This is a genomic window from Pseudomonas shirazensis (assembly GCF_050496565.1).
Taxonomy (GTDB): domain Bacteria; phylum Pseudomonadota; class Gammaproteobacteria; order Pseudomonadales; family Pseudomonadaceae; genus Aquipseudomonas; species Aquipseudomonas shirazensis_A.
The window spans coordinates 1-115,343 of record NZ_JBNWAE010000008.1 but is presented as its reverse complement, the minus strand read 5'-3'; the positions used below and the strand labels follow the sequence as shown (position 1 = coordinate 115,343).

Here is a 115,343-nt window from a genome sequence, read left to right as displayed (position 1 = left end):
CGCCACCAGCGCCGCACTGCCCGACGACGAACCACCCGTGCTGAAGCCCGGGCGCAGTGGGTTGTGCACCGGCGCCGGGTCCGAAGTGTGGCTGGCGCCGGACAGGCAGTAGTGCTCGCAGGTGGCCTTGCCGAGGATGGTCACCCCGGCGTCGAGCAAACGGGTCACCACGGTGGCATCGAACGCCGGCACATGGCCGGCCAGCGGCGCGGCGCCGTTCATCATCGGCACGCCGGCCAGGGAGATGTTGTCTTTCAGGGCAACGGTTTTACCGAGCAGCTTGCCGGAGCTGGCGCCCATCACTTCGGTGCGGTAGTACCAGGCGTTCAGCGGGTTTTCGCGGCTGGACGGGCGATAGCCGGCGGTGCGCTCGTAGCGCACCAGCGGGGTGAAGTCGGGCAGCTCGTCGACCAGGTCGTAGGCGTCCAGGCTGGGCTGCATGAGCGCCAGATATTCGCTGGCTTGCTCGGGCGTCAGCTGCAGATGCAGGCGCGTGGCGAGGGCCTGCAGTTGTTCGAGCGTCGGGCGGGTGATGGCCATGGTGTGTCCTGTTTCCGATGCCAGGCCTCAGGGCCCGGCAAATGCCTGTGCGAGAGGCCCGCCGCGGCTGGGCCTGCTACTAAGCTAGCGCCAGCGCGCGGGCGGCACTTGGTTGAGCAGGACAGTCGCTTGGTTGAGCAGGACTGCCTTGCGCCAGGTGCTGAGCCTCATCTAGATGGCCGAGCGCTGTTACGACTCGAGCTTGGGCACCGCGGCCTGCGCCGCCGCTTCGCCGCGCGCGGGCCAGACCACGCCGACGCTCTTCATGCCCTTGGCTGGGTCCATCTCAGGGTTGGCCAGCACCACGTCACGGTAGGACGGGCTGCCGATCACCGCCGGCTTGAACTTGATCAGGAAGGCGTTGACCTCCTCGCGCAGCTCCGGCGCCAGGTTGTAGTCGTTGTAGCACTCCTCCAGGCAGTCCAGCGTGGCTTGCCAGTGCACCTCGGTCAGGCCCATGCCGCGGTGCGCGGTGACCATGTCGCGGCCGCGGTACTTGGCGCTGCCGCCCCAGTGCTGAGAGAGGAAGTCGACAAAGTTGATGTGCTCTTTCTGGAAGGTCGACTCGGACATATGCGCCCAGATATGGCCAATGGCCGGGTGGCCCATGGTCTTGCGCAATACCGCACCGGCGAACTGGTAGATCACGTCGTAGCCGCCCAGGCGGGTGTACAGCGAAGGTTGTTGTTCGGTAGAGGCGTTTTGGTCAGTCATGGGAGTGCTCCATTTCAGCTGAGGATTGGCAGACGGTTAAAAGACCCGGACATACCTGAGGTTCAGGCGGAAGTTCTCTTTCGGGCCGTTTTCTACCGCAAGGTCACGCCCCAGCTGCATCTGCAGCTGGTCCTGAGCGGTAAAGAACTTGGTCGCGGTGACGCGGACATTGGTGGTTTCGCCGCGGTCATCCTGGGAGGTGCCATCAACTTTGTTTTCGCCACCCCAGGTGTGGCCAAAACCAAGGGCCAGGGACGTGCCCGGGTCGATGATGTAGCGCCCCATCAACTGCGCGGCGTAGGACATGTCCTGTTCACGGCGCACCGAGTTGGCGCCGAAGTCATCGTTGTCGCCGTACCAGATCGCATCGCCGACCACGTCGACTGCCCACTTCTCGCCAAAGTGCTTGATGTACGCCGCCTGCAAGTCGACCTTCCAGCGGTTCTCGCCTAGGTTGAGCGCGTCTTTGCGGTCGTAGTTACCGGTGGGGGCGATCAGGTAAACCGTGGCGCCGACCGTGTCGTTGGCTTCGTTCAAGCGGTACTTCAGTGGCGCGGTGAGGATGAGGTCACCGATACCGCTGGTGCTGCCCAGCGCCGAGGCGTCGCCGCCGCCGGAAACATGGCCGAACGGCAGCAGGAACTGCGGCTCGATGGTCAGCCGATCGGTCAACTTATAGACGTGCAGCAAACGCAGGATGCCGACGTCAGAAGTCAGGTTGAAGTCCGAGCTGGATTTGTGGCCCTGGGCGTAGGCGCTGTCGGTAGTGGAGTGCTGGTAATAGACCACACCGAAGGTTTTATCCGCCGGCAGCACTTCGTAATCCCCCGGCGAAACTTCAACTGCCTGCACAGACAGGCACGGCGCGGCTGCCGCGAGCATCAGGTAACGGAGCTGTTTCATGGACTGAGTCCTTATTGTGAGCCCAAATTCGGGCAAAAAGAGCCCCGCTGCCGTAATAACGGCAGGTGCAGGGCTAAACGTGGAGTCGTTTGTTAGTTGGTGCTTACTTGCGCGTCACGCAACATGCCCGTGTGCGGGTGGCAGTTGATATATTCGAACACCTGGCTGCTTGCATCCGACACCGACACCTCGTGGTAAAGGCGCAACTTCTGCAGCCCCGCCGCCACCCGGAAGAAGGTGACGAAGATGCGCAAGTGTGTCGGGTGTGATTCCGCCCAGCGTTCGAGCTTTTCTACCGAGCGCCAGTGGCCGATGTTGTAACTCATGTCGAGGAAGTTGCCGTGCGCATCGATATTGCGCACGAAGCGATTGCTGTAACAGCCCAACGGCTGGCAGTTATCACGCAAGAAATCCATACCGTCCTGCAAGGTCGGCAAGATCTCATCCAGGTACAACGAACGCTCCGCCGCCTCCGCTGCGGCCCAGTCCTGGCCCGAGCGAATCAACGCGATATTGTCATGGCCGACCACCACCACCCGACCGCCCTTGGCCGGGTCACCAGACACCACCCGCAGCTCGCCGTCAGGGTTCATCCAGTCGGTTTGCGACACCGGGAAACGGTCACGCATCGAGCCCCAGTAACCGTGCTCTTCGATCTCGCCACTGGTGTTGTCCATCACCGCACCAACACCCGGCAAGTCGCTTTGAAACGCATACAGCGTCTCGAACTGCTCAGCCCGCGGCGCGGAGATTTCACGGTAATAACCCAGGCCATCATTCAAGCGCTGCGGCGAACTCCACCAGCCCTCCACCTCGGCCGAACGCACCCAGCGGCAATAAGCGCCGGCGTCCTTCCAGTAGCCGACGATGATCAGGTTGTCGTAGCCGCTGTTGTCGGTGTGGTGGGTCAAGTCGTGGGTCAACGGGCCGTCGGCCAGGCTGAAGCTGGCAACGATGTCACGCATCGCCTGCAAGGCCTGCTCACGCTGGCCGTCACCTTTGTATTGCACGCCCAGATAAGCCATCACCACCTGCGTCAACTGCTCATCAGCCCGGCCCACCCACATCGGGAACGGCGGCTGGTAATCATCAGGCACCCGGCGCGACAACGTGCGCGGGCACTTGAGGTGTTTGTCGATTGCAGACTCCATCACAGGCTCCTCATTATTTTATTTTCAGGCACACGCTCAGTTTTAAGGGCGGCATTCGCCAGCCGGGCCCGCACTGCACAGGCCCCCCACTCGAGCAGCCACGACAGAAACTCTTCGGGCGCCAGGTCACGCATGTGCAGCCACCTGAACTCATCGGCCACTTGCTGTTGTTGTTTGAATTGCATGGGCTCACCTCATCGGCATGGGTTGCTGATTCGCCGTAAGGTCAAAGTTAGGCACCACTGACCACCCCCGCTTTGTTCGCAAGGACAATCGTTTGGTTAAAAAAGACAGCACCAAAACACCCGCTTGAACACGAACCAAGAGGGTGCGGCGCACCAGGCAAAACCGGACTTTTGCCCTGAAATGGGGAGGGAGGTGGATGCTGTTAACAGCCACACCTTTGCGCAATCCCGCAGTAGACACTCTCGCGCCAACCACCCCCCTGGCGTGTTTATTGCCTGTACCACCCACGGTAACAGTGCCCCGTTTTCTCCCGTTGTTGCATCAAGGTGAGCGCCATCATGGCTGAGACCAACCAGTATTCCACCCTTGCCGTTTCACCCGCTCGCCGCTTTGATTACTGGCGAGAAGTGGTCTGCCGCCATTGCCTGTCGGCAGACAGCAAACCCTCGTCGCAGAGCGATTTCGAAGGTGCGCTGCAGGTCAACGGAATTGGCCCCCTGGACATCACCACGCTGTCGTCGCCGCTGCATCATTGGGTGCGCTCCGAGCAGCATTTGCGCAGCGACCCCGCCGAAGACATCTGGCTCGGCTTCACCCTAGACGGCCACGGCGAAATCGAACAACACACCCGCAAAGCCAGCCTCAGCGCCGGCAATTTGTTTCTTTACGACGCAACCCGACCCTTCCGCTTCAGCCTAGGTGGTACCGAAAACCACCTGATCCGCATCCCCCGCCCACTGCTCGCCCAACGCCTGCCGCGCATCGGCGACTTCACCGCCCTGGTGCTCGACGAAACCCGCCCCGGCGTCATCCCCCTGCGCCAGATGATCGGCCAGGCGGCCAGCTCAGTCGCGCTGCTGCAGGATGAAGGCATCTCCCGGCGCTACTCCAACACCATCATTGATTTGCTGGTGCTCAGCCTGGAACTGCAGGACCTGAAGACCACCCATCAAGAGCTGGATTTGTATGGGCGGATCATGAACTACATACAGCGGCATTTGACTGAGCCAGAGTTGTCGATCGAGACGATTGCGCTGGCGCATCATGTGTCCACGCGGACGGTGACCAGGGCGTTTGCCCGGCATCAGAAGTCGCCGGTGGCGGAGATTTGGAAGGAACGGCTGAATGCTAGCCGGGCGGCGATTGAGTGTGGGCAGGTTAGGAGTGTGTCGCAGGCGGCGTTGGAGTTTGGGTTTTCGGATTTTTCGCATTTTAGTCATGCGTTTAGGAAGGCGTTTGGGGTGGCGCCGCATACGTTGTTGCCGAAGAGTGGTGCGTAACTACCCGGTGATGCACCGCTGTACCCCTTGGTAGTTACGCTGGTTTCGCAGCATGTTCATGCACGCGGCCACCGGCCTGTCTCTCAGCGCTCAGGCACCAACCCCAGCAACAGCTCGACCTGACGCTGCAACTGGCTCACATGCTCGCGCTCCGCCCGCAGCGCGGAGCGCAGCTCGTTGTTTTCCTCCTTATGAATCCGCGAATTGCGCTCCAGGGTGCGGTCGCTCTGCAGCAAGTTCCACACTTCACTCAAGCGAGCGTGATGCAGGCCGGCGATGATCAGGGTGAGACCGGTCACGGCCAGCAGGGTGATTTCGAGAGTGTCCATGTCGCTTCCTTGGGTAATGGCTAAATGCCGTTAAGCCAAACGATATGTCTAGAATAGCTACATGTCGATATTGTTTGCCTGTACAGGTAAACGAATCAAGCAGGTTCGAGGGCTCAAGTCCTTCGCAGCCATTCCCGCTCCAAGAAGCAAATTGCCATCACTTGGTAGACTGGAGCCACTGAAGGTACTGACCTTCAGCGCGCAGAGCGGGGAGACCGGGGCCATTGCTGGATCATCCACACCTATGCCCAGTTTGTTTACATACCCTCCGACACTTGATTTAGCTCACGCCAGACACGTAGTCTTTCAAGACACGTCATTCCACTGAGCACACCATGGTGCTCTGATCCGCGAGGCCAGATGAAACGCACGCAACGTATGGAACAGACCCGCTGGGACCTGGCGCTGCGCTACCGCCTGATCGAGACGGTTGTGTGGTGGGAAGGCAGGCTGACCACCAACCACCTCATGCAGAGCTTCGGCATCAGCCGCCAGCAAGCATCGAAGGACATCAACACCTACATCACCGACTACGCCTCGAAAAACCTGGTATACGACAAGCACATCAAAGGCTACGTCCCTACCAAGCAGTTCCGCCCGCTGTTTATCGATGACAGTGCCAGCGCCTACCTGGACCTGCTCAACCAGAACAACGGACGCGCGCCGCATATCGAAGGGCTGGCGCTGGCGTATGCCCATACCGCGGTGCTGAAGGTTCCGGATCGCTCGGTGAAACCCGAGGTACTGCGACCTTTGCTCAAGGCGTGCCGGGAAAAGCGTCGGTTGGATATCGAGTATGTCTCGTTCAGCACGCCAGAACTCGAGGGCCGGACCATCGCGCCGCACACCCTGGTGTACACCGGCATGCGCTGGCATGTGCGGGCGTATTGCGAGAAGAACGGCAAGTATCGGGACTTTGTGTTGAGCCGCTTTAGAGGTGAGCCGGAGTTGCGTGATGAATTTACCGATGACGGCATTGAGCGGGACGAGGAGTGGAACACGCAGATCGACGTGATCTTCAAGCCGGATGAGCGGCTTAACCCGGCGCAGCGGGCGATCATGGAGGTGGATTATGGGATGACTGATGGGCAGTTGGTGGTGCGGACGCCGCAGGCGCTGGTCAAGTATGTGGTGCAGAGGTTTCAGATCAATCCGAATGTTAATGACCCGAAGCCGGAGGCGCAGCAGTTGGTGCTGGCTAATCGGGCGCAGTTGCGGCCTTGGCTTTATATTGACTGAAATGGGGTAGGCGCTACGGAGTTAGCGCATGTGGCTGTGCACGTTGCGCAGGTGAAAACGCGTACGGAATCGAACGTAAGACACCGCCCGTGCATGGCAATGCTTGATTATGGCCATTAGCCTTGATTGAATGCGTCCCCCTAATGGAGGAGGGATCGCAGATGCTTAACACCAAATTTTCTACACCGCTTAACAGGCTTGGTTTCGTTATTTTTTGCGGGTCCATGGCGCTTTGCCTGATCGCCTTTTCAATCACGTACCAGACCCGCTACGACTTGAGTTTGCGCTGGCTTGCGCACCTGGTGCTGGACGGCTCTAATTACTGGCAGCAGACCGTGTTCAGGTTCGGGCTGACTGGCGCGGTTATCGGTGGAGCGCTGGCTTGGGACCTGCTTTCTGCAGTAAAGCGCGTGTATGGTTGGATTGTGAAACCCGGGCATGGTGGACATGATTGAGGACGGCGGTCGGACAACAACAGGCGGTTGACGATCTGGGCAGAGTGGTGGGAATAATCGGAAGATCCGATTATTCGATCATCTGCGTTTAAGCAACAGACTTGGCACGAACGTCGGGGCACTTCAACGACTTATAGTCGTGCCCCTGTCAGCCGGATGTACCGAATCGACCCTCGCTTTGAGTGATAGCTCGGCCCTGCGGGTGCCCGTCCGTCAGACCTGGACGCTTCACCCGCCGGCTCTGCGCTGCTAGCTTTCGCATCCGAGTTCGGTTATATCGACCCAACGAACAGCCTTCACGATTCCCCAATTCCCCTCAGCATTAGGTCTGCGCCAGTGGGCGGATGTTTGTGAGCGCAGATAAGCAAGAGCCTCTGAGAAATGCTCAATCTTAAGCTCGCTACCTTTGCAGCCGACTGTATATCCCCCCGCCTTTTTGAGTTCGGGAGAAAAAGTCGAGCCATCCTTGGCTTGAGGCACCAGGCCAAGCGAGCTTGCTACTTTTTTGAGGTGCTTAGATCTCCATCCAAATCGGCATCGGCATCTTCACGATGACTGTCCATGGTGCCCGATTGATCACCGAAGCCGAGGATATCGGCATAGCGCTTCCTCAGCAGATTGTCTCTTTCTTTGAGGAACTCCAGAAATCGGGAGGTCTTGTACAGACTGCTGTCGGCTGGAATTGAGTGTTCTTCTACAAAAACCGAACTGCGCCCAGCCAGCCACTCCTCAAAGGCACTGTCTGATTTCTCAAGATTGTCTCGGTAAGGCAAGAGCTGCAGGTTGCCCAGACGATCTTTACCATCCTGGAATCCTTCAAGTGCCCACTCTGATACCCCAGAGGCCAGAAGCTTAGCTCTGGTGAGCCTTGCCTGAGGGAAAATGTGATCAACATGGTACTGAGCTGCACCCCAACGTTTTGTGGGATGGAGCAAGGAAAGCGCGAAGAAGGTCGTCCAGTCGTGGTAAGTCAGCGCGAGAAGGTCATCCAAGCTTCTGGGGTCGGTGAAGTCAATCTGGCTCTGACGACGCAAGCCAACAAGAAGCGCCCTCTCAGGGAATTCTTTGGACGTAGTTAGGCTTTCCTGGATGATTTTCCTGGACTGACTGATGGTGCCATCAGACGAGCCGCCAAACGTGCTTGCTAGCAAAGTTTTAACTAGCCAGCGGTGCATGGCATTAATTGCATCTACATGCTGAGCGTCAGTCGAGTTGAAACGCACTGATGTCTTGAAGAAATAATAGGCAATCGGAAGCAAGGCATTGGCACTCGTTAGCGTCTCGCGATCTATACCAAAATCATTCGCAAGGCGCACTGTCATCTCGAGTGCGGACTTTATCCCTTCCCAGTTCTGACGGATAAGATCTAGGTTTTTCTTGGTGAAGTTTGAAACCTTGTAAGCATTGGGCAGGTCAGACAGAACAAGGCACGCCTTCATTACCCAATCTTTGTCGAAAGCGTTATTGCGGGCGAGTCCTGTGTTCAGATAATCGACAAAATTATAGATTTCTTCTCTAGCATTTAAGTCACCCCACATAGTCGTAATTGTGGAAAGTAGAAGATCCGACTTGCTCAGCTTCGTACCGCCTTCGTTAGCCCGCACGAAGATATCCAGTACCCGCTCCATTGATTTGCTTGTCTCAGTGAAATAAGCAATGGACTCATCAACCCAAATAGAATGGTAGAGCTTTTTGAGATTGCGCTCTACGATTCGGCAGTCAGCTCGCGCTACCTCTTTCGATTCCAGTAAGTCGAGTAATTTTTCCAAGTACTCATCAAATTGATCTTTATCATCGAATTGCATGATGTGACTGACTGGGAACCAGTAACTGCCGTCGTGCTCGCTTGGAGGGGCGGCAAAAAACGCAAGTCCGAAAGTGATGTCTGACTCCACTTCGTCATTGCTCGCATCTTTCAGCAAGTCAAGATAGAGGGTCTGCCGCACCCAAGAGTCAGGGTTCTGCCAGCGCCTGCCTTTGAGTTTAACCTTGTAGGTGCCCCGCAGACCAATCAGCAGAGAAGTCAGCCGCTGCTGCCCGTCGAGCACAAGGGTAAGGTGTTCCCCGCCGGAGGTAGCGATTTCATTATGGAAGTCTCCATACTTGAAGTCTTCAATAAATTTGTAGATGTCCAACTCACTGGATTGCGGCCTATCGATGTCCCAAAACAGGAACGAGCTGATTGGGTAGCCTTTGAGCAGACTGTCGAATAGGCGAACTATCTGCTCTGGCGTCCAGACGTAGGGTCGCTGAATAGCGGGGAGGTAGTAGTCACGATTAAGGTGTCGAATAACCTTCGCGATCGTGCTCGATTTATAGGCCAATTTTCTTTCCCTAGAGCCCTTGGGGCGCATGACTATTTCACTGACGTTAACCGAGGACCGGTAAGGCTGCAATGGTATTCTGAGATCAAGTGATACAGGCGCCAGCCTCGCCATCTTTGCCATGGAAAGTTGTGGTGAAGCTGTTTAATCATCAGGATTAGTAATGCCAATGGCACGTGAATTGACGCAGGAGCATCTTCTTGGATTTACTGGTGCTTGAAGCTGCAATACCTGAAGACGAACCTGTCTAGGACAGCGGTTGTAAGGGCGGCTCATGAAATCCACGTTTTCGGAGTGGTCCTCGTGAACAAGCGTTGATCGACACTGGGTTTTGGCGGTGCAAGTACTTGCACTTGTGTCACCCAAACCCAGTTGAGGGAACGGCGACCAGTGGGTCCGGGCAATCAGTATCCCTCCATGAACAACACCGCCTCAAGATGACGCAATTTGTAAGGCCCGTGACCTAGCTGGTTTAGGGCCGCCAGCATGGCATGGCCTAACGCATTGGCATCAAGCTGGGCTGCCCAGCAGGTGTAGGCATTGCGCCAGGCAAGACGGGTCGCTCGAGGGCGTGAACCGCCGCGTCCACCCACTCTGCCCAGTGCCGGGTAGCGCTGACGCAATAGCGCGATCTCAGCCTGTGACAAGGCGTCCTCAGCCAGCCCGATAAATGCAGTGGCCACGCGCGAGTCATGGATCAGGAAGTCATCGGGATAGAAAATCGCATACAACTTGGTCCAGGCGCTGTTCGTCGCGGCAAGGTGCTTGCGGTTGCGGCGCTTGGCGCGAAGCAGATTGGCGACCACAACTTGGGCATCTTGCGTGGGCAAGCGTACTCCCCCCCACTTGCAGATATCAGCGAACAGCTGAAGGACTGCTGCCGAATGGAGGTTCAGGTCTGCGGACAGCGTGCGCGCTCTAGCAATGAAACCGTTAAGGACTTTTTCCGTGGCAACGAAGTCTGTAGCTGGTGTTGGCCAGAAGTAGTTGTCAACGCGCGCCTTGAAACCAGTCACCGGTTTTTTGGGGTAAAGCGTGCGGCGCTTGCGGTCGAAGATTTGGAAGGGTGTGTGGATCAGATGATTCACCAAGAGCGCCTCGATGGGTGGCGCGACGTGCGGACTCGCCAGGTTGGACATGGGCTTGAAGGCTTGGGCCTGGTCGGAGGTTTCCTCTTGCTCGTTCAAGCCCAAGATCTCATAAAGCCCCTTCCCAATGCGTCTGTAGAGCGGCGCCTTACCCGCTTTGACCCAATGGCCCGTGCCCTGAGCCGCGTTGGCCATCTGCGCGCGAATGTTGCTTTCCCTGAAGAAGCCAAAGCCAACCCGAAAAAACTCAGCGTCTCCCTTAGATGTACGGCGAATGACGCGACGCTTCATTCCCAACAGGTCCGTGGCTCTGAACTGAGGGGGTAACGCTCCCTGTTCAACTTCTAGAATGATCGCCTCGTGCAACGTCATGGGAGCTTTTCCTTGTACTGAGTGTGGATGCTGCTTGATGGATGCGCAGGTGGTCATGCCAGTTAGAACGGCAGCCATCTACCGCTTGCCAATCCCCTGTCCATTGGTAATCCTGCACTTGGTCGGCTCCACCGCACCCCAGTGGTTCGAAGGGTAGCGTCCGGCGTTCACCACCGTGCCATCGGCTGTTTGTACTTCCAGTACGGCGTTCCACAGCGCCACTCTGGGCGCTTCTAGGAAAGGGTCCAAGCAGAGGAGGTGGGTGACGTTGGTCGTGGTGTTGCCATTGGGGAGGTCGACGAGTTGGCCTTGATATCCCACTACCAGCAGCCAATGGCCGTCGCCGCCCGGCCAGTCAACGCCGACGATAGTGGAATAGCCTGCGGTGACGGCATCGACCAGAGCGCTGACCAGCGAGCGAGTGGTGCCTTCGAACTTTTTGAGGCTGACTTGGTTGCGGAAGCAGTCGAGCAGCCAGTCCAGGTCGTATTCGTCTGTGCCGTTGTTGATCAGGCCGCCGAACTCCATCAGTCGATTGTGGAATTTGCCTAAGCGGGTGCGACCGTCGTGCTGGCCCAAGGCGATGGCCTCGGAACGGGAGACGATTCCATTGGCGACGAGGGCCATCATTAAGCTGTAGGGGCCGCAGGCGCCATCGAGGTCGCCTTGGCGGAAGTGGACTGGCTCGTTGTGCTCATTCACTGGGCCGGAAGGGGAGAGGGAGAGTTGGGGCATTACGTTCATGATGTTCATGGGGAGGCGCGTCCGATGCGGGGGCTGGTTACTAGCAGGAGCGATGATGGCTAATTGCTTTGTGAGTGTCGAGTGGAACGGACGGGCTATGAAAGAGGGGTGATCTTGAGCGAGTGGGCATTCGCTATGTCAGGGCCTTCCCCGGACAGATGTTTTATGACGGATCAGCCGGTTGGGCGAAGACATCTCAGCGCGATCAAGTTGGGGGCACGACCTGCCATCAGTGTGTACGCATAGGCCAGCTTCAGCGATTCGATATACCTGGGCCAAGGTGTTCTAGAGAGGGCGCCGCAATAAAAAGTAGTCTGCTCGCCGAGCAGCGTATAAGCGGGAAGCTCTAAGCGCAGGTGGACCGGATGAGCGCTAGCATCAAGCAAAAGGAGAACGACTGATCCCGATTCGCCCACGCCTTACACGCTGGAGTGCTCCAAGTACCGCTGGAGTAAGACTGTTGCTCCAGCCAGTGACTCGCTGCCATCGGGGAGTGGTGCAGCTGCTTTCACGGTGTAATGGGCAAGAATGCAGGGAAGTACTCAGCGGCACTTAACAACGTTAAGTCGCTCAGTGGTGAGGGTGGGTGTGCCGAGGGTACCCTTGACAGCCGTACTGGCAAAATGCAATTTACCGAGCGGAATTGGATCCGGCCTAAAATGAACAGGGAACGATATGAGTAGGGCTCAAGATTTCTCCAAGCTGTACGCTCGGGTAGCGAATGACATTGCCACCGCGCTGGCTGATGTCTCCCGGCTGGACGTGAGTAACGACAAAGGCAACGCGCACCTTGCCAGCGTCAAGGAGAAGCTCGGCGAAATGAAGTCGCGCTTCGACGGCGAAATCACCTATTTGGAGAAGCACGCCGAGTGGGAAAATTTCACCATTGCATTCTTCGGCGAAACCAACGCCGGCAAGAGCACCATCATCGAAAGCCTGCGGATCTTGTTCGAAGAGAAGAAGCGTCAGGCGCTGATCGAGCGTAACCAGGCAACTGCCAAAGACATCCAAGTGGTGTTCTCTAGCAAAAGCGATGAGCTGATCGAAGAGCTCAGCACACGCTACGTGAGTTTCTGCGAAGACATCGCCACCTTAGGCGACGATATCGGGGCGCTGGTCAATCAGACCCAGCGCGACTTGGTGAGTACCCGCCAACAATTGGCGCACATCCAGCAGGATCTCACTTACAGCAAAGAGCGCCTGACCAGTGCGACTAACGAACTGGAAAGCACCCGCCAATCACTGCAGGGCAGCGAGGCGCGGTTAAACCAAAGCCAACTGACGCTCACTCAGACTCAAAGTGCGATGCAGCAGGTAGAGCTTCAGCTGCAAGGCGTGCGGGCCGATTTCCAGCGCAGCCAGCAACAGCTGACGGAGCAAGGTAATCAGTTGCAGGCAACTCAAGCGCAGCTGAGCGAAAGCCAGCGCCAGGGCGAAGCCACCCGCGTAGCACTTGAGCAGAGTGGCAAAATGAAGTTGTGGTTGGGTCTGATCGGTGGCGTGGTGATCGGTGCCATTGCCGGTGCCGTGGGCTATGCGCAGTTGATGTGAGCCGGGGCGATGATCGGCTTGAACTGACTTTCATTCCACAGACTCCGGACTTCCCTATGCGCGAACAACATTCTTTGAGCGAGCTGGTCAGCGACAGGCTGCCCACTCTGCTGAAGCAACAGCAACAGCTTGAGCTCCTGCAGCGCGTTGCCGGCCAAGTCGATGGCGAAATCGTCGGCACCGGTCAGGAAGACTTCACTCAGGACAACGTCGTTTACCACTTCACTCACCAAGGCAAGTCGTTCCAGTTGATCGACGTGCCAGGCATCGAAGGCAACGAAAAGAAATACGAAGCGATGGTGCAAGCGGCCATCGCCAAGGCTCATTTGGTGTTCTACGTGAACGGCACCAACAAAAAGCCCGAACAAAACACCGCGCAGAAGATCAAGCATTATCTGAACCGTGATGCCAAGGTATATGCCATCTGCAACTTGCGCGGCAAGGGTGACACCTACGAATTCGAGCGCGACCGCGAGTCGCTCGAGCAGACCCACAAAGACGCGGCAGCGATGCGCGACCAGACCCAAGAAGTGCTTGAGGACATGCTCGGCGCCGAGTTGGTCAGTGGCTGCCAAACGCTGCAAGGGCTGCTGGGCTTTGCCAGCGTGGCCATCGATCAGCGAGGCCTGACCAGCATCCACCCCAGCCGCACCGACTTGCTCAAGTCGCAGCGCACCTACATGCAAGACTTCACCAGCCAGCAGGCCATGCGCAGCTTCAGCCGGTTAGATCAATTGCAGGATGTCATCGGCAACAGCTGCGCCAACTTCGAGGTGGACATTGTCGAAAGCAACAAGCGCAAAGTGCTGCGCCTGTTGCAAGACACCGTCAATGACCTGCAAAAGCAGCGAGACGAGCACCAGGCTTTCTCCGAGAAAATCGGTGCCGAGGTCCAGGAGTGCCAGGACGTCATCGGCAAAAGCTTCGAAGAGCTCAAAAGCAGCTTCACCTCCAAGCGTAATAGCGCATTGGACCGCTTCTTTAATGAACTGAACTCGGCAGCCCGTGATGCGGTTGAAGAGCATTTCAGCGACAAAGATGATGTGGAACGGGTGATTCAACAACATGTCAGCGAAGGCCAGGATCGGCTACGCGAGCGCTTGGAAGCCATCCAGCAGCAATTGCTCGAGGACCTTACCCAAGCCATCGAACGTGCGCTCAAACGCCTGCAAGAAAATGCCAAGCGGGTGAGCTTCCAGCAGCAGTTGAGCGAAGCGGCGAACAACTCGTTGTCGCTCTCCAGCGCCATGGACGCCATCAGTTTCAACTTCTCCGACGTCGGCAGCTTCCTGCTCAGTGTTGGCGGCTATGCACTCAGCGGTTTTGGCATAGGCACCGTATTCCCAGGGATAGGCAACATAGTCGGGATAATCGTCGGCGGCTTGTTCGGCCTGTTGGCTGCGGGCCTGAGCTACTTCTTTGGCGGGCGCGGCAAAAAAATCGCTGAAGCCCAGGAACAGGTGGCCAAGGCCATTCAAACCGAGCGCGAAAAAGTCACCAAGACGTTCGCCACCGACACCAAAGGGATGCTGGCGAAAATCGGCGAGCAGATCGAAGACAGCGTGCTGCGCCAGCTCAAAGACGAGCGCCGGAAGATGGCCGATGTCACCGCCTTGCTCGATGAAAAAATTGCCTCGATCCAGGCCCTCAAACAGCAAGTGGAAGCCAAACCCCATGGAACAATTTAAACAGTTCAACGCCAGCAAGACCGAGGTAATCAAGTCGCTCGACAACCTGCGCAAGCTGGTTGGCGCGCTTGAAGAATTGGGCCTGGATGTTTCGCGAGACATCGACAAAATCGAGAAAGCCATTGGTGACGTGCAGTCCGATGCCCTGCGTATCGCCTTGCTCGGGGCATTCTCTGATGGCAAAACCAGCGTGGTTGCCGGTTGGCTTGGCAAGGTAATGAAGGACATGAAGATCGACACCAACGAGTCCTCGGACGCGCTGGCGATCTACCGCCCTGACAACCTTCAGGACCGTTGTGAAATTGTCGACACCCCTGGTCTCTTCGGTGACAAAGAGAAGGCCGCGGAAAATGGCGCCGTGGTGCAATACGGCGATATCACCAAGAACTATATTTCCGAAGCGCACCTGATTTTCTACGTCGTCGACGCCACCAACCCGCTGAAAGATAGCCACCAAGAAATCGTGCGTTGGGTGCTACGCGACCTGAACAAACTCAGCTCGACCATTTTCGTCATCAATAAAATGGATGAGGTCGCCGACTTGCGCGACCCCGAAGACTTCGAGCAACAGAGCGCCATCAAGAAAACGAACCTGCTGAACAAGCTTCAGCGCTTCGTCGAGCTAACGCCTGCAGAACGCGAAGCGATCAACGTGGTGTGCGTTGCCTCCAACCCCAACAGTCGCGGACTGGAGTTCTGGCTGGAGCAAAAAGACCTTTACGACCAGCGCTCGCGTATCGGCGAACTCAAGCTGGTGACTCAGCAAGTGCTGGACGGCGGTGGCCGCGATACCTTGATCAAAAAGACCGGCATCGATGTAGTGCGCGATGTACTGGGCAAGAAGATCGCCGTCGCTCAAGACGAGCTGATCAAGTTCAGGTTACTGGCCGATAACCAGCGCCTCGATTCGGCGCGCATTCAAGAGGACATTGCGGAGGGCAAGCGCAAGATCCTGGCTACAGTCGGCAACCTCTACGAGGAACTAAACAACCTCGAAACCGACCTGCTCAACTGCATTCGCACGTTGCCCCGTGACCAAGTGCATGCTTTCCTGGAATCGAAAATTGGCTTCACCAAGGACGATATTGGCGAAAAGTTGCGTTTTCGCATCGATCACCTGTTCAGCACCGCGTTCAACCAGTCGTCCAGCATCATGAATGGCATCAGCGCGAAGATCGAACATCAGCTCGACAGTTCTTCCGACTTCGCCGACAGCATTGCAGCCTCCGCCTTGGCAGCCTCCAGCCGAGCGTTGAGCGCGGTTTCCAAGATTCCGGTCGCAAGCATCAAGAACGGGGTGTTTCTCGCGCGGGAAACGCTAAAGAACCTCACGGGCTACGTTTACAAATTCAAACCCTGGGAAGCGACCAAGCTAGCAGCCAATATCAGCCGTTGGGCCGGGCCGATCGGTGCGGGGATTCAGGTGCTGACCGACACCATCAGCGTGGTTCAGCAGCAACGTGCGGAGGCGGAGCTGAAACAGTTGCAACAAGACTTGGCTGAAGTAGTGAAGAGCCACTTTGCTGAGCCGATGAAGTTGCTTCAGGATCATGAAAAGGTGATGGATATTTTCGCGCCGCAGATTAAAGCGTTCGAGAAAATTCTGCTGGAGCAGGAGCGGAGCGTGGAAGACTTGCGCAGGCGGCAGGAGCAGTTGGCGGAGTTGGAAAGCCATTTGAGCCAGGCGTTTGGCGCGCGTGCGCCGATTGAGGGGGAGTATCAGGTGGTTTGATGTGAGAGGAACGCCTAGTTGGCTTTGGATTAACGGAGGCAGAGACACGTTGAGCACATTCAGGGTCACTCTTGCTTAGCTTCTTGTAGCCCCGGATGGACTGGTCGAATGTATCTCGCTGATAAGGGGAGGTTACGACCCTTCTATCACGTACGATGAGGTCTGTGCCAATAATCACGTCGATATAATCCACCTCCAAGCCTCGGCACGTGTGTAGGTAGCTAACCTGATCGATCGAACGATCAGCGATGATCCACAGACTACCGTCTTGGTTGAGATTCCACTGCCGGCGGTAGTCGAGATTAAGGATGTCGTTTGCCGTTAGATGTTTATTGCTCAGCCAAGACCTTCGATGATCAGCCCCCGCTTCTGCTCACTGGATCGCTGGATTTATCTTTCACTGTAGGCAGCGGATGCTCGGCCCAACCTTACCTTTGGCGAACAGCTCAGTCGTAGCGAAGTAGCCCTCATAATGACGCGAATCTATCACGCCACCTCTGGCGTGGTTGTCCAGGTAAGCCCAGCGCAGCAGCAGGGGGGGGGCTGCGCATAGACTGGCTCGTTGAAGCCCTCCAGTAGAGATGCATATGACTAGGCCCGATAATGCGGATGCACCGTCTCATTCATCCCCTTGCCAAAAGCGGTAGCGACCATGGCGTTCATACCGGTCAGCTGGGACGAGCTCCACTGCTTGAATCTGTTAGTTGAAGAGCAGGACCTAGACTCAGCCGTAGCGTGCCGGCGGCCCGAGGCGGTTGCCAAAAAAACCAGCATGTCTTTACCCGTGCTCGGTCAGTAGATAAGGTGACGGACATCGCAAATGGAAGGTCGCGGTAAAGCAGGGGTGGTTTTCAATATGTGCTGCTGTCGCAGCCTTACAGCAGACCTACCCTCTGATCCCCGACAGGCTATTCACAGTCGTTGATTGATATTGATGGTGCCTGTCAAGACTGGTGCCAGAGGGAGTTGGTGCATGAATGAGTTGGTTGAGGCCTTGCTGGTAGCCGTTCCCTCCGATGGCTCCAGTATTGGAAACCAGTCGCTGTTGGAGCAACTCAGGATTCAGTTTCCACATCTAAGAGATGAGTTTTATTGGCAGACGCGTGACGCACTGATAGGACAGGGAGTATTACAAGCTGGGAAGGGTCGTGGCGGCTCTGTACGTCGTGCTGACATTGAAGTCCCACCGGCAAGTGTCTGGGTTCACTTCCTACGTAGCTATGGGCCGTCATCAAGCAATCTTGCGATGTTCGACGAGTACGTCTCAAGGGCATTGGCACGGGCAGGAGTAACGCCAATTAGCCTTTCGACACCCCTCTTAGAGGACATGGTTCGGCACATTGAGTCCAAGGCACCAGGCTCTATTTTAATAGCCGGAACAGCTGGGGATGGTAAGACGTATCACTGCCGTGCCCTGTGGGAGCGTATTGGGGGGGACCCCAAGGCTTGGTCTGCCAAGGGAAACGTCAAAGAGTTACATCTGGCGGATGGTCGCTTGGCGGTCTTTATCAAGGATCTTTCCGAGCTCAATGGCGAGGAGAGCGATCTGCCATTCCGGCGGCTGGAAAGATCGGTGCTAGAAGGCGATGATTCTGAGGTAGTGATTCTTGCCGCAAACCATGGCCAAATTCTTGATCGTCTCCGTGATTTAGGCCGTCGGCAGGAGCGTGATCACCCACTTCGCAAGCCGCTGCAAGAGCGTTTTTTACAGGCCGGGCCAGCTCCTGAACGCCTGGCCGTGTTCGATCTTAGTCGCTCCACTAGCCGCAAAACGTTAGATGAGGTGGCTATGGCTGTGGCAGGGCATCCCGAGTGGCACAACTGCAAACTGTGCGCACTTCAGGCCGACGGTAAAGTTTGTCCTATCGATGAGAATCGCCGTAGGCTTTTGGGTGGGGCGGATGGTGGACAGCTCTCTCGCCGCTTAGGCGATTTGGTTGAAATCGCCAGGCACAATGGCCTGCATCTACCTATACGCGACTTACTGGCGCTTTGTTCAAATATGATCCTCGGTTGCTCCGATGCCAAGCAAGCCAAGGACAACCTTTTGACCTGTGCCGATGTCGCGAGGATCCAGGAAGAAGGCAATCTCGGGGCGGCGAGTGTCTATGCCAACGCCTTCGGAGCCAATCTTCTTAAGCGAAGGACCTCTGACCGACCCATCTTCAAGGCGATGTCCAGCTTTGGCGTTGGCGATGAGTCCACCAATGCTGCAGATGGGTTGCTGGTTTATGGGCAGGATGATTTGCGGCTGCAAACCGACTTCGACCGTTTGGTCGCGATCGATCCCGTCTATGGGGCCACGACTGCTTTCCGCGCTGCCCAAAATTCGTATTTGGAAGGGTATGAGGGGGCACGCTTGGAAGGGGAAGCGGCCGGGTTCCTTGCGATGCTTGAAGACCAGCGACGCAGGCTCTTCTTTACACTTCCGGATGGGGAAAGAGGTTATCCGCATTGGTCGATGACAGCATTCTGCTTTGCAGGGGACTACTTGGAAATCATCGAAGCGCTTAAGGCGCAGAAGCCCGTTAGCGAGATAGTCCGTGGGCGCCTTGCTAAGGGCCTTAACCGCGTATTGACAGGTCTCCTTCTCGAAAACGAAGACCGCATCTTCATCGCTAGTTCGGGCGGTTTTACTCAAAGCCGAGTCAGCGTGCTTTGTGATCATGAGACGCTCTCCCGCAGGCAGGGCGGCGTAGGTATGGCAATCAAGCTTGTCGAGAATACGGGCCGCCCTCGACTCGATGTTTCGCTCGCTGCGGGCCCGGGCAATTCGGTTGCGTTCGACTTGACCCCCATACGTCATGAGTTTCTCTCGCGTGTGGCTGAGGGGGCTCTACCAGCGAGCTTCTCAAATGAGTGCCTCGAAGATCTGCTCGCTTTCAAGGCGAAGCTCTTGCGGAAGGCAGAGATTGTCAAGAAGGCCAGCCTAGCAGGAGATGATGATGAAGTAGGTGGTGAGACCGCCCTGCTGACACTCAACTTCATCGATATTGAGCCAGGTGGTCGCGGTTTTTCACGCCCCGTGACGGTGAGGATCTCGGAATGAGTGGAATTTTCAAAAGGCCTGAGATTAAAAGCGTCGATTTTTGCGTCGACGAGAACATTTGGGGTCATCGCCTTTATGACGAGCAGCTTCCTCACCTGACTGTTCTAGAGTTCTTGGGCGTACTCGGCTCGAACTTGGATCAGCCGCTCAGGCCTCACCAAGATCCGGGCGGTTCAGTTATGTTCAAGCCGCAGAGGCAAGTCCGTTTGCGTGGGTTGCTGTTCAACAACCCATACATCGAATCGATTGCAGAGAGCGCCGCGTCTGATGAGGAGAAGTGGAAGCAGTGGTTTGAGCGTTACAGGCAGGGAGCCACAGGTAATGGTGATGAAGACATGACCTATCTGAGACGTTCGTTCACTAGCTTTGATGACTTTGCAAAAGCTATTGAGCTGCTGCGTTCCTCGTCATTCGAGTCTCGCAGTAATAAGCGCTGGAGTTCAAAGTTCGTCTTTCCCTTCGGTCCCGACGCACTTTATGAAGACCTGGCGATCAATGCAAAAGGAGCTATGAGCAACGATCGTCGCTTCTTTGCTCGTACAGGGGAGTTGCTCTACCTCATGCTCACACGGGCTAAGCGTGGAGCGGAGCTCGGTGACAGTCTTGCCAGGCGCCTATTCGATAACGAAGCAACGATGAATCGTTTGGTTAGAGCTCTGCAAGGTACGCCGCAGGGTGTCGAAGAACCCCGGCGTTCGGGTTACCTACCCGAAATTGCCAATAATCGATTCGATCAAATCTGCGACGACTGGTTATCGATTTTGGACAGGGATATGCCGATCTATGATGCATTGGAGCATTTGATCGCAATCACTGGCCTGAACATGCTGCTCTATTTCATGGAGCGAGCTAAGCGGGTTGCAGGTGATGACGACCCGGTCGAGATTATCTGCGAAATCGTCTCCAAGGAGCGAACGAAGGTGCGAGCGCTTTCTGGCGATAGCTATCAATTCAATCAAGGGCTCTCGGCAAAGGCGGTGAGAGCTCTTGTTGAGTCGATCCGGTTGAGTCCTGAATGGGCTGCAGCTGAATCTGCAGAGTTTCCGGATGCCGAGCGTGTAAAACTCATGCGTGACCGCTTTCAGTGGCCACCGAGTGATGGTGGTGACGACGAGGACTCCACCGAGAAGAGTCCGGATGAGTTGGTTGCCAAACTGGCTGATAGTGCTTTGGCACGGCATCAGCAGCATGTCGGCAAAATTCATGCGTCATGGTCGCGTGCTATCGGGCTCAGCTCACGCAGACTATCGAGACGCATCCGCTATGCGCCGAACGATAGGTTAATAAAGTCTATTGTGGTTTCTATCGTGGAAGACAGGATGCAGTTCGATGAGTTTCTCGCCGAAGCCAAATGCCGATATGGCCTAATAATTGGTGACGCAGAGGGTGCGCGTCTAGTCAGCGCTAAGTTTGTAGACCAAGAAGAACTCAGCGAGAACCGAAACAATCTTGAGGCCCGCCTCGTCAGCTTGGGCTTGGTTCGCAGGCTTTCCGACTCCTGCTCATTTGTAGAAAACCCGTTTGCGTTCCAGGGAGAAGGTGCATGCTGACCGATCGCATTATTGGGCGTGTCGGCGCGAATATTCTCGCCCAACGCATATCTAATCCTGGCCAGTCAGGTGATTTGGCTGCGCTCTTTAGGCTGGACAAGCTTTCATGCAGTCAGATCGGGGCAGTCGCACGAGCCATCCTTGCCAACCCGGATCTGCTTGCCCGGGTAGATCTCATGATCCCGGAGGCCTTGGTGGAGGGCCAAGGGCTACCGTCTGACATTCTGATTCCACACAACGCAGGCTATGTACGCAATAACGCTTTGACCGCTAAAGCGGCGATCTTGACGGCTAATGGCAACGAGCACAACCTCGCGGACACATTGGGGCATGTCATGGCCATAGGCGCAAAGGAGATGCGGGCTGATCCTGATCCGTGGGTCGAGGCCACCCTTCATTCGGGCGGTATTTCACCAGTCCTCGACGATCGGCTGGTGTTCCATTCAGCCCTAGCCGGATTGTTGGCATCCTCGGAACTTTCGTTAGTGCAGCTTGGCGAGTTTTGTTCTGCAATTGTCGAGGCTATCGCCACGCACGGGTTGCCCATCCGTGCTGCGGTTGGTTACGCCTTACCATGTGCGGCACTTCCTAGAGACAGCGCCTTCTTCTCGAATGCCAAAACTTTCTCATCATCGCGTAAACCATGGCACAAGGCTTTCACCAAACTATTCGCTCAGCGTGCGCCGCTGCTTAAGAAGCTCCGCCAGAATGGCCAGCCTCTTGACTCTGAGGAGATCACTGAGCGAGTCGAGGCTAATGCTGCGGAAATTTCGGATGGGGCCCGTCAAGCCCTTCATGCATTCGCAGCAGCTCCTGCCGGGGATCAAGAAGCATCCGATGCCCTGGCCCAATTTGAGTGGGAGAGCGATGGTGTTTATCTAGTCTTTGACAAACCGAAAGAAAAACAACTCGGTTTAGCGGAGTCCACGATCCATTTCTTCGATCATGATTGTGATCACGAGGACTCACTCGATGCCGATGATCGCAAGCTATTGGAGGACCTCAAGGGGCGTGAGCGTCGCTCTGACTTCACGGAGGAGGACGAAGAGTTTTTCGTTAAGCAGCGAAGGCTCTTGGAGCAAGACAGCAAGCTCTGTTCGCGCTGGGAAAAAGCGCTCTATGGCAAGCCCATTGACTGCAATGACTTCTTCGAAGGTTTCGCTCGAGTGGTTAATAGCTTGCATGCCGGCCTGCGTGATTCGGAAGGGGAGCGGATCCTACGCTTCACTGTGACCAAAGGCCGCAAGGAGTGGCGCGAGCGATTCAACTACGATGCCGGCAGCTATTTCTCGACTATGTACCGCGGCTTAAAGGAGCTCATGGGCTCCAAGGTAGAATGGAAGGTCGAGCGGTTGGGCAATGCAAACTTACCCGATCCCCTCTTCGACTATGAGGCCTTCTTCGCTAAGGAGAAGGAGCTTCGCAATGATAAAAAGAGCAAGGTTCGTCCCAACCCTTCGCTATCGCGCCTAGCCCTGCAGATCAAGTTTGACGTTGCCTTGATCCAGATCGCTAAGAACAAAGAGACAGTGTTAGCTAAAACGCAGCTACTTTGGAGCTACAAGCCCACGTCAATTGGCTTGTCGATGGTCGCAGACATGGGCCGACTCTTGGAGAGGGGCGCGGTAGGTTGTACCGAAGTCTCGCGCAAGTTAGTAAGCAAGAAGGGTGGGGTACAGAACGTCTCGTTGCTCGATACCGGTACGCTGGAGGCGACTTACTCGACTGATGCGGGGTCGCTGGTTTCTTCGGTCAGCAAGCTCCAAAGCCTGCGCCATGTAATTAAGACCCGGATCAAAGAGCTCGCCGAGCAGGGTAGGCTGACGCCTCATCAGCAGAGCGAGGTTAAGATATCGTGGGATAAGTTCGAGGAGGATTACATCAAGGCGATGGAGGCCTTTGTCACGACTGGGCTACATAGCGATGCTGTGATGCATCAAGCGGAGTCTTACGCCGAACTGCTGAACACTTTGATGGTAAATGCTCGTGGTGATGTGTGCCGCTCGCGGCTGGTCGCTGAAATACTATCCGTCGGCACGGTGTGTGTTGCCGGAGAAAACCCAGCAGTTATAATCCCGCCTTGGCACCCAGAACGAATGAAGGCTCTTGCGGTAAAGACGAGACGCGTTGCCGGTTTCGCTACACACTTGCTCTCCAGCGCTAGCATTCTTTATGGTGACCGCGAGATTTTTATGCGGGAACTTACCGATGAGATCGCTCATCCGTTTTATCCAGAGATTGCGGTTCTGAATCGGGGCGGCGCTTTTACGCTTGTCTCGGAGAGCAGCACGGTTAACGGTTATAGTCTTTTGGAGTCACCGACGCGTGGCGCAGAGGAAGCCATGACCGATGTCGATCCAACGGCTGCAGCCAAACAGGCGCGCGAGCTTTTGGAGCGTTATGTTGGGCTGCAGCCCCACGAGGCAAGCAACCTCAGCGTCGTGCTTTATAATGCAGATGCAGCTGAGTTGCCGCTGGCCACAGTGCGCGAGCTTTCCTCCATACAAGAGCATGGCAGGTTCCAATGCAGCGTTTCGGTGCGCCACTCAGATCAAGGAAAGCTGCGGCGAGTCTACGGCGAGCTGGTCAACAAGGCTGGTGATGATCCTGATCTGCCAGTAGTCAGCGAAACCAGCGAAAACTTCATCTCGAAGTTGCGTATTTCTGTAATGCCCCTCTCGGCGACTCCAAGAGAGAGTGCGCTCGGTTTTAAGGCTTTCGATGTGGCTTTCCTGCATGACGTGGTCGCGCGTGAGGCCCAAACAGAATGGCTCCCCGTGCAATGGACCAACGATCGGCCGAACTTGGATCATGCGCCTTCTCGCTGGTCTTACCGGAGCGTGTCAGGTGAGAACGAGCTGAAATCGACTACATTCCTAGCTTGCCCATGGCAAACGGGATCAGGCTGGGCGTACGTGTCGACTGTCGCCGCAGTTTGCCGGCAAACGGACGCTATGCCAGGGGAGCGATTCCTGCCTGCACGCCGCATTTCCCTTCAAAGCCCAGCGCTGGCTGAAATAATCAAAGACGCTCACGAGTTGGCCGAATGGGTAGCTACCTATGACGAGCTCCTCGACAAACGGCAGCTTCAGCACAACAACATCACGGTGGTGCGCTACCGTAGAGGCTCGACTAACGGCCGCAATATGATTGTTAGCTCGACTTCGGAGCTTCGACTGTTGAGCGTGTTACTTCGTAGACGATTGGATGAATTGGGTCTCCAGCTTAGTTCCGACGAGATTCAAGTCGCTGTCGACAAGGCAAAGCGAGACGCACTGTTAGTCTCCGGAGATATCGTACTGCGAGCAGCCAAGCGGGGTGTATCTGCCGGAGAGATGCTGGGCCTTGTGCTAAGTCGTTACTTGCTTGCAGAGGAGTTCCACGCCTCAGCGAATGGTAGGCAAGTATTGACCGCCTATTTCCTTCTCGATGATTACGCAAGCTGGCTCTCTCAACCTGAAAGCCGTATCGCTGATATTTTGGCGCTCAACGTTGAGGAGCACGAGGAGACTGTTCGCATCGTCATTTCAATCGTTGAAGCGAAATATGTTGCTGCCGATGGATTGGCTCAGGCGCGACGAGGCTCCAAGGACCAGCTGTTGGCAACATTGGGCATGTTCCGTGAGGCGCTCTTTGGTGATCCTGGTCGTCTTGATCGGGATATTTGGTTGGCCCGTCTGGCCGATATGCTTATAGATGCTGACATTCCGCCCGGTATGACAGGTTTGATGGAGCGTGCTCGCGCCAAGTTACGAGAGGGAGATGTAGAGATTTCGTTGCGGGGCCACTCGCACGTTTACGTTCACACCTCGGATGCAGGTTCTGCCTCGGCGTCAGAGCAAGAGCTTCTTGATGAAACATGGGGCGTTATGGCTTGGCAGGAGGTTTTCCATCGGCCGGACTTGCGAAAACTTGCCGAAGCTTATGCTAAAGGCTCTGGAGGTCGCGAGGTTCGATCTGGGATTGGGACCGAGCAGCCTTGGGCAGGGCACGGCTTTAAATTACCCGCCCCGCGAGTGCCATGGTTGGCCGCAATCGGTCAACTATCGAATGGGCAGATCGATACTTTTGTTGAAGAAGTCGCTTTGATAAGCAAAGACTCGGAGACGGCTTCGCGGATTTGTCCAGTGGGCGCGCCTCCAGTACTGACAGAGGAGCCTGTCCTTGGCTCTGTAGCTATCGTGGGTTCAGCGTCTTCTCAGCTATCCGCTACGAATTCCAGCTTCGGAGGCGGGCTGTCTGATCTAGTTGCGTCTAAGTTCTCCGGTGATGCGCAAGCCGATGCCGAGCGGGAGGGGTGGGCTCAAGACATCACTAAAAAGCTCAAATTTGCGCTTAACAGCTATGGTCTGCAAGCGGCTATCCTCGGCACTCGTTTGACTCCAAACGGCTGTCTCGTTCGTCTGGCGGGTTCTGATCGCTTGCGTGTCGAAGATATTGAGAACAAACGAACACAGCTGCTTACTACTCACGCCATCAACCTCGTGACTGTCCAGCCTAAGCCTGGCGAGATTGTGGTAACGGTCGCTGGTGCAAAGAGGCAGGCTGTGTCGCTTTGGGAGCTTTGGTCGCGTCGAGAACTCAATAGAAACGTTGCGGGTATCAACACCTCATTCTTGTTAGGTCTCCAGGAGATTAATGGTGCGTTGCTGTATCTGAACTTGGGGGTCGAGTTCGGTGGGCTTTCATCACATGAGCCCCACTCGTTGGTTGCTGGGGCTACGGGCAGTGGCAAATCGGTACTCATCCAAGCACTTATATTGGATATCGCTGCAACCAACCTCAAGGAGTTAGCCCAAATCATCTTGATTGATCCAAAGATGGGAGTGGACTACGCGCCATTGGCCGACTTGCCGCATATGCGCGATGAGATCGTCACCACTAAAGAAAAAGCCGCCGAGGTTCTCGATGCACTGGTTCAGGAGATGGAAGATCGTTACCGCTCCTTTGCAAAAGCCAGGGCCCGTGACTTACCGACTTATAACTCGAAGGTTTCGATCGAAGAGCGTTTGCCAATGGTCTTTCTTGTTCACGACGAGTTTGCAGACTGGATGCTTGATGATGCTTACAAATCGGCAGTGGGCGCGGCAGTTCAGCGGTTGGGTGTAAAGGCGCGTGCTGCAGGTATTCATTTGATCTTCGCAGCACAGCGTCCAGACAAGGACGTAATGCCGATGCAGCTTCGCGAGAATTTAGGCAACCGTTTGATATTAAAGGTCTCTAGCGAGGCAACTTCGAAAATTGCGCTAGATCGACCGGGCGCTGAGTTATTGCTAGGGAGGGGGCATCTTGCCGCTAAGCTTAATGGCGAGCAGGGGTTAGTGTTTGCGCAAGCCCCTTTTCTGTCAGATCAGGATATTGAAATGGCAGTACTAGCCATCTGCTCTGATAACTCGATGCACGGAGCCAGTAGTCGTGAAAATTGACGATGTGATTGAGAATGTCATGAAACTCTTAAGAAAACTAATTGGGGTATGGCTATACCTCAATCGGAGCTCCGGTGCAGTCATAAGTCGCATTCCTAATAGTTTTCCTACGTGTGCGAACATTTCAGGCGACTGTTAAGTACCGCGTGAAGGTGATATCAGTGACAAAAAAACTTGTTAATCATTTGGCGCGATGCGACGAAAACTCGCTAGTCACTTTGTTGGGGCAGACTACCGTAGCTCTCCTGAAAGCGGTTGGTAGTGATGCATATAACGTGGATGGCTTAGCCTATCTAGTTGTAAGTATGCACGGTGAAGAAGGTGCATTGCGTGACAGTGCCATTCGTAATTTACTTTTTTCAAATCTGGACGGTGATGAGGGAAGGGCTCTCTGTGAGCTTCTTCAATTTCCGACTTCTGCGGCAATGATGACGTTGAAGGGTGTTGATTTCGACAATAACCTCCTGAATTTAGAAGTTTTAATGGGTTGGTATGATGTAGCGGTAGACGCCAATAATTCCAGAGGCAGAGAGGTCGAAGGATCACGGAAAGCTGTGGCAAACCATAAGCTTAGGTCTCACCAGTTAACTGCATTTAGAAAGTTAAGACAGTCCATTGCCAACCCAGACACATCAGTTTTAGTTAATATGCCATTTGGTGCGGGTAAGTTGCGATTAGTGGTTACCGCTGTACTCGATCTTTATCGGTCTGAGCCAGATGGAAGAGCTATTGTTTGGCTCGGGATAGGTGAAGCTCTTTGCGATGAAGCATTTATTGAACTTCGTGAGGTTTGGGAGCAAATAGGGTCGCGGGATGTTACCATTTATCGTATTTATGGTGATCGGGCTGTTCCAGATCTAGGCAGTCTAGAAAATTGTATTATCGTTGCAGATATTAGAAAACTCAACGATGAAGGGGGCGGATTAGAACAAATAGGTCGAATGACCCGAGTGATAGTTTTCAGTGATGCCGAGCATGTTACTCATCCAATCGGAGTTAAGATCATCGAGCAATTTTCGAAAGAGGGCGCCATTAGTTTGGTGGGAATATCAGCTATATCCTCTTGCGGCATAACTCAAATACCTCGCCACGCAGCGTTTCGTGCAAAATTCTCAGGGGCATGCATCACTATTGATGATGAAGATCCCATGAAGCTGCTACGAGATGCTGGTTATGTAGGTAAAGTCATCAGTGAGACTCGGGATCTAAAGTGCGGTATAGCAAGAGTTGTAAATGATAATGCGCTGGAATTTGATCATGATTTTGTAGATGAGCTGAGCAAGGACTTTGAGCGCAATCGTTGCTTACTAGACTTGCTTCTGGCTGAGTCAAAGGGTGCAGGTAAAGTTGTGTTTTTTGCTACAACTGCCGAGCACGCTCGTTTATTTGCCGGCTTGCTGGCCTTACGCGGTGTTAGAGCAATGTCGGTGACGAGTGAAAAGTCACCAGACGAACGAGCGGTCATTATACAAAGATTTAACTCTCGCGATGAGCAGATACTTTGCGTCCATGGTTTTTTCATTTCGGGAGATTCTATTCCCTCTGTTGCTGTTGGTATAGTTGCAGTCCCTACATTGTCGGCGTCCGTATTTCTTGGGATAGTGGGGCGATTAGCAAGTACCAAAAGAACTGAAAATAATTACCTGCGGGTCATAGTTACTTCTGATTCGCTGCCTGTGCAACGGCAGCTGACGGAAAGCCTTGATGCCTGGAATAAATTAGATATTTAGGAAACTAGTATGTCATTCCCAATTATTCCTCAAGATCTTTCTATTTCTGCAATGCGCAGTTCGGGGTATCGAGATACCGCTCATGCGCTAGCCGAGTTAATTGATAATTCTGTTCAGTCTGGCCAGGAGTCCGGTGAGCGGACAGAGATCGAGCTTATATGCATCGATACTGTCCACAATAATGGCCGTCGACGGCTTTCAAATGTGGCGGTCTACGATAATGCCGGAGGTATGGAGCCTGCATTGCTTCGTAAAGCGCTACAATTCGGAAATGGATCTCGTCTTGAGCCTAAGAATCAAAAAGGGATTGGCAAGTTTGGTATGGGGCTTCCGAATTCGTCAATCTCTCAGTGCAAGCGTGTTGATGTGTGGAGCTGGCAAAAAGGCATAGTACACCATGCATATTTAGATGTAGAGGAAATCAAAAAAGGAGTAATGACTGATGTCCCCGCGCCAAGTGTTTCGACGATTCCCGCTATGTGGCTGTCATTGATCGTAGGGGAGATTGGAGAAAGCGGAACTCTGGTGGTGTGGAGTGATCTGGATCGAGTCTCATGGAAGCAAAGTACAACGCTTCTAAGGCATACCGAGTTTATTGCCGGCCGCGTATACCGTAATTTTATTAATAAAAAGTCTGTACGGATTAGACTTGCAGCATATGAGCAGAACGGGTCCGGTTACCCTGCGCTGTATGAAAGTTTTGTTCGGCCTAATGATCCGTTGTATCTAATGAGTGGCACTAATGCTCCTTTGCCCTTTGACCAGGTGCCCGCGTTTGAAAAATTTGGAGAGCTGAAGATTCTGGTTGGCCATAATGGGGAGGAGCACGAAGTGATAGTTCGCGCGTCAATCTGTAAGCCTGAAGCTAGACGGGATGGGGGAGCTAAGCCTATTGGGCAGCATACTCTAAAGAATCAGGGGATTTCTGTTGTGCGATCCGGTCGTGAACTAGAGATGAATCATAGTTTCCTTCATTCCTACGACTCTCGCGAGCGTTGGTGGGGTATTGAGGTTGAGTTCGATCCTGGTTTGGATGATGTTTTTGGCGTGACCAACAATAAGCAAGCTGCAACTGGATTTATGCGCTTAAGCCTCGAGGAGGATGCGGAGGCTGAGGGGCTGTCAGAGCGTGGTTATCGCGAAATGCTGGAATTAGATAGCGATCCCAGGCTGCCTATGTATCGTATCAGTCGAGAGATCGAAAAAATGCTAGGTGTTATGCGCGCTCAGGTAGCGAAAATGCGCGAAGGAGACCGCGTTCAGACGAAGAAGGACCGTGCTGAGAACAAAGCAGAGCAGGCAGCTACGGACTCTGTCAATCGTCGACGAGATCGCGTTGGGGATACAGGTCGAAGTGACAAGCAAGAGGCGCTGTCGGATGATGAGCGTACTAATGCTTTATCTACTGAAATAATTCAGGATGGGGTTGAAGGTGATAAGGCTCATGAGATCGCCGTGGATTATGTAAGTAAGAAAATCAAGTTCCGGTTTAAGCATGCCGATGCTCCGGGGCAGATGATTTTCGATGTGGGCGCAACTGGTGGCATCATTCTCGTAACTTTAAATACTAGACACCCCGTTCATGGTCGGCTTTTTGAGGCTCTCCGAGACGATGATGGCCCTGATAAGCAATATGCTAAAGAAGTCCTTTCCTTGGTTGCGGCATGGGCGCGAATGGAAGATGAAGCACCTAGTGAAAAGTCACGTCTTGCCATGGAAGACGCACGCTTGAATTGGGGGCGTATAGCCATGGATTTTTTTGACCTAGAGGATTGATTGGTGGGAGGACGCGAAGCAATACGAGGTTTTTCTATCCAAACTTTGATTTGTTTGTTGGATTCATTACAGGCGAATGAGGGGGCCTGGGAGGCTGTCACTCTTGAGCCAGATTCTATTAATGAAAAAGCGGACATATTTTGGGAATTCTCCGGCGGCGGGAGTCGCCTTCAGCAGGTTAAATCTTCTAAAAATCAGATTGGTCTGGCAGATGTCGTTTCTTGGTGCAAAGAGCTTAAAGCTTCAGGGCGGGCTGAAAGTTACCAACTTATGTTAGCAGGTCCTATAGCCGCCGCGGTCCTTGAGAAGGCTCCTTTTGATGGCGTCGATGTTCCCCCGCCTTCGCCAATAGATATATTGGCGCTAACCGATCAGGCCATCACAAAGTTGGATCGCTATTTATTACTTAAGGCGATCGATCCGCTGCCCGTAGCAGTTCGGGAGTCATTGGTATACTTAATTTCTGCCCGCCTTTTGGAAGGTGCGGCTTATGGTAAGCGATTGGTTCGGGAAGAATTTGATGGATGGCTGCTGCATTGGATTGCTGTTGCCTATCCAGAGGCAATCAAGCAACGTTTGTCCGTAGATTGCAGTGTGCTCTGGAGTAGTGTCGAGCTTTCTAGCCCTGCAGAAATCTCAAGAAGAGCATTTGAAATATTACTTCCGCTCTCTGTTATTAATGGCGGGGCTTCAACTGCCGTCGTCGAATGGTTTCTGTTGAGAGTGTCATCACAGGGTCGAGAAATGAGATACCGCCCGGTCGCAATTATGCCTGAGACTTTCGCTGGCACATTGAATCGGAAAGAAGTTGCTAAGGCATTTGGCGAATTTGCTATCTGTCCAAAGTCGGCGGTTCGCTACGAACTACTATTCACTCCAATTGAGCGAGCGGGTTACGTGGTCGATGAGTGGCCTCATGGGTGGCATGATTTAGAGTTGTTCGTCAAGTACTCAGGTCAAGATATGCCGAGATCAGTAAAAAAAATACCCATTTTGATCGCGATGGATGAGAGTTCGGTGCTCGGTACTAAAAGGGTAAAGAGTATCTCTATCTCTGACTTCGAGAGTTTTCTGGATATGCTCTAAATTTATTTATGACAGATCAAGCATGAGCTGTTTCCTTCATCGACTCCGTAAATGTCATCGATATCTTCCGGAAATATTTTCACTGGGCGTAGCGGGTTCACAGGGATGTTTTTACGAAGGCGTGCACGGCGGATCTCATATTCGGCTTTGATCTCAGTAACACGCGCAGGCTTCTCTAGATCCCAAAGCGACTCCCCCTTAGTCCAAGTGAAAGGTGAACCATGCTCCAGTGCATCTTTCTCTAGTGCTTTGGCCTTTTCGAAGTCCTCGGGGTGGCGCTCTTTGAGGCGAACCCATTCAATCTTTTGTTGGAAAAAACAGAATGTGCAGCCACTGCGAGAGCGCCATTCGTAGTACTTTGGATAACCCAATCCAGAGGACTCGAGAATATCGACGACACTAGCTTTATCGACGCCCGCCTCACGGAAGGGGAATTTCACATGCATGTTTTCGGCTTTTGCTGAGTACCCCTCGCGGTACTCCTCATCAGCCCGGATCGCTACATAGGAGAAAACTTTATCACCAGCTGCCAGCCATGGTTTTACCCACTGTTCGAACGGAGCCAGTTTGAGTTGACGCGTACACCAGCGAGTCTGTGCGCTGGGAAGGAAATGGTTGTATTCACGCAGCCAAAAGCGGAAGTCCCGACGAGGGTTAAGTCGCTCGATGGGCTTTCCTAAATAGCCTTCGAGTCGTCCCAGGAACTCGTAGACCTCGGGAAGTTCCTCGCCGGTATCAGTAAAGAAGTAGTCGATATCCAGCTCGGGATGGTGGTCACGCATCCACACTGCCAAAGCTGCGCTATCTTTCCCTCCCGATAAACCCAATACGTGTCGTTCAGTCATGCAGCTGTTCCTTTTCGATAACCAGGTTCATTCCAACTTTGGCTAAGATGGCAAGTAAAATGTCAGTATCAAGACCTTCATCCTCCAGCATTTTGGCTATTTCATTGGCCTTTTGTTCTACTGTTTCACGATGACGCTCTGAGATCGAAAAGGATCTAGAAATCGTTGTTGTTGCCGCTCCTACGCCAATGACAACTGCGATTGCTTCTCTTTGTGCTGGACGATCTTTGACAGCGACGAAGGCCTCAGCCTCGCGGAAACGTCTTGCGAATTGGACAAGTTCGAGCACCGCAGCATCGATATGGCGGTCCACCCAGTCGCGTGGTGGTTTATCGGCGGCTAGGCTCAGAATACCTTCCAAGACGGAGCGGCTGCCATCGTAAGACCCAAGTCTTGTCGAGAATGCATCGAGCCTGAAGTTTCCTGAAACGCCTGCGACAGCCCGCGCCCTTTCGCGGAGTGATGCCAAGTTGTCGAGAGGTGCATCAAGTGCTTCAAGCATCTTGGCTTCTACTTCGGAGAGCATCATTGCGTAAGCTGTTGCGATTTCTTTCAGGGGCGCGCGCAGAGCATTTACGTAGGCTTTGCCATCTGCGACCTCTAGCAGCGTTGGTAAGTCGACGAACAACACTTTGTGCGGGTCGCTGGCCTTTAGCAGCATGTCACGAATTGCTTTGGCAGTTTCCCCGAGCCGCTGTGTTCGCCGAGACCACTCTGGCAAATTGAAAATCAATGCCACAAGGCCACGCGCCGCCTCCAGAGGATCAGCAGCTCCTCCTGTTTCCCCTACTTCCTCTAGGAGATGAGAGATGCCATCTAGAATCCTGCTCTTATCCTCATCAATCGCGATCCAGCGGAGCGTAAAGCGGGTCGGATCTTGGAGGCACTCGTCGATGTCAGCATCGCTGAGTCGAGAGATGAACATGCCTTCCTTGTATACGGCGATGTTAGCTTTATGCACCAACAAGAATGCTGTCAGAAAAACTGGCAGTATGCCCCGCTTCATGCCATACGGCGGCATGCTCCAATGGTCATAAATGGTGCTCACGCTTACGCGGGCTCTGGTATCGGCAAAGAGTTGCTGAGTGAACGCCCATAACTCGGAAAAGCCTTTGGGTGAGGCTTCGCATGGCTCGCAGACGCGCCAAGCCTCTCCCTCTTTACGATATAGATGTGATGCCACGAGCAGTGTTTCGAAAAGTCCGCGCTCGGCAGGGAACCCTTCAATACCTAACCGCTCTTGGCCTTCGGCGTTGATCATCGCGTGTAACAGATCACGGCGGGCTTTAACGCTATTGCTCGACACACTATCGCGATTAACTAGCTCGCTCCACACTCGAGGACAATGCTCATAGAGATCGTCGGCGAGGTCTGAAGCAATAGGTGATAGCTTTGCACCAGCCTCAATAACCTTGTCGCTACCATCATGCCATTTGCACAGTGAGGCAGCAGCTTGAAGTTGGTCCTCAAGGTCGGAGCGAGTAGCGGCCAACCGCGCGAACACTTCACGGCGGGCGACAGGGTCTCCTCCGAGCTCGTGGCGTTCCTTTACCTGCTCTAATGCAACCAATTCGGTCGACAGCTCCGCGATCCGGGCATGATTATCCGGGATGCCTACTAGCACCGGCCAAGGTTCTTCGTAAGCACATGCCTGAGCCCGCTTTCGGGCCTCACGAAGAGTCATGTCTCGGCCGGGAAGCGCAAGGATGAACTGGCCGAACTCTCCCCGCTGGGGTTTATATGTACTTGCGATCTTTTCCGCTTGCTCGATGCTTCGCAGAGAAATTTCCATCCAGCGCATTGAGCCCGTTTCATGGTAGTGCCGCTTGGCGACCACAGGGTGCATCCCCATAAGCTGGGATAATTTGGCGTAATCAACGCCAGGAGATGACGCTACAGCTTGGGCAATAGCTGCATCGATATCGAAGTCACTACCTTCGAAAACTGACCAAGCTCCGGTATAGCTCTTGAACAGAGCCACTTTGAGCGAGGCCAGTTTTTTCAGTGCAGCGTCAATCTCATCCTGTGGCACGCTGTGGAAAAGGGTCGACAAGACTGGTAAGTCGGCGGCAAGCCCCGAGCCCGTGCGGAAGAGGTCGATGACGGCGATGTTTTTAATTAGAGACACCTGCAGCAAGTCACCAGATTTGGCCTCAGCGCGCTCCACAGCTTCGACAGCCTGGGACCAGCGGTGTCCATCTGCAGAAGCTAGGATGGCAGGCTCCAGGTTCGCACGCAGATATTCCCAATAGTCGCTAGGTCGATACCAGTTCGATTGGTTCAGCGGAGTCGATTGTAGGTAGGCGCGAAACCCATAAGGCTCAACTGAAGATAGGAAGCCAAAGGTGCTCCGCTCATTTTGACCGAACTGCCGCTTCGATATTGGGCCCAACAATGCAGCCATGGTTGGATGCAGCGGCCAGCAGCGTTCTAAAGCAACAGCGAAATCATTGCCGACAGCTGGGCGGCGTGACCTGACGGCATCGGCAATAGAATCCGAGGCCCCCCGTATCCACTCGGGTCGCCGCTTTGCATCAATTGCACGGCCGATGAGCTCGACAACCTCGTCGCTTGCCGCCACGAAAGGAAGGTCAAGGTAACGGCCTTGAACCTTGCCCCAGTCGTCACGAGTGTCGATACCAAGTCGATTGGCGTACTGTGCGAAAGATTGATGCAGCACTCCAATCACAACCAGTCTGCCTTGAGCGCGTGCAGATGCTTCTGCGAGCTCCTGGAAGAAGTAGACATCGTCGCCTACGCCTAGGGCCGAAGCTTCAAGGAACTTGCCCATCTCATCAATGAACACCAAGACACCATCGTTCGGGCGGTCTTTGGCTTCGGCGATCAGTTCATTGATGACGTCCTGCGCATTGGGTTTGTTGCGACCTTCAAAACCCTTCCCCTTCGCCTTGCGAAGGGCTAAATCCAGTTCCTTGACGACACTACCGCGCCGACCAACCACTGGGATTACGAGCCATCCGTCTTGAACTGGAAAAGCACTATCAAAGTTTGGCTTCGAGTCCAAATCAAGAGCCCGTCGGGCTTTTATACGAAGGTTGTTATCTGTATGGAGGGCGCTCGCCAAAGCTACTGCCAGAGATGATTTTCCTCCGCCGAAGGGGCCTGTCCAAGTGAAGCTGCGCTGATTGGTTGATGCAAGCTGCCTACTCATGCTTTCTACCACAGTCGCTGCGGTCGAATGGAAAATGTAACCGTCGAGTGCGTCGGATCGCCCAATATCCGCGTCAATACGGATTGATCGTTGGTATTGCTGAGAAATCTGGACAATGTTGGCGAGCACTTCCTGTCTTGTTTCAGTCATATGCACGCCTAACCATTTTTTTCCGATCGTTATCTGAGAGGTTTTTTTTATGCACTTGACGAAGGCCAGCGGAGTCGGACCACGCTAACTTACCTTTGGTCAAATCGGCTAATGAGATCAATCGCTGGGCTATCGACTCTTCATCGAGCTTAAAGACGCGCCCCGGAGATCCTTCTGCATATGCGATGGTCTCAAAAGCTAGCGAACTTTGGCTGTCTGCAGTTCTGCGCCAAAAATCCATAAGAGCGTAAGTAAAGACACCATCATGGAGTGCAGCCTTGGGGCCGCGTCGGAATGCATATTGCCCCTTGTGCACTTCTTGCAGCAGACCCAACTCCCCGAGTAAAGGCTCGGCAAAGTCCTCAGGGGAGCCGGAGGCTGCCCTTGGTGCGTAGCTACGTAGACAGGTCTCCAAATCACGCGAGATGGTTGCTGTAGAAAGGCGGTGCTTGGGATCTAAACTCCGTGCATACAGGGCTAAAGGCTCTTCGAGTTCTTGGCGAGTAAAGGTTGGTGCTGTGACGTGATTGAAGAGCCAATACCATGTGGTCGAGCGGTGGTACCGCCCGGCAAGGCGCCAATGCACGAGCCATGCTGTAGACGGGTTCTCCGCATAGGGATCAAGACCGCCATCATGCAGTATCTCCGCTGCTAGGCTTTTCACACGGAACGCATCGCCTTCATCAGCCATTAGCCCACATGACAATGCCCAATGCCGAATCGATGAAACCATGTTTTTACCAACACCGAAGGCTGCGATTGCAGATTCATCGGTGAAGGTTGATTTGCTAATCAATCCGTCATCGCTCGCTTGGTCGAACGCTTTCTTCAGCCACATTTGGCGGAGAGGAAACGTTTCATGTCCGGAGAGGTGAACGGATGCTATTCGGTTGAGTTTGGCGTTTGTATTCTTCATGATTTCAAGCTTACCGCGAACTGGTGGATTACTCCAGTTCGAGACCGTAGGTTGATTATGCTGTATATCTATACAGGTTTCTGATTTGATTCGCAACCGCTGTTCTGTCCTCGTTGCCGTGCAGGATTCGCTGAGCTCGTTGCAAGCGGATAGGTTCACCTTAGAAGGTGTGCCGAGCAGGGTTGTGTAATCTAACGATCTAAGACCTTTGGCGACCTAGCCATTACTCGTGCGTAGCGTCCGTGTGGATTGACGGTCGGACAGCATGTAGCCCGCATGGAAGTGAGGACGTTGATTCTTGGATAATTGGTAGCACAATCCGTGTCCAAGCAGCAGCTCGAGCCCGGCTGCTTGCGGCCTAGAGCGGATTGTGCAAATGACCGCAATCAGCCAAATCTTTCAGTTGACGGGCTAGGTGGACATGACTCATGGTGGGCGGAGCTTTGAGGGCTTCGGCATGTGCATCTACTGGGCTGTGTATGGCGTCATAAGACCATTGTTCATGTGCCGAGGCTGAGTATGAACTAGGCTAGGTCGCTAGTGTGGTGTTTCAGAAATACCGCTGAAAATCTGAGCTAGGCTCTGTAGAAGCCAACTCTCAAGGGCATCGACATGGGTCGACCAGCAACCGTTATTACCCTTTCCGAAACCGAAAAGTCAGAGCTGCTACGCCGCATCAAGCTCCGTAAAGGCGCTCAGGACGCTCGACTGCGCGCGGAGATAATCCTCGCCTGTGCCTCCGGCGAGTCAGGCAATGACATCGCGCAGCGCCTGGGTACCAGTAAGGATGTGGTGTCACGGTGGCGGCAGCGTTTCTCTAAGTTGGGGCTGTTGGGGTTGAACGATGAACCGCGCTCTGGCCGGCCACGCACCATTTCCGATGAGCAAGTTCAGCAAGTGGTAAACCAAGTGCTGCAAGGTAAGCCCGACGATTCCAGCCACTGGAGCACGCGACGGATGAGTCGTGAGACGGGCCTATCTCCTGCAAGCGTGATGCGTATTTGGCACGCGTTCGGGATCAAGCCGCACCTGGAAAAGACCTTCAAACTTTCTACTGATCCATTGTTTGTCGACAAGGTGCACGACATCGTTGGACTCTACTTGAACCCACCTGAACGAGCCCTGGTTCTTTGTGTTGATGAGAAGAGCCAGATCCAAGCGTTGAACCGCACACAGCCGGGCTTACCGCTTTCCCCAGGTAACCCTGCAACCCGCACTCATGACTACAAACGGCACGGAACCACCTCGCTGTTTGCTGCCCTAGATGTGGCCACCGGTGAAGTAATTGGCCGACTCAAACGCCAACATCGCAGTACTGAGTTCCTCGCTTTTCTGAGAGAGATCGATGCGTCAGTTCCTGCCGATATGCCGATTCATCTGATCATGGACAACTATGCAACTCACAAGACTGACAAGGTCAGGGCGTGGCTTGCGGCGCGACCGCGCTACAACATCCACTTCACGCCCACTTCTGCATCCTGGCTGAATCTGGTTGAGCGGTTTTTCTCAACGCTGAGCGAGAAGTGGATCAAGCGCCAGGCACATGTCAGCGTTAAGGATCTGGAGGCGTCGATCGAGTACTACCTCGAAACCTACAACCAGAACCCGAAGCCATTTCGGTGGCACAAAAAGGCCGAGGACATCCTTGCCTCAGTCGCTCGCGCGGCGCGAGCGTTGGGCAAATGATTTTCAGCGGTATTTCTGAAACACCACACTAGGCTCCAGCGCATCATGGTAGTTCGGCGCCATGCAGCATAATCCTGGTTAAGCCCTGAGATAATGACCTGACAAGATCAGCTTGGGTTTGTCTTCATTAGGGCGTCGATGGTCAGGTCTCATACCTGGCCCATCAGCTCTTATCCCCTGCGTTATTCCCAAACCCCACCCACAAAAAAGACGCCCTAAGGCGTCTTCTTCGTTGGAATTTTGGTGGAGCCGGGGGGATTTGAACCCCCGTCCGCCAGTACTCCGCTGTCGGTACTACATGCGTAGCCATCTCAATTAAGTTAATCCGCAGCCGCCCGAGTGGCAGGGTGCTTTGGACGAGTTGGGTAAGTTTTAGTCGCTTTGCCCCCAACGTGCTACACGACGATCCTGTTCTGTATGACAATCACTTCGGGTTTACAGGCATCCCCTAGTGATTGCTGGAGCCGAAGCTACCAGGAGAGCGGGCTCAGCTGCTTACGCAGCGAGAGCGTAACCCTCGTAGTTTTCGTCATTGGCAACTATAGAAAGTTGCAACAGTGGATTTACGAGTTCTGTTACCAACTCGGCATGCACCTAGAGTTTCGCGACCGGCGTCGAATCCTAATCGGCCCCAACTCAGCTCTAGAGCTGAGCGTGCTTTTCAGCACGCAAGGCGGAGTATACGCCTTTATGCGGACGACGTCGACTGCGGGTGCCGTCGTCCGTTTACTGCCCGTGCTTACGAGCCGCTGCCGCCAGCGGAGCCGCTGCCTTTGTCGGTTTTCTCGAGGCGCAGTAGGACTTTGCTACTGATCGCGATGCACTCTTTGGTGTCGCCTTTGGCCTGGGCGGCCTTGGCGTCATCGACGTGCTTGGTAATGGAGTCGTCGAGGGATTCGGACGTGGTGGTGGACGTGGCCATGCTGTCGTTGATCTTCTGCAGGTTGATGGCGCAGAGGTCGTCGGCAGCAAACACTGGCGAGGCCAGCAGTGTGGCAGCCGCGAAGAGAGCGGAAAGCGCAGTACCTTTCATGGGTGTCTCCTTCTGGAAGGCCTCTGGAAGGCGGGCCTGAAAGATGGACTGCGCGGTTTCCGCGAGGGTTCAATGCAAATGCTGGCCTGCTGACATGGTTGTCGTTATTGGATCGCGTCGCGCAGGGCTTTGCCACTTTCGATATCGGTGCCTAAAGCGCGGGCTAGAGCGCTCAGATAACGAGCCGCTTCGAGAGCGACTGGGTCGTCGTTTTTGTCAGCTTGCTGGGTGAGGTGGCGGACCATGCTCAGTAGCGCGGACAGTTCCTGGAAGGCGCGCTCGACGTGCACGCCGGGCTTGATGCGGTAGAGGTCGTGGCAGGTTTCGGTGCCGACGGTTGTCCAGCGGTCGAGGTCGTGGGTCATTGCGGCGCTCCTTCTTCAACGGTGGCGCGGCGCATGACGTGTTCGACCAGGGCGCGGGCGGTTTCGGCGGCGTGGGCGGCGTTGCTGAGCATGTTCAGGCCGGGCTCGCCGGCGCGGTGGCGACAGTGTTCGTCGATGGTTTCGATTACACCGCGCAACAGTTCGCTGGAATGGGCGAGGGCGTCCGGAGTAGGCAGGTCGTTATGAAGCGAAAAGAAGGGATTGTTGAGCATTTTGAAGCGGGGTGGATCGGGCACTATCTTCTTCATGATGTAACTCCTGGATATTTACAGGAGCTACCTCCAGCATCCCTCTCACAGGATAAGGGTGGCAGCCGTGCGCGGGGTGAGAGACCGGGCCCAGGAACACGCCGGCCAGGCAGAAGCCTGCCCACGCACAGCTGCCATAACAGCGCTGCGGGGGTTCCGGACACAGGGCTCTCACACCCAAATCGCCTTACAAAGACGACCCGAGGAAATTAGCCCTGATGGCCAGGATCAACAACAGCGAAACGGCGTCAGCGCCCGTAGGATAATTCCCAAGGACCCCATTCCAGAAGCATTTGGTTTCAGGTTCGGAAATGTCCTACGGAAAACCCGCAACGGGACGCCGCCCAACCCAAATTCAGATCACCCGCGCCCGAGTCACCCGATCCACCAGATAAACCAACCCGTGATAGTCGATTCCGCTGTTGCTCGACAGCCCGATTTCACACGTGCGGCTGGTCGAAATCCCTTCGCTGCAGTACTGCACCGCATCCTTCAAACTGCGCAGCGCATGGCTGTTCAGCTCCGGCGTGGTAAAGCCCTTGTCGCCAGCAAAACCACAGCAATGAATCCCCTCAGGGATCACCACCTGCTTGCTGCAACGCCGCGCCAGGTCAATCAGCGCCTGGCTTTCACCGAGGTGCTGGGTGCTGCAGGTAACGTGTACCGCCACCGGCTCCTCCTGCGGGGTGAACTCCAGCCGGTCGACCAGGAAGGTACGAATGAAGCGCACCGGGTCGTACAGGTCGAGGCGGGTTTCGCCCAGGTCCTGCACCAGGCGCAAGGTGCACGGGCTGGTGTCGCAGTACACCGGGTCGAGGCCTCCGCGGGTGGCCAGCAGCAGGGCGTTGATCAGCTCCTGGCGCTTGTGTTCGGCCTGCTCGGCGTAACCTTTTGACGCAAATGGCTGGCCGCAGCAGAGGCTGTCGGCGTTTTCCGGGAACACCACTTGGTAACCGGCTTTTTCCAGCAGGCGTTGGGTTTTGTCCAGCAGCGAGCTTTGTTCGCGGTCGGCGTAGGCCGGGCCCATCACCCGCGACACGCAGGCGGCGAGGTACACCACGCGGGGGCGGGCGTCGTTGCTGGTCGGGCCGAAGTCGATGGCGCGCAGCGGTTGCGGCATGGCGCTGGTCCACTGCGGCAGGCGGCCGTTGCTGGCTTTGCTCAATGTTGCGCTGAGGCGTGCGAGGCGCGGCGCGCCGAGCAGTTTGCGGGCGCCGTTGGCGGCGGCGAGGGTGAAGCGGGCGCCGCGCAGGGTGGCCTGGAAGTGCTCGGCCAGCCAGTCGGCGGTTTTGCCGTGGTCGGCGGCTTGGCCGCGCAGCTTTTTCACCAGCTCGCCGGTGTTGATGCCGACCGGGCAACGCTGGGCGCACAGGCCGGTGGCGGCGCAGGTGTCGATGCCCTGGTACTGGAAGTCGCGCAGCAGTTGGCGCACTTCTTCGCCGGCGCGCTTTTTCGCCTGGATGTCGCGCCACATGACGATGCGCTGGCGGGGGCTGAGAGTCAGGCCTTTGGACGGGCACACCGGTTCGCAGAAACCGCACTCGATGCACTTGTCGACGATTTCATCGGCGGCGGGCAGCGGTTTGAGGTTTTTCAGGTGGATATCCGGGTCTTCGCTAAGCACCACGTCGGGGTTGAGGATGCCGTTGGGGTCGAGCAGGCGCTTGAGCTGCCACATCAGTTGGTAGGCGTCTTTGCCCCATTCCAGCTCGACGAAGGGCGCCATGTTGCGGCCGGTGCCGTGTTCGGCCTTGAGCGAGCCGCCGAATTCGACGGCGACCAGTTGCGCGACTTCGTCCATAAAGGCTTGGTAGCGGGCGACTTCGGCGGCGTTGTTGAAGCCTTGGGTGAAGACGAAGTGCAGGTTGCCTTCCAGGGCGTGGCCGAAAATGATCGCCTCGGCGTAGCCGTGTTTGTCGAACAGCTGGATCAGTCGGTTGACGCCTTCGGCGAGGACTTCGACGGGGAAGGTGACGTCTTCGATGATGACTGTAGTCCCGGTCTGACGCACGGCGCCGACGGCGGGGAAGGTGTCTTTGCGGATTTTCCACAGCAGGTTGTAGACGGTCGGGTCTTCGCTGAAGTCGACCTTCTGCTCCAGCGGGAACTCGGCAATCGACGCCATGATCAGCCCGAGTTGCTCGTGCAGCAGCGTCTGGCTGGCGGCGCGGGACTCGATCAGGAGGGCGCAGGCGTTGTCCGACAGGGCGCGGACCCACACCGGCATGCCGGGTTTGTCCTGCACGGAGCGCAGGCTGCGGCGGTCGAGCAGTTCGACGGCGGATACAGGCTGGCTCTTGAGCACGGTGACGGCCTTGCAGCAGCTTTCCACCGTGGGGAAGACGATCAGCGCCGAGGCTTTGTGCGGGTGGTCGAGCACGGTGTCGTAGGTCACGGCGCTGATGAAGCCGAGGGTGCCTTCGGAGCCGACCAGCAGGTGCTGGAGAATGTCGAGCGGCTGGTCGTAGTCGATCAGGGCATTGAGCGACAGGCCGGTGGTGTTTTTCAGGCGGTACTTGTGGCGGATTCGCGCAGCCAGTTCAGTATTGGCGCGGGTCTCCTGGCCGAGCCGGGCCAGCTCGCCGAGTAGCGCGCCGTGGCTGTGCTCGAAGGCGGCGACGCTGGCGGGGTCTTCACTGTCGAGGCGGGTGCCGTCGGCCAGCACCAGGCGCAGGCCGGCGAGGGTGTGGTAGGTGTTTTGCGCGGTGCCGCAGCACATGCCGCTGGCGTTGTTGGCGACGATGCCGCCGATCTTGCAGGCGTTGATCGAGGCCGGGTCGGGGCCGATCTTGCGCCCGAATGGGGCGAGCCAGGCGTTGGCCTGGGCGCCGATGACGCCGGGTTGCAGGCGGATCTGCTCGCCCTGGCGGCGGATTTCCTTGCCGTTCCAGCTGTCGCCGAGCACGATCAGCACCGAGTCGCTGAGGGCCTGGCCAGACAGGCTGGTGCCGGCGGCGCGGAAAGTTACCGGCACGCGTTCGCGCTGGGCCAGTTGCAGCAGGCTGACCACTTCGTCTTCCGATTCGACGCGCACTACCAGTTGTGGGATCAGCCGGTAAAAGCTGGCGTCGGTGCCAAAGGCCAGGGTCGAGGTCGGGTCGCTGAAGCGGCGGTTGGCGGGGATCAGGCGCTCGGCATCTCTGAGGAACGCGGCAGGCAGGCTCATGCAATCTCCTCGCGGGGCCGTCGCATCTGTGGCGCAACTTGCCCCGGGCAATCAGGCGGTGTGGGGTAGGGCGCGTCAGGCGCCCAGTTCGCGGACCAGCGAGTCGCGGCTGATTTCGCTGATCGACTTGGCGCCGGTCAGCACCATGGCTACGCGCATTTCTTTTTCGAACAGGGCCAGCAGGTTTTTCACCCCGGCTTCGCCGTGGGTGGCCAGCGCCCAGAGGAAGGCGCGGCCGATCAGCACGCTGTCGGCGCCCAGCGCAATCATGCGCACCACGTCGAGGCCGCTGCGGATGCCGGAGTCGGCGAGGATCTTGATGTCGCCTTTGACCGCATCGGCAATCGCCGGCAGGGCGCGCGCGCTGGAGAGCACGCCGTCGAGCTGGCGGCCGCCGTGGTTGGAGACGACGATGCCGTCGGCGCCGAACTTGACCGCATCGCGGGCATCATCCGGGTCGAGGATGCCTTTGATGATCATCGGGCCGTCCCAGAATTCGCGGATCCACTCAAGGTCCTTCCACGAGATCGACGGGTCGAAGTTGTTGCCCAGCCAGCCTATATAGTCGGCAAGGCCGGTGGGGTTGCCGCGGTAGGTGGAGATGTTGCCCAGGTCGTGCGGGCGGCCCATCACGCCGACGTCCCAGGCCCATTGTGGGTGGGTCATGGCTTGCAGCACGCGGCGCATCGGGCCGTTGGCGCCGCTCATGCCGGAGTGGGCATCGCGGTAGCGTGCGCCGGGGACGGGCATGTCGACGGTGAAGATCAGGGTTTTGACCCCGGCGGCCTTGGCGCGCTCGAGGGCGTTGCGCATGAAGCCGCGGTCTTTCAATACATACAGCTGGAACCACATCGGCCGGTCGATCGCCGGGGCGACTTCTTCGATCGGGCACACCGAGACGGTCGACATGGTGAAGGGGATGCCGTGCGCGGCGGCGGCGCGGGCGGCCTGCACTTCGCCGCGGCGGGCGTACATGCCGGTCAGGCCGACCGGGGCGAGGGCGACCGGCATGCTCAGGGTTTCGCCGAACAGCTGCGTCTGCAGGTTGAGTTCGGACATGTTGTTGAGCACGCGTTGGCGCAGGGCGATGCTGGCCAGGTCGTCGACGTTGCGGCGCAGGGTGTATTCGGCGTAGGCGCCACCGTCGGCGTAGTGGAACAGGAACGGCGGCAGCTTGCGCTGGGCCGCGACGCGGTAATCGGTGGAGGCAGAAATGATCATGGATGCTCGCTGCAAAGGTGGTGAGGGGTGGCTGCCGGGCGCAGTCGAGTGCGCCCGGCCCCTGTCACTTTAGTGGTGAACCAGCATGCCGGTGAGCCAGTAGGCTTGCACCAGAGTGATCACGCCGACGATGGTGGCGAAGAACAGGCTGTGTTTGACAGTGAAGCGGAACAGGTCCGATTCCTTGCCAACCAGGCCGGTCGCGGCGCAGGCCACGGCGATCGATTGGGGCGAGATCATCTTGCCGGTCACGCCGCCGCTGGTGTTGGCGGCTACCAGCAGGGTGTCGCTGACGCCGATCTGGTGCGCGGTGGTGGCTTGCAGTGAGCTGAACAGGGCGTTGGACGAGGTGTCCGAGCCGGTCAGGAACACGCCCAGCCAACCGAGGAACGGCGAGAAGAACGGGAACGCCGCGCCAGTGCCGGCCAGGACCAAGGCCATGGTCGAAGACATGCCCGAGTAGTTGGTGACGAAGGCGAACGCCAGCACCATGCCGATCGACAGGATTGGCCAGCGCAGCTCCCACAGCACTTCTTTGAAAGTGGTAATACCAGTTTTGAAGTTGATCTTCAGGACCCACATCGAGATCAGCGCCGAGAGGAAGATCGCGGTGCCGGTGGCGGAGATCGGGTCGAGCTTGAACACCGCTGGCATGGCGGTTGGAGCTGCGACGATCGGCGCGGTCTTGATCACCAACTGGTCGAGGTGCGGGATGGCGAAGTTGAAGACGAAGTTGTACATCGCGCCGCCGGGGGCGAACGCGGCCTTGAATGGCTTGAGGGTCCAGATCGTTACCAGCACGGTGAGGATCAGGAACGGCGACCAGGCCTTGAAGATTTCACCGAAGCTGTACGGGGTTGGCTGGCTGCCGCTGGACTGCACCACGGCGGCGCCGACGCTGCCTTGGGCTACGGCCATCGAGCGTTTTGGCTGCCAGACTTTGAGGAACAGGGTCAGCGAGATCAGGCTGGCCAGCGCCGAGGTGATGTCGGGCAGTTCTGGGCCAATGTAGTTGGAGGTGAAGTACTGGGTCACGGCGAAGCTCAGGCCGGCGACCAGCGCGGCGGGCCAAGTTTCTTTGACGCCGCGCAGGCCGTCCATCATGAACACCAGCCAGAACGGCACGAACAGCGACAGCAGCGGCAGCTGGCGGCCGGTCATGGCGCCGATGTGGAAGGCGTCGATACCGGTCACCTGGCCGGCGACGATGATCGGGATGCCGAGCGCGCCGAAGGCGACTGGCGCGGTGTTGGCGATCAGGCACAGGCCGGCGGCGTAGAGGGGGTTGAAGCCCAGGCCGACCAGCAGTGCAGCGGTGATTGCCACGGGGGCACCGAAGCCGGCGGCACCTTCAAGGAAGGCGCCGAAGCAGAAGCCGATCAGCAGCACTTGCAGGCGTTGGTCGTCGGTGATCGACAGTACCGAGCTGCGGATGACTTCGAATTGGCCGCTCTTGACCGTGAGTTTGTACAGGAACACCGCGGCAACGATGATCCAGGCGATTGGCCACAGGCCGTAGAGGAAGCCATAACCGGCAGCTGCCAGGGCCATGTCGACCGGCATGTTGAAGGCAAAGATGGCGACCAGGATCGACAGGCCGAGGGTGATGCTGCCGGCCACGTGGCCCTTGAGGCGGAATACGGCCAGGGCGAGGAAGAAGAATACGATCGGGATCACTGCCGCCAGCGCGGACAGGCCAAGACTGCCCAATGGGCTATAGATTTGTTGCCAGGTTTGCATGATGGGTTGGCCCCTAATTGTTGTTGGTCTGCGCTGGCACTGGGTAATTGGTAAGACCAATTTACAATGTCAGGATGCTAGGGTAAAAGCGCAGCTGGGGCTGTGTCAATTTGTCTCGGGTTGTACTTTGGTGGGGTGGCGATGAATGGCTTGGCGTTGGGGGTGTTTTTTTGGGTTTAGGGGTTGCTGAAATTGTGTGGGGCTTGAGAGTGCCGGGGCTGCTTTGCAGCCCTTTCGCGACACAAGGCCGCTCCTACGCAGACCGTGCAATGCCCGGGCGACGCGGCGAGGCTGACATGGCACGGTCCCTGTAGGAGCGGCCTTGTGTCGCGAAAGGGGTGCGCAGCGCCCCCCAGCATTGCTGGCTAACGCCAAAGCTCAGGAGGCGTATGCATGCATTGATACCCTCGACTTTTATTGCACAACTGATACGTGTGAGCGCAGGCTGAATAAGCCAAAATAGGCGGCCTCGCTGTGTGTGCGGGGGTTTGTGGAGAGTAAGTGATGGTTTTTGATCAGGTTCGCCAACGGCGCCTGTCCGACGACATTGTCGAGCGCCTGGAAGGGATGATCCTTGAAGGCACCTTGACCTCGGGTGAGCGCCTGCCGGCCGAGCGCGCCCTGGCCGAGCAGTTCGGCGTGTCGCGGCCATCGCTGCGCGAGGCGATCCAGAAGCTGGTGGCCAAGGGGTTGCTGGTGAGTCGCCAGGGTGGCGGCAATTATGTGGCGGCGTCGCTGGGGGCAACCTTCAGTGACCCACTGCTGCAGCTGCTTGAACACAGCCCGGAGGCGCAGCGGGACTTGCTCGAGTTTCGCCATACGCTGGAGGCGTCGTGTGCGTTCTACGCGGCGCAGCGGGCGACCGAGCCTGACCGTGAGCGGCTCAAGGCGGCGTTTGATGAGCTGCAGGATTGTTATTCACGCAAGGCCGAGGTGAGCCGGGCGGAGGAGGGCGCGGCGGATGCGCGGTTCCATCTGGCGATTGCCGAGGCGAGCCATAACGCGGTGCTGCTGCATACCATTCGTGGGTTGTTTGATTTGCTCAAGCGTAACGTGGTGACCAATATTGGTGGGATGTATCAGCAGCGTAGCGAGACACGGGATATGTTGATTGGGCAGCATCGTGAGCTGTATCAGGCGATTGTTGAGGGTAGGGCGGAGGAGGCCAGGGAGGTTTCTAGCCGGCATATTCTGTATGTGCAGGAGGTGCTTGAGGAGGCGCAGGAGGAGGCGCATCGGGTGGCGCGGGCGGAGCGGCGGAGTGGGCGGTGATGGGGGTTGGCTTGGGATTGCTGGGGCCGCTTTGCGGCCCTTTCGCGACACAAGGCCGCTCCTACGCCGACCGCGTACCCCTGTAGGAGCGGCCTTGTGTCGCGAAAGGGCTGCGCAGCAGCCCCAAAGCAGGCACCACAAATCAGCGAGGAATCAGTCTTCCTTGCCTTTGTTGCGCACAGCCCGCTGCATCTCGCGGTTGGAATCGCGTTCGCGCTCGGTGTCGCGCTTGTCGAATTCCTTCTTGCCCTTGCCCAAGGCGATTTCGCACTTGATCAGGTGCTTGCTCCAGTACACCGACAAGGCCACACAGGTGTAGCCCTTCTGCGCCACGGCAGCGTGTATGCGCTCAAGCTCGCGCTTGTTCAGCAGCAGTTTACGGGTGCGGATCGGGTCAGCGATGACGTGGGTGCTGGCGGCAGTCAGCGGCGCAATGTGGCAACCGAACAGCCAGGCTTCACCGTCCTTGAGCAGCACGTAGCTGTCAGTCAGGTGTGCCTTACCGGCCCGCAGGCTTTTTACTTCCCAGCCGGACAGGACCAGCCCGGCCTCGAACTTGTGTTCGATGAAGTAATCGTGACGCGCTTTCTTGTTCTGCGCGATGGTCCCGGTCGGATGTTTCTTTTGCTTAGCCATAGGGGCCGCATTATAGGCAGTCATGGCGTTGTCGGCTACGGGGTTTTCGGTGCGCTTGAGCCTGCCGGGTGAATCCCGGACAATGGACACACTGTGTAACCCACAGAACCTGTTTTCGGTGAGCTGCGAAGTGCTGCCGCCCAGCCTTGGAATCGATGCCTGGATGACTACCCATATTCAACGCTCTGCCCTGCTGCCGTACCCTGCCCAGGCGCTGTATGACCTGGTCAACGACGTCGCCAGCTACCCAGAATTTCTGCCGTGGTGCTCGGCCTCGACGGTGCTCGAGAGCAGCGAGACGAGCATGCGCGCCAAGCTGGAAGTGGCCAAAGGCGGGCTTAGCCAGCACTTTGTTACGCGCAATGTGCTGGTGCCGGGGCAGTCGATCGAGATGAACCTTGAAGAAGGCCCGTTCAGCCAGTTGCACGGCGTGTGGGTGTTCAAGCCGCTGGGTGAGAAGGCCTGCAAGATCAGCCTCGACCTGTCGTTTGATTATGCCGGGCCGATCGTGCGCGCCACCCTGGGTCCGCTGTTCAACCAGGCCGCGAATACCCTGGTCGATGCCTTCTGCCAGCGGGCCAAGCAGCTCAACGGCTGAAGATTTGGCAAAGCGCAGACACAAAAAAGCCCGAACCTAGGTTCGGGCTTTTTCTTGGAGCCAATCCGCTTACTGCGGATTGGTATCCAGCGGAGCTGGAGTCGGCACCGGTGTAGCTTCGATGGTGTCGATTTCGCGTTGGATCGACTCTTCGGTCGAGCCGCGACGAGCTGGCTTTTCTTCTGGCTGGGTGGGTTGGCCAGGCTGAGCGTCCGGGCTGACGGTAGTATCACCGCTGCCACCGAGGATCTCTTGATCTCGGCTGACGCCAGGCATGAAGTCACCGGACAGACTGACCAGCTGATCACCTTCATTGAAGAAGATGCTCATGCGCTCTTGCTGACGTTTACCGCCACCAGGCTGCAAGCTGTAGAGATAATCCCAACGGTTGGTGTTGAAAGTATCCTGGATCAGCGGGTTGCCCATGATAAACCTTACTTGCCGGCGGGTCATTCCCGGGCGTAATTGGTCTATCATGTCCTGCGTGACGACATTGCCCTGCTGGATGTCGATTTTGTAAACCCCGGGAAACGAGCAACCGGCGAGTGCGAGCAGTCCCACTAGGGTGAGGCTGGTTAGCAAGAGCTTGGACTTTTGCATCGGTGGGCGACTTCCACTATCTTGGCTGGACAACGTAAACCCCGATCATACCCGTATTAAGAGAAGCTGCGAAGCAGCATCGGCGAGAAAGCTGACCATGGTTGAAAATAGCGAACTACGCAAAGCTGGTCTCAAGGTGACACTGCCTCGAGTTAAGATCCTTCAGATGCTCGATTCTACCGAGCAGCGACACATGAGTGCCGAGGATGTCTACAAGGCGCTGATGGAGGCTGGCGAGGACGTCGGTCTGGCCACTGTTTACCGGGTTTTGACCCAGTTCGAAGCAGCGGGCCTGGTGGTTCGTCATAACTTCGACGGCGGCCACGCGGTGTTTGAGCTGGCGGATGGCGGTCACCACGACCATATGGTCAACGTGGAGACCAGTGAAGTCATCGAGTTCTTCGATTCGGAAATCGAAAAGCGCCAGAAAGAGATCGTGGCCGAGCATGGCTATGAGCTCGTGGACCATAATCTGGTTCTGTATGTGCGGAAAAAGCGGTAACGATTTAGCTTGTTGACGGCTGGCGGGGCGATCTTTTTAGGTCGTGCCCGCCAGTTGTATTTTGGGGCTGCTGCGCAGCCCTTTCGCGACACAAGGCCGCTCCTACAGGGGATCGCGTTAACCGAGAGGAGCGCGATCTCTGTAGGAGCGGCCTTGTGTCGCGATAGGGCCGCAAAGCGGCCCCATTCACTTTACTTGCTAGTGACGACCATCTTGCGCGCATGCGCCAGCGATTCTTTGGTCAGGTCAATCCCGCCCAACATCCGCGCCACTTCCTCAACCCGCTCACGCTTGCCGAGACTGGCCACCGCCGTGTGCGTGGTCTCGCTGTCGCGCACCTTGTGCACAAACAGATGATGATGCCCTTGCGCCGCCACCTGCGGCAGGTGGGTCACGGTCAGCACCTGGCCGCGTTCGCCAAGCCGGCGCAGCAGCTGGCCGACAATCTCAGCGGTAGGCCCGCCGATACCAACGTCCACTTCGTCGAACACCAAGGTCGGAATCCGCGAGGTCTGCGCAGTGATCACCTGAATCGCCAGGCTGATCCGCGACAGCTCACCACCCGAGGCCACCTTGGCCAAACCTTTAAGCGGCTGCCCAGGGTTGGCACTGACCAGCAGTTCGATCTGCTCCAGGCCATGCGGTGAAGGCTCGGCACTTTCAAACGGGTTCAGCTCGATACAGAAGCGCCCACCCGGCATACCTAGGCGCTGCACTTCCTGCTCGACCGCCGTGGCCAGTTGCGCAGCTGCCTGTTTGCGCAGGGCGCTGAGTTCCTGAGCCTTGGTTTGATAGTGCTGGGCATACGCGGCCAGCTCTTCACCCAGGCGCTCAAGTGACTCGTCACTGGCGTTGAGGCCTTCGAGCTCTTCCATCAAGCGCTGTTGCAGGTGCGGCAGTTCGGTCGGGTGCACGCGGTGTTTGCGCGCCAAGGTATAAATAGTGTCGAGGCGCTCTTCCAGCGCTTGCAGGCGCATCGGGTCGGCGTCGAAGTTGTCGAGGAAGCGATTGAGCTCGCCAACCGCTTCTTCTACCTGGATCTGCGCGCTGGCAATCATGGTCGCCGCTTCATCCAGCGCCTTCGGCCCGCCGGTCACTGCGCTGAGGCGGTTGAGGCTGACGGTCAGGGCATTGAGCACATTGCCCGAGTCGCTCTCGCTGCATTGATCGATGACCTGGCGGCAGATGCCGAACAGGGCTTCGGCGTTGGTCAGGCTTTTATGTTCCTGCTCCAGCTGCTCCAGCTCGTTTTCGCCGAGGGCGAGGTTGTCCAGCTCTTCCAGCTGATAGCTCAGCAGCTGTTGCCGGGCGCGTTGTTCATCCCCGGAGTTGGACAGCCGCTCCAGCTCCTGGCGGGTCTGCCGCCAGCGCTGCGCCGCCAGCTGCACCTGGCGCGAGAGGTCGCTGGCACCGGCGTATTCGTCGACCAGGCGGCGGTGGGTGTCGGTTTTCAGCAGCGACTGGTGCTCATGCTGGCTGTGGATGTCGATCAACAGCTCGCCGAGGGCCTTGAGGTCGCCGAGCGGGCAGGGCGTACCATTTATATAGCCACGGCTGCGGCCTTCGGCGGTGATCACCCGGCGCAGGATGCACAGGCCTTCGCCATCGAGGTCGCGTTCTTTCAGCCAGACGCTGGCCTCGGGAATATCGACCAGGTCGAAGGTGGCGAGGATGTCGGCCTTGTCGGCGCCGGGGCGGACCACGCCGCTGTCGGCGCGATCGCCAAGGGCCAGGCCGAGGGCGTCGAGCATGATCGATTTGCCCGCGCCGGTTTCACCGGTAATCACACTCATGCCGCGAGACAGCTCGAGGTCCAGGTGTTCGACGATGGCGTAGTTGTGGATAGACAGGTGCACCAGCATGAGGGCGGCTCCCGAAAGGTCAGGTCTGGATATTTATACAGTGCTTTTTGCCTGCCTGACAATATCCGTTGGTAGATTGCTTTCGCGCCGATGGAAAACCACCTCAGCCCTTGAAGCTGATTTTTCCGACCCCATATAGCCGTCAACGGAGCGAGCAAGGCTCGCACAACAGAAATTGCGGAGGAGATACCCAATGGCTGACGAACAGCTGGACGAAAACACCCCAAACACCGAAGAAACAGGTTCTGAGGATCTCGGTACCCGTGTTCAGGTGCTCGAGGAGCAGCTGGCCGCAGCCAAGGACCAATCCCTGCGCGCCGTTGCCGACCTGCAGAACGTGCGTCGTCGTGCCGAACAGGATGTCGAGAAAGCGCACAAGTTCGCTCTGGAGAAGTTTGCCAGCGATCTGCTGCCGGTGATCGACAGCCTCGAGCGCGGCCTGGAGCTGTCCAGCGCCGACGACGAAACCATCAAGCCAATGCGCGATGGTATCGAGCTGACCCTGAAGATGTTCAGCGACACCCTCAAGCGCTACAACCTCGAAGCCATTGACCCGCACGGTGAACCGTTCAACGCCGAACATCACCAGGCGATGGCCATGCAAGAGAGCGCCGATGTCGAGCCGAACAGCGTGCTCAAGGTGTTCCAGAAGGGCTACATGCTCAACGGCCGTCTGCTGCGCCCCGCCATGGTGGTGGTCAGCAAGGCGCCTGCGGCAGCGCAACCTTCGATCAACGAACAGGCTTGAAATCTGTTTGGGTGACCCCATCTTAGTGTCAAGCATTCAAGTATTACCGCAGTTGGCCAATGTAGCCGCTGCCAGCTAATTCAGTTTCGGGAGAGTTAACATGGGCAAAATCATCGGTATCGACCTGGGGACCACCAACTCGTGCGTCTCCATCCTGGAAAACGGTAACGTCAAGGTTATCGAAAACGCCGAAGGCGCGCGTACTACCCCTTCGATCATCGCTTACGCCAACGACGGCGAAATCCTCGTCGGTCAGTCGGCCAAGCGCCAGGCAGTCACCAACCCGCACAACACCCTGTACGCGGTAAAGCGTCTGATCGGTCGCCGCTTCGACGAAGAAGTCGTGCAGAAAGACATTCAGATGGTCCCGTACAAGATCGTCAAGGCTGACAACAACGACGCCTGGGTTGAAGTAAACGGCCAGAAAATGGCACCGCCACAAATCTCGGCTGAAATCTTGAAAAAGATGAAGAAAACCGCCGAAGACTACCTGGGCGAGCCAGTGACCGAAGCGGTCATCACCGTGCCGGCCTACTTCAACGACAGCCAGCGTCAGGCCACCAAAGACGCCGGCCGCATCGCCGGTCTGGACGTAAAACGTATCATCAACGAACCAACCGCAGCTGCGCTGGCTTACGGTATGGACAAGGCCAAGGGCGATCACACCGTGATCGTTTATGACCTGGGCGGCGGTACCTTCGACGTTTCGGTTATCGAAATTGCCGAAGTCGACGGCGAGCACCAGTTCGAAGTACTGGCCACCAACGGTGATACCTTCCTCGGTGGTGAAGACTTCGACATTCGCTTGATCGACTACCTCGTCGACGAGTTCAAGAAAGAAAGCGGCATGAACCTCAAAGGTGACCCGCTGGCGATGCAGCGCCTGAAAGAAGCCGCTGAAAAAGCCAAGATCGAGCTGTCTTCGGCGCAGTCGACCGACGTCAACCTGCCGTACATCACTGCAGATGCGACCGGTCCTAAGCACCTGAACGTGAAGATCTCGCGTGCCAAGCTCGAAGCGCTGGTTGAAGACTTGGTGCAGCGCACCATCGAGCCTTGCCGCATCGCCATGAAAGACGCAGGCCTGGACGTTGGCGCGATCAACGACGTGATCCTGGTCGGCGGCCAGACCCGTATGCCGCTGGTACAGAAGCTGGTTACCGATTTCTTCGGTAAAGAAGCACGTAAAGACGTCAACCCGGACGAAGCCGTTGCCATGGGCGCTGCTATCCAGGGTGCGGTACTGGCCGGCGACGTTAAAGACGTACTGCTGCTGGACGTCAGCCCGCTGACCCTGGGTATCGAAACCATGGGCGGCGTGATGACTGCGCTGATCGAGAAGAACACCACCATCCCGACCAAAAAGTCGCAGGTGTTCTCGACTGCCGACGACAACCAGAACGCCGTGACCATTCACGTGCTGCAAGGTGAGCGTAAGCAGGCTGGTCAGAACAAGTCGCTGGGCAAATTCGACCTGGCCGACATTCCACCAGCACCACGTGGCGTGCCGCAGATCGAAGTAACCTTCGACATCGACGCCAACGGCATCCTGCACGTCGGCGCGAAAGACAAGGCTACCGGCAAGACTCAGTCGATCGTGATCAAGGCCAACTCCGGTCTGTCCGACGAAGAGATCGAGCGCATGGTGCGTGACGCCGAGGCCAACGCCGAGGAAGACCGCAAGTTCGAAGAGCTGGCCGCTGCCCGTAACCAGGGTGACGCGCTGGTCCACTCGACGCGCAAAATGGTCGCCGATGCCGGTGACAAAGTGACCGCGGAAGAAAAAACCGCGATCGAAGCTGCTGTGGTTGCTCTGGAAGCCGCTGTCAAAGGCGACGACAAAGCTGCCATCGACGCCAAGGTCGAAGAGCTGTCCAAGGTCTCTGCTCCAGTTGCCCAGAAGATGTACGCCGAGCAGTCGGCTGAACAGCCTCAGGGCGGCGCGCAGCAGCAAGCCGAGCCGGAAGCCAAGCACGATGACGTGGTTGACGCCGAGTTCGAAGAAGTGAAAGACAACAACAAGCAGTAATCCCTGCTAGTTGTCGGCCAGCTCAGCGCCGCTTGGTGTTGAGCTGGTAGGATGTCGCCGCGCGGGGGCTTGCTCCCGCGTTGGTGTGTCTGGAATACGAGAATTTTTACAGCATCTGTCAGGGCGCATGAGTCATGTGTAGCGGCAGGTGCTGGCGGCACGGCGCGGAACGCGCAGAGCTTTGCCGAACGCCCACAAGAGTGCAAATGACCTATGTCCAAGCGTGATTATTATGAGGTCCTGGGGGTCGAGCGCGGCGCCAGTGAAGCTGACCTCAAAAAGGCCTACCGCCGACTGGCGATGAAGTACCACCCGGACCGTAACCCGGGCGACAAAGAATCCGAAGACATGTTCAAGGAGGCCAACGAGGCCTACGAAGTGCTGTCTGATGCGAGCAAGCGCGCAGCGTTCGACCAATACGGTCACGCTGGTGTCGACCCAAGCATGGGCGGCGGCGGTGCAGGCTTCGGTGGCGCCAACTTCTCCGACATCTTCGGTGATGTGTTCAGCGACTTCTTCGGCGGCAGCCGGGGTGGTGGCCGTGGTGGCGCCGCACGCGGCAGCGACCTGCGTTACACCCTCGAGCTGAACCTGGAAGAAGCCGTGCGCGGCACCACGGTCAACATCCGTGTACCGACGCTGGTCAACTGCGAGCCGTGCGACGGCAGCGGCGCCAAGAAGGGCTCGACCCCGTCGACCTGCCCGACCTGCGGCGGTATCGGCCAGGTGCGCATGCAGCAGGGCTTCTTCTCGGTGCAGCAAACCTGCCCGCGCTGCCATGGCCAGGGCAAGATCATCACCGACCCGTGCGGTTCGTGCCACGGCGAAGGCCGTGTCGAAGAGTACAAGACGCTGTCGGTCAAGGTTCCGGCTGGGGTCGATACCGGCGACCGCATTCGCCTGTCCGGCGAAGGCGAGGCGGGCGCCCATGGCGGCCCGACTGGCGACCTGTATGTCGTGATCAACGTGCGTGAGCACGCGATCTTCCAGCGTGACGGCAAGCACCTGTACTGCGAAGTACCGATCAGCTACACCGACGCTGCCCTGGGTGGCGAGCTGGAAGTGCCGACCCTGGATGGTCGGGTCAAGTTGAAGATCCCGGAAGGCACCCAGACCGGCAAGCAGTTCCGCTTGCGTGGCAAGGGCGTCGCGCCGGTACGTGGCGGTGGCGCCGGTGACCTGCTGTGCCGGGTCGCGGTAGAAACCCCGGTCAACCTCAGCCGTCGTCAGCGTGAGCTGCTCGAAGAGCTGCGTGACTCGCTCGAAGGCGACAGCTCCCATTCGCCCAAGGCCAGCGGTTGGTTCGAGGGTGTGAAGCGCTTCTTCGGCGATCTCTGACAAGGAACAGGCTATGCGACGTATTGCGGTAATGGGTGCAGCAGGGCGGATGGGCAAGATCCTCGTCGAAGCTGTACAGCAACAGGCGCCAAGCGCCGGCCTCACGGCCGCCATCGACAAGCCCGACAGCTCGCTGGTCGGGGCTGATGCAGGTGAGTTGGCGGCGCTGGGCCGGATCGGTGTGACCATCTCCGGTGACCTGGCCAAGGTTGCCGATGAGTTCGACGTGCTGATCGACTTCACGCATCCGTCGGTCACTCTGAAAAACCTGGCGTTCTGCCGCAAGGCGGGCAAGGCCATGGTCATCGGTACGACCGGTTTCTCGGCAGAAGAGAAACTGCTGCTGGCCGAAGCCGGCAAAGACATCCCGATCGTGTTTGCCGCCAACTTCAGCGTGGGCGTCAACCTGTGCCTGAAGCTGCTCGACATCGCTGCGCGGGTGATGGGTGACGAGGTCGACATCGAGATCAGCGAAGCGCATCACCGGCACAAGGTCGATGCACCGTCGGGTACCGCGTTGCGCATGGGTGAAGTGGTTGCTCAGGCGCTGGGGCGTGATCTGCAGGAAGTGGCGGTGTATGGGCGTGAAGGCCAGACTGGTGCGCGTGATCGGCAGACGATTGGGTTTGCTACTGTGCGGGCTGGGGATATCGTGGGTGATCACACGGTGCTGTTTGCTGCTGATGGTGAGCGGGTCGAGATTACCCATAAGGCCTCTAGTCGTATGACCTTTGCCAAGGGCGCGGTGCGTGCTGCGCTTTGGCTGGATGGGCGGGAGCCTGGGTTGTATGACATGCAGGATGTGCTTGAGCTGCACTGATTAGGTTTGGCTTTGGATTGCTGGGGCTGCTTTGCAGCCCTTTCGCGACACAAGGCCGCTCCTACAGAGACCGCGCACGACTGGCTGACGCGGTCCCTGTAGGAGCGGCCTTGTGTCGCGAAAGGGGCGCGCAGCGCCCCCAAAATTTCAGATCCCAACCCACCCCTGTCGCCAATCTGTGCATTTTCGACACATGCGCGGTAGACCAAAATCACTGTTTTCTGTAAGCTACAGCTTTAGTGTGTTCACTAAAAGCGCGCAGAGATATTCAGCACATGAAGCGGGGTGACGTGTCCATACGTCACTCCGCTTTTTTGCAACCTGCGATCGCCCTTTCAGGCTTTATTTACGGGAGGTCTTCTTGACTAAGCCAGCCATACTCGCCCTTGCTGATGGCAGCATTTTTCGCGGTGAAGCCATCGGTGCCGACGGCCAGACTGTTGGAGAGGTGGTGTTCAACACCGCTATGACCGGCTACCAGGAAATCCTTACAGACCCTTCCTACGCCCAGCAAATCGTTACCCTGACTTACCCGCACATCGGTAACACCGGCACCAACCCGGGCGACGCAGAATCCGACCGCGTCTGGTCGGCTGGCCTGGTCATCCGTGACCTGCCGCTGGTTGCCAGCAACTGGCGCAAGACCCAGTCGCTGTCCGAGTACCTGAAAGAGCACAACGTGGTTGCCATCGCTGGCATCGACACCCGTCGCCTGACCCGCATCCTGCGTGAGAAGGGCGCTCAGAACGGCTGTATCCTGGCCGGTGACAACATCAGCGAAGAAGCCGCCATCGCAGCTGCTCGCGGCTTCCCGGGCCTGAAGGGCATGGACCTGGCCAAAGAAGTTTCCACCAAAGAGCGTTACGAGTGGCGCTCCAGCGTGTGGGACCTGAAAACCAACGACCATGCCGAAATCGCCGCTGCCGACCTGCCGTACCACGTGGTCGCCTTCGACTACGGCGTCAAGCTGAACATCCTGCGCATGCTGGTTGCGCGTGGCTGCCGCGTGACCGTGGTGCCGGCGCAAACCCCGGCCAACGAAGTGCTCGCGCTCAATCCGGACGGCGTGTTCCTGTCCAACGGCCCAGGCGATCCTGAGCCATGCGACTACGCCATCCAGGCGATCAAGGAAGTGCTCGAGACCGAGATTCCGGTGTTCGGCATCTGCCTGGGCCACCAGCTGCTGGCCCTGGCCTCCGGCGCCAAGACGGTGAAAATGGGTCACGGCCACCACGGTGCCAACCACCCAGTGCAAGACCTCGACACCGGCGTTGTCATGATCACCAGCCAGAACCACGGTTTTGCTGTTGACGAAGCGACCCTGCCAGGCAACGTGCGGGCGATCCACAAGTCGCTGTTCGACGGTACCCTGCAGGGCATCGAACGCACCGACAAGAGCGCCTTCAGCTTCCAGGGTCACCCTGAAGCAAGCCCAGGCCCGACTGACGTCGCGCCGCTGTTCGATCGTTTCATCGATGCCATGGCCAAGCGCCGCTGAGCATTCGCCATCCAGGCCCCGGACCAGCCTTGGCTGCGTCCGGCAGCGCCTGACCTGAGCATGTTCAAGCCGGCTTGCCGACTGACCCGCGGATTTGAGTGAGCACCCAATGCCAAAACGTACAGACATTAAAAGCATCCTGATTCTCGGCGCTGGCCCGATCGTTATCGGCCAGGCCTGCGAATTCGACTACTCCGGCGCCCAGGCGTGTAAAGCGCTGCGCGAGGAAGGCTATCGCGTCATCCTGGTGAACTCCAACCCAGCCACCATCATGACCGACCCGGCCATGGCCGACGCCACCTACATCGAGCCGATCAAGTGGCAGACCGTTGCCAAGATCATCGAGACCGAGCGTCCGGACGCGCTGCTGCCAACCATGGGTGGCCAGACCGCACTGAACTGCGCCCTGGACCTGGAGCGCGAAGGCGTTCTGGAAAAGTTCGGCGTAGAGATGATCGGCGCCAACGCCGACACCATCGACAAGGCTGAAGACCGCTCGCGTTTCGACAAGGCCATGAAGTCCATCGGCCTTGAGTGCCCGCGTTCGGGTATCGCCCACAGCATGGACGAAGCCAACGCAGTGCTCGAGAAGCTTGGCTTCCCATGCATCATCCGCCCGTCGTTCACCATGGGCGGCACTGGCGGCGGCATCGCCTACAACCGTGAAGAATTCGAAGAAATTTGCGCTCGCGGCCTCGACCTGTCGCCGACCAAAGAGCTGCTGATCGACGAATCGCTGATCGGCTGGAAAGAGTACGAGATGGAAGTGGTCCGCGACAAAAAGGACAACTGCATCATCGTCTGCTCGATCGAAAACTTCGACCCGATGGGCGTGCACACCGGTGACTCGATCACCGTTGCTCCAGCGCAGACCCTGACCGACAAGGAATACCAGATCATGCGCAACGCCTCGCTGGCGGTGCTGCGTGAAATTGGCGTTGAAACCGGCGGTTCCAACGTTCAGTTCGGTATTTGCCCGGACACCGGCCGTATGGTCGTGATCGAGATGAACCCACGGGTTTCCCGTTCCTCGGCGCTGGCCTCGAAAGCCACCGGCTTCCCGATCGCCAAGATCGCCGCCAAGCTGGCGGTGGGTTACACCCTCGACGAGCTGACCAACGACATCACTGGCGGCCGCACCCCAGCGTCGTTCGAGCCGTCGATCGACTACGTCGTGACCAAGCTGCCGCGCTTTGCCTTCGAGAAATTCCCGAAAGCCGACGCCCGCCTGACCACTCAGATGAAGTCGGTCGGTGAAGTCATGGCCATCGGCCGGACCTTCCAGGAATCCCTGCAGAAAGCCCTGCGCGGCCTGGAAGTCGGCGCCTGCGGCCTCGACCCGAAAGTCGACCTGAGCAGCCCAGAAGCCGCCAGCATCCTCAAGCGCGAGCTGACCGTGCCAGGCGCCGAGCGTATCTGGTACGTCGCCGACGCCATGCGCTCGGGCATGACCTGCGACGAAATCTTCGCCCTGACCGGTATCGACCACTGGTTCCTGGTGCAGATGGAAGACCTGATCAAGGACGAAGAGAAGGTCAAGACCCTGGCCCTGTCGGCCATCGACAAAGACCTGATGCTGCGCCTCAAGCGCAAGGGCTTCTCCGACCAGCGCCTGGCTGTACTGCTGGGTGTGACCGACAAGACCCTGCGTCGCCACCGGCACAAGCTGGAAGTGTTCCCGGTGTACAAGCGCGTTGACACCTGCGCCGCCGAGTTCGCCACCGACACCGCCTACCTGTACTCGACCTACGAGGAAGAGTGCGAGGCCAACCCGTCGACTCGCGACAAGATCATGATCCTCGGTGGCGGCCCGAACCGTATCGGCCAAGGCATCGAGTTCGACTACTGCTGCGTTCACGCAGCGCTGGCGCTGCGTGAAGACGGCTACGAGACCATCATGGTCAACTGCAACCCGGAAACCGTCTCCACCGACTACGACACCTCCGACCGCCTGTACTTCGAGCCGCTGACGCTGGAAGACGTGCTGGAAGTGTGCCGCGTCGAGAAGCCAAAAGGCGTGATCGTCCATTACGGTGGCCAGACTCCCCTGAAACTGGCTCGCGCCCTGGAAGAAGCCGGCGTGCCGATCATCGGTACCAGCCCTGACGCCATCGACCGCGCCGAAGACCGTGAGCGCTTCCAGCAGATGGTGCAGCGCCTGAACCTGCTGCAGCCGCCTAACGCTACCGTGCGCAGCGAAGAAGAAGCGATCCGCGCTGCCGGCGTGATCGGTTACCCGCTGGTGGTACGTCCTTCGTACGTGCTCGGCGGCCGCGCCATGGAAATCGTCTACGAACTGGACGAGCTCAAGCGCTACCTGCGTGAAGCGGTACAAGTGTCCAACGACAGCCCGGTGCTGCTCGACCACTTCCTCAACTGCGCCATCGAGATGGACGTGGATGCGGTCTGCGACGGCACCGACGTGGTCATCGGCGCGATCATGCAGCACATCGAACAGGCCGGCGTTCACTCCGGTGACTCGGCGTGCTCGCTGCCACCGTACTCGCTGCCGGCTCATGTGCAGGACGAAGTGCGCGAGCAGGTCAAGAAGATGGCACTGGAACTGGGCGTGGTTGGCCTGATGAACGTGCAGCTGGCCCTGCAGGGCGACAAGATCTACGTGATCGAAGTCAACCCGCGCGCCTCGCGTACCGTACCGTTCGTGTCCAAGTGCATCGGCACCTCGCTGGCGATGATTGCCGCCCGCGTCATGGCCGGCAAGACCCTCAAGGAAATCGGCTTCACCAAGGAAATCATTCCTAACTTCCATAGCGTCAAGGAAGCGGTGTTCCCGTTCGCCAAGTTCCCAGGGGTTGACCCGATCCTCGGCCCTGAGATGAAATCCACCGGTGAAGTCATGGGTGTCGGCGACAGCTTCGGTGAAGCCTTCGCCAAGGCCCAGATGGGTGCCAGCGAAGTACTGCCAACCGGCGGCACTGCGTTCATCAGCGTGCGTGACGACGACAAGCCACAAGTGGCTGGCGTTGCCCGCGACCTGATCAACCTCGGCTTTGAGCTGGTGGCCACCGTTGGTACCGCCAAGCTCATCGAAGCCGCCGGCCTGAAAGTACGTCGTGTGAACAAAGTGACCGAAGGTCGCCCGCACGTGGTCGACATGATCAAGAACGACGAAGTGTCGCTGATCATCAACACCACCGAAGGCCGCCAGTCGATCGCCGATTCCTACTCGATTCGTCGCAATGCGCTGCAGCACAAGATTTACTGCACCACTACCATTGCGGCCGGTGAAGCCATCTGTGAAGCGCTGAAGTTCGGCCCTGAAAAGACCGTGCGGCGCTTGCAGGATCTGCACGCAGGACTCAAAGCATGAGCATTACCAAATACCCGATGACCGTCCAGGGCGCTCGCGCCCTGGAAGAAGAGCATCTGTTTCTGAGCAAGACCGAGCGTCCGCGCCTGAGCCAGGCAATTGGTGAAGCGCGCGAGCTGGGCGACCTCAAGGAAAACGCCGAGTACCATGCCGCCCGTGAGGAGCAGGGCATGGTCGAGGCGCGTATCCGCGACATCGAAGGCCGTCTGCAAAACGCCGTGGTGATCGACGTGACCACCATCCCGCATTCGGGCAAGGTCATTTTCGGCACCACCGTGGAGCTTGCCAACACCGAAACCGATGAGCGTGTGACGTATCAGATCGTGGGTGAAGATGAAGCCAATGTGAAGATCGGCAAGCTCTCGGTCGGTGCACCTATCGCCCGTGCCATCATTGGCAAGGAAGAGGGTGATATTGTCGTGATCAAGACGCCTAGCGGCACGGTCGAGTACGAGATTGTCGAAGTCAAACACATCTGATCGGCGCCTGCGGGCGCCTTCCCTCGAGGGGATCCTCTGGCAGCTGTCCCAGGTATTCTGGGTCGGCGGCCTGTGGGTATTCCATGTCGGGCTGGTGCCTGCACTCAAGGTCACCGGGCTGGCGCCGTTGCTGGTGCAGGACGTCGCAACGCAGATCGACCGCTGGTTGGTCGGCGTGGCCTGGTTGGGTTTGATGGTGCAGTTGGCGGTGCTGGCGAGGGTCGATGGCCTGCCGGCCTGGTGGAGGCAGTTTCGCGGGCAGATGCTGTTGCTCGGCTTTGCTGCCTGCGTCAGCTATTACACGCTACGCTACGGTATATCCGTAGGTGAGCGCTGGCAGATGTTCTGCTTTTTGGTATTGGGTTTTTCCGGCATCGTGCTGGTAGCCCAGCCCGTCCCGGTCAGGGCGCGCCAGGCGCGCCGCTGAGCGGAGCCACCGTCACTTGTAGCGGTGGATGTTCGACAGTTGCTTGTTTGGCTGTGGGTTCTTGCGGTAGATCAGCGCTTTTTTGCCGATGGTCTGCACCAGCTCAGCACGGCCAGCCTTGCACAGCCCGGCGATTGCGGCTTTGCGTTCTTCGCGATCTTCCGAGCGAATTTCGACTTTGATCAGCTCATGGTCAGCCAGAGCACGATCCAGTTCGGCGATCACGCCTTCGTTAAGACCGTTGCCGGCAACAATCAGGACCGGCTTGAGGTCGTGACCAATAGACTTGTACTGCTTCTTCTGCTCGTTGTTGAGCGGCATAATCTGACCCTTTTCGTCTGATTCTGTAAAATTGGAAGCCATTTTACCCGAGCGCCCGTGGCTGCGCCCAGTCAATCACGAAGCTATTCATCGAGGTGCCCCTTGGTACAGCGTTCCAAAAGCAGCCAGAACTGGCTGACAGAGCATTTCAACGACCCTTTCGTCAAACAGGCGCAAAAGGACGGCTACCGCTCGCGAGCCAGCTACAAGCTGCTGGAGATCCAGGAAAAGGACCGTTTGATCCGTCCTGGCATGAGCGTGATCGACCTTGGCGCGGCGCCAGGGGGCTGGTCGCAGGTGACCAGTCGTCTGATTGGTGGCAAAGGCCGCCTGATCGCGTCCGACATTCTCGAGATGGACTCGATCCCGGATGTGACCTTCATTCACGGCGACTTTACCGAGGATTCAGTGCTGCAGAGCATTCTTGCCGCGGTAGGTGATTCGCATGTGGACCTTGTGATTTCCGATATGGCCCCCAACATGAGTGGTACGCCTGAGGTAGACATGCCCAAAGCCATGTTCCTCTGCGAGTTGGCGCTTGATCTGAGCACCCGGGTGTTGCGCCCAGGCGGAGATTTCGTGATCAAGATCTTCCAGGGTGAAGGTTTTGATGTGTTCCTCAAGGACGTGCGTCGCAAATTCGACAAGGTACAGATGCGCAAGCCGAGTTCGTCCCGAGACCGCTCCCGTGAGCAATACATGGTAGCTAAAGGCTTCAAAGGGGCGTGAGATAGCGGCTTGAGCAGCTGCCGATAGGTAAATCCAATCAGCCGCTGCGTCAGGATCGTCCGAACTTCGTGTAGTCTGGTTTCACAAAGGGTTACAGACGGTGCCTGCGGTTGCGCAGGTAATGTAGTAAGTTAGGGCGATGAATATCATGCGAGGCACGGCTGCGTCGTTGCGCCGACCTCAGAGGGTAGCTAATTGAACGACATGGCAAAGAATCTGATCCTGTGGTTGATCATCGCTGCCGTCCTTGTGACGGTGATGAACAACTTCTCCAGCCCGAACGAGCCGCAAACCCTCAACTATTCTGACTTCATTCAGCAGGTCAAGGACGGTAAGGTCGAGCGCGTCACCGTCGACGGCGCCATCATTACCGGCAAACGCTCTGACGGCGACACCTTCAAGACCGTGCGTCCGGCCATCGCCGACAACGGCCTGATCGGCGACCTGGTCAACAACAACGTGGTTGTTGAGGGCAAGCAGCCTGAGCAGCAGAGCATCTGGACTCAACTGCTGGTTGCCAGCTTCCCGATCCTGGTGATCATCGCGGTGTTCATGTTCTTCATGCGCCAGATGCAGGGCGGTGCCGGCGGCAAGGGCGGGCCGATGAGCTTCGGCAAGAGCAAGGCGCGGCTGCTGTCGGAAGATCAGGTCAAAACCACCTTGGCTGACGTCGCCGGTTGCGACGAGGCCAAGGAAGAAGTCGGCGAGCTGGTCGAGTTCCTGCGCGATCCGGGCAAATTCCAGCGCCTGGGCGGTCGTATCCCGCGTGGCGTGCTGATGGTAGGCCCGCCAGGTACCGGTAAAACCCTGCTGGCCAAGGCCATTGCCGGTGAAGCCAAGGTACCGTTCTTCACCATTTCTGGTTCCGACTTTGTCGAGATGTTCGTGGGTGTCGGTGCGAGCCGTGTTCGCGACATGTTCGAGCAAGCCAAGAAGCACGCGCCGTGCATCATCTTCATCGACGAAATCGATGCCGTCGGTCGCCACCGTGGCGCCGGCATGGGTGGTGGTCACGACGAACGTGAGCAGACCCTCAACCAGTTGCTGGTCGAGATGGACGGCTTTGAAGGCAACGACGGCATCATCGTGATTGCCGCGACCAACCGCCCTGACGTACTTGACCCGGCGCTGCTGCGTCCTGGTCGTTTCGACCGTCAGGTTGTGGTGGGCTTGCCAGACATCCGTGGCCGTGAGCAGATCCTCAAGGTGCACATGCGCAAAGCGCCGATTGGCGACAACGTCAATGCCGCTGTTATTGCCCGTGGTACTCCAGGCTTCTCCGGTGCCGACCTGGCCAACCTGGTCAACGAAGCAGCGCTGTTTGCCGCACGTTCGAGCAAGCGCGTCATCGAGATGAAAGAGTTCGAGCTGGCCAAAGACAAGATCATGATGGGCGCCGAGCGCAAAACCATGGTCATGTCCGAGAAAGAGAAACGCAACACGGCCTTCCACGAAGCCGGTCACGCCATCGTTGGTCGCGTCGTGCCTGAGCATGACCCGGTCTACAAGGTATCGATCATTCCGCGTGGTCGTGCCCTGGGTGTGACCATGTTCCTCCCTGAGGAAGACCGTTACAGCCTGTCCAAGCGTGCGCTGATCAGCCAGATCTGCTCGCTGTATGGCGGCCGTATCGCCGAAGAGATGACCCTGGGCTTCGATGGCGTCACCACCGGTGCCTCCAACGACATCATGCGCGCCAGCCAGATCGCTCGTAACATGGTTACCAAGTGGGGCCTGTCGGAAAAACTCGGCCCGCTGATGTACGCTGAAGAAGACGGCGAAGTGTTCCTCGGACGCAGTGCCGGTGCACAGCAGACCAGCGTTTCCGGCGAAACCGCCAAGCTGATCGACTCCGAAGTGCGCAGCATCATCGACCACTGCTACGCCACGGCCAAGCAGATTCTCACCGAGAATCGCGACAAGCTCGACGCCATGGCCGAGGCTTTGATGAAGTACGAAACCATCGATGCCGATCAGATCGACGACATCATGAATGGCCGTACCCCGCGTGAGCCTCGTGATTGGGACAACAACGACACCGGTCCATCGGGTACGTCGGCCTCCCAGGATGATCGTCCGGAGTCGCCGATCGGCGGTCCAGCGGCTCAAATCTAAGGTTTATCATGACCTCACAGCTGTACCCGACCCGGTTGCCTTGCGGCAACCGGGTTCTTGATTTGTCGCATACCCATGTCATGGGTATCCTCAATGTCACCCCTGATTCGTTCTCCGATGGCGGTCGCTTCAGCCAGCGCGACGAGGCCCTGCGTCATGCAGAAGCCATGGTCGCCGCCGGCGCAAGCCTGATCGACATCGGTGGCGAGTCGACCCGTCCGGGTGCCCGTGCGGTATCGGTGACCGAAGAACTCGAGCGCGTTGCGCCCATGGTCGAGGCAATCAGCAGCCGCCTCGATGTGGTGATCTCGGTCGACACCTCGACGCCTGCGGTGATGCGTGAGTCGGCCAGGCTGGGTGCCGGGCTGATCAACGATGTGCGCGCGTTGGAGCGTGATGGGGCACTCGATGCCGCCGCTGCGACCGGTCTCCCGGTGTGCCTGATGCACATGCGCGGCGATCCGGACAACATGCAGAACAACCCGCATTACGACGACGTGACCGTCGACGTGACGCGTTACCTTGAGCAGCGTATGGCCGCCTGTGCCGCGGCTGGAATCAGTGCCGAGCGCATCGTGCTCGACCCCGGTTTCGGTTTCGCCAAGACGCTGGATCACAACCTCAGCCTGTTCAAACACATGGAAGCGCTCTATCGCCTGGGGCGGCCATTACTGGTCGGTGTCTCGCGCAAGAGCATGATCGGCCTGGCCTTGAATCGCCCGGTCGGTGAGCGCTTGTATGGCAGCCTGGCCCTGGCCGCGCTGGCCATGACCAAGGGCGCAAGCATTCTGCGTGTGCATGATGTGGCTGAGACCGTCGACGTGGTGCGCATGATCGCTGCCGTGCAAAACGCCGAATAAGAACAGTGGAGTTCCTATGAGCAAAAAATACTTTGGTACGGATGGTATCCGTGGACGCGTTGGCGTCGCTCCGATTACCCCTGACTTCATGCTCAAGCTTGGCTGGGCGGCCGGCATGGCCTTCCGCAAGCAGGGCGCCTGCCGCGTGCTGGTGGGCAAGGACACGCGGATTTCCGGTTACATGTTCGAGTCTGCGCTGGAGGCCGGGTTGTCTGCGGCCGGCGCCGATGTGATGCTGCTCGGGCCGATGCCGACCCCGGCCATCGCCTACCTGACCCGCACCTTCCACGCCGAGGCGGGGATCGTCATCAGTGCTTCGCACAATCCGCATGACGACAACGGCATCAAGTTCTTCTCCGGCCAGGGCACCAAGCTGCCTGACGAAGTCGAGCTGATGATCGAAGAGCTGCTCAATCAACCGATGCAGGTGGTCGAGTCGAGCAAGCTGGGCAAGGTTTCGCGCATCAACGACGCTGCCGGTCGTTACATCGAATTCTGCAAGAGCAGCGTGCCCAGCGGCACCAGTTTCGAAGGCCTCAAGCTGGTCATCGACTGCGCCCATGGTGCCACCTACAAAGTAGCGCCAAGCGTATTCCGTGAGCTGGGGGCGGATGTCACCGTGCTGCATGCCGAGCCGAACGGGCTCAACATCAACCTCAACTGTGGCTCGACCCATATTGAGTCGCTGCAGGCGGCGGTGCTGGTCGGTCATGCCGATCTGGGCATTGCCTTCGATGGCGACGGTGACCGTGTGCTGATGGTCGACCACACCGGGGCGATCGTCGATGGCGACGAGCTGCTGTTCATCATTGCCAGAGACCTGCAGGAGCGTAACAAGCTGCAGGGTGGGGTGGTCGGTACCCTGATGAGCAATCTCGGCCTGGAGCTGGCCCTCAAGGACCTGGACATCCCGTTCGTGCGGGCCAAGGTCGGTGACCGTTATGTGATGGCGGAGCTGACCGAGCGCGACTGGCTGATCGGTGGGGAAAACTCCGGTCACGTGGTGTGCTGCAACCACACCAGCACCGGTGACGCGATCATCGCAGCGCTGCAGGTACTGATGGCGCTCAAGCGCCGTGGCGAGAACCTGGCGCAAACCCGTCAGGCCCTGCGCAAGTGCCCGCAAGTGTTGATCAACGTGCGCTTTGCCGCTGGCCAGGTCGACCCGCTGGAGCACCCGGCAGTGATTGAAGCCAGTGCCAAGGCGACCGAGGCGATGGCCGGTCGTGGCCGCGTGTTGCTGCGCAAGTCCGGCACCGAGCCGCTGGTGCGGGTGATGGTCGAAGGTGATGACGAAAGTCAGGTCCGCGGCCATGCCGAAGCCCTGGCCAAGGTGGTTGCTGAAGTTTGTGCTTGAAAGGCTCTTGCCAGCGCAGATCTGGTTGGGTAAGATCTGCGCCCACTTTGACCGACGAGGTAAAGCATGCGTCGCCCCATGGTAGCTGGTAACTGGAAGATGCATGGTACCCGCGCTAGCGTCGCTGAGCTGACCGAAGGCCTGGGCAATTTGTCCTTGCCAGCCGGTGTCGAAGTTGCGGTATTTCCACCCGCGCTGTTTGTCACTGAGGTGATTAACGGCCTGCAGGGTAAAGGGATTACCGTAGGTGCACAGAATTCTGCTATACAGCCTGAGCAAGGCGCGCTGACCGGCGAAGTTGCACCGAGTCAGTGGGCTGAAGTCGGTTGCAAGTTGGTGTTGATTGGTCACTCGGAGCGTCGCCAGATCATTGGCGAAACAGACGAAGTGCTCAATCGCAAGTTTGCAGCGGCACAGGCTGGTGGTTTAACGCCAGTGCTCTGTGTAGGGGAAACCCTCGAAGAGCGTGAAGCGGGCAAGACGCTTGAAGTTGTTGGGCGTCAACTAAGCAGTATCATCGACGCGTGCGGTGTTAAGGCTTTGGCCAATGCGGTAATTGCTTATGAGCCTGTTTGGGCGATTGGCACAGGTTTGACGGCCACGCCGCAACAAGCTCAGGATGTGCACGCTGCCATCCGCGCTCAATTGCAGGTGCTGGACGCGGAAGTTGCTGATAATATGCGACTTCTCTACGGCGGTAGCGTAAAAGCGGCCAATGCGGCCGAACTGTTCGGTATGCCGGACATCGATGGGGGGCTCATTGGTGGAGCTTCCCTGAACGCAGACGAATTCGGTGCAATTTGTCGCGCCGCAGGACACTGATCAAATGATTGAAACCGTCGTAGTTGTTTTCCATTTGTTGGCTGCGCTGTCGTTGGTAGCGTTGGTCTTGTTGCAACAAGGTAAGGGTGCAGAAGCAGGCGCATCTTTCGGCGCAGGGGCCTCAAACACTGTGTTCGGAAGCCAGGGCTCGGCAACCTTCCTAAGTAAATTCACTGCTGTACTCGCTGCCACTTTCTTTTTAACTGCACTTGGGTTAGGATACTTCGCAAAGGAGAAGGCTCACGAGCTGACTCAAGCAGGTTTGCCAAATCCGGCAGTATTGGAAGTTCAGCAGCCTAAGCCGGCAGTTAATGATGATGTACCGGTGCTCCAGGAACAGAAGAGCAACACTGCCCCAGCGGGTGATGTAGTTCCTCCAACCGAAGAGCAGAATTAACGGGTTTCAAATTGTAGTATTGCCGAGGTGGTGGAATTGGTAGACACGCAACCTTGAGGTGGTTGTGCCCATAGGGTGTAGGGGTTCGAGTCCCCTTCTCGGTACCAATTGAAGCAAGAGAGCCCGCTTTAGCGGGCTTTCTTGTCGGTGGAAGTCTGATTGACCCCGCCAGGGGTTCAGTCTTATACTTTCGCCCCAGCTTTGTCGCGGGGTGGAGCAGCTTGGTAGCTCGTCGGGCTCATAACCCGAAGGTCGTTGGTTCAAATCCAGCCCCCGCAACCAGTTTTGAGCGGAGCCCCTTTTCAGGGGCTTTTTGCTAGCCGAACAGTTTTGGCGTCGTTGTCCAACGGCGCTTTCAGGGATGGGCGCTTCGCCCATTTTTTATTTGCACAGCATGCACGAGGGGGTTCAGGTGTCGAGCAAGCTAGAACAGTTGCAGGCCTTGTTGGCCCCGGTTGTCGAGGGGCTGGGCTATCAATGCTGGGGGGTGGAATTCATCGCCCAGGGCAAGCATTCGGTCTTGCGTGTCTATATCGACAAGGAAGGCGGCGTGCTGGTGGATGACTGCGCAATTGTCAGTCGTCAGGTCAGCGGCGTTCTCGATGTCGAAGATCCGATCAGCTCCGAATATACCCTCGAGGTGTCCTCTCCTGGCATGGAACGCCCACTGTTCACGCTCGAACAGTATGCCTCGCATGCCGGCGAACAAGTGAAGATCAAGCTGCGTTCACCCTTCGAGGGTCGTCGCAACTTCCAGGGCCTTCTCCGCGGCGTGGAGGAGCAGGATGTGATCGTCCAGGTTGACGATCAAGAGTTCCTGCTACCGATCGACTCGATCGAAAAGGCCAATATTATTCCCAGTTTTGACTGAGACGTGCCGGGCCCGGTGACTAGACCGGGCCCAATGGCTTGCGCAAGGCGAGGCGTACGATGAGCAAAGAAGTACTGCTGGTTGTTGAATCGGTATCCAACGAGAAGGGCGTCCCACCGGGCGTGATCTTCGAAGCGCTGGAAGTGGCTCTGGCCACTGCAACCAAAAAACGTTTTGAAGACGAAGTCGACCTGCGTGTGGAAATCAACCGCCACACCGGTAACTACGAGACTTTCCGTCGCTGGACCGTGGTCGATGAGCAGGATCTTGATGATCCGGCGATCGAAACCTGGCTGGACAAGATCCACGAGACCCATCCTGAAGCCAAGGTGGGTGACGTGATCGAGGAGAAGATCGAGTCGATCGAGTTCGGTCGTATCGCCGCTCAGACCGCCAAGCAGGTCATCGTGCAGAAAGTTCGCGAGGCCGAGCGCGCCCAGGTGGTCGACGCTTACCGCGAACGCGTGGGCGAGATCATCTCCGGCACCGTCAAGAAGGTCACCCGCGACAACGTTATCGTCGACCTGGGCAACAATGCCGAAGCATTGCTGGCTCGTGAAGACATCATTCCACGCGAGACCTTCCGCGTCGGTGTGCGCTTGCGCGCACTGTTGAAGGAAATCCGCACCGAGAACCGCGGTCCGCAGCTGATCCTGTCGCGCACTGCGCCACAGATGCTGATCGAACTGTTCACTATCGAAGTGCCGGAAATTGCCGAAGGCCTCATCGAGGTCATGGCCGCTTCCCGTGACCCGGGTTCGCGCGCCAAGATCGCCGTTCGCTCCAAGGACAAGCGCATCGACCCGCAAGGTGCCTGTATCGGCATGCGCGGTTCGCGTGTGCAGGCGGTGTCCGGCGAGTTGGGCGGTGAGCGTGTGGATATCGTCCTCTGGGACGAGAACCCAGCGCAGTTCGTCATCAACGCCATGTCGCCGGCTGAAGTCGCGGCGATCATCGTCGATGAAGATGCCCACGCCATGGACATCGCTGTTGGCGAGGACAACCTGGCCCAGGCCATCGGTCGTGGTGGTCAAAACGTTCGTCTGGCAAGCCAGCTTACCGGCTGGACCCTGAACGTGATGACCGAGAAGGACATCCAGGCCAAGCAGCAAGCCGAGACTGGCGACATCCTGCGCAACTTCGTCGACGAGCTGGAAGTCGATGAAGAACTGGCCCAGGTGCTGGTCGACGAAGGCTTCACCAGCCTGGAAGAAATTGCCTACGTACCGTTGGAAGAAATGCTCAACATCGATGGCTTTGACGAGGATATCGTCAACGAGCTTCGCGCTCGTGCCAAGGACCGCCTGTTGACCAAAGCCATCGCTACCGAGGAAAAACTGGCAGACGCCCATCCGGCCGAAGACCTGCTCTCTCTTGAGGGTATGGACAATGACCTGGCGGTTGAACTGGCGGTGCGCGGCGTGGTTACCCGCGAAGACCTGGCCGAGCAGTCGATTGACGACCTGCTCGACATCGACGGCATCGACCAAGAGCGTGCCGGCAAGTTGATCATGGCCGCCCGAGCCCACTGGTTCGAGTAATTAGGCGCGGCCTGAGGAGAGAAGTGCATGACGCAAGTCACGGTGAAAGAATTGGCCCAAGAGGTCGCTGCACCGGTTGAGCGCCTGCTGCAGCAGATGCGTGAGGCGGGTTTGCCGCACACCGACGCCGGTCAGGTAGTGACCGACAATGAGAAGCAGGCATTGCTGACTCATCTGAAGAGCAGCCACAAGGCAAAGGCGGAAGAGCCGCGCAAGATCACCTTGCAGCGCAAAACCACCAGCACCCTGCGTGTCGCCGGTAGCAAGAGCATCAGCGTAGAAGTACGCAAGAAGAAAGTTTTCGTTCAGCGCAGCCCGGAAGAAATCCAGGCTGAGCAGGCGCGTGAGCTGGAAGAGCGTCGCGTGGCTGAAAACGCCGCACGCGAAAAAGCCAACGCCGATTCGCGTCAGCGTATCGCCGAGCGTGACGCCCCGCAGGCTGCTGTTGCGAGCAAGCCTGAGCCTGTTGCCGCCGCTGCTCCTGCAGCCGCTGCACCGGCCCCGGCAGCTGCGCCGCAAGAGCCTCTGACCGAGGAAGCAGCGGTTCGCGCCGCCGAGCGCAAGAAAGAAGAAGTGCGCCGCACCGAAGACCGTGCCCGCAACGAAGACCGTCGCGGCCGTGGCGAAGCGCCGCGCGTGTCGGTCAAGGTCAAGGTCAAAGAGAAAGAAAAGACCCCGACTCCGCGTGCTGCTCCGCGTACTACCGAAGAAGAAAGCGATGGCTTCCGTCGCGGTGGCCGTGGCAAGGGCAAGCTGAAGAAGCGCAACCAGCATGGCTTCCAGAGCCCTACCGGCCCGGTTATCCGTGCCGTGAGCATCGGCGAGACCATCACCGTCTCCGAGCTGGCCAACCAGATGTCCGTCAAGGGCGCTGAAGTGGTCAAGTTCATGTTCAAGATGGGTACTCCGGTCACCATCAACCAGGTCCTCGACCAGGAAACTGCACAGCTGGTAGCTGAAGAGCTTGGCCACAAGGTCACGCTGGTCAGCGACACCGCGCTGGAAGATTCCCTGGCCGAATCGCTGAAGTTCGAAGGTGAAGTCACCTCGCGTGCTCCGGTCGTGACCGTAATGGGCCACGTTGACCACGGTAAGACCTCGCTGCTCGACTACATCCGTCGTGCCAAGGTTGCTGCTGGCGAAGCCGGTGGTATCACCCAGCACATTGGTGCCTACCACGTCGAAACCGACCGTGGCATGGTCACCTTCCTCGACACCCCGGGTCACGCCGCGTTTACTCAGATGCGTGCCCGTGGTGCCAAGGCGACCGACATCGTCATCCTGGTGGTGGCGGCGGACGACGGCGTGATGCCGCAGACCCGTGAAGCTGTTCAGCATGCGAAAGCCGCTGGCGTGCCACTGGTTGTTGCAGTGAACAAGATCGACAAGCCAGGCGCTGACCTCGACCGCATTCGTAACGAACTGTCGGTAGAAGGCGTGACCTCTGAGGAATGGGGTGGCGACACTCCATTCGTCAAGGTTTCGGCGAAGATGGGTACCGGCGTCGACGAACTGCTTGAAGCCGTTCTGTTGCAGGCCGAGATCCTCGAGCTGTCGGCCACCCCTACCGCGCCTGGTCGTGGTGTGGTTGTCGAATCGCGTCTGGACAAGGGCCGCGGCCCGGTCGCTACCATCCTGGTTCAGGACGGTACGCTGCGTCAGGGCGACATGGTCCTGGTCGGCTCCAACTATGGCCGCGTGCGCGCCATGCTTGACGAGAACGGCAAGCCAGTCAAAGAAGCCGGCCCATCGATCCCGGTCGAGATTCTCGGCCTCGATGGCACGCCGGAAGCCGGTGACGAGCTGTCGGTAGTCGGCGACGAGAAGAAAGCCCGCGAAGTTGCCCTGTTCCGTCAAGGCAAATACCGCGAGGTCAAGCTGGCCCGTGCTCACGCTGGCAAGCTGGAAAACATCTTCGAGACCATGGGTCAGGAAGAGAAGAAGACCCTCAACATCGTCCTCAAGACCGATGTTCGTGGCTCCCTGGAAGCACTGCAGGGTTCGCTCGGCGGTCTGGGCAACGACGAGGTGCAGGTCCGTGTGATTGGTGGCGGTGTCGGTGGTATCACCGAGAGCGATGCCAACCTGGCCCTGGCGTCCAACGCGGTGCTGTTCGGCTTTAACGTGCGGGCCGATGCCGGCGCGCGCAAGATCGTCGAGCAGGAAGGTCTGGATATGCGTTACTACAACGTAATCTACGACATCATCGAAGACGTCAAGAAAGCCCTGACCGGCATGCTCGGCAGCGATGTTCGCGAGAACATCCTGGGCGTTGCAGAAGTACGTGATGTGTTCCGTTCGCCGAAGTTCGGCGCCGTCGCTGGCTGTATGGTCATCGAAGGTACCGTGTACCGCAACCGTCCGATTCGCGTTCTGCGCGAAGACGTTGTGATCTTCGAAGGCGAGCTGGAATCGCTGCGTCGCTTCAAGGACGACGCTGCCGAAGTTCGTGCCGGCATGGAGTGCGGTATTGGCGTCAAGAGCTACAACGACGTCAAGGTCGGCGACAAGATCGAAGTCTTCGAGAAAGTCCAGGTGGCTCGTACCCTGTAAGGGTCGAGCTGGCAGATGCCCCGCCCCAGGGCGGTTGGCAACGCCTCTGCAGGTAGCGCCCGGTCAGGCTTCACGCCTGGCCGGGCGTTTGCCGCTTTAAGTTACAGGTAGCAACGAATGGCAAAAGAATACAGCCGTACCCAACGCATTGGCGATCAGATGCAGCGCGAGCTTGCCGAGCTGATCCGCCGTGAAGTGAAAGATCCACGCGTCGGCCTGGTGACCATCACCGCCGTCGACGTCAGCCGCGACGTGGGCCATGCCAAGGTGTTCATCACCGTCATGGGCCAGGAAGAGGAACCTGATGCGGTCAAGCAGTCGGTCAAGGCGTTGAACAACGCTGCGAGCTTCCTGCGTCTGCACCTGGGCCGCTCGATGCAGCTGCGCAGCGTGCCGCAACTGCACTTCCATTACGATGAGAGCGTCAGCCGCGGGGTTCACCTGTCGGCACTGATCGAGCGTGCCGTGGCAGAAGACCGCCAGCACCAGGATCCCGTCGAGCCGGACACCAAGGAGTAATCGGTGGCCCAGGTCAAACGAATCCGCCGCGACGTCAGCGGCATCATCCTGCTCGACAAACCGTTGGGGTTCACCTCCAACGCAGCGTTGCAAAAGGTCCGCTGGTTGCTCAATGCCGAGAAGGCCGGTCATACCGGCAGCCTCGATCCTCTGGCCAGTGGCGTGCTGCCGCTGTGCTTTGGCGAAGCGACCAAGTTTTCGCAGTACCTGCTCGATTCCGACAAGGGCTACGAAACCGTCATGCAGATGGGGCAGACCACCACCACGGCAGACGCCGAAGGTGAGGTCCTGCAGACCCGTGAGGTGACCGTTGGTCGCGCCGACATCGAGGCAGCCCTGCCTCAATTTCGCGGCCCGATCAGCCAGATACCGCCGATGTACTCGGCCCTCAAGCGTGATGGCCAGCCATTGTACAAACTGGCGCGTGCGGGAGAGGTAGTGGAGCGCGAGGCGCGTTCTGTTACTATTAACCGCTTGGAGCTGCTCGAGTGCGAAGGCACTCGTGCGCGTCTGACGGTAAATTGCACCAAAGGCACCTATATCCGCACCCTGGTGGAAGATATCGGTGAAGTGTTGGGCTGTGGCGCTTATGTGGCCGAGCTGCGTCGGACCCAGGCTGGGCCCTTCGAGCTGGCACAGACAGTGACGCTCGAAGAGCTCGAGCAAGCCCACGCCGAGGGTGGCAACGAAGCGCTCGACCGCTTCCTGATGCCTTCCGACAGCGGCCTGCTTGACTGGCCTGTGGTGCAGTTGTCAGAGCACAGCTCGTTCTACTGGCTGCATGGCCAGGCAGTACGTGCACCGGATGCGCCGCAGTTCGGCATGGTCCGGGTGCAGGATCACAATGGTCGCTTCATCGGTATCGGTGAAGTGAGCGAAGACGGGCGCGTTGCGCCACGTCGCTTGATTCGGTCGGAATGACCGATACTTGCGTTGCCGGCATGAGCCGATAGCGCAAGACACGAGGGTGGCTGTCAGTAGGCACGGTCACAGCTCTTTTATTAATACAGGGTTCGTCCCTGGCCTATTGGACCCCGCTTGCGGGATCCGTTTAACTGGAGATGCCAAATGGCCCTCAGCGTTGAAGAAAAAGCACAAATCGTTACCGACTACCAGCAAGCCGTCGGCGACACCGGCAGCCCAGAAGTGCAGGTTGCACTGCTGACTGCCAACATCAACAAACTGCAAGGTCACTTCAAGATCAACGGTAAAGACCACCACTCGCGTCGTGGCCTGATCCGTATGGTTAACCAGCGTCGTAAGCTGCTGGACTACCTGAAGGGCAAAGACACCACCCGTTACAGCACCCTGATCGGTCGTCTGGGCCTGCGTCGCTAATAGCGGCCTGGCTAGTGGTGGGCGTGGCGGGTCGCAAGCTTTGGCAGCGCTGCTTCAGCGTTGCCGACGGGCACGTCATGCGTATCTTCGAGGTTGGCAGCCTGGTCTTGCCGAGCGGTTTATCCGCTCGGCAGCCAGGCTCCCAGCCTCGAGTTGTATCTGGACGGTCAATGGGGCCGATTCCCCGTTCTGCCCAAGAATTCGCAAGAAACCAGTTCCCCCAGAGCCATTGAAAAGGTAGGAAACCGTGAACCCGGTAATCAAGAAATTCCAGTTCGGTCAATCGACCGTTACCCTCGAAACGGGCCGCATTGCCCGTCAGGCCACCGGCGCAGTCCTGGTCACCGTCGATAACGATGTCACCGTGCTGGTGACCGTGGTCGGTGCCAAGCACGCAGACCCAAGCAAAGGCTTCTTCCCGCTGTCCGTGCACTACCAGGAAAAAACCTACGCCGCTGGCAAGATCCCTGGTGGTTTCTTCAAGCGTGAAGGCCGTCCTTCCGAGAAAGAGACGCTGACCTCGCGCCTGATCGACCGTCCGATCCGTCCGCTGTTCCCGGAAGGCTTCATGAACGAAGTGCAGGTTGTCTGCACCGTCGTGTCGACCAGCAAGAAAACCGATCCGGACATCGCTGCGATGATCGGTACTTCGGCTGCCCTGGCGATCTCCGGCATCCCGTTCGAAGGCCCGATCGGCGCCGCCCGTGTTGCCTTCCATGAAAGCACCGGCTACCTGCTGAACCCAACCTACGAGCAACTGGCTGCCTCGAGCCTGGACATGGTCGTAGCCGGTACCGACAGCGCTGTGCTGATGGTTGAATCGGAAGCCAAAGAGCTGACCGAAGACCAGATGCTGGGCGCCGTACTGTTCGCCCACGACGAATTCCAGTCGGTCATCCAGGCTGTCAAAGAGCTGGCTGCCGAAGCTGGCAAGCCGACCTGGGACTGGAAACCAGCCGTTGCCAACACCGAGCTGTTCAACGCCATCCGCGCTGAATTCGGCGAAGGCATCTCGCAGGGCTACACCATCACCGTCAAGGCCGACCGCTACGCGCGTCTGGGCGAGCTGCGTGATCAGGCGATCGCCAAGTTCTCCGGTGAAGAAGGCCAGCCTTCGGCTTCCGTGGTCAAAGAAATCTTCGGCGAAATCGAATACCGCACCGTTCGCGAAAACATCGTCAACGGCAAGCCACGTATCGACGGTCGCGACACCAAGACTGTACGCCCGCTGAACATCGAAGTCGGCGTTCTGCCCAAGACCCACGGTTCGGCGCTGTTCACCCGTGGCGAAACCCAGGCCCTGGTCGTTGCGACCCTGGGTACTGCGCGTGATGCACAACTGCTCGACACCCTCGAAGGCGAGAAGAAAGACCCGTTCATGCTGCACTACAACTTCCCACCGTTCTCGGTAGGTGAGTGTGGTCGTATGGGTGGTGCTGGCCGTCGCGAAATCGGTCACGGCCGTCTGGCCCGTCGTTCGGTTCAGGCCATGCTGCCTGCTGCTGACGTGTTCCCGTACACCATCCGTGTGGTATCGGAAATCACCGAGTCGAACGGTTCGAGCTCGATGGCGTCGGTTTGCGGTGCTTCCCTGGCCCTGATGGACGCTGGTGTGCCGATGAAGGCGCCAGTTGCCGGTATCGCCATGGGCCTGGTCAAGGAAGGCGACAAGTTCGCCATCCTCACCGACATCCTCGGTGACGAAGACCACCTCGGCGACATGGACTTCAAGGTAGCCGGTACCGCCAAAGGTGTTACCGCACTGCAGATGGACATCAAGATCAACGGCATCACCGAAGAGATCATGGAAATCGCCCTGGGCCAGGCCCTGGAAGCGCGCTTGAACATCCTCGGCCAGATGAACCAGATCATTGGTACTTCGCGTACCGAGCTGTCGGCCAACGCGCCGACCATGATCGCGATGAAGATCGACACCGACAAGATCCGTGACGTTATCGGTAAAGGCGGCGCGACCATCCGTGGTATCTGTGAAGAGACCAAGGCTTCGATCGACATCGAAGACGACGGCTCGATCAAGATCTTCGGCGAAACCAAAGAAGCCGCCGAAGCAGCTCGCCAGCGCGTCCTGGGCATCACTGCCGAGGCCGAAATCGGCAAGATCTACGTCGGCAAGGTTGAGCGCATCGTCGACTTCGGCGCATTCGTCAACATCCTGCCTGGCAAAGACGGCCTGGTGCACATCTCGATGCTCAGCAATGAGCGCGTGGAGAAAGTCACCGACGTGCTGAAAGAAGGCGAAGAGGTTGAAGTACTGGTACTGGACGTGGACAACCGCGGCCGTATCAAGCTGTCGATCAAAGACGTTGCGGCAGCCAAGGCTTCCGGCGTTTAAGACAGCTGTAGTGGTATGAGGTAGACCCTTCGGGGTTGCGCTGATGTCCAGCGCATAGGGGCCGCTGTGCGGCCCATCGCGACACGAGGCCAGGTGCCCCTGGTTCGCGATGGGTCTCACAGCGGCCCTTTTTATTTGCCCGTGTAGGAGCGGCCTTGTGTCGCGAAAGGGTCGCGCAGCGGCCCCTGCTGTTGCAGCTTCGCAGCCGACATCTGCGGGCCAGCCTTGCTGGCGTTTCGCGACACAAGGCCGCTCCTACATCGTCCGTGCCCATCTTTGGTCAGCAAAAACCTTTGGGGTACTTGCATCTTGCATGCAGAGTTTTGCTCCGGCTTGCAAAATGCACGAAAAAGCAAATTCTGATAAATACCTAACCTATTGATTTATATGGTTTTTACCGGCTTTAAAAAGTTGGCACAGCCCCTGCAATAGTCTATTCATCTGACGCCAACTGACTCGGCGCAGACCTTTCGACAACAGGAGTGACCCGTATGAAGAAGTTCGCCATTGCTGCCGCTACTGCTACCGCTCTGACTCTGACCATGGCTAATGCTGCGTTCGCTCAGCAAGCTGTCCAGGCTCCAGTTATGCTGGCGTCCAACACTGTCGACAGCGCCAAGCAAGAAGGCTCCGATGCCTGGATCACTACCAAGCTCAAAGCTGATCTGCTGACCGAGAATGGCGTGCCTGGCACCGACATCAAGGTCGAGACCAACCACGGCGTAGTTTCGCTGTCCTCCGATACAGCCATTACTGCAGCGCAAAAAGAAGCTGCAGTGAAGATGGCCAAGGCAATCAAAGGCGTTAAAGACGTCTCGGCTGCCGGCCTGAAGGTCCAATAAGGATTGCTGCGTAGGCCAGATGGATCTGGCCACCGCATAACGAAAAAAGCCCCGGCATCTGCCGGGGCTTTTTCGTTGTAGCTCAATGCTGCCGGTTATTCAGCATCCAAATGCATAGGTGTGATCACACGCCCATCTGACTCGGCCTGGCCCAGCGTAGTGTCTATGAAATACACCCGGTCATCCGCCAGCTTGCCTTTATCGACCAGGTAATCCTTGATGTTGCCGGCCCGTGCCTGGCCCAACTGGCGCAGCAGCGCAGCGCTCTCGGCCCAGGACTTGATCACTGCCTCACGCAGCTTGGCAGTGCGCTCGTCACGTCCCAGCTGCTGCCATTCAGCAGGCGGCTGTTGTTTCAGGCGGGTGCGGTAGATACCTTCGAGCATCGCTGGCTTGTCGCCAGCATCCACCACCAGCATCGACGCATTGGCCGGCACCTTGTCGCCGCGGCGCTGCAGGACCTTGTACCAGATCGACTGATACTCACGCTCCAGGCGCTGCTCGGCGATCAACGGGCCATCACTGGTCTGGGCGCTGGTGCCTTCGATCTCCAGGCGCAGCTCAGGGCGCTCATTGAGCGCGGTCGCCAGTTTGTCCAGGGCGGCCTGGGCATCGCCACTGAGGTCGCTGGAGCCGGCGCTGAACGCGACCGTACCCAGGTCCTGCGAGCTGCCGCCGGAGACCAGTCCGCCAATGAACTTGAAAGGCGCCTGGGCGGCACGCAGGACTAGGTTGCGCAGGGTTTGCCAAACGATCGGCATTACACTGAACTGCGGATTGTTGAGGTCGCCGGTCACCGGCAACTCGATCGAGATGGTGCCGTCGGTGTCCTTGAGCAGCGCCACCGCCAGGCGGATCGGCAGGTCGACGGCGTCGGGGCTGTCTACCTTCTCACCCAGTTGCAGTTGCTCGATCACCAGTTTGTTTTCTGCTTTGAGCTGGCCATTGGTGATCAGGTAGTGCAGGTCCAGGTTGAGTCGGCCCTTGCGAATGCGAAAGCCGGCGAACTTGCCGGAGTAGGGGGTCAGTGTAGTCAGCTCGACGCGTTTGAAGCTGGTGGCGATGTCCAGGCTGGCCATCGGGTTGAACGGGTTGAGCGCGCCCTTGATGGTGACCGGTGCATAGCGATCGACCTTGCCCTTGATATCGACCTTGGCCGGCGCTGGCTGGCGGTTGTCGATGGTGCCGACCTGGCCATTGAGCTGCTGCACGGCGGTGGCGAAGTTGGGCGTCAGGGTCAGGTCGGCAAAGTTGGCCGAGCCGTCGTTGATGTCGATCTTGCCGATACGAATCCCCAGCGGCTTGCTGTTACTGGCTGCCACCGGTTTTTCTGCGGTGCTTTTGCTAGTGCCGGCTGGCTGCGGAATCAGCAGGTCATCAACGTTGGTGGTGCGGTCTTCGTTGATGATGAAACGCGCATAGGGCTGCAGCAGCTTGACCTGGTCGATGGTCAGCGCATCGCCGTGCACGTATGACAACCCATTGAGGTCGAGCTGCTGCCATTTGACGAAGTCGCGGTCCTTGATGGTGTCGAGGGTATGCAACTGGTTGACGGTGGCGGTACCGGTGACGGTAAAAGCCAGCGGCGCCGTATTTTGCAGATCGACCTTGAGGTCGCTGGCGAGCATGCCGCTGCGCAGTTCAAGCTGAATGAACGGGCTGATGTAGGCTTGGGCGACGCGCAGATCGATGTCGCGGGTGCTGACGTCGAGCTTGGCGGTGACCGGCGCCAGGTTGACCTGGCCGGACGCTTGCAGTTTGCCTTGCTTGCCGACGGCGGTATCCAGCTTGACGGTAAACGGCGACTTGTTGAGGCTGTCATAGCCTTGCATGTCGAGATTGAGCGGGCCGACATCCAGGGTTACCGGTTCTTTCTGGCTGCGGTCTGCCAGGTGAATCATGTAATCGCGTGCTTGAACGTCCTTGAGCAGTACTTGCCACGGCTTGCTCGGCGCGGCGGCGGCTTTTTCCTGCGCTGTCGGCTCTGCCGCGGCAGGTTCGACTTTCTCCTTGGGGGTAGCTTTGGCTGGCTGGCTGGCGTACAGCTTCTGCCAGTCGAGCTGGCCGTCTTGTTCCAGGGCGGCCCAGGTCTCCAGCTTGCTGCTGCGGATCTTGCCTACGGTGACCAGCTGCTTGGCCAGATCGATCGAGGTCTCGCTGACTTCGAGGCTGGCCAGCCGCGCCAGTTGCCTGCCATCAGGTGCCTTGATGGCGAACGGCGCGACGCGCACCTGGGTATTGTCGAGCAGCAGCTCGGTCTGTTTCGACAGGTTGAGCGTGTAGTGGGTGTCGAGGCTGATCACGCCTTCTTCCAGCACCAGCGGCACCGCGTCACGCACATAAGGCCAGAATGCCTTCATGTTGCCGTCGGTGATTTTCAGGGTGCCTTGCGAGCTGACCGGCGCCAGGCCGAGGGTACCTTTCCAGTCGATCCGCCCGCCCGCTGGGCCGATGGCGACCAGGGTCATATCGGCGCTGTCGTCGGGCAGTGTGCTGAGGTTCTTCAGCTCGAAATTCATCGAGTCGTAGAGAAATTCGATCGGCTCGCTTGGGCGCAGGTCCTGGAAGTGCAGATAGCCTTCAGTGAGTTTGATGCTGCCAATGCGCAGCGGGAACGGGTCGCTGGCTGGCTCGTCTGGCTTGGCTTCGCTGGGCGGCAGCTTGAACAGCTGGGTCAGGTTGAGGCTGCCGTTTTTGCCGAAGAGGATTTCGTTGCGCGGTTTGTCCAGCTCCACTGCATCCAGGTGCAGGGCGCCGCTCCACAGACTGTCCAGCGACAAGTTGGCATACAAGCGCTCAAAACCCAGCTGTTCTTTGCCCGGCTCGCCAACCTGCAAACCCCACAAGGTCAGCTCGAGGCTGAACGGGTTGAATTCGATGCGCTGCAGCTGCGCCGGCACGGTCGCATACTGGGCCAGCTGTTGATTGGTAATGCGCAGGCCAATGCCTGGAAGGATGAAGAAGCCGAGCAGGCTGTACAAGGCCACGAGGGCCAGCATGGCGCCGAGGGCGCGAGTCAATCCTTTGGGCATGTGCAGCATCGTCTGTCCGAGCGGGAGTGCTTGGAGTATGGCACGTTAAATCGGTTCCGCAGAATCAGCCGAATGACCTTATTCGATGCCCATCCGCCGCCGCGCGCGGTGCGCCGAGCTGTCGCGCATGGCCCAGCGCAGGACCGGCGCGGTGCGCTCGATACCTGCCCGGATCAAGCGCCGGCTCAGCGGGCCTTGCTGCAGCTCGAGCATGTCTCGGCCCCAGACTGGTAACAGATCGATGCCGGCACGCAGCATCAATTTGCCCACGGGGGCTGCCAAGCGGCTTGGCGCCGGTGCCTTGAGCAGGATATCGATGACCTCCAGGCTGCGCGCATCGCAGCGCAATTGCGGGCGCATGCGTTGCAGGTAGGCCTCGATCTGCGCACAGGAGCGCGGCACGTCGCACGCGCCGAGGCGCTCGGCGATCAGGGCGATTTCGTTGTAGTACGCGTCCTGGTCTGCCTGGGAAAGATGCGGGTTGCGGTAACGCAGGTGGGCGGCCATGAAGCTGCTGACTTCGGCAACGTGCACCCAGGTCAGCAGGTCTGGGTCACTGGCGGCATAAGGCCGGCCATCGGCGGCGGTGCCGACGACCTTGAGGTGGATGGTGCGTACCTTGTCGATCAACCAGTTGGCGTCACGGGTCGAGCCAAAGGTGGTGCCGGAAATGAACTGGCTGGTGCGGCGCAGGCGTCCGAGCAGGTCTTCGCGAAAGTTGGAGTGATCCCACACCCCGGCCAGGGCCAGCGGGTGCAAAAGTTGCAGCATCAAGGCACTGATACCGCCGACCAGCATGCTCGGAAAATCGCCGTGAACCTGCCAGCTGACGCTGTCGGGGCCAAACAGCCCGGGGTCACCCTTGGGTGACTCCAGATCAAGCTGGCCGAGGGCCAGGCCAGTCAGGCTCATGACCTGGGTTTCGATACGACGGCGTAAGGCTTCCATGGCGACCTGCAATGCGCGGCAGCCCGCCATGGGCCACCTCCAGCTATTGGTTGAGGCGAGTATCGATCAAACCCTGCACGACGCTGGCATCGGCCAAGGTCGAGGTATCACCCAGCGAGTCCAGCTCGTTGCAGGCGATCTTGCGCAGTATACGCCGCATGATCTTGCCCGAGCGGGTCTTGGGCAGGGCCGGTGCCCACTGGATCATCTCCGGTTTGGCGAAGCTGCCGATCTCCTTGCTGACCAACGCGAGCAGTTCAGCCTTGAGCGCGTCGTCCGCAGTCACGCCGTTCATTGGCGTGACGAAGGCGTAGATCCCCTGGCCCTTGAGGTCGTGCGGATAACCGACCACGGCAGCCTCGGCGATACCGTCGTGCAACACCAGCGCGCTTTCGACTTCGGCCGTACCGATCCGGTGGCCGGAGACGTTGATCACGTCATCGACTCGACCAGTGATCCAATAGTCACCATCGGCGTCGCGGCGAGCGCCGTCGCCAGTGAAGTAGTAGCCCGGGAAGGGCTTGAAGTAGGTATCGACCATACGTTGCTGGTCGCCGTAGACGCTGCGGATCTGCGCCGGCCAGCTGGCTTTGATTGCCAGCAGGCCCGAACCTGGCCCCTCGATCACTGCGCCTTTGTCATCGAGCAGTACCGGTTGCACGCCAAACATCGGCTGGGTGGCGCAACCCGGTTTGATCTGTTGATTGCCCGGCAGCGGGCTGAGCATGATGCCGCCGGTTTCGGTCTGCCACCAGGTATCGACGATCGGGCAGCGTTCTTTGCCGACCTGATGGAAGTACCACTCCCAGGCTTCCGGGTTGATTGGCTCGCCGACACTGCCGAGCAGGCGCAGGCTGTCGCGCTTGGTGGTCTGCAAGGGGCCCGCGCCTTCGCGCATCAGTGCGCGCAGGGCGGTAGGGGCGGTGTAGAAGATATTCACCTGATGCTTGTCGATGACCTGCCAGAAGCGCGAGCTGTCGGGGTAGTTGGGCACCCCTTCGAACATCAGCGAGATCGCCCCATTGGCCAGCGGGCCATACACGATATAACTGTGGCCAGTGACCCAGCCGACATCGGCGGTGCACCAGAACACCTCGCCGTCGCGGTAATCGAACGCCACCTTGAAGGTCATCGCGGCCTGCAGCAGGTAGCCGCCGGTGGTGTGCAGCACGCCTTTGGGTTTGCCGGTGCTGCCGGAGGTATACAGGATGAACAGCGGGTCTTCTGCGTCCATCGGCTCGGGCGGGCAGTCGTCACCGGCAAGCTCGGTGGCGGTGTGGTACCAGAGGTCGCGTTGGTTGTCCCAGGCCACTTCACCACCGGTGCGGCGCACCACGAAAACGCTGCTGACCGCCGGGCAGCTGGCCAGGGCCTTGTCGACGTTCTGCTTGAGCGGTACACGTTTGCCGCCACGCACGCCTTCATCGGCGGTAATCACTGTGCGGCAGTCGGCATCCAGGATGCGGTCGCGCAGGGCGTCGGGCGAGAAGCCACCGAACACCACCGAGTGGATCGCGCCGATGCGGCTGCAGGCCAGCATGGCGTAAGCCGCCTCAGGGATCATCGGCATGTAGATGCAGACCCGATCGCCCTTGCTCACTCCGCGGGCTTTAAGCGCATTGGCCAGGCGGCAGACCTGGCGATGCAGCTCGCGGTAGCTGATAGCCTGCGAATCCTTGGGGTCGTCGCCTTCCCAGAGCAGGGCGGTCTGTTCGCCCCGTTTGGCCAGGTGGCGGTCGATGCAGTTGTAACTGACGTTGAGCTTGCCGCCGGCGAACCATTTGGCTTCGCCGCTGGCAAGGTCGGCCTGTTGCACGCTGCTCCAGGGCTTGATCCAGTCCAGCCGCTTGGCTTGCTCGGCCCAGAAGCTGTCCGGGTCATCGATCGACTGTCGATAGAGGCGTTGATAGTCGTCGGCGCTGAGTGCAGTGGCCTGGCTGACGGCGAGGGCGGTGGGGTACTTGCTGAGATCGAACATGGCGGGTGGTCCTGCTCTTGTCGTGGCAAGGGACTGCACCTCACCGCGGCGCGCAAGGCAGGATGAAGTGCAACGGCTATTCGATGGACAGTGTAGTCGGCGAGGGTGTTCCTCCAGGGTTGCCGGCGCAATGCAAAGCGCGGGGCCAGCTTGCCCCTGCCGTACCGCTCAATCGAACGCTACGGCAGCAGGCAAACTGGCCCCGCGCCGGGGCTTGCAGCAGGGCTTGATCAGCCGCGATGACGACCGCGGAAGTAGTTGATCAGGCCTTGGGTGGAGCCGTCTTCGGCAGCTTCTTCCTGCGCGCCGACCAGGCGTTGGTAAACGCCTTTGCCGAGCTCTTTACCCAGCTCGACGCCCCATTGGTCAAAGGCATTGATACCCCAGATCACGCTCTGTACGAACACCTTGTGCTCATACATCGCCACCAGCGCGCCGAGGCGACGCGGGCTGATCCGCTCGACTACCAGAGTGTTGCTCGGGCGGTTGCCAGGGATGACCTTGTGCGGGGCCAGCTTGGCCACGTCGGCTTCGTTCAGGCCCTTGCCACGCAGCTCGGCCTCGGCTTCTTCGCGAGTCTTGCCGAGCATCAGCGCCTGGCTCTGCGACAGGCAGTTGGCGTACAGCCACTGGTGATGGTCGGCCACCGGGTTGAAGCTCACCACCGGTACGATGAAGTCGGCCGGGATCAGTTGGGTGCCCTGGTGGAGCAACTGGTGATAGGCGTGCTGGCCGTTACAGCCAACGCCACCCCAGATCACCGGGCCGGTCGAGGTTGGCGCCGGGCTGCCATCCTGCAGCACACTCTTGCCGTTGGACTCCATGTCCAGCTGCTGCAGGTGCTTGGTGATGTTGCGCAGGTAATGGTCGTACGGCAGGATCGCGTGGCTGCGCGCATCCCAGAAGTTGCCGTACCAGACGCCCAGCAGGGCCAGCAGCACCGGCATGTTCTGCTCGAACGGCGCGGTCTGGAAGTGCTGGTCCATGGTGTAGGCGCCCGACAGCAGCTCCTTGAAGTTGGCTGTGCCGATGGCCAGTGCAATCGGCAAGCCGATCGCTGACCACAGCGAGTAACGCCCGCCAACCCAGTCCCACATCGGGAAGATGTTTTCTTCGCGGATACCGAACGCGACGGCTGCGGCCTTGTTGCTCGAGACCGCGATGAAGTGACGGTACAGCTCGGCTTCGGAGCCGCCCTGGGCCAGGTACCAGGTGCGGGCGGCCATGGCGTTCTTCAGGGTTTCGAGGGTGTTGAACGACTTCGACGACACGATGAACAGGGTCGTCTCGGCCGCCAGCTTGGCCGACAGCTCGTGGAATTCGCTGCCGTCGATATTGGCCAGGTAATGGCAGCGCACGCCGCGCTGGGCATACGGCAGCAAGGCTTCGGAAACCAGCTCAGGGCCGAGGAACGAGCCACCGATGCCGATGTTGACCACGTCGGTGATCGGCTTTTCGCTGTAGCCGCGCCACAGCCCGTCATGAATGCGGCCGACCAGCTCGGTAATCTGGTTGAGTACCTTGTGCACTTCGGGCATCACGTTGACGCCGTTGACGCTGAGCTTGTCGCCCACCGGCCGGCGCAGGGCGGTATGCAGTACCGGGCGGCCTTCGGAGGCGTTGATGATCTCGCCGCTGAACATCGACTTGATGGCTGCTGCCAGGTCGACGTCGGTGGCCAGGTTGACCAGCAGCTTGCGGGTCTCCTCGTTGATCAGGTTTTTCGAGTAATCGAGAAACAGCCCGCAGCTGCTCAGGGAGAACTGATCGAAGCGTTGCGGGTTGGCCGCGAAGGCGTCGCGCATGCTGAAATCCTGCATGGCGTCGCGGTGTTGTTGCAGCGCCTGCCAGGCCGGCAGCGTCGTCACATCATGGGGGGTACGGTAATACGCCATTGCGAAAGGTTTCCTTGATGCATGATCTGGCCTTGGACAACTGGCAGTCGCTGGCAGTTGCAGGCAGTTGATCATTATAGGCATGGCTGGCGCGGGGGGAATGGGGTCAGGCGGGGAGAATTTGGGGCCGCGCGGCGGCCCCGGGTTGCAATCAGGCGGTGGGCTCGTCCAGATGCAGGTAGAAGTTGTCGATCAGGCGTGTGGTACCCAGGTACGCTGCGGCAATTACCACCACGTCGCGGTCATCGGCCATGGCCGGGCGCAGGGTCAGGGCGTGGCGCACTTCCAGGTAGTCCGGGCGAAAGCCTGCCGCCAGCAGTTGCGCCTGACCGGCCACGATCAGCTCGGCAAAGTCGCGCTGGCCATGGCGGATGGCGTCGGCCATGACGCTCAGCTCGCGGTACAGCGCTGGCGCCGCAGCGCGTTGCTCGGGCGTCAGGTAGCCGTTGCGCGAAGACAGCGCCAGGCCATCGTCGGCCCGTACGGTAGGCTCGCCGATGATCTGGATCGGCATGTTCAGGTCGCGCACCATGGCGCGGATCACCGCCAGCTGCTGGTAGTCCTTTTCGCCGAACACGGCCAGGTCGGGCTGGACCATGTTGAACAGCTTGCTGACGACAGTGGCCACGCCTTCGAAATGCCCAGGGCGGCTGGCGCCGCACAGGCCTTCGGACAGTTGCGGGACGCTGACCCGGGTCTGCACCGTGGTGCCGTCTGGGTACATTTCATCCACGGTTGGCGCGAACAGCAAATGGCAGCCGGCCTCGAGCAGGCGCTCCTGGTCAGCGGCGAGGGTGCGCGGGTAGCTGTCGAGGTCTTCGCCGGCGCCGAATTGCAGCGGGTTGACGAAGATGCTCGCCACGACGAAGTCGGCGCGTTGGGCGGCTTTGGTCACCAGGGCGACGTGGCCGCTGTGCAGGTTGCCCATGGTCGGGACAAAGGCGATGCGCTTGCCTTCGCTGCGGGCGCGGGCCACGGCGGCGCGCAGTTCACGGACGCTCTTGACGGTATTCATGCGCTGAACCCGTGTTCGGCAGCCGGGAAGCTGACGTCTTTGACTGCCGCCACGTATGCGCTCAGGGCACCGTGGATGTCGGCCTGGCCGAGCATGAAGTTCTTGACGAACTTGGGCATGCGCCCGGTCAGCGACAGGCCGAGCATGTCGTGCAGCACCAGCACCTGGCCGTCGGTGGCGTTGCCGGCACCGATGCCGATCACCGGAATGGCCACGGCCTGGGTGATCTCCGCAGCGAGTTCGCTGGGCACGCATTCGAGCAGGAGCATGGCCGCACCGGCTTGCTCCAGGGCAATCGCGTCTGCACGCATCTGCCGCGCCTGGGCTTCCTGACGACCCTGCACCTTGTAACCGCCGAGCACATTGACCGTCTGCGGGGTCAGGCCCATGTGTGCGCACACCGGCACGCCGCGTTCGGCCAGCAGGCGAATGGTCTCGCTCAGCCAGGCCGCGCCTTCGAGCTTGATCATGTGCGCGCCGGCCTGCATCAGGCTTGCGCAGTTGGCGAAGGCCTGCTCAGGCGTGGCGTGGGCCATGAACGGCAGGTCGGCGAGGATCAGCGCGCCATCGTTGCCGCGTTTGACGCAGGCCGTGTGGTAGGCCATTTCTGCAGTGGTCACCGGCAGCGTGCTGTCATGCCCTTGCAGGACCATTCCCAGCGAGTCACCCACCAGCAACACGTCGACCCCGGCCTGGCTGGCAGCCTTGGCGAAGGTGGCGTCATAGCAGGTCAGCATGGCGATTTTCTCACCCTTGGCCTTGAGGCCATGCAGGGTGGTCAGGGTTACTTCAGGCATGTAGAAAGTCCTCGTTCAGGCGCTGTGCAATCGACCTGCGTACAACCTTGCGCAGGTGTCATGCGGAGCGGCACATCATCGTTCGTGATGTTCAGACCCGCCCGGGCCCAAATAGGTTAAGTGTGGCGCGTCGAGGCCACGGGATGCCTATAGTCGTGAGCGAGGGGAGGGAAGTCAATCACCCTGTTACCGCATTGTTACGGCAAGGGTGTTACTGGCGTTACCGCCGTCAAGATCGCCCGAATTACAGGCGTTCGAGGCCGCTGAACGGGCAGGCGGCGAGCAATTGCGCAAGGCTGCGGCCATCGGCGAGAACGAAGTCGGCAGGCACCAGCTCAGCCAGCGGGTAGAGCACGAATGGGCGCGCGTGCATGTGGTAGTGCGGGACTTTCAGTCGTGGGCAGTCGAGCACCTGTTGGCCAAACAGTAGCACATCCAGGTCGAGGGTGCGTGGGCCCCAACGTTCCTGGCGTACGCGGCCTTGATCGTTCTCGATTGCCTGCAGGGCATCGAGCAGCTGCAGCGGCTCGAGCGTGGTGTCGAGCGCGGCTACGGCATTGGTGTAGCGCGGCTGGCCGGGCAGCAGCGAGTCACTGGCATAGAAGCCGGAAACCGCTGCCAGGCGCGTGCCCTCGGCCTTGTCCAAGGCATCGAGGGCGCTGCGCAGTTGCTCGGCAGGCTCGGCCAGGTTGCTGCCCAGGCCGATATAGACGCGCACGCTCATGCTCAGTCGAACGTTTCGTCAGCGCTGCGCTTGCGCTTGGTGCCGCTGCGCTTACGTTTGCGTGGCGCGGCGCCGCTGCCGTCATCACGGCTGCCCAGCTCGGCAATCATGGCGCGGCGTTCGCTGTCGTTGGCGTCCTGGTAGTCGGTCCACCATTGGCCCAGCTCGTCGGTTTCCTCGCCAGCGCTCTCGCGCAGCAGCAGGAAGTCGTAGCCAGCGCGGAAACGCGGGTTGTCCAGGAGCATGTCGGCACGTTTGCCGCTGCGCCGTGGCAGGCGCTCCTGCATGTCCCAGATCTCGCGGATCGGCAGGGTGAAGCGCTTGGGGATTGCAATGCGCTGGCACTGCTCGGCGATCAGGTCGTGGGCGGCCTGGTTCATTGCCGGGATCGGCGGTACGCCCTGGCTCTGCAGGTACAGTGCGCGACCCGGCAGGGCCGGCCAGAGCATGGCCGCGAAGAGGAACGCCGGTGTTACCGGTTTGCCCTGCTTGACGCGCAGGTCGGTGTTCACCAATGCGTTGCTGATCAGGGTGTGGGTGTAGCTCGGGCGCTCTTCCAGGGCGTGGCTGCTGCCTGGGAACAACGGTTCAAATAAATGCAGGTCGACCAGCATTTCGAAGGCGATGGCGCCGTGGCCGGAGAGGAACAGCTTGAGACATTCCTCGAACAGCCGTGCTGGCGGGATATCGCGCAGCATCGGGGCCAGCTCGCGGATCGGCTGCACCGTGTGCTTTTCGATGCCGAAGTTGAGCTTGGCCGCAAAGCGCACCGCGCGCAGCATGCGCACCGGGTCTTCCTGGTAACGATGGACCGGGTCGCCAATCAGGCGCAGCAGGCGGTTACGCACATCGGGCATGCCGTTGGCGTAGTCGAGGATGCGCTCGCTGACCGGGTCGTAGTACAGCGCATTGACGGTGAAGTCGCGGCGCTGGGCGTCGTCTTCGAGGGTGCCGTAGACGTTGTCGCGCAGAATACGACCGCTGGCATTATGCGACGAACGGTGGCTGTCGCCCTCGTCTTCATCACTGTGGTGGGCACGGAAAGTGGCCACTTCGATGATGTCACGGCCAAAATGCACGTGAACCAGCTTGAAGCGGCGGCCAATGATTCGCGCATTGCGAAACTCGGCACGGACCTGTTCAGGCGTGGCGCTGGTGGCGACATCGAAGTCTTTGGGCGTGATGCCCAGGAGCATGTCACGCACACAGCCGCCAACCAGGTAAGCCTGGTATCCGGCAGCCTGCAGGCGATCGACAATGCCCACCGCATGGCGGCTGAACTGGCTGCGCTGCAGCGAGTGCTGGCTCTTGTTGATCACTTCAGGCGTGGTGCGCCTGTGGTGTTGACCACTAACGGGAGGACGGAACGACTGGAACAACTTCTTCAGCATGGGATGCACTGTTTGAAGGAATGTTCGGCCAAGGGATAGAGAATGGCCGCATGATGGGCGGGGATTCTAGCATTTACTTCGGGGATGGTGTAGGCGGTATGCCACGGGTGCTTGCGCGGGAGGCGGAAACGACAAGGGGAGCCTAAGCTCCCCAAGAAGTCGTTGCGTGCTCTTATTGTTTTTCTGCTGGGCTTCTTGTTTTTGTTGAGTGCCCTGCCCACAAAGCGCGAAACTTGTGGACGACCCCCAAACCGGGGGTAAAGAGCAAACGGATTGCTTTGGCCGCTGAGGTGATGCTGATCTGTCGATCCAACCAGTGTAGGCGCTGCTTTAGTGCAGTTTTTGTTGTTCTCTGCCTGGTCGTGGGGCAAGCCCCAAACACAACTCCTCTCCAAAAGAATCAGTTAGCTGCGCCTCCGCCGTCTTGTTTTTATTGTGCGTGAGCCGTTTCGTCTTGTTCTTATTCTGAGTTGCAATGCTTGTTATTGTTCTTGTACCAGACATGTAGCAGGTGCCGTGCCAACTTTTTAAAACCCAGCAAATACGGGGGTTTGCCGGGTTTTGCTCAGGTCGGGAGCAGGGCAAATGTAGAAATTTCGTTACCGTACGCCTCGGTAGCTGTTACGGCAGAAGGGGATGGGTAACAGATTTTTGCAGGCGCGCTGGGGTGTTACCTGCACAAACGCAAACGGGGCAAGCCGTCTGTCACGAGAACCCCGTGGTAGACGGCTTGCCCCGTTATTGGGCGGCGATCAGTTGTCGCTGGTGGCGTTGCTCTTGCGTCGCGGGATGCCCAGGCGCTGGCGCCGCTCCCACAGGCATTTACGGCTGACGCCAAGCTTGCGCGCCAGTTCGGTCTCGGTCATGTGGTCCTGATGCTCGAGCACGAAGTGCTGGAAATAGTCTTCCAGCGACAGGTCCTCGGTCGGCTCGTGGCTGGCGTTACCGGCACTGACGCTGCCCAGCGCAGACATGCCGCCGAGCAGGTCATCGTCGTCCAGGTCACTCAGCTCGATGTCGATGCCCAGCAGTTCAGCGGAAATTTCCGGGCTCTCGCTGAGGATCACCGAGCGCTCCACTGCGTTTTCCAGCTCGCGCACGTTACCCGGCCAGCTGTAATGACGAATCGCCTGTTCGGCCTCGCTGGAGAAGTGCAGGTCATCGCGACCGATGCGTGCGCTCTGGCGGGCGAGGAAGGCACTGGCGATTTCGTTGACGTCGCTGCCACGCTCGCGCAAGGCCGGCAGCTTGAGGGCGATCACGTGCAGGCGGTAATAAAGGTCTTCGCGGAACTGACCGACCTTGGCCAGGTTTTTCAGGTCACGGTGGGTCGCAGCGATCAGGCGCACGTCGACCTTTTGCGATTGCACCGCGCCAACCCGGCGGATCTCGCCTTCCTGCAGTACGCGCAACAGGCGCGCCTGGGCTTCGAGTGGCAGCTCGCCGATTTCATCGAGGAACAGGGTGCCGCCGTCTGCCGCTTCGACCAAACCGGCACGGCCAGCGCTGGCGCCGGTGAACGCGCCTTTTTCGTGGCCGAACAGTTCCGACTCGATCAAGGTTTCGGGGATGGCCGCGCAGTTGACCGAAATCATCGGCGCCTTGGCCCGTCGCGACAGATTGTGCAGGGCGCGTGCGACCAGCTCTTTACCGGTACCCGACTCGCCCTGGATCAACACATTGGAGTCGGTCGGCGCGACTTTGCGGATCTTGCTGTAGAGGTCCTGCATCGGCGCGCAGGTACCAATGATGCCGATCTCGCCGTTGGCAGCATTGTGGCTGCCCTTGTCGGCAACAGCCGGCTTGCCGTTGCTGCGCGGCTCGAGGCTGCTGGTGGCGGCGGCCGGGGCGTTCTGGCGATCACGCAGAATGCGCGCAACTGCCTGCAGCATCTCGTCGTGATCGAACGGCTTGGCGATGTAATCGACCGCGCCCATTTTCATCGAGTCGACCGCCGAGCGCAGGCTGGCATAGCTGGTCATGATCAGCACCGGGGTGCCCTGGCCAAGCTTGATCAGCTCGGTGCCGGGGGCGCCAGGCAGGCGCAGGTCGCTGACGATCAGGTCAAATGTAGCAATGCTGAAGCGTTCCTGGGCTTCCTGCACCGAGCCCGCTTCGCTGACCTGGTACTGGTTGCGTTCAAGCAGACGACGCAAGGCCGAGCGGATGATGGTTTCGTCTTCGACGATCAGAATATGCGGCATTGATTCAATTCTCTCGACGGTCGCGAATTTCAGGGGACGTCGCTACGACATGCCGGGGCAGGGTCACGCGGATCCGGGTGCCACGCTGCCGTTCGATATCGGCGGGGCTGTCGATGGTGATTTGCCCATAATGCTCTTCCACGATGGAATAGACCAGTGCAAGCCCCAGTCCAGTTCCCTCGCCAGGGTCCTTGGTGGTGAAGAACGGTTCGAACAGGCGGTCCATGATGTTTTTCGGAATGCCGCTGCCTTCGTCCTCGACCACCAGGTCGACGGTGTGCTCGCTGACTTCACTGCGCACGCGCACGGCACTGCCGGCGGGCGAGGCGTCGCGGGCATTGGAGAGCAGGTTGATGAGCACCTGGGCGAGGCGCTGCGGGTCACCCACGGCCCAGTGATCGGGGTCGCACAGGTTGAAGAACTGCACCTCGAAATTGCGCCGGTTGAGGGCCAGCAGGCCGATCGCGTCCTGGGCGACTTCGGCCAGGCACACCGGCTCTTCGTTGTTCTGGTGGCTGCCGCCGGCATGGGCGAAGCTCATCAAGGACTGGACGATGCGCGAGACGCGTTTGGTCTGCTCGATGATCTGGCTGGACAGCTCGGTGATCTCGCCATCGTCCTCGCGCTCTTCGCGCAGGTTCTGCGCCAGGCAGGCGATACCGGTGATCGGGTTGCCGATCTCGTGGGCGACCCCGGCGGCGAGGCGGCCAATACTGGCCAGGCGCTCGGAATGCACCAGTTTGTCTTCCAACGCCTGGGTATCGGTGAGGTCCTCGACCAGCAGTACCAGGCCGCTGTTACCCGGTGCCAGCGGCTCGTCGATGGCGGCCTTGTGCAGGTTGAGCCAGCGGGTTTGGCCGTCGAGGCCCAGGCGCTGCTTGTGCAAGTGCTCGTCGGGCAGGTCGATAAAGCCCTGCAGCAGCCCGCGCCAGGGCTCGGCGATGGTCACCAGACGCGAGCCGACCACGTGCTTGGCAGCAATCCCGGTCAGCTCTTCCATGGCCTTGTTCCACATCAGGATCTCTTGATCCTTGGCCAGCGAGCAGACGCCCATCGGCAGCTCCTGCAAGGTCTGGCGGTGGTAACGGCGCAGCGCATCGAGCTCGGCGGCCAGGCCGGTCAGACGCGAGTGGTAGTCTTCCAGGCGGCTTTCGATGAAGTGGATATCTTCGGTTACGTAATTTTCGTTGCCGGATTTGTACGGCAAGAAGGTTTCGACCATGTCCTGGGCGACGCTTGGGCCCATCAGGCCGGACAGGTTGGCCTCGATGCGGTCGCGCAGACGGCGCAGGGCGTAGGGGCGGCGTTCATCGAACGGCAGGTACAAGTCGCGCAGGGCTTGCTCGACTTCTTTTTGCGCGGCCTTGGCGCCCAGCGGCTTGGCCAACTGAGTGGCGAATTCCTGCGGCGAGGCAGCGTGCAGTTCGCGCCGCTGTGGCCGGCGCACGTTGTCGACCGCACAGGCTTCGGCGGCGCTGACTTCTTCACTGCTGGCGTTGGTGAACAGCGAGATCAGCGTGAACAGCAGGACGTTGGCGGCCAGTGACGCAATCGCCGCCATGTGCCAGCTGGTGTCGTCGAGCACATAGATCATGTCCAGCAGCGGGATATAGAAGCCCTGCAGATTGCCCAGCAGCGGCAGCAGCATGGTCACCATCCACACCAGCATGCCCGCCAGCAGACCGGCGATGAAACCACGGCGGTTGGCGGTCGGCCAGTACAGCACCGAAAGCACCCCGGGGAGGAACTGCAAGGTCGCGACAAAGGCTACGATGCCGAGGTTGGCCAGGCTTTGGTGGTTGTTCTGGGTCAGGTAGAAGACGAAGCCGGCGGTAATGATGGCGACGATCAGCGCGCGCCGGGTCCACTTCAGCCAGCGATAGATATTGCCTTCGGCCGGTGGCTGATACAGCGGCAGCACCAGGTGGTTGAGGGCCATGCCCGACAGCGCCAGGGTGGTGACAATGATCAGCCCGCTGGACGCCGACAAACCGCCAACGTAAGCCAGCAGTGCCAGCGCCTCGTTGTTGGCGGCAATGCCCAGGCCGAGGGTGAAGTACTCCGGGTTGGTGCTCGCGCCCAGGCGCAGTCCCGCCCACAGGATCAACGGCACGGCCAGGCTCATCAGCAGCAGGAACAACGGCAGGCCCCAGCTGGCGCTGACCAGCGCGCGCGGGCTGAGGTTTTCGGTAAAGGCCATGTGGTACATGTGCGGCATGACGATCGCCGAGGCGAAGAACACCAGCAGCAACGTGCGCCATGGGCCTTCCTGCAGTGGCGTGTGCAGCGCGGCGAGGGCGGTCTGGTTCTGCAGCAACCACACCTCCAAGCCGTGTGGGCCGCCGAACACGCCATACAGCGCATACAGGCCGACCCCGCCCAGGGCGATCAACTTGATCACCGACTCGAAGGCGATGGCGAACACCAGCCCTTCGTGTTTCTCGCGGGTGGCGATATGGCGCGAGCCGAAGAAGATGGTGAATAGGGTGATCAGCGCGCAAAAGGCGAACGCGACCCGGGCCTTGACCGGCTCGCCGGTGAGGATGTTGATCGAGTCGGCTACCGCCTGGATCTGCAGGGCCAGCAGCGGCAACACGCCAATCAACATGAAGATGGTGGTCAGCGCGCCGGCCCAGGTGCTGCGAAAACGAAACGCGAGCAGGTCGGCCAGGGAAGACAATTGGTAGGTGCGGGTGATCTTCAGGATCGGATAGAGCAGCACCGGCGCCAGCAGAAACGCCCCCGACACGCCCAGGTAACAGGCAAGAAAGCCATAGCCATACTGATAGGCCAGGCCGACCGAGCCATAGAAGGCCCACGCACTGGCATAGACGCCCAGCGACAGGGTGTAGGTCAGCGGGTGGCGGATGACCGAGCGCGGGATCAGCCCGCGCTCGCTGATCCAGGCCACGCCGAACAGCACCATCAGGTACCCGGCGCTGATCAGGATCATCTGGGTCAGGCTAAAGCTCATCGGCATCTCGTTGGCTCTGCAGGATGAAGGTGACGACGATCAGGATCAGCCACAGCAGGTACGGGCGGTACCAGGCGCCGGTGGGCTCGATCCACCAGTCCATGATGGCCGGCGAGAACAGGTAGATCCCGACCACCAGCAGCAGGACCAAGCGATAGATGTACATGCGGGCCTCGATGAGTGGGCGCGGCGAATTTGCACTTATTATTGGCGCAAATCGGCGCCAATGGCCGGGCCGATGCTAGCGGGATTCTACGGCTGTGGGCAAGAAATTGAATTTGCTCGATTTTTACCGCACGCCAAGAGCTGCAGCGAGCCCTTGAGCAGCTATCGCAGGTCAGCCTCGGCCAGGGTCAGCTGGCGTGCAATGGCGTCAGGTCGCCAGCGCTGGCGCGCAACCTCTAGCACCTCAGCCGGGCTGGCTTGCTCAAGCGCAGGCTCGGTCGCCTGCCCCAGTGCACGCAGCGCGCGCAGCAGGAGAGGGGTGGCCTGCTCAGGTGCCAGCGGTGGCGAGCGGTATGACTTGCCCAGCTTGTGCCCGTCGGGCTGAATCAGCAGCGGGATGTGCAGGTAGCGCGGCTGGGAAAAGCCCAGCAGTTCTTGCAGGTACAGCTGACGCGGGGTGTTGTCGAGTAAGTCGGCGCCGCGCACGATATCGGTAACGCCTTGCCAGGCATCGTCCAGCACCACTGCCAGCTGGTAGGCGTACAAACCATCGCGGCGTTGAATGATGAAGTCGCCGATTTCTCGGCCCAGGTGCTGGGCGAACGGCCCTTGCACACGGTCATCGAAGCGATAGTTCAGCTCCGGCACGCGGAAGCGGATCGCCGCGCCCTCGCGGGCGTGGCCGGCGTTGCGGCACGTGCCAGGGTAGATGCCGTTGCTGCCCTCCAGTTGCTTGCGCGAGCAGGTGCAGGCATAGGCCAGCCCCTGCCGGAACAGGTGCTCGACCACGTCGGCATAGGCAGCATGGCGCTGGCTCTGGTACACCACCTGGCCGTCCCAGTGCAGGCCGTAGCCTTCGAGGGTGCGCAGGATTGCATCGCGGGCGCCAGGCATCTCGCGCGGCGGGTCGGTGTCTTCCATGCGCAGCAACCAGCGGCCGCCAACGGCGCGAGCGTCCAGCCACGAGGCCAGTGCGGCCACCAGTGAGCCGAAGTGCAGAAAACCACTGGGGGTAGGGGCGAAGCGCCCGACGTAGGGGGAGGCAGTCATGGTTTTACGTCATCTTCACAATGAAAAACGGGGCGCCTGAGCGCCCCGTTCGATGAAAAGCACGATCAGGCTTTGCCGACCTGCTTTTCTTTCTTCTCTGCCACTTCCTTGCAATCGAAGCACAGGTCAGCGGTAGGGCGAGCTTCCAGACGGCGCAGGCCGATCTCGATGCCACAGGCTTCGCACCAGCCGTATTCCTCGTCGACAATCAATTGCAGGGTCTTGTCGATTTTCTTGATCAGCTTGCGCTCGCGATCACGGGCGCGCAGTTCAAGGGCGAACTCTTCCTCTTGCGAGGCACGGTCCGCTGGGTCGGCGAAGTTGGCCGCCTCTTCTTTCATATGGTCAACGGTCTTGTCGACGCCGATCATCAACTCCTGCTTCCAAGCACTCAGGATCTTGGTGAAGTGCTTGCGCATGGGTTCACCCATGTACTCTTCACCCTTGCTCTCCTGATAGGGCTCAACCCCATAAAGGTTCTGACTGGCTTTTTGCTTTTCTAGGGTGGACATGAATAGACCGCCTCTCACTCATCTGATCCAATGCGCAGGATGCTCCATCTCCGGCGACCGCCGGCCCTGCGACTGCGAGCCGCCGAACTTACCAGATAGATCGGGGGTGCGCTACCCCGGCCGATCTCACTGTTGACAGCGGCCCGCGCTACGCGTTCAGTGGCATGTTGACGCTTGATTCACCAGTCTAGACGCATTTCATAGAAGGCCCCCAATGGCTCAGTCCTACAGTGCGCGCAGCCGCGCCATCGAACCTTTCCATGTCATGGCCCTGTTGGCCCGCGCCAACGAGCTGCAGGCCGCCGGCCATGACGTGATCCATCTGGAAATCGGCGAGCCGGATTTCACCACCGCCGCGCCGATCGTGGCTGCCGGCCAGGCTGCGCTGGCGGCGGGGCATACCCGTTACACCGCCGCGCGCGGGCTGCCCGCACTGCGCGAAGCGATCTCTACCTTTTATGGCAAGCGCTACGGGCTGGACATCGACCCGCAGCGCATCCTGATCACACCAGGCGGCTCGGGCGCGCTGCTGCTGGCCAGCAGCTTGCTGGTCGACCCCGGCAAGCACTGGCTGCTGGCAGACCCTGGCTATCCGTGTAATCGCCATTTCCTGCGCTTGGTCGAGGGCGCGGCGCAGTTGGTGCCGGTCGGGCCAGAGGTCAATTATCAGCTGACTGCCGAGTTGGTCGCGCAGCACTGGAAGCAGGACAGCGTCGGTGCGCTGGTGGCATCGCCGGCCAACCCCACCGGTACTGTGCTCGACCGCGATGAGCTGGCCGGCCTGGCGCAAGCGATACGCGCCCGCGATGGCCATCTGGTGGTGGACGAGATCTATCACGGCCTGACCTACGGTATGGACGCGCCGAGTGTGCTCGAAGTGGCCGATGACGCCTTTGTGCTGAACAGTTTTTCCAAATATTTCGGCATGACCGGCTGGCGCCTGGGCTGGCTGGTGGCGCCGCCGCAGGCGGTGGCCGATCTGGAGAAGCTTGCGCAAAACCTCTACATCAGCGCCCCAAGCATGGCTCAGCACGCCGCGCTGGCCTGTTTCGAGGATGACACCCTGGCCATTCTCGAACAGCGCCGTGGCGAATTTGCCAAGCGCCGCGACTATTTGCTGCCGGCGTTGCGCAACCTTGGCTTCGGTATCGCCGTCGAGCCGCAAGGCGCCTTCTATCTATATGCCGATATCAGCAAGTTTGGTGGCGACGCCTTCGCCTTCTGCCGGCACTTCCTCGAAACCGAGCACCTGGCGTTCACGCCGGGCCTGGACTTTGGCCGCCATCAGGCCGGTCACCATGTGCGCTTCGCCTATACCCAGAGCTTGCCGCGGCTTGAACAGGCGGTTGAGCGGTTGGCCCGCGGCCTGCGCAGTTGGCAAGGCTGATGGCGCAGTTTCCTCAACTGGAACAGGGCCGCCTGCTGCGCCGCTACAAGCGTTTTCTGGCCGATATCGAACTGGCCAACGGCGAGCAACTGACCATTCATTGCCCCAACACCGGCTCGATGCTCAACTGCATGCGCGAAGGCGGCCAGGTCTGGTTCAGCCGCTCCAACGACCCCAAGCGCAAGCTGCCCGGCACCTGGGAAATCAGCGAGACGCCACAGGGCCGGCTGGCCTGCATCAATACCGGGCGGGCCAACGCACTGGTTGAAGAGGCGTTGCATGCCGGGGTGATCAGTGAGCTGGCCGGGTTTACCGCCCTCAAGCGCGAAGTGGCGTATGGCAGTGAGCGCAGTCGGATCGACTTTCGTCTGGAGTTTGCCAGCGGGCCGGCCTATGTCGAGGTCAAGAGTGTCACCCTCGGCTACCCAGACAGCGCTGTGGCGGCGTTTCCCGATGCTGTCACCCAGCGCGGTGCCAAGCATTTGCGCGAGCTAGCGGCACTGGCCCGCCAGGGGATCCGTGCGGTGCAGCTGTATTGCGTCAACCTCAGCGGGATCGAAGCGGTGCGGCCTGCCGATGAAATCGATGCCGCTTATGCTGCGGCGTTGCGCGCAGCCGTGGCCGAAGGCGTCGAAGTGATCGCCTATGGCACCCGCCTGGATGCCCGGCAGATTTGTATCGACCGCCCGCTGCCGGTGTTGCTCACGCGCTGAGCCAGATGCCCTGGCTGTCTTCATGGCAAGCCAGGGCCTGCAGTTGCTCACCCTCGCACGGGCCGGCCACGCACTCGCCATTTTCGATCAGAAACAGCGCCCCATGCTGGGCGCAGTGGATCAGGCTGGCGCTGGTATCCAGAAACGTGTCGTCTGCCCAGTTCAACGGGATGCCCTTGTGCGGGCAGCTATTGCGATAGACAAACACCTGGCCGTGGCGGCGCACGGCAAACAGCGCCTGGCCTGCTACGTTGAATGCACGGCTGTGGCCTTCAGCAAGTTGCTCGGAAGCACATAGAAGCTGCATCGCGGGAAATCGTCCTGCGGTAAAAGGTTGGCACAAGGCAGCGCTTGACGCTCAATGAGAATAATTATCAAATTGTGCGCTGCTGCGTTGGCCGACTATGGTGCGCAGTTCTGCCGTGGGCCACAAGGCGCACGGCCTGTCTTCTGCAAAGGAATCCGCTGATGCGCCGTCCCGCTGCTCTGCTTGCCCTGTGCGCTGCACTTGTTATGTCCACTAAGGCGGCGGCTGCCGAACTGCCGCAGCGCTGGGTCAGTGCTGGCGGTGCCTTGAGTGAGTGGATCAGCGCGCTGGGTGGTGAGCCGCGGCTGGTCGGCGTCGATACTACTAGCCAACACCCGGAAGCACTGACTGCGCTGCCGAGTATCGGCTATCAGCGCCAGTTGTCGGCCGAGGGCATCCTCAGCCTGCGTCCTGACCTGCTGGTCGGCACTGACGAAATGGGCCCGCCGCCGGTGCTGGCGCAGATTCGTCAGGCCGGGGTGCGGGTGGAGGTGTTCTCGAGCAAGGCCGAGCTGGCGGCGCTGGATGCCAACCTCGAAAAACTGGGCAGCCTGCTTGGAGAAGAAGGGCGCGCCGGGCTGCTGGCGGGTCAGTTCCATCATGAGCTGAATGCCGTGCAGACCAAGCTCAAACAGGCTCAGGCCGCGCAGAAAGCGCCCGGCGTACTGCTGTTGGTCGGTCATGCCGGCGCCAAGCCGTTGATCGCCGGCGTGGGTACGGCGGGGGATTGGCTGCTGGGCCAGGCCGGTGGGCGCAACTTGGCCGTGCATCAGGGCTACAAGAACTTCTCGGTCGAGGCGCTGGCAGCACTCGACCCAGACGTCATAGTAATTGCCGACCGCAGCCTGAGCGGTGAGCAGGCGGTGCAAGCGCTGCTCAAGGAAAACCCAGGCCTGGCCAGCTCGCGCGCGGTGCGCGAGAAGCGCCTGGTGTCGCTGGACCCAACCCTGCTGGTGGGCGGTCTCGGCCCGCGACTGCCGGCGACCCTGCAACAGCTGGCTGGTGAGTTTTATCCACAGGCCAAAGCCAGCTTCGCCCCATGAAGCAAAGGGTTCAGCCACGCAACTTGTTCATCGGCCTGAGCCTGCTCTGCCTGCTGGCGGTATGGCTGTCGCTGGCGCTGGGGCCGGTCAGCCTGCCATTACTGGATACCCTGCGCGCCGGCTTGCGCCTGCTCGGCGTGCCGATTGCGGCTGATGGGCTGGAGCAGGCCGAGCTGATTCTGGGGCAGATCCGCCTGCCGCGGACCTTGCTCGGGCTGGCGGTGGGCGCCGTGCTGGCGTTGTCCGGAGTGACCATGCAAGGCCTGTTTCGCAACCCGCTGGCGGACCCGGGGCTGGTCGGGGTGGCGAGCGGCGCTGCGCTCGGCGCTGCTATTGCGATTGTCGGCGGCAGCTGGCTGGGCGGCATTCCGGAGTGGTTTGCGCCGTATCTGCTGTCAGTGTGTGCCTTTGCCGGTGGCCTTGGGGTCACGGCGCTGGTCTATCGGTTGGGTCGGCGTGACGGTCAAACCAACGTTGCCACCATGCTGCTGGCCGGCATCGCGCTGACTGCCCTGGCCGGCTCGGCGGTGGGTTTGTTCACCTACCTGGCCGATGACGCCACCCTGCGCACCTTGACCTTCTGGAACCTGGGCAGCCTCAACGGGGCCAGCTATGCCCGGCTGTGGCCGTTGCTGGCGGTGACCCTCGCCGTGGCGCTGTGGCTGCCGAGGCGGGCGCAGGCACTCAACGCCTTGCTGTTGGGCGAGTCGGAGGCGCGGCATCTGGGCGTCGAGGTCGAGTCGCTGAAGCGCGAGCTGGTGTTCTGCACGGCCCTGGGCGTTGGTGCTGCGGTGGCCGCCGCCGGCCTGATCGGTTTTATCGGGCTGGTGGTGCCGCATCTGGTGCGGCTGCTGGCCGGGCCTGATCACCGGGTGCTACTGCCCGCTTCATTGCTTGCCGGCGGCGCGCTGCTGCTGTTCGCTGACCTGGTCGCACGGCTGGCGCTGGCGCCCGCCGAGTTGCCGATCGGTATCGTCACTGCGTTCATTGGGGCGCCGTTCTTCTTGCTGTTGCTGCTCAAGGGGCGCCACTGATGCTCGAAGCCGAAGGCCTGCATTTGCAGCGTGGCAGCACCGAGGTGCTGCACGATATCAGCCTGAGCCTGAAGCCAGGGCAGGTGCTCGGTGTTTTGGGACCCAATGGCGCCGGCAAGAGCAGCCTGCTCGGCGCGCTGTGCGGTGAACTGATACCCAGCCAGGGCCAGGTGCGCCTGGGAGGGCGGGGCCTGGCCGAGTGGGCCGGGCAGGCGCGGGCGAGGCAATTGGCAGTGCTGCCGCAAGTGTCCAGCCTGGGCTTTGCCTTTCGGGTTGAAGAAGTGGTTGGTCTTGGTCGCTTGCCCCATGCCAGCGGCCAGCAACGTGACCGCGAGATCATCGAAGCTGCGCTGCACGCGGCGGATGCCCAGCATCTGCTTGAGCGCAGTTACCTGGCGTTGTCGGGTGGCGAGCGCCAGCGGGTGCACCTGGCGCGGGTGCTGGCGCAATTGTGGCCGGGCGAGGCGGGCGCGACGCTGCTGCTCGATGAACCCACCTCGATGCTCGACCCGCTGCACCAGCACACCACCTTGCAGGCCGTGCGCAGTTTTGCCGACCGCGGCGCGGCGGTACTGGTGATCCTGCATGACCTGAACCTGGCCGCGCGCTACTGTGACCAGCTGATGCTGCTTGAGCACGGCCGTTGCCACGCCCTGGCCAGCCCGCGCGAGGTACTGACGCCAGAGGCGCTGAAGGCGGTGTTCGGCATCGATGTGCTGGTGCAGGATCATCCTGAACGCGGCCACCCGCTGATCATCATGCGCTAAGGAGCTTGCCCCATGATCTGTCGCCTGCTGTTGCTTGGTTTGCTGCTAGCTCTTGGCGGCTGTCAGGCGCGACAGGCCAGCCTGCCGCCGCTGCCCGCCTGGCAGGCCAGCGAGGGCCGCGCCAGTGCACAGTTGGGGCAGATTCACGAGCTCGCCAGTGGTCGCCTGCTCAGCCCTGAACAACTGCTGGACGAGTTGGCTGAGGCGCCGCGGGTGCTGGTTGGCGAAAAGCACGATAACCCTGATCACCACGCGCTGCAGTTGTGGCTGTTACAGGCGTTGCAGGCGCGCCGGCCGCAGGGCAGCCTGCTGCTGGAAATGCTTCAACCCGAGCAGCAGGCGCGGGTCGATGCGCTGGCTGGCGCCGCGCAACTGCCGGCCGATCTAGCCAAGGCGCTGGCCTGGCAGGACGGCTGGGACTGGGCGCTGTATGGCCCGATCGTGCGCCAGGCGTTGCAGCAGTCGACCCCGCTGCTGGCGGCCAACCTGTCTACCAGTGAACTGCGCCAGGCCTATCGGCAGCCTGCTGCGCTGAGCGGGCAGCGCTCGAATGCGCCTGTAGTCAAAGCCGGACTGCTCAAGCAAGTGCGTGAGGGGCATTGCGGGCTGCTGCCTGAAAGCCAGTTGCCGGCCATGCTCGCGGTGCAGCAGCAACGCGACCGGCGTATCGCCGAGCGGATGCTGGCGGCAGGGCAACCGGCGTTGCTGTTCGCCGGCAGTGCCCACGTGCGCAAAGACCTCGGCGTGCCGCTGCATTTGGCTGATCTGGGGGCTACAGGCGCGAGCAAAGTGCTGATGCTGGCCGAGGTAGGCACTGAAGTGCAGCCGAGCATGGCCGACTTTGTCTGGTTTACGGCGGCGCTGCCTGAGCAGGACTATTGCGCCCAGTTGCGCAGCCAGCACTGATCATTCGCGGCCCGCGGCGACGCTTGAGCCGAATCGCGGGCAAAAAAAGACCCGGCAAAAAGCCGGGTCAATAACCGTGATTAGCCTGATGAGGAGATAATCTGAGAGTCCGAACCAAGGTCTTTCAAATTACCCAACCAGTCTCGCGACCAGCTGTGATAATCATAACGATTCTCATTTCTACGTCAATCCCTTCACTGCAATTTATTTAAGATTTTTCTGCAGCGTGCATTTTGCATCCAGTTGCTGATTCAGAGCTTCCTTGCGTTCGGCCGGCAAATCATTCCAATGCATGTCGAGCAACGCCCCCTCGATTGCATACAGCAGGACCTTGGACGCGCGAAAGCCTCTGCTCTTCACTGCCTGATAAGCGCCGACCGCGCCGAGCCTGCGCAAGTCGGATGCACTGTGGATGCCGACCGCATGCAACCACTGCGCGGAGGTCTTGCCGAGGTTTTTCAGGTGCTGCAACTCATCGTTCATCGAGCCTCCTTGCGATGGCTGAACGGGGGCATATCGAAAATCGTGAGCAGGTCAGACAGGAGTGTAGCGGGGGTTGGCGAATTCGCCCGCAAAGCCCGCCGGGCACGGCGGGCAGGGCAACGCAGGGCAATTGCTGCCCCACGCTTTGAGGATGTTACAGGCCTGGCAGGCGCTGACGGATCTGCTCGATCACGGCGTCCATAGCGGCGCCTTGCTGGGTATCGACGCGGGTGCTGTCGCGCAGCTCCTGCTCGTCCAGTGGATCGCGACTGGCCTGCTGGGCCTTGACCACTTCGAGGGTGGCATCGGACGGGTCAAGCTGCTCGGCCTGACGCTGTGCCAGCCAGCTTTCGATGACAGCATCCGGCGCGTGGCAGTCGAGGATCAGCAAGGGCACGCCAGTCTGGTTGGCGACGCTGGCGGCGGCCTGGCGCTGCTCGCGCTTGAGGTAGGTGGCGTCCAGTACCACCGGGAAGCCGGCGCGCAGGATCACCTCGGCCAACTGATGCAGGCGCTGGTAAGTGGCCGCGCTGGCATCGTCGGCGTAAATGCCGCCTTGCAGCTGGCCGGCTGCCTGGGCCTGCTGTTCACCGAACAGGCGCTTGCGCTCGACATCGGAGCGCACGCGGATCGCCCCCAGGGCTTCGACCAGGCGCATCGACACGTGGCTTTTGCCCACTGCCGAAACGCCATGAGTGATCGCCAGCAAGCGTGAAGGGATGGCGCTATAGCTTTCCGCCAGGTTGGCGTAGTTGCGATAGGTGCGCAGAGTGGTGGCGCGCTGCACGCCATCGGCGTCGGCCGGCATGCTGAACAAGGCGACCTTGGCCCGCACCAGAGCGCGGTAGGCCTTGTAGAAGTTGAGCAGCTCCAGGCCCTGGTAATCGCCGGTCAGCTCCAGGTACTGGCTGACGAAGCGCCGCGCCAGGCACTTCAGGCCGCGGTCTTCGAGGTCCATGGCGAGGAAGCCGGTGTCGGCCCAGACATCGGTCATGCGGAACGGCTCGTTGAACTCGATGCAGTCGAAGATCACTACGTTGCCGTCGATCACGGTGGCGTTGCCCAGGTGAATGTCACCGTGGCACTCGCGGATGAAGCCGTCACGCTTGCGCGCCTCGAACAGGCCGTGCAGGCGGTCGAAGGTGCTGCGGGCCCAGGCTTGCAGGTTGTCCAGTTGTTGCAGGTCGGCTTTGTCGCTGAGGAACGGGCGAATCTGCTCGAAGTTCTGCTCGACCGGGGCCATAACGCTGTCCGGGGTGCCGAACGGCTGCTCGGCGGCGACTTTCGGCGTCTGCTGATGGAATTCGGCAATCTGCCGCGCCATCTGGTCGATGTGGCTGGCGGTCAGTTCACCGTTGGCCTGCAGGGTGCTGAGCAGGTTGCTCTGCGGGAACTGGCGCATGCGCAGGGCGAACTCGATCGGTGCACCTTCGCCGCCCAGTTGCGGCGCCTCGGCGCTGCCGGTGATCGGCAGCACGTCCAGATACAGATCGTCGGTCAGGCGCTGGTTCAGGCGCAGTTCTTCGTTACAAAAGTGTTCACGCTGGTCGAGGCCGGTGAAGTCGAGGAACCCGAAGTTCATCGGCTTCTTGATCTTGTAGGCGTACTCACCGGTGAGCAGGACCCAGGAAATATGCGTCTCGATAAGCTGGAAGCCGCTGACCGGGTGCGGGTAAAGGGCGGGGTTCTGCAGGGCACTGATGAGGGCTTGGCTCACGGGCAATCCTTCCGGGATAAGGGAATTCGAATGCGCCATTATGGTCAATGGTGCCGTCCCTGCATACCGCCGGGCCTGCCTTGACTAAAGTGCGTATAATCCGCCGCCATGACTCGATCCCGAAATTCCCGTACTGCGCAAAAACGCTCGCCTGGTCGCTCGCGCGTCTGGCTGGGCTGGGCCCTCAAACTGAGCCTGGTCGGCCTGGTGCTGCTCGCCGGCTTTGCTATCTACCTTGATGCCATCGTCCAGGAGAAGTTCTCCGGCAAGCGCTGGACCATCCCGGCCAAGGTGTATGCCCGGCCGCTGGAGCTGTTCGTCGGCCAGAAACTGAGCAAGGACGACTTCCTCACCGAGCTCGACGCCCTTGGCTATCGCCGTGAAAGCGCGGCCAATGGCCCGGGCGCGGCGTCGGTCAACGGCAACAACGTCGACCTCAACACCCGCGGCTTCCAGTTCTATGAAGGCCTGGAGCCTGCGCAGTTCGTGCGTGTGCGCTTCTCTGGCGATTATGTGGCGGGCATGACTGGCGCCAATGGCGGCAAGCTCGATGTGGTCCGGCTCGAGCCGCTGATGATCGGCGGCATCTACCCGAAAAACCTCGAAGACCGCATCCTGATCAAGATCGATCAGGTGCCGCCGTACCTGCTCGAAACCCTGGTTGCCACCGAAGACCGCGACTTCTACAGCCACTTTGGCGTGTCGCCCAAGGGCATCGCCCGGGCGATCTGGGTCAACACCTCGTCCGGCGCCATGCGCCAGGGCGGCAGTACCCTGACTCAGCAGCTGGTGAAAAACTTCTACCTGACCAGCGAACGTAGCCTGACCCGCAAGCTCACCGAAGCGATGATGGCCGTATTGCTCGAAATGCATTACGACAAGCGCGAGATTCTCGAGGCCTACCTCAACGAGGTCTTCGTCGGTCAGGATGGCCAACGTGCCGTGCACGGCTTCGGTCTGGCCAGCCAGTTCTTCTTCAGCCAGCCGCTGCAAGAGCTCAAGCTGCACCAGATCGCCTTGCTGGTCGGCATGGTCAAGGGACCGTCCTACTACAACCCGCGGCGCTCGCCTGAGCGTGCGCTGGTGCGCCGTAACCTGGTCCTCGACCTGTTGGCCGAGCAGGGTGTGGCCAGCCAGGAAGTGGTCGACGCGGCGAAGAAAATGCCACTGGGCGTGACCAAGCGCGGCAGCCTCGCCGACAGCTCGTTCCCGGCCTTCCTTGACCTGGTCAAGCGTCAGCTGCGTCAGGACTACCGTGACGAAGACTTGACCGAAGAAGGCCTGCGCATCTTCACCAGCTTCGACCCGATCCTGCAGATGAAGGCCGAGACCGCCATGAACGAGACGTTCAAGCGTCTGGCCGGGCGCAAGGGCTCGGATGCGGTCGAGTCGGCGATGGTCGTGACCAACCCGGAAACCGGCGAAGTCCAGGCCTTGATCGGCAGCCGCCAGGCCGGCTTTGCCGGCTTCAACCGCGCCATCGATGCGGTGCGCCCGATCGGCTCCCTGGTGAAACCGGCGGTGTACCTCAGTGCACTGGAAAAACCGAGCAAGTACACCCTGACCAGCTGGCTGCAGGACGAGCCATTCTCGGTCAAGGGCGCCGATGGCCAGGTCTGGCGGCCGCAGAACTACGACCGCCGTGCGCATGGCACCATCTACCTGTATCAGGGGCTGGCGCACTCGTACAACCTGTCGACCGCCAAGCTGGGCCTGGAAGTCGGCGTGCCGAACGTGCTCAAGACCATCGGCCGGCTCGGCGTCAACGTCGACTGGCCGGCGTTCCCGTCGATGCTGCTCGGCGCTGGTGGGATGTCGCCGATGCAGGTCGCGACCATGTACCAGACCATCGCCAACGGCGGCTTCAATACGCCAATGCGCGGCATTCGCAGTGTGCTCACCGCCGAAGGCGAGCCGCTCAAGCGCTACCCGTTCCAGATCCAGCAGAGCTTCGACCCAGGTGCCATTTATCTGGTCCAGAACGCCATGCAGCGGGTCATGCGTGAAGGTACCGGGCGTTCGGTTTACAGTGTCCTGCCAAGCTCGCTGACCCTGGCCGGCAAGACCGGCACCAGTAACGATTCGCGCGACAGCTGGTTCTCCGGGTTCAGCCAGGATCTGCTGGCAGTGGTCTGGCTCGGCCGCGACGACAACGGCAAGACGCCGTTCACCGGTGCCACCGGTGCGTTGCAGGTCTGGACCAGCTTCATGCGCAAGGCCGACCCGTTGCCACTGGACATGCCGCAGCCGGACAACATCGTCCAGGCCTGGATCGACCCGTACAGCGGGCAGGGCTCGGACAGCAGCTGTCCGGGGGCGGTGCAGATGCCGTATATTCGCGGCAGCGAACCGGCCGCTGGCGCTGCCTGCGGTGGTGAACAGCAACCGGCCGACTCGGTCATGGACTGGGTCAAGGGTTGGATGAATTGAGCACTGCGGGCCTGCTGGGATCACCCACTGGCCCGTAGCCGCATTTAGAGAGGGTGATAAGTGAACAAGTGGTGGCTTCCTGCCTTGACCGCGCTGGCCATGCTCCATGGCTGCGCCAGCGTTCCACGCGGCAACATTCCGGTGGTCGACTCGAGCACCCGGGTATCCAACAGCGAGCGGGTCACCGCCAACCAGCGCACGCCGGTTGCCGCCAATGGCACCAGCCAGGCGCAGTCGCTGCCTGAGGACTCCGGCGTGACCGTGATGATCCCGCAAGGCGCTGGTGCTTCGTCGATCCAGACCTTCCCGGCTGGCAATGCTGCGCCGATCAGCAGCGCGCCGATCGATACCACGCCGATTACAACCAACCCCAACCCGATTGCCGACGAGCCGTTCGACATCGCCTCGATGAACAGCGCTCCGGCGGCGACCAGCGCGCCCACCGGTATACCGCGCAGCGCGCCAGCTGGCGGCCTGTCGGCTGACGAGCAGCTCGATGGCCCGGTGCTGGCGCTGTTGACCACGGCCCAGCAGCAACAGGGCGGTGGCGACCTCAATGGCGCTTCGTCGAGCCTTGAGCGCGCTCAGCGGATTGCCCCGCGCGAGCCGCAGGTGCTGTTCCGCCTGGCCCAGGTGCGTCTGGCCCAGGGTGATTCAGCCCAGGCCGAGCAGCTCGCACGGCGCGCGCTGACCTACGCCAATGGCCGCCCGAGCCTGCAAGCGGAACTGTGGAACACCATCGCCCAGGCCCGTGAAAAGCAGGGTGACAGCGCCGGTGCAGCGCTGGCTCGGCAGAAAGCCCGGGTCAATCTGTAATGGTCGAGCAACGTATCCTCGACATCGCCGACCATTTGCTGCTGATCGAGCACGAATTGCGCGGCCAGGGCTGGTGGAGCGAGCAGGCACCCAGTGCCGAAGCACTGGCCAGCGTTACGCCGTTTGCGGTCGATGCGATGAGCTTCGAGCAGTGGCTGCAGTGGATTTTCCTGCCACGCATGGCGTTCATCCTCGAACACGCCCAGCCGCTGCCGAACGCCTCGGGCATTCTGGTGATGGCTGAAACGGTTTTCGCCGATCGCCCGGAGCAAAGTCGCGAGCTGCGCCGACTATTGGCTGAATTTGACCAATTGATCGGCACATCCGCCTGATTTCTGCTCTTTTTCAGACTAGAGCCGCAGATTGCGGCTCTTTTTTTGATTTTTGTTTGGTTTTCTGCTGCTGTGAACTCTATTCGTGGTGGAACAAATTCATCTCGAGGAAAAATTGGCAATAATTTTTCTTGACATAACCTCGGCGAATCACAAGAATCAGGTTCCGCTTTAGAGGGACTGCCAGAAGCAGACCCGCTAAGCAGATCATGAGGCGCATACCCGCGCCGACTTGTAACACCCCGCAACGCGTTACCTCGCGCTGGGTGGGAAAACCCCGCAACACTCTGGGGCGCTCCCAATACTTGCTCAGTCAGTGCTGACGTTCGCTCGTGCTCTGCTTGGCAGTAAACCTATTAAGACCCGTCCATCAGGGACGGTATTCTGGCGTTTTAGAGGTGAACAACGTGGAGCTTTTATCTGGCGCTGAGATGGTCGTCCGCTTCTTGCGTGACGAAGGCGTTAAGCACATCTACGGGTACCCTGGCGGTGCTCTCCTTCATGTATACGACGCGCTGTTCAAAGAGCCGGAAGTCGAGCACATCCTGGTTCGTCACGAGCAGGCTGCAACCCATATGGCTGACGGCTATGCCCGTGCCACCGGCAAGGCTGGCGTAGTGCTGGTGACTTCCGGCCCGGGTGCAACCAATGCCATCACCGGTATTGCCACCGCGTACATGGACTCGATTCCGATGGTGATCCTGTCGGGCCAGGTGCCGAGCACCATGGTCGGCACCGACGCCTTCCAGGAAACCGACATGATCGGTATTTCCCGGCCGATCGTGAAGCACAGCTTCATGATCAAGCATGCCTCGGAAATCCCCGAAGTCATGAAAAAGGCCTTCTACCTGGCGCAATCCGGTCGTCCTGGCCCGGTCGTGGTCGACATTCCAAAAGATATGACCAACCCGGCCGAGAAGTTCGAGTACGTCTATCCGAAGAAGGTCAAGCTGCGTTCCTACAGCCCGGCCGTACGTGGCCATTCGGGGCAGATCCGCAAGGCAGCCGAGATGATCCTCGCCGCCAAGCGTCCGATCGTCTACTCCGGTGGTGGCGTGATCCTCGGTGGTGGCTCCGAAACCCTGACCGAAATCGCCAAGTCGCTGAACCTGCCAGTCACCAACACCCTGATGGGCCTGGGTGGCTTCCCTGGTACCGACCGCCAGTTCCTCGGCATGCTCGGTATGCATGGCAGCTTCACCGCCAACCAGGCGATGCACCATGCCGACGTGATCCTGGCTGTCGGCGCGCGTTTCGATGACCGTGTGATCAACGGCCCGGCCAAGTTCTGCCCGAATGCCAAGATCATCCACATCGACATCGACCCGGCGTCCATCTCCAAGACGATCAAGGCCGACGTGCCGATCGTAGGTCCAGTCGACAGCGTGCTCAGCGAGATGATGGCGATCTTCAAGGAAATCGGTCAGCAGCCTGAAAAGGCCGCACTGGATGCCTGGTGGAAGCAGATCGACGAATGGCGTGGCGACCGCGGCCTGTTCCCTTATGACAAGGGCGACGGCAGCGTGATCAAACCGCAGACCGTGATCGAAACGTTGTGTGAAGTGACCAATGGCGATGCCTACATCACCTCCGATGTTGGCCAGCACCAGATGTTCGCTTCGCAGTACTACCGCTTCAACAAGCCGAACCGCTGGATCAACTCCGGCGGCCTGGGCACCATGGGCTTCGGCTTCCCGGCTGCGATGGGCGTCAAGCTCAACTTCCCCGACCAGGACGTGGCCTGTGTGACTGGCGAAGGCAGCATCCAGATGAACATCCAGGAGCTGTCCACCTGCATGCAGTACGGCTTGCCGGTGAAGATCGTCAACATGAACAACGGTGTGCTGGGCATGGTTCGCCAGTGGCAGGACATGGCCTACAACGGCCGTCACTCGCACTCGTATGTCGAGTCGCTGCCGGACTTCGTCAAGCTGGTCGAGGCCTATGGTCACGTCGGCATCCGCATCACCAGCCTCAAGGACCTCAAGCCCAAGCTGGAAGAAGCGTTCGCCATGAAAGATCGGCTGGTGTTCATCGATATCGCGATTGACCGCACCGAGCACGTCTACCCGATGCAGATCAAAGACGGCTCGATGCGCGACATGTGGCTGAGCAAGACGGAGCGTACCTGATATGCGGCACATCATTTCTCTGCTGCTGGAAAACGAACCCGGTGCCTTGTCTCGCGTGGTCGGCCTGTTTTCCCAACGCAACTACAACATTGAAAGCCTGACCGTGGCGCCGACCGAGGACCCAACCCTCTCGCGCCTGACCCTGACTACCGTTGGTCATGACGAGGTGATCGAGCAGATCACCAAGAACCTGAACAAGCTGGTAGAAGTGGTGAAGCTGGTCGACCTGTCGGAGAGCGCGCACATCGAGCGCGAACTGATGCTGGTCAAGGTCAAGGCAACCGGCGCCCAGCGCGCCGAGATCAAACGCACCACGGATATTTTCCGTGGGCAGATCGTCGACGTCACCGCCAGTGTGTATACCGTGCAACTGAGCGGCACCAGCGACAAGCTGGACAGCTTCATCCAGGCGATCGGCACTGCATCGATTCTCGAAACCGTGCGCAGCGGCGTTACCGGCATTGCCCGTGGCGACAAAGTGCTCAGCGTCTAACTTAAACAAATAGCGATGGCTCCGCAGGGGCCGAGATCTAACAGGGGTATTTCATGAAAGTTTTCTACGACAAAGACTGCGACCTTTCCATCATCCAAGGTAAGAAAGTCGCCATCATCGGCTACGGTTCGCAAGGCCACGCTCAGGCGTGCAACCTGAAAGACTCCGGTGTAGACGTAACTGTCGGTCTGCGTAAAGGTTCGGCTACCGTTGCCAAGGCAGAAGCGCACGGCCTGAAAGTGGCTGACGTGGCTTCGGCTGTTGCTGCTGCCGACCTGGTCATGATCCTGACCCCGGACGAATTCCAGGGCACTCTGTACAAGAACGAAATCGAGCCGAACATCAAGAAAGGCGCCACCCTGGCCTTCTCCCACGGTTTCGCGATCCACTACAACCAGGTTGTGCCACGTGCCGACCTCGACGTGATCATGATCGCGCCGAAGGCCCCAGGCCACACCGTGCGTTCCGAGTTCGTCAAAGGCGGCGGCATCCCTGACCTGATCGCTATCTACCAGGACGCTTCGGGCAACGCCAAGAACGTTGCTCTGTCGTACGCTGCAGGCGTCGGCGGCGGCCGTACCGGCATCATCGAAACCACCTTCAAGGACGAGACTGAAACCGACCTGTTCGGCGAGCAGGCTGTTCTGTGTGGCGGTACCGTCGAGCTGGTCAAAGCCGGTTTCGAAACCCTGGTTGAAGCTGGCTACGCGCCAGAAATGGCCTACTTCGAGTGCCTGCACGAACTGAAACTGATCGTTGACCTCATGTACGAAGGCGGTATCGCCAACATGAACTACTCGATCTCCAACAACGCCGAATACGGTGAGTACGTGACTGGCCCAGAGGTCATCAACGCCGAATCGCGTCAGGCCATGCGCAACGCTCTGAAGCGCATCCAGGACGGCGAATACGCCAAGATGTTCATCTCTGAAGGTGCTACCAACTACCCATCGATGACCGCCAAGCGTCGTAACAACGCCGCCCACGGTATCGAAGTGATCGGTGAGCAGCTGCGTTCCATGATGCCTTGGATCTCGGCTAACAAAATCGTCGACAAGACCAAGAACTGAGTCTTTGCGATGACATGAAAAACGCGGCTTAGGCCGCGTTTTTTCGTTTAAGCGGCGCGCTTCTGGTATAAAGCGACCAGTGGCTTGCCGTCAGTTTGTGCTTCGCAAGCCTGTATCGAACATTTTCCAATCAAGGTAATTTTCATGAGCGAACGTCCCGAAGAGCCGAACACGCCCTCCGACGCCGAAAGCCTGCTACCTGTAGATGAGCACGTTGAAGAAGGGCATGACGCCGAAGGGCGCAAGGTCCGTCACCGCGGTATCTACCTGCTGCCCAACCTGTTCACCACGGCCAACCTGTTCGCCGGCTTCTACTCGATCATCAGCTCGATCAGCGCGCAGAGCGCCATGAGCGCGGGTGATCCGCGCGAGGCGAGCAAGTACTTTGCGTTTGCCGCTATCGCCATTTTCGTGGCCATGGTGCTCGACGGCCTGGATGGCCGGGTAGCGCGCATGACCAACACCCAGAGCGCATTCGGCGCCGAGTACGACTCGCTGTCGGACATGGTCGCCTTTGGTGTGGCGCCGGCGCTGCTGGCATTCGGCTGGGCACTGGGGGACATGGGCAAGGTCGGCTGGATGGTTGCCTTCATCTATGTCGCTGGTGCTGCGCTGCGTCTGGCACGCTTCAACACCCAGGTCGGCACTGCCGACAAACGTTACTTCATCGGCCTGGCCAGCCCGGCGGCGGCAGGTGTGGTGGCCGGTACCGTATGGGCCTTCAGCGATTTCGGCATTCAGGGCTCGAAGCTGTCGTTCCTGGTGGCGCTGCTGGTGGCGGCTGCGGGCATGCTGATGGTCAGCAACGTCAAGTACAACAGCTTCAAGGAGCTCGACCTGCGCGGGCGGGTGCCGTTCGTGGCGATCCTTGCGGTAGTGCTGGTGTTTGCCGTGGTGTTCAGCGACCCGCCGCGCATTCTGCTGCTGATCTTCCTCGGTTATGCCGTGTCGGGCCCGGTGCAGTATCTGCTGCGGGTACGTCGGCAAAAAAACTGAAGTTGATTTAATGACGGAATAACCTTCCGGCTCCATAGTCTTACGGGTACATCAGTTGCCCGCACTGTGGAGCCGTTATGCTCATCAAGATCGCTCGTCCGTCCGACTGCAAAGCGTCGGATATCACACCTGAAGGTATCTACCTTTCTCGCCGTGCCATGCTCGGTGCTTCCCTGGCGGGTGCCGCCGTGGCTGCATTGCCTGGGGTTGTGCTTGGCGCCGAGCCGTCGCGCTACGCCGATGTCGAACCGGGCGCCGCGCCGGGCTGGTTCAAGGACAAGCTCGGCGCTACCCGCTGGGGCGCGGTGACGGTCGAGAACGAAGCGATCACGCCGTTCAAGGACGCCACCCATTACAATAACTTCTATGAGTTCGGCACCGACAAGGGTGATCCGGCCGCCAATGCCGGCAGCCTGAAAACCGAGCCGTGGAGCCTGGTGGTGGATGGCGAGGTGGCCAAGCCCGGGCGCTATGCGCTGGAAGACTTCGTCAAACCCTATCAGCTGGAAGAGCGCATCTACCGGCTGCGCTGCGTCGAGGCCTGGTCGATGGTGATCCCCTGGCTGGGCTTTAGCCTGGCGCAGGTGCTCAAGCAGGTCGAACCGACTTCGAAGGCGCGCTATCTGCGCTTCGAAACCCTGCAGGACCCAAAGGTAATGCCGGGCCAGCGCTCATCCTTTGCCTTGATCGACTGGCCCTACGTAGAAGGCCTGCGCCTGGACGAGGCGATGAACCCATTGGCGATTCTTGCGGTGGGCATGTATGGACGTGAGCTGCCTAACCAGAATGGTGCGCCACTGCGGCTGATCGTGCCGTGGAAGTACGGCTTCAAAAGCATCAAGTCGATCGTGCGCATCAGCCTGGTGGCGGAGCAGCCGCAAACCACCTGGGAGCGCCTGGCGCCGACCGAGTATGGCTTCTATGCCAACGTCAACCCGACGGTCGATCATCCGCGCTGGACGCAGGCTCGTGAGCGGCGGCTGCCGAGTGGCCTGTTCAGCCCGAACGTGCGCGATACCTTGATGTTCAACGGCTATGGCGATGAAGTCGCGTCGTTGTACAGCGACCTTGATCTGCGGAAGAACTACTGATGCGTTATTCCTGGTTGCGTCTGGGCATCTTTGTGCTGGGTTGTCTGTTCCCCAGCTGGTGGCTGTATGAGGCGGCGACCAACCAGCTCGGTCCGGACCTGGGCAAGATCATCATGGACAGACTGGGTCTGGGGGCGCTGATCTTCCTTTTGATCACCATGAGCATGACGCCGCTGCAGCGGCTTACGGGCTGGTCGGGCTGGATCGTGATCCGCCGGCAACTGGGGCTGTGGAGCTTTGCTTATATAGTGCTGCACATGATCACCTACATGGTGTTCATCCTCGGCCTGGACTGGGGGCAGTTCGGCGTTGAGCTGCGCAAGCGGCCGTACATCATTGTCGGTGCGCTGGCCTTCCTCGGCTTGCTGGCCTTGGCGCTGACTTCCAATCGTTACAGTCAGCGGCGCCTGGGTGCGCGTTGGAAGAAGCTGCACAAGCTGGTGTACCTGATTCTTGGGCTGGGTTTGCTGCATTTCCTGTGGATCGTGCGCTCGGACCTTAAAGAGTGGGCGGTCTATGCCTCAATAGGCGCGTTGCTGTTGCTGCTGCGGGTTCCGCTGGTAGCGCGGCGCGTTCCGCGTTTGATCGGCAGGCGGGGCAGGGCGGTGTGAAGGGCTTGTTCCACTGATATTGCACAAAGCTCAAATTAACGGTTGACGGGGTTCTGTAAGCGCTTATAATGCGCCCCACTTCCAGCGTAGTTGGAG

General features: G+C 59.3%; 91 protein-coding genes, 2 tRNA genes, 1 other RNA gene and 1 pseudogene (1 of these 95 running past the window's edge). 55 read left to right on the top strand and 40 right to left on the bottom strand.

Going from position 1 to position 115,343, the window contains the following annotated elements; translation table 11 throughout:
* The 5 genes from ACQZ2L_RS13590 to ACQZ2L_RS13570 form a co-directional block, all read right to left on the bottom strand.
* On the bottom strand, positions 1-540 hold the start of the coding sequence (locus ACQZ2L_RS13590) for an amidase (protein WP_430326603.1). The gene continues 975 nt to the left of window position 1, outside the view; 540 of the gene's 1,515 nt are visible here — the first part of the coding sequence; its start codon is at positions 538-540; its stop codon lies beyond the left edge, outside the window.
* 189 nt (positions 541-729) lie between these two features.
* Entirely contained in the window at positions 730-1,254 is a 525-nt protein-coding gene (locus ACQZ2L_RS13585) for a group 1 truncated hemoglobin (RefSeq protein ID WP_314877176.1), read from the bottom strand.
* 36 nt (positions 1,255-1,290) lie between these two features.
* Entirely contained in the window at positions 1,291-2,157 is an 867-nt protein-coding gene (locus ACQZ2L_RS13580) for a transporter (protein WP_430326602.1), read from the bottom strand.
* A gap of 92 nt (positions 2,158-2,249) precedes the next feature.
* Complete coding sequence (gene oxdA / locus ACQZ2L_RS13575) at positions 2,250-3,308, bottom strand: aliphatic aldoxime dehydratase (RefSeq protein ID WP_430326600.1); 1,059 nt, start codon at positions 3,306-3,308, stop codon at positions 2,250-2,252.
* Positions 3,308-3,493, bottom strand: coding sequence for a hypothetical protein (locus ACQZ2L_RS13570; RefSeq protein ID WP_430326598.1), 186 nt, complete (start codon positions 3,491-3,493; stop codon positions 3,308-3,310). Before ACQZ2L_RS13570 ends, oxdA begins: the two co-directional genes overlap by 1 nt.
* A 339-nt stretch (positions 3,494-3,832) precedes the next feature.
* Here ACQZ2L_RS13570 and ACQZ2L_RS13565 point away from each other — a divergent pair, with 339 nt between their 5' ends.
* Positions 3,833-4,774, top strand: a complete 942-nt coding sequence (locus tag ACQZ2L_RS13565) for a helix-turn-helix domain-containing protein (protein WP_430326596.1) — start codon at positions 3,833-3,835, stop codon at positions 4,772-4,774.
* An 83-nt stretch (positions 4,775-4,857) separates the two neighbouring features.
* Here ACQZ2L_RS13565 and ACQZ2L_RS13560 read toward each other — a convergent pair whose 3' ends face one another.
* Positions 4,858-5,103 carry a hypothetical protein gene (locus ACQZ2L_RS13560; RefSeq protein ID WP_430326594.1) on the bottom strand — a complete coding sequence of 82 codons (246 nt, stop codon included), beginning with the start codon at positions 5,101-5,103 and terminating at the stop codon, positions 4,858-4,860.
* Positions 5,104-5,463: 360 nt separating this feature from the next.
* Between ACQZ2L_RS13560 and ACQZ2L_RS13555 the strand changes: the two genes are divergently transcribed.
* Together ACQZ2L_RS13555 and ACQZ2L_RS13550 are read left to right on the top strand one after the other, a co-directional pair.
* The gene (locus ACQZ2L_RS13555) at positions 5,464-6,342 is read left to right on the top strand and encodes a helix-turn-helix transcriptional regulator (protein ID WP_430326592.1); all 879 of its coding nucleotides are present in this window, start codon (positions 5,464-5,466) and stop codon (positions 6,340-6,342) included.
* 161 nt (positions 6,343-6,503) lie between these two features.
* Entirely contained in the window at positions 6,504-6,797 is a 294-nt protein-coding gene (locus ACQZ2L_RS13550) for a hypothetical protein (RefSeq protein ID WP_430326590.1), read from the top strand.
* Positions 6,798-7,294: 497 nt separating this feature from the next.
* Here ACQZ2L_RS13550 and ACQZ2L_RS13545 read toward each other — a convergent pair whose 3' ends face one another.
* The 3 genes from ACQZ2L_RS13545 to ACQZ2L_RS13535 form a co-directional block, all read right to left on the bottom strand.
* Positions 7,295-9,121 carry a DUF262 domain-containing protein gene (locus ACQZ2L_RS13545; RefSeq protein WP_430326588.1) on the bottom strand — a complete coding sequence of 609 codons (1,827 nt, stop codon included), beginning with the start codon at positions 9,119-9,121 and terminating at the stop codon, positions 7,295-7,297.
* 404 nt (positions 9,122-9,525) lie between these two features.
* Positions 9,526-10,581 carry a hypothetical protein gene (locus ACQZ2L_RS13540; protein ID WP_430326586.1) on the bottom strand — a complete coding sequence of 352 codons (1,056 nt, stop codon included), beginning with the start codon at positions 10,579-10,581 and terminating at the stop codon, positions 9,526-9,528.
* Between the two features lie 78 nt (positions 10,582-10,659).
* The gene (locus ACQZ2L_RS13535) at positions 10,660-11,334 is read right to left on the bottom strand and encodes a hypothetical protein (protein ID WP_430326584.1); all 675 of its coding nucleotides are present in this window, start codon (positions 11,332-11,334) and stop codon (positions 10,660-10,662) included.
* Positions 11,335-12,000: 666 nt separating this feature from the next.
* Between ACQZ2L_RS13535 and ACQZ2L_RS13530 the strand changes: the two genes are divergently transcribed.
* Genes ACQZ2L_RS13530 through ACQZ2L_RS13520 form a run of 3 tightly spaced genes read left to right on the top strand, consistent with a single transcriptional unit; the run spans position 12,001 to position 16,296 of the window.
* On the top strand, positions 12,001-12,876 hold the full coding sequence (locus tag ACQZ2L_RS13530; protein ID WP_430326582.1) for a hypothetical protein: 876 nt from the start codon (positions 12,001-12,003) through the stop codon (positions 12,874-12,876).
* 56 nt (positions 12,877-12,932) lie between these two features.
* Positions 12,933-14,564: a GTPase gene (locus ACQZ2L_RS13525; RefSeq protein ID WP_430326580.1), complete on the top strand. Its 1,632-nt coding sequence runs from the start codon at positions 12,933-12,935 to the stop codon at positions 14,562-14,564.
* Entirely contained in the window at positions 14,551-16,296 is a 1,746-nt protein-coding gene (locus ACQZ2L_RS13520; RefSeq protein WP_430326578.1) for a LeoA/HP0731 family dynamin-like GTPase, read from the top strand. Before ACQZ2L_RS13525 ends, ACQZ2L_RS13520 begins: the two co-directional genes overlap by 14 nt.
* A 49-nt stretch (positions 16,297-16,345) precedes the next feature.
* Here the strand turns inward: ACQZ2L_RS13520 and ACQZ2L_RS13515 are convergent.
* Positions 16,346-16,639, bottom strand: a pseudogene (locus ACQZ2L_RS13515) (DNA/RNA helicase domain-containing protein); the annotation flags it as partial.
* Positions 16,640-17,269: 630 nt separating this feature from the next.
* Here ACQZ2L_RS13515 and ACQZ2L_RS13510 point away from each other — a divergent pair.
* From ACQZ2L_RS13510 to ACQZ2L_RS13485, 6 genes are all read left to right on the top strand, one after another.
* Positions 17,270-19,345 carry a hypothetical protein gene (locus tag ACQZ2L_RS13510; protein ID WP_430326576.1) on the top strand — a complete coding sequence of 692 codons (2,076 nt, stop codon included), beginning with the start codon at positions 17,270-17,272 and terminating at the stop codon, positions 19,343-19,345.
* Positions 19,342-20,895, top strand: a complete 1,554-nt coding sequence (locus tag ACQZ2L_RS13505) for a hypothetical protein (RefSeq protein WP_430326574.1) — start codon at positions 19,342-19,344, stop codon at positions 20,893-20,895. Before ACQZ2L_RS13510 ends, ACQZ2L_RS13505 begins: the two co-directional genes overlap by 4 nt.
* Positions 20,889-26,321 (top strand): FtsK/SpoIIIE domain-containing protein, encoded by a 5,433-nt coding sequence (locus ACQZ2L_RS13500; RefSeq protein WP_430326572.1) that lies wholly within the window; start codon positions 20,889-20,891, stop codon positions 26,319-26,321. Before ACQZ2L_RS13505 ends, ACQZ2L_RS13500 begins: the two co-directional genes overlap by 7 nt.
* Positions 26,322-26,482: 161 nt before the next feature.
* The gene (locus ACQZ2L_RS13495; protein WP_430326570.1) at positions 26,483-28,051 is read left to right on the top strand and encodes a DEAD/DEAH box helicase; all 1,569 of its coding nucleotides are present in this window, start codon (positions 26,483-26,485) and stop codon (positions 28,049-28,051) included.
* A gap of 9 nt (positions 28,052-28,060) precedes the next feature.
* Positions 28,061-29,827, top strand: a complete 1,767-nt coding sequence (locus ACQZ2L_RS13490) for an ATP-binding protein (RefSeq protein ID WP_430326568.1) — start codon at positions 28,061-28,063, stop codon at positions 29,825-29,827.
* Between the two features lie 3 nt (positions 29,828-29,830).
* Entirely contained in the window at positions 29,831-30,913 is a 1,083-nt protein-coding gene (locus ACQZ2L_RS13485; RefSeq protein WP_430326566.1) for a hypothetical protein, read from the top strand.
* A 2-nt stretch (positions 30,914-30,915) separates the two neighbouring features.
* Here the strand turns inward: ACQZ2L_RS13485 and ACQZ2L_RS13480 are convergent, their stop codons facing one another.
* Genes ACQZ2L_RS13480 through ACQZ2L_RS13470 form a run of 3 tightly spaced genes read right to left on the bottom strand, consistent with a single transcriptional unit; the run spans position 30,916 to position 35,996 of the window.
* The gene (locus tag ACQZ2L_RS13480) at positions 30,916-31,758 is read right to left on the bottom strand and encodes a phosphoadenosine phosphosulfate reductase family protein (protein ID WP_430326564.1); all 843 of its coding nucleotides are present in this window, start codon (positions 31,756-31,758) and stop codon (positions 30,916-30,918) included.
* Entirely contained in the window at positions 31,751-35,080 is a 3,330-nt protein-coding gene (locus ACQZ2L_RS13475; RefSeq protein ID WP_430326562.1) for an ATP-binding protein, read from the bottom strand. Before ACQZ2L_RS13475 ends, ACQZ2L_RS13480 begins: the two co-directional genes overlap by 8 nt.
* Positions 35,073-35,996, bottom strand: coding sequence for a DUF4007 family protein (locus tag ACQZ2L_RS13470; RefSeq protein ID WP_430326560.1), 924 nt, complete (start codon positions 35,994-35,996; stop codon positions 35,073-35,075). Before ACQZ2L_RS13470 ends, ACQZ2L_RS13475 begins: the two co-directional genes overlap by 8 nt.
* 612 nt (positions 35,997-36,608) lie before the next feature.
* On the opposite strand from ACQZ2L_RS13470, the gene ACQZ2L_RS13465 reads away from it, so the two are divergent.
* Positions 36,609-37,682, top strand: coding sequence for an IS630 family transposase (locus tag ACQZ2L_RS13465; RefSeq protein WP_430326558.1), 1,074 nt, complete (start codon positions 36,609-36,611; stop codon positions 37,680-37,682).
* A gap of 241 nt (positions 37,683-37,923) precedes the next feature.
* Here ACQZ2L_RS13465 and ssrA read toward each other — a convergent pair.
* The 7 genes from ssrA to ACQZ2L_RS13430 form a co-directional block, all read right to left on the bottom strand.
* Positions 37,924-38,315: a transfer-messenger RNA gene (gene ssrA / locus ACQZ2L_RS13460) on the bottom strand.
* A gap of 106 nt (positions 38,316-38,421) precedes the next feature.
* Positions 38,422-38,715: a hypothetical protein gene (locus ACQZ2L_RS13455; RefSeq protein WP_430326556.1), complete on the bottom strand. Its 294-nt coding sequence runs from the start codon at positions 38,713-38,715 to the stop codon at positions 38,422-38,424.
* Positions 38,716-38,819: 104 nt separating this feature from the next.
* On the bottom strand, positions 38,820-39,080 hold the full coding sequence (locus ACQZ2L_RS13450; protein ID WP_430326554.1) for a DUF3077 domain-containing protein: 261 nt from the start codon (positions 39,078-39,080) through the stop codon (positions 38,820-38,822).
* The gene (locus ACQZ2L_RS13445; RefSeq protein WP_430326552.1) at positions 39,077-39,349 is read right to left on the bottom strand and encodes a hypothetical protein; all 273 of its coding nucleotides are present in this window, start codon (positions 39,347-39,349) and stop codon (positions 39,077-39,079) included. The genes ACQZ2L_RS13450 and ACQZ2L_RS13445 overlap by 4 nt, the downstream gene beginning before the upstream one ends.
* Before the next feature lie 355 nt (positions 39,350-39,704).
* On the bottom strand, positions 39,705-42,515 hold the full coding sequence (locus ACQZ2L_RS13440) for an FAD-binding and (Fe-S)-binding domain-containing protein (protein ID WP_430326550.1): 2,811 nt from the start codon (positions 42,513-42,515) through the stop codon (positions 39,705-39,707).
* A gap of 75 nt (positions 42,516-42,590) precedes the next feature.
* Complete coding sequence (lldD, locus tag ACQZ2L_RS13435; protein WP_101322177.1) at positions 42,591-43,736, bottom strand: FMN-dependent L-lactate dehydrogenase LldD; 1,146 nt, start codon at positions 43,734-43,736, stop codon at positions 42,591-42,593.
* A gap of 69 nt (positions 43,737-43,805) precedes the next feature.
* Positions 43,806-45,476, bottom strand: a complete 1,671-nt coding sequence (locus ACQZ2L_RS13430; protein ID WP_150571223.1) for a lactate permease LctP family transporter — start codon at positions 45,474-45,476, stop codon at positions 43,806-43,808.
* A gap of 504 nt (positions 45,477-45,980) precedes the next feature.
* Here ACQZ2L_RS13430 and ACQZ2L_RS13425 point away from each other — a divergent pair.
* On the top strand, positions 45,981-46,748 hold the full coding sequence (locus ACQZ2L_RS13425; protein WP_101322175.1) for an FCD domain-containing protein: 768 nt from the start codon (positions 45,981-45,983) through the stop codon (positions 46,746-46,748).
* Between the two features lie 153 nt (positions 46,749-46,901).
* Here the strand turns inward: ACQZ2L_RS13425 and smpB are convergent, their stop codons facing one another.
* Positions 46,902-47,384: an SsrA-binding protein SmpB gene (gene smpB / locus ACQZ2L_RS13420; protein WP_314877900.1), complete on the bottom strand. Its 483-nt coding sequence runs from the start codon at positions 47,382-47,384 to the stop codon at positions 46,902-46,904.
* A 163-nt stretch (positions 47,385-47,547) separates the two neighbouring features.
* On the opposite strand from smpB, the gene ACQZ2L_RS13415 reads away from it, so the two are divergent.
* A complete protein-coding gene (locus ACQZ2L_RS13415; protein ID WP_430326698.1) occupies positions 47,548-47,982 on the top strand; it encodes a type II toxin-antitoxin system RatA family toxin in 435 nt (144 codons plus the stop codon).
* Positions 47,983-48,051: 69 nt separating this feature from the next.
* On the opposite strand, the gene ACQZ2L_RS13410 is transcribed toward ACQZ2L_RS13415, so the two are convergent.
* Complete coding sequence (locus ACQZ2L_RS13410) at positions 48,052-48,582, bottom strand: outer membrane protein assembly factor BamE (protein ID WP_101322173.1); 531 nt, start codon at positions 48,580-48,582, stop codon at positions 48,052-48,054.
* A gap of 97 nt (positions 48,583-48,679) precedes the next feature.
* Here ACQZ2L_RS13410 and fur point away from each other — a divergent pair, with 97 nt between their 5' ends.
* Positions 48,680-49,084, top strand: coding sequence for a ferric iron uptake transcriptional regulator (gene fur / locus ACQZ2L_RS13405; RefSeq protein ID WP_103438612.1), 405 nt, complete (start codon positions 48,680-48,682; stop codon positions 49,082-49,084).
* 191 nt (positions 49,085-49,275) lie between these two features.
* On the opposite strand, the gene recN is transcribed toward fur, so the two are convergent.
* Entirely contained in the window at positions 49,276-50,946 is a 1,671-nt protein-coding gene (recN, locus tag ACQZ2L_RS13400) for a DNA repair protein RecN (protein ID WP_181108665.1), read from the bottom strand.
* Between the two features lie 193 nt (positions 50,947-51,139).
* On the opposite strand from recN, the gene grpE reads away from it, so the two are divergent.
* The 8 genes from grpE (at position 51,140) to ACQZ2L_RS13360 (ending at position 61,616) form a co-directional block, all read left to right on the top strand.
* Entirely contained in the window at positions 51,140-51,694 is a 555-nt protein-coding gene (grpE, locus tag ACQZ2L_RS13395; RefSeq protein WP_430326545.1) for a nucleotide exchange factor GrpE, read from the top strand.
* A 100-nt stretch (positions 51,695-51,794) separates the two neighbouring features.
* On the top strand, positions 51,795-53,723 hold the full coding sequence (dnaK, locus tag ACQZ2L_RS13390; RefSeq protein ID WP_430326543.1) for a molecular chaperone DnaK: 1,929 nt from the start codon (positions 51,795-51,797) through the stop codon (positions 53,721-53,723).
* Positions 53,724-53,936: 213 nt separating this feature from the next.
* Positions 53,937-55,061, top strand: coding sequence for a molecular chaperone DnaJ (gene dnaJ / locus ACQZ2L_RS13385; RefSeq protein ID WP_430326541.1), 1,125 nt, complete (start codon positions 53,937-53,939; stop codon positions 55,059-55,061).
* Between the two features lie 13 nt (positions 55,062-55,074).
* The gene (dapB, locus tag ACQZ2L_RS13380) at positions 55,075-55,881 is read left to right on the top strand and encodes a 4-hydroxy-tetrahydrodipicolinate reductase (protein WP_314877906.1); all 807 of its coding nucleotides are present in this window, start codon (positions 55,075-55,077) and stop codon (positions 55,879-55,881) included.
* A gap of 361 nt (positions 55,882-56,242) precedes the next feature.
* Positions 56,243-57,379 (top strand): glutamine-hydrolyzing carbamoyl-phosphate synthase small subunit, encoded by a 1,137-nt coding sequence (gene carA / locus ACQZ2L_RS13375; RefSeq protein WP_340612711.1) that lies wholly within the window; start codon positions 56,243-56,245, stop codon positions 57,377-57,379.
* Positions 57,380-57,488: 109 nt separating this feature from the next.
* Positions 57,489-60,710: a carbamoyl-phosphate synthase large subunit gene (gene carB / locus ACQZ2L_RS13370; RefSeq protein WP_430326538.1), complete on the top strand. Its 3,222-nt coding sequence runs from the start codon at positions 57,489-57,491 to the stop codon at positions 60,708-60,710.
* 2 nt (positions 60,711-60,712) lie between these two features.
* The gene (gene greA, locus ACQZ2L_RS13365; protein ID WP_430326697.1) at positions 60,713-61,189 is read left to right on the top strand and encodes a transcription elongation factor GreA; all 477 of its coding nucleotides are present in this window, start codon (positions 60,713-60,715) and stop codon (positions 61,187-61,189) included.
* Positions 61,167-61,616: an MFS transporter gene (locus tag ACQZ2L_RS13360; protein WP_101322164.1), complete on the top strand. Its 450-nt coding sequence runs from the start codon at positions 61,167-61,169 to the stop codon at positions 61,614-61,616. The genes greA and ACQZ2L_RS13360 overlap by 23 nt, the downstream gene beginning before the upstream one ends.
* Positions 61,617-61,628: 12 nt before the next feature.
* On the opposite strand, the gene yhbY is transcribed toward ACQZ2L_RS13360, so the two are convergent.
* Positions 61,629-61,937: a ribosome assembly RNA-binding protein YhbY gene (yhbY, locus tag ACQZ2L_RS13355; RefSeq protein WP_430326535.1), complete on the bottom strand. Its 309-nt coding sequence runs from the start codon at positions 61,935-61,937 to the stop codon at positions 61,629-61,631.
* A 102-nt stretch (positions 61,938-62,039) separates the two neighbouring features.
* Between yhbY and rlmE the strand changes: the two genes are divergently transcribed.
* The 16 genes from rlmE to ACQZ2L_RS13275 all read left to right on the top strand — a co-directional run bounded on the left by rlmE (position 62,040) and on the right by ACQZ2L_RS13275 (position 78,234).
* Complete coding sequence (gene rlmE, locus ACQZ2L_RS13350; RefSeq protein ID WP_101322162.1) at positions 62,040-62,666, top strand: 23S rRNA (uridine(2552)-2'-O)-methyltransferase RlmE; 627 nt, start codon at positions 62,040-62,042, stop codon at positions 62,664-62,666.
* Between the two features lie 204 nt (positions 62,667-62,870).
* Positions 62,871-64,781: an ATP-dependent zinc metalloprotease FtsH gene (ftsH, locus tag ACQZ2L_RS13345; protein ID WP_314877909.1), complete on the top strand. Its 1,911-nt coding sequence runs from the start codon at positions 62,871-62,873 to the stop codon at positions 64,779-64,781.
* A gap of 8 nt (positions 64,782-64,789) precedes the next feature.
* Positions 64,790-65,641, top strand: coding sequence for a dihydropteroate synthase (gene folP, locus ACQZ2L_RS13340; protein WP_150572260.1), 852 nt, complete (start codon positions 64,790-64,792; stop codon positions 65,639-65,641).
* 16 nt (positions 65,642-65,657) lie between these two features.
* Complete coding sequence (gene glmM, locus ACQZ2L_RS13335; RefSeq protein ID WP_430326532.1) at positions 65,658-66,998, top strand: phosphoglucosamine mutase; 1,341 nt, start codon at positions 65,658-65,660, stop codon at positions 66,996-66,998.
* A 66-nt stretch (positions 66,999-67,064) separates the two neighbouring features.
* On the top strand, positions 67,065-67,820 hold the full coding sequence (tpiA, locus tag ACQZ2L_RS13330; RefSeq protein ID WP_101322158.1) for a triose-phosphate isomerase: 756 nt from the start codon (positions 67,065-67,067) through the stop codon (positions 67,818-67,820).
* Between the two features lie 4 nt (positions 67,821-67,824).
* Positions 67,825-68,217 carry a preprotein translocase subunit SecG gene (gene secG / locus ACQZ2L_RS13325; RefSeq protein ID WP_430326529.1) on the top strand — a complete coding sequence of 131 codons (393 nt, stop codon included), beginning with the start codon at positions 67,825-67,827 and terminating at the stop codon, positions 68,215-68,217.
* Positions 68,218-68,238: 21 nt separating this feature from the next.
* A tRNA-Leu gene (locus ACQZ2L_RS13320) sits at positions 68,239-68,324 on the top strand.
* Between the two features lie 98 nt (positions 68,325-68,422).
* Positions 68,423-68,499, top strand: a tRNA-Met gene (locus ACQZ2L_RS13315).
* Positions 68,500-68,629: 130 nt separating this feature from the next.
* Positions 68,630-69,088: a ribosome maturation factor RimP gene (gene rimP / locus ACQZ2L_RS13310; protein WP_430326696.1), complete on the top strand. Its 459-nt coding sequence runs from the start codon at positions 68,630-68,632 to the stop codon at positions 69,086-69,088.
* Positions 69,089-69,147: 59 nt separating this feature from the next.
* Positions 69,148-70,629 carry a transcription termination factor NusA gene (gene nusA, locus ACQZ2L_RS13305; protein ID WP_430326527.1) on the top strand — a complete coding sequence of 494 codons (1,482 nt, stop codon included), beginning with the start codon at positions 69,148-69,150 and terminating at the stop codon, positions 70,627-70,629.
* A 27-nt stretch (positions 70,630-70,656) separates the two neighbouring features.
* Positions 70,657-73,182, top strand: a complete 2,526-nt coding sequence (infB, locus tag ACQZ2L_RS13300) for a translation initiation factor IF-2 (protein WP_430326524.1) — start codon at positions 70,657-70,659, stop codon at positions 73,180-73,182.
* Positions 73,183-73,299: 117 nt separating this feature from the next.
* Entirely contained in the window at positions 73,300-73,701 is a 402-nt protein-coding gene (gene rbfA / locus ACQZ2L_RS13295) for a 30S ribosome-binding factor RbfA (RefSeq protein WP_101322154.1), read from the top strand.
* 3 nt (positions 73,702-73,704) lie between these two features.
* Positions 73,705-74,622, top strand: a complete 918-nt coding sequence (truB, locus tag ACQZ2L_RS13290; RefSeq protein ID WP_430326521.1) for a tRNA pseudouridine(55) synthase TruB — start codon at positions 73,705-73,707, stop codon at positions 74,620-74,622.
* A gap of 147 nt (positions 74,623-74,769) precedes the next feature.
* Complete coding sequence (gene rpsO / locus ACQZ2L_RS13285; protein WP_101322152.1) at positions 74,770-75,039, top strand: 30S ribosomal protein S15; 270 nt, start codon at positions 74,770-74,772, stop codon at positions 75,037-75,039.
* A gap of 247 nt (positions 75,040-75,286) precedes the next feature.
* Entirely contained in the window at positions 75,287-77,392 is a 2,106-nt protein-coding gene (gene pnp, locus ACQZ2L_RS13280) for a polyribonucleotide nucleotidyltransferase (protein ID WP_430326518.1), read from the top strand.
* 491 nt (positions 77,393-77,883) lie between these two features.
* Positions 77,884-78,234 carry a BON domain-containing protein gene (locus tag ACQZ2L_RS13275; RefSeq protein ID WP_430326516.1) on the top strand — a complete coding sequence of 117 codons (351 nt, stop codon included), beginning with the start codon at positions 77,884-77,886 and terminating at the stop codon, positions 78,232-78,234.
* A 95-nt stretch (positions 78,235-78,329) separates the two neighbouring features.
* On the opposite strand, the gene ACQZ2L_RS13270 is transcribed toward ACQZ2L_RS13275, so the two are convergent.
* The 13 genes from ACQZ2L_RS13270 to dksA all read right to left on the bottom strand — a co-directional run bounded on the left by ACQZ2L_RS13270 (position 78,330) and on the right by dksA (position 96,919).
* Positions 78,330-81,266 (bottom strand): DUF748 domain-containing protein, encoded by a 2,937-nt coding sequence (locus tag ACQZ2L_RS13270; protein ID WP_430326514.1) that lies wholly within the window; start codon positions 81,264-81,266, stop codon positions 78,330-78,332.
* A gap of 78 nt (positions 81,267-81,344) precedes the next feature.
* Positions 81,345-82,214 carry an oxygenase MpaB family protein gene (locus ACQZ2L_RS13265; RefSeq protein WP_430326695.1) on the bottom strand — a complete coding sequence of 290 codons (870 nt, stop codon included), beginning with the start codon at positions 82,212-82,214 and terminating at the stop codon, positions 81,345-81,347.
* 43 nt (positions 82,215-82,257) lie between these two features.
* A complete protein-coding gene (gene acs, locus ACQZ2L_RS13260) occupies positions 82,258-84,192 on the bottom strand; it encodes an acetate--CoA ligase (RefSeq protein WP_430326512.1) in 1,935 nt (644 codons plus the stop codon).
* Between the two features lie 230 nt (positions 84,193-84,422).
* Complete coding sequence (gene pgi, locus ACQZ2L_RS13255; protein WP_430326510.1) at positions 84,423-86,087, bottom strand: glucose-6-phosphate isomerase; 1,665 nt, start codon at positions 86,085-86,087, stop codon at positions 84,423-84,425.
* Positions 86,088-86,238: 151 nt separating this feature from the next.
* A complete protein-coding gene (gene panC, locus ACQZ2L_RS13250; protein ID WP_430326508.1) occupies positions 86,239-87,102 on the bottom strand; it encodes a pantoate--beta-alanine ligase in 864 nt (287 codons plus the stop codon).
* Positions 87,099-87,899: a 3-methyl-2-oxobutanoate hydroxymethyltransferase gene (panB, locus tag ACQZ2L_RS13245; RefSeq protein WP_430326506.1), complete on the bottom strand. Its 801-nt coding sequence runs from the start codon at positions 87,897-87,899 to the stop codon at positions 87,099-87,101. The genes panC and panB overlap by 4 nt, the downstream gene beginning before the upstream one ends.
* A 244-nt stretch (positions 87,900-88,143) precedes the next feature.
* Positions 88,144-88,623 carry a 2-amino-4-hydroxy-6-hydroxymethyldihydropteridine diphosphokinase gene (gene folK / locus ACQZ2L_RS13240; RefSeq protein ID WP_430326504.1) on the bottom strand — a complete coding sequence of 160 codons (480 nt, stop codon included), beginning with the start codon at positions 88,621-88,623 and terminating at the stop codon, positions 88,144-88,146.
* A 2-nt stretch (positions 88,624-88,625) separates the two neighbouring features.
* A complete protein-coding gene (locus ACQZ2L_RS13235; protein ID WP_430326502.1) occupies positions 88,626-90,014 on the bottom strand; it encodes a polynucleotide adenylyltransferase PcnB in 1,389 nt (462 codons plus the stop codon).
* A 752-nt stretch (positions 90,015-90,766) separates the two neighbouring features.
* Positions 90,767-92,218 (bottom strand): sigma-54-dependent transcriptional regulator, encoded by a 1,452-nt coding sequence (locus ACQZ2L_RS13230; RefSeq protein WP_103438594.1) that lies wholly within the window; start codon positions 92,216-92,218, stop codon positions 90,767-90,769.
* 4 nt (positions 92,219-92,222) lie between these two features.
* Positions 92,223-95,198 (bottom strand): sensor histidine kinase, encoded by a 2,976-nt coding sequence (locus ACQZ2L_RS13225; RefSeq protein ID WP_430326500.1) that lies wholly within the window; start codon positions 95,196-95,198, stop codon positions 92,223-92,225.
* Positions 95,182-95,358, bottom strand: a complete 177-nt coding sequence (locus tag ACQZ2L_RS13220; RefSeq protein ID WP_003250005.1) for a hypothetical protein — start codon at positions 95,356-95,358, stop codon at positions 95,182-95,184. The genes ACQZ2L_RS13225 and ACQZ2L_RS13220 overlap by 17 nt, the downstream gene beginning before the upstream one ends.
* 161 nt (positions 95,359-95,519) lie before the next feature.
* Positions 95,520-96,407 (bottom strand): tRNA glutamyl-Q(34) synthetase GluQRS, encoded by an 888-nt coding sequence (gluQRS, locus tag ACQZ2L_RS13215; RefSeq protein ID WP_430326498.1) that lies wholly within the window; start codon positions 96,405-96,407, stop codon positions 95,520-95,522.
* A gap of 65 nt (positions 96,408-96,472) precedes the next feature.
* On the bottom strand, positions 96,473-96,919 hold the full coding sequence (gene dksA / locus ACQZ2L_RS13210; protein ID WP_101322139.1) for an RNA polymerase-binding protein DksA: 447 nt from the start codon (positions 96,917-96,919) through the stop codon (positions 96,473-96,475).
* A 214-nt stretch (positions 96,920-97,133) separates the two neighbouring features.
* Between dksA and ACQZ2L_RS13205 the strand changes: the two genes are divergently transcribed.
* Positions 97,134-98,306: a pyridoxal phosphate-dependent aminotransferase gene (locus ACQZ2L_RS13205; protein WP_430326496.1), complete on the top strand. Its 1,173-nt coding sequence runs from the start codon at positions 97,134-97,136 to the stop codon at positions 98,304-98,306.
* Positions 98,306-99,019 (top strand): DNA/RNA nuclease SfsA, encoded by a 714-nt coding sequence (gene sfsA, locus ACQZ2L_RS13200; RefSeq protein ID WP_430326494.1) that lies wholly within the window; start codon positions 98,306-98,308, stop codon positions 99,017-99,019. The genes ACQZ2L_RS13205 and sfsA overlap by 1 nt, the downstream gene beginning before the upstream one ends.
* On the opposite strand, the gene ACQZ2L_RS13195 is transcribed toward sfsA, so the two are convergent.
* Positions 99,009-99,326 carry a Rieske (2Fe-2S) protein gene (locus ACQZ2L_RS13195; RefSeq protein ID WP_430326492.1) on the bottom strand — a complete coding sequence of 106 codons (318 nt, stop codon included), beginning with the start codon at positions 99,324-99,326 and terminating at the stop codon, positions 99,009-99,011. The genes sfsA and ACQZ2L_RS13195 overlap by 11 nt on opposite strands.
* A gap of 158 nt (positions 99,327-99,484) precedes the next feature.
* Between ACQZ2L_RS13195 and ACQZ2L_RS13190 the strand changes: the two genes are divergently transcribed.
* From ACQZ2L_RS13190 to ACQZ2L_RS13175, 4 genes are read left to right on the top strand one after another with little or no spacing between them, the layout of a single operon-like run.
* On the top strand, positions 99,485-100,369 hold the full coding sequence (locus tag ACQZ2L_RS13190; protein ID WP_430326694.1) for a heme/hemin ABC transporter substrate-binding protein: 885 nt from the start codon (positions 99,485-99,487) through the stop codon (positions 100,367-100,369).
* 50 nt (positions 100,370-100,419) lie between these two features.
* Positions 100,420-101,403, top strand: coding sequence for a FecCD family ABC transporter permease (locus tag ACQZ2L_RS13185; RefSeq protein WP_430326693.1), 984 nt, complete (start codon positions 100,420-100,422; stop codon positions 101,401-101,403).
* Positions 101,403-102,170, top strand: a complete 768-nt coding sequence (locus ACQZ2L_RS13180) for a heme ABC transporter ATP-binding protein (protein ID WP_430326490.1) — start codon at positions 101,403-101,405, stop codon at positions 102,168-102,170. The genes ACQZ2L_RS13185 and ACQZ2L_RS13180 overlap by 1 nt, the downstream gene beginning before the upstream one ends.
* A 12-nt stretch (positions 102,171-102,182) precedes the next feature.
* Positions 102,183-103,076 (top strand): ChaN family lipoprotein, encoded by an 894-nt coding sequence (locus ACQZ2L_RS13175; RefSeq protein ID WP_430326488.1) that lies wholly within the window; start codon positions 102,183-102,185, stop codon positions 103,074-103,076.
* Between the two features lie 204 nt (positions 103,077-103,280).
* Here the strand turns inward: ACQZ2L_RS13175 and ACQZ2L_RS13170 are convergent, their stop codons facing one another.
* Both ACQZ2L_RS13170 and ACQZ2L_RS13165 read right to left on the bottom strand, forming a co-directional pair.
* Positions 103,281-103,559, bottom strand: coding sequence for a TfoX/Sxy family protein (locus ACQZ2L_RS13170; protein ID WP_101322131.1), 279 nt, complete (start codon positions 103,557-103,559; stop codon positions 103,281-103,283).
* A 154-nt stretch (positions 103,560-103,713) separates the two neighbouring features.
* A complete protein-coding gene (locus tag ACQZ2L_RS13165; protein WP_430326486.1) occupies positions 103,714-105,276 on the bottom strand; it encodes an AAA family ATPase in 1,563 nt (520 codons plus the stop codon).
* Positions 105,277-105,384: 108 nt separating this feature from the next.
* Here ACQZ2L_RS13165 and mrcB point away from each other — a divergent pair, with 108 nt between their 5' ends.
* The 9 genes from mrcB to msrQ all read left to right on the top strand — a co-directional run bounded on the left by mrcB (position 105,385) and on the right by msrQ (position 115,247).
* A complete protein-coding gene (gene mrcB, locus ACQZ2L_RS13160) occupies positions 105,385-107,706 on the top strand; it encodes a penicillin-binding protein 1B (protein ID WP_430326484.1) in 2,322 nt (773 codons plus the stop codon).
* Positions 107,707-107,766: 60 nt separating this feature from the next.
* Complete coding sequence (locus tag ACQZ2L_RS13155; protein ID WP_430326482.1) at positions 107,767-108,522, top strand: hypothetical protein; 756 nt, start codon at positions 107,767-107,769, stop codon at positions 108,520-108,522.
* The gene (locus ACQZ2L_RS13150) at positions 108,522-108,854 is read left to right on the top strand and encodes a YqcC family protein (RefSeq protein WP_430326480.1); all 333 of its coding nucleotides are present in this window, start codon (positions 108,522-108,524) and stop codon (positions 108,852-108,854) included. Before ACQZ2L_RS13155 ends, ACQZ2L_RS13150 begins: the two co-directional genes overlap by 1 nt.
* A 407-nt stretch (positions 108,855-109,261) precedes the next feature.
* Positions 109,262-110,986 carry an acetolactate synthase 3 large subunit gene (locus ACQZ2L_RS13145; RefSeq protein ID WP_430326478.1) on the top strand — a complete coding sequence of 575 codons (1,725 nt, stop codon included), beginning with the start codon at positions 109,262-109,264 and terminating at the stop codon, positions 110,984-110,986.
* Position 110,987: 1 nt separating this feature from the next.
* Positions 110,988-111,479, top strand: a complete 492-nt coding sequence (gene ilvN / locus ACQZ2L_RS13140) for an acetolactate synthase small subunit (RefSeq protein ID WP_101322126.1) — start codon at positions 110,988-110,990, stop codon at positions 111,477-111,479.
* Positions 111,480-111,532: 53 nt separating this feature from the next.
* Positions 111,533-112,549 carry a ketol-acid reductoisomerase gene (gene ilvC, locus ACQZ2L_RS13135; RefSeq protein ID WP_103438582.1) on the top strand — a complete coding sequence of 339 codons (1,017 nt, stop codon included), beginning with the start codon at positions 111,533-111,535 and terminating at the stop codon, positions 112,547-112,549.
* A 144-nt stretch (positions 112,550-112,693) separates the two neighbouring features.
* Positions 112,694-113,545: a CDP-diacylglycerol--serine O-phosphatidyltransferase gene (gene pssA / locus ACQZ2L_RS13130; protein ID WP_101322124.1), complete on the top strand. Its 852-nt coding sequence runs from the start codon at positions 112,694-112,696 to the stop codon at positions 113,543-113,545.
* A gap of 77 nt (positions 113,546-113,622) precedes the next feature.
* Positions 113,623-114,636: a protein-methionine-sulfoxide reductase catalytic subunit MsrP gene (gene msrP, locus ACQZ2L_RS13125; RefSeq protein WP_430326475.1), complete on the top strand. Its 1,014-nt coding sequence runs from the start codon at positions 113,623-113,625 to the stop codon at positions 114,634-114,636.
* Complete coding sequence (msrQ, locus tag ACQZ2L_RS13120; RefSeq protein ID WP_430326473.1) at positions 114,636-115,247, top strand: protein-methionine-sulfoxide reductase heme-binding subunit MsrQ; 612 nt, start codon at positions 114,636-114,638, stop codon at positions 115,245-115,247. The genes msrP and msrQ overlap by 1 nt, the downstream gene beginning before the upstream one ends.
* Positions 115,248-115,343: the final 96 nt, after the last annotated feature.

Bases quoted from the DNA above. Each gene is read 5' to 3' on its own strand.
- ACQZ2L_RS13205 (WP_430326496.1), top strand. From the start codon at position 97,134: ATGGCTCAGTCCTACAGTGCGCGCAGCCGCGCCATCGAACCTTTCCAT.
- ilvC (WP_103438582.1), top strand. From the start codon at position 111,533: ATGAAAGTTTTCTACGACAAAGACTGCGACCTTTCCATCATCCAAGGT.
- ACQZ2L_RS13170 (WP_101322131.1), bottom strand. From the start codon at position 103,559: ATGAACGATGAGTTGCAGCACCTGAAAAACCTCGGCAAGACCTCCGCG.
- ACQZ2L_RS13510 (WP_430326576.1), top strand. From the start codon at position 17,270: ATGAATGAGTTGGTTGAGGCCTTGCTGGTAGCCGTTCCCTCCGATGGC.
- ACQZ2L_RS13430 (WP_150571223.1), bottom strand. From the start codon at position 45,476: ATGCAAACCTGGCAACAAATCTATAGCCCATTGGGCAGTCTTGGCCTG.
- tpiA (WP_101322158.1), top strand. From the start codon at position 67,065: ATGCGTCGCCCCATGGTAGCTGGTAACTGGAAGATGCATGGTACCCGC.
- ACQZ2L_RS13235 (WP_430326502.1), bottom strand. From the start codon at position 90,014: ATGCTGAAGAAGTTGTTCCAGTCGTTCCGTCCTCCCGTTAGTGGTCAA.
- ftsH (WP_314877909.1), top strand. From the start codon at position 62,871: ATGGCAAAGAATCTGATCCTGTGGTTGATCATCGCTGCCGTCCTTGTG.
- ACQZ2L_RS13580 (WP_430326602.1), bottom strand. From the start codon at position 2,157: ATGAAACAGCTCCGTTACCTGATGCTCGCGGCAGCCGCGCCGTGCCTG.
- dnaK (WP_430326543.1), top strand. From the start codon at position 51,795: ATGGGCAAAATCATCGGTATCGACCTGGGGACCACCAACTCGTGCGTC.
- sfsA (WP_430326494.1), top strand. From the start codon at position 98,306: ATGGCGCAGTTTCCTCAACTGGAACAGGGCCGCCTGCTGCGCCGCTAC.
- ACQZ2L_RS13535 (WP_430326584.1), bottom strand. From the start codon at position 11,334: ATGAACATCATGAACGTAATGCCCCAACTCTCCCTCTCCCCTTCCGGC.
- ACQZ2L_RS13550 (WP_430326590.1), top strand. From the start codon at position 6,504: ATGCTTAACACCAAATTTTCTACACCGCTTAACAGGCTTGGTTTCGTT.
- ACQZ2L_RS13505 (WP_430326574.1), top strand. From the start codon at position 19,342: ATGAGTGGAATTTTCAAAAGGCCTGAGATTAAAAGCGTCGATTTTTGC.
- gluQRS (WP_430326498.1), bottom strand. From the start codon at position 96,407: ATGACTGCCTCCCCCTACGTCGGGCGCTTCGCCCCTACCCCCAGTGGT.
- ACQZ2L_RS13270 (WP_430326514.1), bottom strand. From the start codon at position 81,266: ATGCCCAAAGGATTGACTCGCGCCCTCGGCGCCATGCTGGCCCTCGTG.
- panC (WP_430326508.1), bottom strand. From the start codon at position 87,102: ATGAATACCGTCAAGAGCGTCCGTGAACTGCGCGCCGCCGTGGCCCGC.
- ACQZ2L_RS13470 (WP_430326560.1), bottom strand. From the start codon at position 35,996: ATGAAGAATACAAACGCCAAACTCAACCGAATAGCATCCGTTCACCTC.
- ACQZ2L_RS13565 (WP_430326596.1), top strand. From the start codon at position 3,833: ATGGCTGAGACCAACCAGTATTCCACCCTTGCCGTTTCACCCGCTCGC.
- ACQZ2L_RS13150 (WP_430326480.1), top strand. From the start codon at position 108,522: ATGGTCGAGCAACGTATCCTCGACATCGCCGACCATTTGCTGCTGATC.
- ACQZ2L_RS13480 (WP_430326564.1), bottom strand. From the start codon at position 31,758: ATGACTGAACGACACGTATTGGGTTTATCGGGAGGGAAAGATAGCGCA.
- ACQZ2L_RS13410 (WP_101322173.1), bottom strand. From the start codon at position 48,582: ATGCAAAAGTCCAAGCTCTTGCTAACCAGCCTCACCCTAGTGGGACTG.
- smpB (WP_314877900.1), bottom strand. From the start codon at position 47,384: ATGGCTAAGCAAAAGAAACATCCGACCGGGACCATCGCGCAGAACAAG.
- rpsO (WP_101322152.1), top strand. From the start codon at position 74,770: ATGGCCCTCAGCGTTGAAGAAAAAGCACAAATCGTTACCGACTACCAG.
- nusA (WP_430326527.1), top strand. From the start codon at position 69,148: ATGAGCAAAGAAGTACTGCTGGTTGTTGAATCGGTATCCAACGAGAAG.
- acs (WP_430326512.1), bottom strand. From the start codon at position 84,192: ATGTTCGATCTCAGCAAGTACCCCACCGCCCTCGCCGTCAGCCAGGCC.
- ACQZ2L_RS13560 (WP_430326594.1), bottom strand. From the start codon at position 5,103: ATGGACACTCTCGAAATCACCCTGCTGGCCGTGACCGGTCTCACCCTG.
- ACQZ2L_RS13570 (WP_430326598.1), bottom strand. From the start codon at position 3,493: ATGCAATTCAAACAACAACAGCAAGTGGCCGATGAGTTCAGGTGGCTG.
- ACQZ2L_RS13490 (WP_430326568.1), top strand. From the start codon at position 28,061: ATGTCATTCCCAATTATTCCTCAAGATCTTTCTATTTCTGCAATGCGC.
- folP (WP_150572260.1), top strand. From the start codon at position 64,790: ATGACCTCACAGCTGTACCCGACCCGGTTGCCTTGCGGCAACCGGGTT.
- ACQZ2L_RS13450 (WP_430326554.1), bottom strand. From the start codon at position 39,080: ATGACCCACGACCTCGACCGCTGGACAACCGTCGGCACCGAAACCTGC.
- carB (WP_430326538.1), top strand. From the start codon at position 57,489: ATGCCAAAACGTACAGACATTAAAAGCATCCTGATTCTCGGCGCTGGC.
- folK (WP_430326504.1), bottom strand. From the start codon at position 88,623: ATGAGCGTGCGCGTCTATATCGGCCTGGGCAGCAACCTGGCCGAGCCT.
- ACQZ2L_RS13455 (WP_430326556.1), bottom strand. From the start codon at position 38,715: ATGAAAGGTACTGCGCTTTCCGCTCTCTTCGCGGCTGCCACACTGCTG.
- rbfA (WP_101322154.1), top strand. From the start codon at position 73,300: ATGGCAAAAGAATACAGCCGTACCCAACGCATTGGCGATCAGATGCAG.
- pgi (WP_430326510.1), bottom strand. From the start codon at position 86,087: ATGGCGTATTACCGTACCCCCCATGATGTGACGACGCTGCCGGCCTGG.
- fur (WP_103438612.1), top strand. From the start codon at position 48,680: ATGGTTGAAAATAGCGAACTACGCAAAGCTGGTCTCAAGGTGACACTG.
- ACQZ2L_RS13525 (WP_430326580.1), top strand. From the start codon at position 12,933: ATGCGCGAACAACATTCTTTGAGCGAGCTGGTCAGCGACAGGCTGCCC.
- ACQZ2L_RS13425 (WP_101322175.1), top strand. From the start codon at position 45,981: ATGGTTTTTGATCAGGTTCGCCAACGGCGCCTGTCCGACGACATTGTC.
- ACQZ2L_RS13230 (WP_103438594.1), bottom strand. From the start codon at position 92,218: ATGCCGCATATTCTGATCGTCGAAGACGAAACCATCATCCGCTCGGCC.
- ACQZ2L_RS13540 (WP_430326586.1), bottom strand. From the start codon at position 10,581: ATGACGTTGCACGAGGCGATCATTCTAGAAGTTGAACAGGGAGCGTTA.
- secG (WP_430326529.1), top strand. From the start codon at position 67,825: ATGATTGAAACCGTCGTAGTTGTTTTCCATTTGTTGGCTGCGCTGTCG.
- dapB (WP_314877906.1), top strand. From the start codon at position 55,075: ATGCGACGTATTGCGGTAATGGGTGCAGCAGGGCGGATGGGCAAGATC.
- ACQZ2L_RS13440 (WP_430326550.1), bottom strand. From the start codon at position 42,515: ATGAGCCTGCCTGCCGCGTTCCTCAGAGATGCCGAGCGCCTGATCCCC.
- recN (WP_181108665.1), bottom strand. From the start codon at position 50,946: ATGCTGGTGCACCTGTCTATCCACAACTACGCCATCGTCGAACACCTG.
- ACQZ2L_RS13415 (WP_430326698.1), top strand. From the start codon at position 47,548: ATGACTACCCATATTCAACGCTCTGCCCTGCTGCCGTACCCTGCCCAG.
- panB (WP_430326506.1), bottom strand. From the start codon at position 87,899: ATGCCTGAAGTAACCCTGACCACCCTGCATGGCCTCAAGGCCAAGGGT.
- ACQZ2L_RS13500 (WP_430326572.1), top strand. From the start codon at position 20,889: ATGCTGACCGATCGCATTATTGGGCGTGTCGGCGCGAATATTCTCGCC.
- ACQZ2L_RS13475 (WP_430326562.1), bottom strand. From the start codon at position 35,080: ATGACTGAAACAAGACAGGAAGTGCTCGCCAACATTGTCCAGATTTCT.
- mrcB (WP_430326484.1), top strand. From the start codon at position 105,385: ATGACTCGATCCCGAAATTCCCGTACTGCGCAAAAACGCTCGCCTGGT.
- ACQZ2L_RS13220 (WP_003250005.1), bottom strand. From the start codon at position 95,358: ATGTACATCTATCGCTTGGTCCTGCTGCTGGTGGTCGGGATCTACCTG.
- glmM (WP_430326532.1), top strand. From the start codon at position 65,658: ATGAGCAAAAAATACTTTGGTACGGATGGTATCCGTGGACGCGTTGGC.
- dnaJ (WP_430326541.1), top strand. From the start codon at position 53,937: ATGTCCAAGCGTGATTATTATGAGGTCCTGGGGGTCGAGCGCGGCGCC.
- ACQZ2L_RS13555 (WP_430326592.1), top strand. From the start codon at position 5,464: ATGAAACGCACGCAACGTATGGAACAGACCCGCTGGGACCTGGCGCTG.
- ACQZ2L_RS13180 (WP_430326490.1), top strand. From the start codon at position 101,403: ATGCTCGAAGCCGAAGGCCTGCATTTGCAGCGTGGCAGCACCGAGGTG.
- msrQ (WP_430326473.1), top strand. From the start codon at position 114,636: ATGCGTTATTCCTGGTTGCGTCTGGGCATCTTTGTGCTGGGTTGTCTG.
- ACQZ2L_RS13175 (WP_430326488.1), top strand. From the start codon at position 102,183: ATGATCTGTCGCCTGCTGTTGCTTGGTTTGCTGCTAGCTCTTGGCGGC.
- ACQZ2L_RS13465 (WP_430326558.1), top strand. From the start codon at position 36,609: ATGGGTCGACCAGCAACCGTTATTACCCTTTCCGAAACCGAAAAGTCA.
- pssA (WP_101322124.1), top strand. From the start codon at position 112,694: ATGAGCGAACGTCCCGAAGAGCCGAACACGCCCTCCGACGCCGAAAGC.
- ilvN (WP_101322126.1), top strand. From the start codon at position 110,988: ATGCGGCACATCATTTCTCTGCTGCTGGAAAACGAACCCGGTGCCTTG.
- dksA (WP_101322139.1), bottom strand. From the start codon at position 96,919: ATGTCCACCCTAGAAAAGCAAAAAGCCAGTCAGAACCTTTATGGGGTT.
- grpE (WP_430326545.1), top strand. From the start codon at position 51,140: ATGGCTGACGAACAGCTGGACGAAAACACCCCAAACACCGAAGAAACA.
- oxdA (WP_430326600.1), bottom strand. From the start codon at position 3,308: ATGGAGTCTGCAATCGACAAACACCTCAAGTGCCCGCGCACGTTGTCG.
- ACQZ2L_RS13225 (WP_430326500.1), bottom strand. From the start codon at position 95,198: ATGCCGATGAGCTTTAGCCTGACCCAGATGATCCTGATCAGCGCCGGG.
- ACQZ2L_RS13530 (WP_430326582.1), top strand. From the start codon at position 12,001: ATGAGTAGGGCTCAAGATTTCTCCAAGCTGTACGCTCGGGTAGCGAAT.
- ACQZ2L_RS13265 (WP_430326695.1), bottom strand. From the start codon at position 82,214: ATGGAAGCCTTACGCCGTCGTATCGAAACCCAGGTCATGAGCCTGACT.
- infB (WP_430326524.1), top strand. From the start codon at position 70,657: ATGACGCAAGTCACGGTGAAAGAATTGGCCCAAGAGGTCGCTGCACCG.
- ACQZ2L_RS13195 (WP_430326492.1), bottom strand. From the start codon at position 99,326: ATGCAGCTTCTATGTGCTTCCGAGCAACTTGCTGAAGGCCACAGCCGT.
- ACQZ2L_RS13585 (WP_314877176.1), bottom strand. From the start codon at position 1,254: ATGACTGACCAAAACGCCTCTACCGAACAACAACCTTCGCTGTACACC.
- msrP (WP_430326475.1), top strand. From the start codon at position 113,623: ATGCTCATCAAGATCGCTCGTCCGTCCGACTGCAAAGCGTCGGATATC.
- yhbY (WP_430326535.1), bottom strand. From the start codon at position 61,937: ATGCCGCTCAACAACGAGCAGAAGAAGCAGTACAAGTCTATTGGTCAC.
- lldD (WP_101322177.1), bottom strand. From the start codon at position 43,736: ATGATCATTTCTGCCTCCACCGATTACCGCGTCGCGGCCCAGCGCAAG.
- ACQZ2L_RS13520 (WP_430326578.1), top strand. From the start codon at position 14,551: ATGGAACAATTTAAACAGTTCAACGCCAGCAAGACCGAGGTAATCAAG.
- ACQZ2L_RS13445 (WP_430326552.1), bottom strand. From the start codon at position 39,349: ATGAAGAAGATAGTGCCCGATCCACCCCGCTTCAAAATGCTCAACAAT.
- ACQZ2L_RS13275 (WP_430326516.1), top strand. From the start codon at position 77,884: ATGAAGAAGTTCGCCATTGCTGCCGCTACTGCTACCGCTCTGACTCTG.